This window comes from uncultured Porticoccus sp. (assembly GCF_963975625.1).
Taxonomy (GTDB): domain Bacteria; phylum Pseudomonadota; class Gammaproteobacteria; order Pseudomonadales; family Porticoccaceae; genus Porticoccus.
Window position 1 is genome coordinate 1 of sequence record NZ_CAXBHS010000002.1, and the last position, 115343, is coordinate 115343.

Below are 115343 nucleotides of genomic sequence, written 5' to 3' on the forward strand. Positions count from 1 at the left end.
AAGAAATAATCGTTTTCCCATCCGTGACCATTGCTTATCAATTAGGCTGCAGCCTGCGGCCTATCTTCAACCAACAATGCATAACTAGTCACGAAATCATCAGGGGAACCTGGATATTTCGGGTGGAAGTGACGTAACCAGTATACTCCCAGCGCTTTGATGTCATGGGCCTCAGGTAGTGCCTGCTCCGAGCGACGATAAATCATCCAGGCAATGGCAGTGGCGTACTTGAGGTTTGTAATCAATTCTGCATGGGGATCCTTCAGGAAACTATGCTGGCCCGCCAATCCACGGATTTCACTGGCCAGGTGCGGGTGACGGATCAAATATTTATCCCAAACTGCCTGATGCCTTGCTGGCGTAATGCGATAGAGACCAACGCGTTTTCCCTGGTGCCATCCACCGAGACCGGATTCCTGTGCGGCGGTACCAACCAGAAGATTTTCTTTGGCGGCGCTCCATTCGTTAAGATAACGGAGTGTTTCTCTGATGACCAAGTAACGTAGGTCTTCTGTCGTAAAAATCATGGTAGCTCCCATTAGAACTATTCGCCTGATTGATATATTAAAAATAATTAGTATTTCTAGCATGTTAAGAGTGAAAACTCAATTTAAAATAACAATATGTGTTTAACTCTTATCGTTTAAAAATCATGGTGTACAATAATTGATCAGTTGTTGGTGGGCTGGTCAACTCCATGTATACCCTGGTTACGTTCTGACTCCTGTTGGGGATCATAGATATCAGTATTATTACTCTGAGTTACCGCTTGGATTATGAATGTTTAATTTGAAAATATCGCAGTACTTTCGTAATTGGTCCATGCTAGTAAGTGAAAGGGGGGAATTGACATGACATTCAGAACCGAGAGTGATTCTCTGGGAGAGATTCAAATCCCTGAATACGCACTTTGGGGCGCGCAAACGCAACGGGCAATAGTACACTTTCCCAACCTGGGCTACTCAATGCCTCATGGTGTTATTCAGGCACTTGCCCTGATAAAAAAGGCTGCTGCCCTGGCCAATCTGGAACTTGGTGAACTGCAGTCCGAGCAGTCTTCTCTGATTATTGCGGCCTGTGACGAAGTGTTGAGTCACAGGCATGATGAGCAGTTCCCGTTGTCCATCTGGCAAAGTGGCAGTGGCACTCAGAGCAATATGAATATGAATGAGGTGGTTGCCAACCGTGCCAATGAGCTGGCTGGTCACATGCGTGGCGAGAAAACGCCGGTTCATCCAAATGACCATGTGAACCGCTCCCAGTCCTCGAATGATGTCTTTCCAACTGCCATGCATCTGGCTGTCCTCTCCGTCTTGGAAGAAAAGTTGTTGCCACATTTGACAAACTTCCGGCATGCACTGGCCAAAAAACAACACGAATTCTCAGCGCAGTGGAAAGTAGGGCGAACCCATCTGATGGATGCAGCACCGATGACATTGGGCCAGGAGTTCAGTGGTTATGTTGCACAGCTGGATTTCAGTCTGAAGCAGCTACAGCAGGCAAAACAGGATTTGCTGCCACTGGCTATTGGCGGTACAGCTGTGGGTACCGGGTTGAATACGCCTGGTGGTTGGCAGGAGGCTGTGATAATGCAGTTGAGGGATTTGACGGGTATGCCTGTCGTGACGGCACCTAATAAGTTTGCTGCCCTGTCGACGCATAATGCGATGTTGCGTGTCAGCAGCGCGTTGCGCCAGATTGCTGCTGATTTTATGGTGATCGGTAACAATTTGCGGATGCTGGCCAGCGGCCCCAGAGCTGGGCTTTCTGAAATACAACTGCCGGCAAATGAACCTGGCAGCTCGATTATGCCCGGCAAGGTAAATCCAACCCAGATAGAATCGCTGACCATGATTGCGGCTCAGGTTATCGGTAATGATGCGGCCGTTGCCATGGCCTGCTCCCAGGGGCACTTGCAGTTAAATGTATTCAAGCCATTGATTGTCCATAACGTGTTGAGCTCAGTTGAGCTGTTGGGCAGTGGTGCGGATTACTTTAGCCGCTATTGCCTAGCAGGGATGGACTGTAACGCCGCTCAGTTGGCAAACAATGTAGAGCGATCTCTGATGATCGTGACAGCATTGGCCCCTGAATTGGGGTACGACAAGGCAGCCGAGATCGCCAAACATGCCCAGCAACAGGACCAGACTATCCGTGAAGTCCTGATAGAGCAGGACATTCTCAGCGGTGAGGCTTTCGATGCATTAATCAGAGAGCATGTATTGGTCGATCGCTAGGGCCTGTTAATACGCATTGAATCATTGCTACTGAAGGGCAGTTTTGTCCTCAACAAAGGCAGAGGAAGTGAGAATAGTGGTTCTATTTGAGCGACTGAGAGCCTGCCCCATGAACGCAGTGAGTGCTTTGGGTATAACGCAGATGAGGGCAAAATTGGCCCCAGCCCTACGGGTTGTTACCCAAAAATGTCCACTTGGCGTTGCGCCTCGCTCATTTAGAGCCACCAAATCACGCTCACCGCGCCTGAATTCGGCATTGTTGGATAAACAACCGCGGCTATTCAATGCATATTAACAGGCCCCAACTTGGTCATCAGGTACTTTCTGGTAGGTTTGTTAAGCTGCGTTCAATCGAACCAGTGTGCAAGACGTTGTCGCGCGCGATCTTTCACTTGTTGATCAATATAACCGGCAAGGGTGGCAACCGCGCTAGCGATAACCGCAAGGTCATCCACATAGCCTCCGGGGATGAAATCCGGAATGGTGTCTGTAGGTAGAATAAAGTAGGCCAAGGCACTGTATACCGTGGCCTTGGCCCAGGCCGGGGTATCCGGCCGTCTGGCGGCGTAATGGAGCCACAAACACTTCTCAATTAATTCACGGCCAGCTGTCTTTGCTGCATGCCTGACTTTGATCCAGAAGTCAGTACCGGAATAGCGGAGCTTTTTTTCCACCTTGATAGGTGCTGTGCCTGTTTCTGTCACCATAAATAAAGGTTAGTCGGATCCTGATCGAAGTCAAAAACAGTTTGGAGAACAAAAAGCGATATCCAGTCAATGATTTTTGAAAAGCCTTACATTTGCTCCATTACCTCAATCCCGAGCAGGTTCAGGCCCTTGGCCATCACTCTGGCGGTGAGTTGGGAAATGGCCAGTCGGCTGGATCGAGTATCTTCTACCACATCTTGCCTGAGGATCGGACAGTGCTCATAGAATGTCATGAAACTGCTGGCTAGTTCGTAAAGATAATTACAAAGAATATGGGGATAGCCATCAAGGGCCAGTTGTTCAAGAGTCGTCCCAAACTGTAGAAGTTTCAGAGCCAGATCTTTTTCCTGTTGTGTCGTGAGAATAATGTTTCCTGTCGAACAATCGAAGTTGATCTCAGCCCGGCGGAAAATACTGCGGATCCGGGTATAGGCATATTGTAGATAGGGCGCGGTGTTGCCCTCGAAGCTGAGCATGCTGTCCCAGTCAAAAATGTAGTCGTTGGTGCGTGTTTTACTCAAATCTGCGTACTTGATGGCACCAATGCCCACTTTTCGTCCAATGGCGGCAACCTCATCAATGCCGAGTTCGGGGTTCTTTTCTCTCACTAGTGTACAGGCGCGCTCAATACCTTCCTGGAGTAGTTCCGTGAGTTTGACGGTCCCGCCAGTACGGGTTTTGAACGGTTTGCCGTCCTTACCCATCATGGTGCCGAAGGGGAGGTGTTCGAGTGCTATCTCTGTATTCACAAACCCGGCCTTTTTTGCCAGTGTGAATACTTGTTTCATATGGAGTGATTGCCTGGCGTCGATAAAGTATAGAACGCGATCCGCCTGTAATGTCATGCTGCGGTGGCGCAGTGCAGCAAGATCAGTTGTTGCGTAGAGGAAACCTCCGTCAGATTTCTGCACAATGACGGGGCTGGGCTTTCCTTCTTTATCTGCCAGTTCTTCGAGAAAGACGACCTTGGCGCCCTGGTCTTCAACGAGCAGTCGCTGTTGCTCTAGCGATTCAATAATCCCTGCCAGATCTTCGTTGTAGGCGCTTTCTGCCTTGATATCACTGTGCTTCAGTGTGACGTTGAGGTTTAGGTAGACGGCCTCACTGTGTGTGATTGAAATGTCGATAAAACGCTGCCAAAGCTGGCGGCAATGGTGGTCACCTGATTGTAGTTTGACCACGTATTGACGCGCCTTCTGCGCAAATTTTTCATCTTGGTCAAAATGTTGTTTGGCCTGTTGATAAAAAACCTCGAGATCCCCCAGAGCCAGTTCAGGTCGCTCCCCTTCACCCAAATGCCCCTCAAGCTCGGCAATTAGCATGCCAAATTGGGTGCCCCAATCCCCCATGTGGTTCTGACGGACCACGTCGTGGCCCACGAACTCAAGGGTGCGAACCACTGCGTCACCGATAATCGTACTGCGCAGATGCCCTACATGCATCTCCTTGGCCAAATTAGGCCCGGAATAATCAACGACAACTCTCTGTTGATTCGGCACAGGTACACCGAGTTTTTCATCCCCGATAAGTTTTTGTAACTGAGTTGCAATAAATTGGTTTGACAGGTGAATATTGATGAATCCCGGGCCAGCAATTTCGACATGATCAGCAATATCAGTCAAATCGAGATGCTTGATAATCTCGGCGGCCAAATCCCGCGGACGGCTCTTTAGCCGCTTGGCAGCTGCCATGGCACCATTAGCTTGAAAATTGCCAAACTCTGGTCTGGTACTGAGGGTGATATTGGCCGGGCAGTCATCAGGCATGTCTGCTGCTGACATGGCAGCCCGTACACGTAGTTCGATCAGGTTTTTAATACTCATAAGCGGGCAGGATGTGTCTTGTTAAGAGAAAACGGGATTGTAGTACCCCAAATCCAAAAAGCCAGTAGTGGCGGTTGATGGACAAAGGGGCTGCCAGTATAGTCGAAGATCATGTCTATGCCTGACAGTAATCCGGCATTACGTTGGTATTATCTCGAACAGTGGGTGATTTGAGATCGCTTTTTTGGTAATAGCCTTCTTCGCGTGAATATTTTCGAAACAGGCAAGTAGTTAGAACGTTCATTATTAAACGGTTTAGATTCTTTCGAGGTAGCATTGCAAGTTCAAAATATCATTGAAAACAAACTGACAGCGGCATTTACACCGGATTTTCTACAAGTGCTAAACGAGAGCCACATGCATGCGGTTCCCGTGGATTCAGAAACGCATTTTAAGCTGGTTATCGTCTCTGGTTCGTTTGAAGGGATGGGAGCTGTTAAGCGTCACCAGCGAGTTTACCAGCTGCTATCTGATGAGCTGGCTGGTGGCGTCCATGCCCTGGCACTGCATATCTTCACGCCAGATGAATGGCGAGAGCAAAAGTGTGCACCTTCGTCTCCGGACTGTATGGGGAAAAACGGCTAGTTCCTGAAGGTTTCGCTACCGTTGAGCGGAGTTTTGGACCACTGACAATCATTCACGGACAACAATAGGGGTATTACATGAAAAAGATGCAAGGTTTACTGGTGATGCTGATGATTCTATCCCCGACAATTTATGCTGGTGGAACGACTGATGCTGGTGCTGCCAGTGCCTATATTATTTCTCCCAAAGATGGTGAAACCGTAAGCAGTCCGGTGACTGTGCGATTCGGTTTGAGTGGTATTGGTGTTGCGCCGGCAGGTGTTGAGCGGGAACATACAGGGCATCATCATTTACTGATTAATGTTCAGCAATTGCCTGATATGGACAAACCGATTCCGGCTGACGATCAACACCGTCACTTTGGTGGTGGCCAGACTGAGGTGAGTCTTGAACTGCCTCCTGGCGAACACAAGCTGCAATTGCTCCTCGGAGACCATTTTCATATTCCGCACAACCCTCCAGTACTTTCTGAGCCAATAATCATTAAGGTGTATTGATCTAGCGCAAGTCGATGATTCTGTTTACTTAACCCAGATCAAATGGTGGTAGTGAAGCGCTTGGTTTAATGGCCTTGTCTTTTAGTGCTACCTTTCTGGAGAAAGTAAATGTTCAAGCAAAAAGCATTGTCGCTGGCAATTCATATGACCCTGGCCGGGAGTCTTTTGGCCGGGACCACAGGTGTTATGGCCTACGAGGCGGGAGATGTTATTGTCCGTGCAGGTGCCGCAACGGTTGAACCTAACGATGACAGCAGCCGTCTTACACTTAATGGTGCCGGGTTGCCGAACAGCAAGGCCTACGTCGATTCCGACACTCAGCTCGGTCTTACCTTGACCTATATGTTGACGGATCACCTGGGTTTAGGCCTGTTGGCAGCCACCCCCTTTAAACACGATATTAAAGCCAAAAATTTGTTGGTTCCCGGAAAGATTGATGCGGGTTCGACCAAACATTTACCACCTACCCTGACGCTGCAATATTTTCCGATGAAAGCTGAGTCCCGCTTCCAGCCCTATGCCGGGGTCGGTATTAACTACACAAAATTTTTCGAAGAGGATGTTGCCAGTGAACTTGAGGGTATTGTCGGTGCAGGCGGCAAGTTAAAACTTGATGACTCCTGGGGTGTGGCGTTTGAACTGGGTATGGATTATGCGTTGTCCGACCGTTGGGTAGTCAATGCCGCAGTGTGGTATATCGATATCGATACCGATGCGAAATTCAATTTCCCGGGTGCTGAGGTGAAGACCAAGGTGGATATTGATCCACTGGTCTATATGGTGGGTATAGGCTACAAGTTTTAACTAAGAACTTGGTTAGCTAGTTGTACAAAAGCCGGTTTCATAAACCGGCTTTTTTGTTTCTGTATCAATTAAAAGCCAGAACAGGGGGTTAATTGAAAAAACTTAGTTGGCGAACTCGCGTAGTTTGTCCAGGTTGAGCAGTTCTACTTCCTTTTTATCGACCTTCAGCAATGCCTGTTTTTGAAAGCGACTTAATACCCGGCTGACCGTCTCAACAGTAAGTCCCAGATAATTACCGATGTCTGCACGTGACATCGGTAATCTGAACCGTGTGGCAGAGAGTTTAAGTCGGAAATTGCGGTTTGAAATACTCATCAACAGTGTTGCCACCCGCTCCTCGGCCGTATTTTTGCTGAGTAGGCTAAGAAGTTGTTGATCCCCAGTGATTTCGAGGCTCATCAACTGGAAAAAGTGGCGTTGCAGTGTGGGGATGGCAATGCTCAGTTCCTGAAGACGGTTGAAAGGGATTTCACAGACGGAGGAGGTTTCCATCGCGACGGCAGAATTGGTGTATCGATTCTGGCCTATACCATCCATACCGAATATCTCCCCCGGGAGGTGAAATCCAGTCACCTGTTCCTGGCCACTATTGCTGATTGTATAACTTTTGATCGAGCCACTGCGAACCGCAAAGACAGAATCGAATTCTTCCCCAGCATGGTAGATATGGTAGTCCTTTTGAAGAGGTTTTCCTCGCTGAATGATTTCGTCCAGACGTTCTACTTCCTTGGTTTGCAGTGCAAGCGGGAGGCAGAGCGCATTCATGCGGCAGTCACCGCAGTGGAATGTATTATTGTGGGGGCAGACCGAATCCATCAGACATCTCTCTGAGCCTATTATGTCTCATTATAGCGACGATCATGATAACGGTCATTAATGACCGTTACATCGACACGCCTGGAGACTATCGCAGAAATATCGGAGATGGTCGAGACCCTGAGTGGACAGCACCAAATAATCAGACTCTCTGGTGAGCCAGCCCATAGACAGAGCATTTTGGAAAAGTTTGGCGAGCTCCGGGCATAACTTGATGGTCAGGTCACAACTGGTCAGACGTACCCGATGAAAACAGAGTAACTGGTTGACCAGTTGCCAGGGTGGCAGGTTTTGCGGTTGATGATCTGGAAAGAGCCCTGTGCAATGTACAGGAAGATGCTTTTCATCAAGTGCCTGTCGATAGTCGTGAATTGAGTCGGTATTCTGATAGAAGCCATCACCAAATTTACCCAGTGCTCCAAGGCCAATACCAACCCAGTCTATCAGGCTGTCTCTGGCCATGCCCCAGGGGGTATATTGGAGAGCCTTGATCTGGCGAAGTTGCAGAAGTTTGTGCCCTTGAATGATAAAAAAACGATCCGCCAAAAGTTGATAGTGTTGACTGCTCATTCTCTGCGAGAGTTGGCTGAGGGTTGCTGCACCCTCCATTGTTTGTAGCCCCTGTAACTCAATAATTGCCGGTTGATAGCGGATTAACTCTGTGAGCCAGTGGTCCAATGTATCCGGGTCGGCCTGATTGACCTGCAGGCAGCAGTGCCACTCTCCAAAGTGAAAGTCACTGGCTGTTGTCAGGATCGATGTAAACTGCTGTTTGTGGGGTGGTATTGCGGCATTAATGGTTAGTCGGAAGCAGTCAAAATGCAGTCCTTTCATTAAGGCCAGTTTTTCGGCAGTTATATCTGTAAGCGTGCATTCAAAACCGTATTCACACGCTTTCTTGTTTCGGGGGTTAAAATAACTGTTGGATAAAAAAACCAGTTCTGTGAGTTCACCCCTGTTCATGCCTTGTAATGGCCTGTTTCTGAGCCAGAATTTCACCAAAGGCTGGTATCTGAAGACAGGCTGAATCAGCTCAATCTCCCTGCTGACCAGCTCGGGATAAGCGCTATTGGCATTGCTCGGAATATAAAGGTTCAGCGCAATCGGTGAGATTGACGTGCGCCGCTTCCTCAGTTGTTCCTTGGGACAACTGACCAGGGATTTGAAAAACTCTGCCTCAATATCAGAGTGAGGGCAGAACAGGTTGTTGGCTAACGTCGCAACTTGCATTTGCCGGCTGACTCACAGGTGACAATAGGATTAGTTGCTGAGGTTAAGCGGAATTACTGAATCTCCCCATGATATGGGTCAAATTTATGATGTTAGGATGCATGAGCTCCATCATGAAATGGATGAAAAAAGGCGTGATTGCCGTCAACAGGTTCGGTTGACGACCTTTATTACCTAGTCAAAATGCCGGGCTCAATGCTCTCAGAAGGGAAGGTCCACGTTATTCCAGAGACGCTTTAGTCGCGTATCACGACCACATCCATTTCGGTAATAACGATAACGCGCAGGATTTTTCAGATAGTAATCCTGGTGATACTCCTCAGCGGGGTAAAATTTACTGGCCGGTAGAATTCGGGTGGCAATCGGGTTGTTCAGAATGTTGCTGTCGATTAATGCGCTTTTACTGTTCCGGGCGGCGGTTCTTTGTTCGTCATTCAGGGGGAAGATAGCACTGAGATATTGACTTCCCCGGTCACAAAACTGGCCTTTACCATTTTCCGGATCAATATTTGTCCAGAAAGTTTTCAGCAGTGCCTCATAGCTGACCTTTTTTGGGTCGTAGGTGACCTCTACCACCTCGAAATGACCGGTTTTGCCACGGGTGACCTCCTCGTAGGTGGGGTTCTCGGTTTTCCCTCCCGTATAACCCGAGATGGTGCTGATCACGCCCTCCAGTTTGTCGAAGGGTGGCTCCATGCACCAGAAGCAGCCACCGGCAAAGAGGGCCTTTTCCGTATCGGCGTAGGTTGTGAGGGGAACCCCAGTCAATAACACCAGAAAAATAATTTTTTTTATCATTTGATTTGCCCGTTGATCTATCCGGTTAAGCTCCTTTGACCCGTGAGGGTAGACAGGGTTCAGAAGAAACTGGCCGGTGTTTATTTTAGCTAAAAGGGACCGAGTGACTTACCCATAATATGGATTGAGGCTATGATCGAGATCCGTTCCAGGTACTATTATGCCGTTTCAATCGACCCTCCAATGCTTTTCGCTGCAAAGCTTCCCCGATCATTATCGTCAGGGCTGTGAGCTATGGGAGAGGGCGCTTGAATCCCAGAAACTGCCGTTCACGCGGCTTGATTTCACACTCTCTCCACAGGATAACCTACTGTGTCAAACCGGGTGGATTGGTAATCTGGATGCCGAAGCTGTGTTGGTTGTCATCGGTGGTACACACGGTATCGAAGGTTTTACCGGGACTGCAGTACAGGTTGACTGGATGCAAATGGTTGCCAATGGCCTCATAGCGCTTCCGGATCATACGGCGATGTTGATGATAAATGCGCTTAACCCGTGGGGGTATGCCAATAATCGTCGTTGTGACGATCAGGGCATTGATGTGAATCGGAATTTTATTGATTTCAGTCAGCCGCTCCCGATAAATCCGGGGTATGAGGAGTTGCAGCCTCTGCTTGGTATCCGTGATAGAGACGCCAGAGCCAAAGCCATAGATGGCTATTGTCTGCGGGTGGGCCAGCGGCCCTATGAAATTGCATTCAGTGGTGGCCAGTTTAATGATCCTGCCGGGCCATTTTACGGTGGACAACGCCCCGGATTCAGTCGGGGAGTGATTGAGTCCCTGATACGGCATTATTCTCTTGCCAACCGGTATTTGGCCGTTGTCGATGTGCATACCGGTTTGGGGCCCTATGGGTACGGTGAGGTTATCTGTGACCATCCGCTGGGCACTGATGGCTTAATGACAGCCATTGAATGGTTCGGTCCGGGTTGCGGTCTGCCCTCGACAGGCAAGTCCAGCTCCGTGCCAAAACTGGGTCTGCTCGATTACGCATGGCATCAGGTTATGGGGCCGAAGAGCTGCTTTGTGACGCTGGAATTCGGCACAATGGGCACTGCGGCACTTTTTGATACGCTCCTTGACGAAGCCAGTGCCTGGTCCAGTTCTGAATGTGCCTCGAGCCACTCAAAGGCAGTGGTGGCTGAGCAGATGAAAGCACATTTCTACCCTAAGGACAATCACTGGCGTGAGGCCGTGATATTTCGGGCGAGGCAGGTGCTTCATCAAGCGCTTGTGGGGGTTTCATGAATCAGCTACCACTATCAATACGCCCTGTTTCACAGGAGGATCTCAGTGCCTTGCTGCGGCTGGAAAATAAATGCTTCACTACTGACCAGCTAAGCCGCCGTAGTTTCCGGCACTGGATACAGGCAGAAAACTGTGCATTTATCGTTGCGGAATACGGCGACGTTATTGTCGGTTACAGCCTGATTATTTTCTTTAAAGGTACAACGCTGGCACGACTCTATTCAATTGCTACTGATCCTGATTATCGTGGGCGTGGTATTGCCAGGACATTGATGGAAGCCGGTGAACAGATCAGCAAGGATGCCGGGAGAGTATTTCTGCGCCTGGAAGTGAGTGTGGATAATACAGCCGGAATCGCCCTCTACGAGTCCATGGGGTACCAACCCTTTGGTATTTATCGTCATTATTACGAAAACAGCGATGATGCACTGCGTATGCAAAAGTGTATTCGCGCCGCCGGTTGCCGAAAACCGGGCCATTCCCTGGATACAGCAAACAACGACTTTTACCTGTGGGCCGGCGGCATTGATGATGGCCATGCGAGGGCTGTCAAAAAATTATCAACCGACCCAGCATGAAGAACTGCAAATCTGGCGCGAAGCTACCACGATTTTCATGACATCTGGCCATGGCGGTTGCCATCCGATCGGTCTGGCTTTGGCCGCCACACACCGGAATTATCCAGTGGAGGTCTGGATTAATAAGGAAACTACCTTGTTTGTTGATGGGGTGAGAGGAGAAAATAAAAAACGGGTATTGGAGCTTGTCCACCAGGATTTTGTTCTGCAGGCAAAAAAGGAAAAAATAAAAGTCCGGTATAGAGACTTCCATCACTCTCATCTGATCAGTGAATTCAAGAAAGGCAACATACCGATTATTCTGATCAGTACCTATCGCCTCGACGGTAGAAAGGCCCCTCATTGGGTGACTATGAGTGGGTATGATGAGGATTGTCTATATGTGCATGATTCCGATCCGGATCCCGATGAACAGAGTGCCAGTGGCCTAGACAGTCAACACCTGCCTATTGCCCATGAAGATTTCCTGAAAATGTCCCGGTTTGGCAGAAACCCGATTCGCACAGCGGTCATTGTCAGGAAGCGCACGAGTAAACGGCTTTGGTAGAAATCAGTAGCCACATCCTTGATAACCATTTATTTTAAAGTGGATGTGAGCAATGCGGGAATAAGTTCGGCTGCTACGGGTTTACTGAAAAAGTAGCCCTGATATTCATCGCAGCCGTGATCCTTCAGAAATTGCCACTGTTCTGTTGTCTCCACTCCCTCTGCCACGGTTTTAAAGCCCAAGCCTTTTGCGATGCCGATAATGGCTACCACAATGGCCTGATCCTCTGCGTTGTTGCCCAGTCCGTCGACAAACGATTTATCAATTTTGAGTTTTTTTACCGGATAGCTTTTCAGGTAGCTGAGTGATGAATAACCCGTGCCGAAGTCATCAATAGAAAGCGTGATGCCCAGGGCCTGTAACTGATGCAGGGTGATCAAGGTCCTGCTTGAGTGCTCCATTGCGATGCGCTCCGTTAATTCGAGCTCTAACATTGCGTGAGGCAATTGATATTTCTCAAGTATGTTATCTACCGTTTGAGAGAAGTTATCCTTGTAGATTTGTACTGCTGAAAGGTTGACCGCAACTGACGTGAGCGTTAGCCCTTCAGATAACCAGGTTGCCTGTTGCCTGACGGCGGTTTCCAATACCCAGTTACCGATATCAACAATCAGACCACTTTCCTCTGCTATGGGGATAAAGCGACCGGGATAGATCATGCCCATCTCAGGGTGCTCCCATCTGACCAAAGCTTCGACACCAAAGATTTTGCCGGATTGCATATCAACCTGTGGTTGATAGTGGACAGCCAGCTGTTGTTTGCCAATGGCTTCCCGTAACTCATTTTCAATCAATAGTGTTTCGTCGGCGTCACTACGCATGACTTCGTTGAATATCTGATAGTTATTGCAGCCTTTTTGTTTAGCCTGGGCAAGTGCGGCATCAGCGGATTGGATTAGTCGTTCAATATTACTGCCGTGATCAGGAAAAAAGGCAATACCTATACTGGCGGTAAGGGTAAGACGACGTTCTTTGATATCCACTGGGTAGGTAATGATATCCAGTAACTCTTGAGCAATTCTCTTGACCTGACTGGTATCGACACCCGGCAATAGCAAACAGAACTCATCGCCTCCTGCTCTACTGAGAGTCGCACTCAGATTCAACTCTGCGGTAAGTCGCTGGGAAAATTGCTTCAGAACCTCATCGCCAACACTGTGGCCGAGGGAATCATTGATGATACTGAAACGATCGAGATCAATAAAAAGCAGCGATACCTGCGTGCCGGACGCTTTTGCCGCTGCCAGAGCCACACGAGCTTTCTCATTCAGCAGTGTGCGGTTTGGCAGGCCAGTCAATGCGTCGTAATTACTTAGATAGCGTATTTTCTCCTCTTTTATACGGTGTTCGGTAACATCTGTTGATATGCCACACAGGGCATAGATCTGGCCGTTGATATCCCGCAAGGGGAGCTTGATTGACCAGAATATTCGGGTCACACCACTGGTTTTAACGGTATCGGTCTCTTCGCATTGTATGATTTCCCCGTGCTCAAAGACCCTTCTATCATTTGCCTGTATACGCTTTACTGTGTGTGGGTCAAAAAATCTATCATCTCCAAATCCGATGACCCCTGATTTTTCAACGTTCCATAACTCAAGTATCTGTTGATTCACGAAGGTATAGTGCCCCTTGGTATCCTTGAGATAGATGCAGGCGCCAATATTTTCCATTATGGTTTTCATGGTAGCCTCGTTTTTAGCGAGGGCTGTCTCCATGGCCGTTCTTTGACTTTCCCGGTCAAAATTATCCAATGCAAAACTGATATCACTGCTCATTTCCATGAGTAAGTTGATGGCATCTTCATCAAAGGCTGCAGGTTTGCCGTGATAGACGTTAAGCACAGCAAAGGGCTTGCCCTGTCGTTGTATGGGAAAAGCGGCTGCTGATTTCCAGCCAAACTGTCTGGCCCGTTCATGCCAGGGCCTGGTACCTGAATCAGTTAGATAGTGATTAATGACAACAGGGTGATTTTCGCGCATGGCCGTGCCAGTGGGGCCATGCCCCTCCGGCACATCCTTGCAAATCGAGGCGCGAAGGGTATCAGTGTAATCGACCTCACTACCGTAGCTGGTAAGGGGGATGATATCCGCGGTATTTTCATCCAACAGGCCGATCCAGGCCATTTTCATCCCACCAAACTCGACTGCCATCTGGCATACAAGAGGAAATAGCTCATCCTCAGAATCCATTCTGACAATGGCCTGATTGATCTGGCTCAGTGCGTGATAGAGATGGCCAAGACGTAAAGCTCGACGTTGATTCTGATTTCGGCTTTGGCTGAGTGTCAGAACCAACAGTGCCAATACGAGGCTGAGTGTGACACCGGTCGTGGTGATCACCCATGGATGAGTGGAAAATATGGCCCTTTCTCGAAATGCCGGTGTACTGCTCAGTAACAATGTCCATTTTCTGTGGCCGATATTAATTTCCTGCTGATACTGCCATTCGCCCAATACTGTTCGCTGCTGATGGGGAATGGCATCACTATGAAAGAGCAGGGTCTGGCTATTGCGGGCCGAGAAGTCGTGGATTTCAATGTCGATATCCGGATTCATCTGATGTTCAAGGCCCGTTAGCAGATCTTGTACCCGAAATGGCACATCTACCCAACCCAGTAGGGCTGCTCGACGTTCCTCAGGAGTTGCCAGTTTATGATCATGCTTGTACACCGGCAGGTACATAACGAAGCCTGGAACATCCTGCTTTGACTGATCCTGAGCCAGTTTCAACGGACTGGTGATAACGATAGTACCCGTGTCTCTGGCCATTTCGGCTGCTTCACGAGCTAATGGATTGCTTAGAATATCAAACCCGAGGGCGGCAAGGTTGTCACCCTCCAATGGTTCAATATAGATAATGGGGGCCAATTCGTCTCGATTTCCGGCAGGAGGCGTTATTTGGTAATTTATTGGAAGCTCTCTGCGTACGGTTGCGAGGTGTGTCACCAGGTTCTTCCGTGTCACTAGGACAGCAAAGCCTATGCCCTGAACCCCCCTCAAATCCTTGGTAATATCCAGCGAATCAATGTAGCGCAAAAATTCAGGGTAGGTGATTTGTTCAGAACTTTGGAAAAATCCCTGTACACCGCGCATCACCACCTGATAGCTGTTGAGTTGTTGCGAAATAGTGGCTGCCAGCCGCTCAGACTCTGCCTGGAAATTCAGATTGACAGCTTGGTGTTGTTGTTTTTCAAAGTGGTGCCAGTAAGCCAAAGTGGCAGTGCCGCCAATCAGAAGAGTGAGTCCCGACAGTAGCCATGGCAAGCATTGGTTGTAAAATTTGCGCGGTGGGTTGATGTTCATGGCTGGAGACTGTATTCCTTTTACATGACCCAGAAAGTCGATCAGTCTCCATATAACCATCGTTTGGAAAACATGACAATCATGATGGCGCAGGGCGGACTTAATAAGCCAAATTACGCCAGTCGGCTTTTAGAGCCTGGGCTTACAATCTATCGATAAAATATTGGCAGACTTGCTCGTGACCACGATTAACGACACTTTTGACAGTGGTATCTGCTGCAGTTGTTACCTGAAAAATACAGGTTGCCTGTACAGACCGTTTGTAATTAGAGTAGGAAGCAATTTCAACTGTCTCTGTTCGGGTCCAACGATAGATTTTCCCGCCTCCCGGCAGCTCCGTCACAGAGTCCGGTGTTGGCAGTTTCTCTGCCAAATCATCGATAAAAAGGCCATGCCACTCTCCCGGTTGTGTTGAGCTGACGCTGGCGTCAGTGGATGAAGTTGTGCAGCTGGCGACAAATATACAGGCAGTGAAAATTACCAGGTACAAGTAGATGGTAGAGTTCATTTTTCTGGCAGCCAGTATAATTTCTGTGTATCACAGATTATTAAAAGTGGTCGAATCTTGTTAGACAATAGCAGAAGTTGACCCGGAAACAGAGATCCATGATCTCTGACTCGGGGATTGCAGGGGAGGTGGAGGAATACGAACAGTGGGCGGAGAGAAGGGCGATGAACTGGATTGACCGGTCACGAGAAGTTTTCAGCTCAAAAGAAGCGATTCTCTATCTTACACAACCTGCCAGTATGTCTCAGCCCAAATTGCGCTGGCTTTCATCGTCTTGAAGCTGCCTTGGTGGTAGCCAACAAAGAGCGAACCGTCTTCACGGACTTTATAGACGAGCGCTTCAACACCTTCTGTTTCTTCAGATAGTTTGAGAATAATCCAGTCGCCGCGATTGATATCGGGTCTTTCCATCACCATAACCTTTTGTTTATTAATGTTTCAAAAAAAAGCCCCTGCAGACAAGGGCATTATAAAATTGGCGGAGGGACAGGGATTCGAACCCTGGGTAGGCTATTAACCTACGCCGGTTTTCAAGACCGGTGCTTTCAACCGCTCAGCCATCCCTCCTGTGATTGTTCTTGTGGCTTGGTGCCCGGGAAGCAACAAAGTCAACTTGACCCAGGCCACAAAATAGCGGCAGATTATACAGCGGATTCAACCGCAGACAAGGCCAAACTGCACTCGTCGACAGCTATTCCATCACTTTTAAACAGTTTCAGTTTTCGATGCCCCCACTGCTTTTTCAATGGCTGTCGTTTCTGAGGATCCGGCTTCCTTAACCCTGTTTTTTGTTCGAGGATCATTGATCGCCCGGGGAATATTAACCGGCTCAACAGTGACGGGGGAAGGCTGCGATGTGTCCAGTGGCTGCGGAAGTGGCTTGGTGCGTGTGTCAGTAGCAATATCTATTTTTTCTACGGGGCGAGGGGCAATTCTCGGGTCATTGCTGGCCCGAGTCGGTTGCTTCTGAGCATCGTCAATGAGCTCAGGTGCAGATTCCTCCGTGGGTTCAAGTGCAGATTCCTCCGTGGTGTCAGAAACAGCCTCATCTACGGTGTCAGGAATAACAGCATTGTGCGAGGGGGTGAGGGGTTCTTCACTGGTGGCGGCTCCCATGTGGGCAGCAGAGGAGGATGGCTCTGCTTTTGCTAGGGGCTCGTTGACATCGGGAGTCTCGGTATTTTTTCTGGCCTGTTCTGCCTCCCCGTCTTTCTCTTCCTCTGTGTTTGTCTCAGCAGGCTGACCAGGTTTGTCTATTGCTTCAATGTCCAACGTCTCATCTGCCTGTTCGTCGACCTCAGTGGTGACTTCTGACGTGGGCATTTCAGCATTTTTGTGATTCGCAGCGTTGTCAGAATCCACTGATAGATTTAATGGCCCCTGGTTGTTAGTTTCTGCCTGATCCGACACCAATGCTGTGTCATTAGCCATCGTTGGCTCGGCCAAATCTTTATCTGACTGCCTGGATGGTTTGTCAGTATCGCTGGACAATGGGCTTTTTTCCGTGTCAGTCACGGTTTTTGTCTGGTCGGTCAATGGTTCCGTTTGCAGTGTTTCAGCGACAGGAGCCTCAACAGCTGCAAGTAGTTCCGCTGGAACTTCCTGGCGTTGACGGCGTTGGCGAGGAGAGCGCCGTTTATCGCCCTCCCGGCGGGGTGGTCGGGTGCTGTTTGAGGTCTCTTCTTCCCGATCAGTCTTTACGGTATCCGCCTCAGGTTGTTTTTCCTGCTGAGGTTTGCGGTTCTGCCGTGGCTGCCGGGGTTTCCTTTCTCCACCCTCTGGCGTATTGCTGTTGTCGCGCTGATCGGCCTTTTGGCCGCCAGGTTTGTTGCGATTGCGGTTGTTGCGGCGAGCATCAGAGCGACGGTTGCGTCCCTGAGAGCGGCCATCGTGTTTATCGCGTTCTTTTGAACCCGGTTTTTTGTCGTGTTCAACCGGCTTTTCAGCTTTACCGAAGAGCAGGTTGAGCAGGCGGCGCAAGAGTCCGGGTTTGCCAGTTTTTTCGACAATTTTTGTGATTTTTTCTAGAGGTACTGGCGCCGGTTGAGAGGGCGTTGGCGTTTTGACCGCCGGCTGTAAAGCCGGGGGGACAGGTTGGACATGGTCATTCTCCGGAGCGGCAAAATCCTCGGATAATGTATCGGTAAGGCGGTAACTATACTCGCTGGCAAGACCGTCCTGTTCCCGAATACGCTGCACTTCGAAATGTGGTGTTTCAAGCTTCTCGTTGGGAAGGATAATGATTTTCGAGCCGTGGCGTTTCTCAATCTCAAAAATCTCTTTACGCTTTTCATTGAGCAGAAAGGTCGCCACTGAGACTGGGGTTATTGCCCGGATTTCAGCACTGAACTCTTTTTGGGCCTCTTCTTCAACAAGGCGAAGAATGGACAGGGCAAGTGAGCGGGTACCCCGGATTGTTCCCTGACCAAGGCAGCGTGGGCAGACCTTCGAGGTAGTCTCTTCCAATGATGGCCGCAACCGTTGACGGGACATTTCAAGCAAGCCAAAACGGGAAATTTTACCCACTTGAACCCTTGCACGGTCCAGTTCAAGGGCGTCGCGCATACGATTTTCTACGTCGCGCTGGTTTTTGGTAGACCCCATGTCGATAAAGTCAATAACCACCAGGCCGCCAATGTCGCGAAGTCGCAGTTGACGCGTAATCTCATCGGCGGCTTCAAGGTTGGTGCGGAGCGCGGTTTCCTCAATATCACTGCCGCGCGTTGCTCTGGAGGAGTTGATATCAATGGATACCAGTGCCTCGGTGATATCAATCACAATAGAGCCGCCGGAGGGTAGCTTTACTTCTCGCTCAAAGGCAGTTTCTATCTGGTTTTCAATTTGGTAACGATTGAATAGGGGCAGTGGATCTTCGTAGTATTTCACCCGGCTCTGAAAGTTGGGCATAACCTGCTTGATAAATGCCGAAGCCAGCTCATAGGCTTCCCGATTATCCACGATAACTTCGCCGATATCCTGTCGCAAATAGTCGCGAACGGCACGAATAATGACGTTGCTTTCCTGAAACAGAAAGTGAGGAGCCTTGCAGTTGCTGGCCTCGACCTGAATGGTGTCCCAAAGTTGCAGCAGATAGTCAAGATCCCATTGCAATTCCTCTGCTGAACGCCCGATTCCAGCTGTGCGGACAATAACGCCTACCCCGCTTGGAATTTGCAAGTCTCGCATCGCGGATTTCAGTTCTGAGCGTTCTTCCCCTTCTATGCGTCGCGAAATCCCACCAGCTCTGGGGTTGTTCGGCATAAGGACCATATATCGACCTGCGAGGCTGATAAACGTGGTTAATGCCGCCCCTTTATTGCCGCGCTCTTCCTTTTCAACCTGGATGACGACTTCAGTGCCTTCCTTGATAACATCCTGAATCTTGATGCGACCATCGGCGTCTGATGATTTTCTGGAAAAGTATTCACGTGAGATTTCTTTCAGGGGAAGAAAGCCGTGGCGTTCTGCGCCATAATCCACGAAGGCAGCCTCAAGGCTGGGTTCAACCCGGGTTATTCTGCCTTTGTAGATATTTGCTTTACGTTGTTCTCTGGTACGGTTTTCCAGGTCGAGGTCATAGAGACGTTGTCCGTCGACCAGTGCTACCCGAAGCTCTTCTGGCTGGGAAGCGTTGATAAGCATGCGTTTCATTGAAGAATCCTACTGTCTTGCGCCTTACAAGAGCAGCAGAAGCACCACTGTAAAATGAGCAATATAACTGGATAAATAGCAAAGCAGTGTATACCACCTACACGGAGGAAGGCGATAGAAATAAGGTCATAACCCTTTGTTTTTAAACACTTTAGTTTTATCAATCACTGATTCTGTCCGGTATTCCCATCGAGTGTTCAACTTGATTGCTATGGTGCCACTTATTCGTTCGAAGAGGCAAAAGCCGAGCGGTAAAGTTTGCTAATGTAACCGGCAACTGGCAGGCGAAAATAGCACATGTCTGGCTGGCAATGCCTGGTGAACGATATATCGTTCAAAAAATCCTGTGGTAACCTCTGCGCATTCAGCGCGGTTTTCTGTGGCAGCTGTCCTCGCTGGTTTACGGGACAACTGGCGTAATAAATCAAAAGGGCTTTCGCCGCGTTGAGTGGGGCTGCTCTGTCCATATTGACTGGGTGAGAGCAGTCGTCTTTGCCGAACTAATTTCGGGCCCGATTCAACGTGGGGTTAATATATCAGCAATTGTCTTTCTCTTCAATTTGCAGTCCTGTGTAAATTGGGTTAATTGCATGATTATCAGTGATTTTTTCTTCTTCATGGGTGCTCCTGTCGGGGCTAACTGCTAGAATTCATCTCCTTTTTCCAGGCTCACCCTATGACTGAGATACAAAATGGCTCTTTAGGGGTCCACTTCGTTAAAATTGACGAGAACCATGACGGTCAGCGAATAGATAATTTTTTGCTGGGTCGGTTGAAAGGTGTGCCGAAATCGCGAGTCTACAGAATCCTTCGCAAAGGTGAAGTGCGCGTGAATAGTTCCCGGGTCAAGGCAGAATACCGCCTGCAGGTCGGTGATGTGGTGCGAATTCCACCTGTTCGGGTAGCGGGGCGTGATGTGCCAGCGGGTCCCAGTCCAAAGTTGCAGCAGTTACTTGAGCAGAATATTGTCTATGAAGATGCCGCGTTCCTGGTGGTCAATAAGCCAGCTGGCCTGGCGGTTCATGGTGGCAGTGGTGTCAGTCTCGGCCTGATAGAGTCGTTGCGTGCCGCTCGGCCGTCTGCACCGTTTCTGGAACTGGTTCATCGTCTGGATCGGGAGACATCCGGTTGCCTGATGATCGCCAAGAAGCGATCCATGCTGCGTCACCTTCAGGAGGAAATGCGTGCCGGTCGTGTAGTCAAGGTTTATCAGGCGCTGTGCTGCGGCAATTGGCCGAAAGGGATGAAGCGGATTAACGCGCCACTACGTAAAAATGAGCTGAAGTCGGGCGAACGGATTGTCAAGGTGGACCCGGAGGGCAAGGCGTCAGTCACACATTTTCAGGTTTTGCATCGCTACCGAGGCGCGACTTTGCTCGAAGTGGCTCTGGAAACAGGGCGTACCCATCAAATTCGTGTCCATTGCCAGTTCGCAGGTTGCCCGCTGGCGGGGGACGAAAAGTATGCTGATGTTGAGTGTAATCGCCAAATGCGAGAGAAGGGCCTGAGGCGTATGTTTCTGCATGCGGGGCGGCTGGAAGTCAGTTTGCCCGATGGTCAGCTTGTTGAAATTCGATCGCCATTGCCCGGTGAGCTGGCGGCCTTGTTAGCTAACCTGGAGTAACTGTCGGTGCCCAAACTTTTGATCTTTGACTGGGACGGCACACTCTGTGATTCGCTTTCCCGTATTGTTTATTGTCTTCGTTGTGCGGCGGAGTCGGCCGGTTTGCCTCCTCCCTCCGATCCGGATGCCCGCAATATAGTGGGGCTGGGAATGGTAGATGCATTGACCACCCTGTTTCCCGGCATGGCGCGTGAGCAGATTGACCTCATGCGCGACAGCTATTCCCGGCATTTTGTCGAAGCAGATCGTGAACCATCACCTTTTTTTAGTGGGGTTTCTGAAACCCTGTGGCGTCTTAAGCACCAGGGCTATCTGCTTGCTGTTGCGACCGGTAAAAGTCGTCGTGGTCTGGACAGGGTCTTGCAGGCCCGCCAGCTGGACCAGTTTTTTGACGGCACCCGTTGCGCCGATGAAACGGCAGGAAAGCCTCACCCTTTGATGCTGATTGAATTGATGAAAGAGTTTGCGTGTTCTCCCGAGGAGTCAATTATGATTGGCGACACAGAATATGACTTGGCGATGGCTGCCAATGCCGGAATGTCGAGTATCGGGGTAAGCTACGGCGCTCATGATTCGAGGCGATTGAGTCAGTATCGGCCGCTGGCGTGTCTGGATAAATTTTCAGATGTTGAAGTGATTATAAAAAATATAAAAAACAGTAAGTTATAATTATTTTATAAATATTAAGTTAAGATGTTCATTAGCATTCGATTCAGGCTGATCAGAGGTAATCCAATCAGGGCGGTGGGGTCACTGCTGTAGACAGCATCAAACAGCGTGATGCCCAGTCCTTCACTGCGGAAGCTGCCGGCACAGTTATACGGGGTATCATTTACAAGGTATTCAGTAATTTCAGTGTCACTTAACCGGCGAAAGACAACCTCCGTTATCACCATGTCTACCTGACTTTGTTGGGTAGCGCTATCCAGCAATGCCAAGCCAGTCAGGAAATGAACCTTTTTGCCGGACTCTGAGCGAAGCTGCTTAAAGGCGCTGTCAAAATTGCCCGGTTTTGTCAGCAGTTTTCCTTCGTTAACTGCGACCTGATCTGAACCAATGATCAGGTGGTTATCAAAACGATGGGAGATTGCCATGGCCTTTTCCAGCGACAGGCGTTTGACCAGCGCTTCAGGGGATTCTGCTGGTTGAGGCTGTTCGTCAATGTCGGGCGAAATGATTTCAAATGGTATACGCAAGCGCTGCAACAGCTCTCGCCGATAGGGTGAGGAAGAGGCCAGTACGAGGTTTTTCATGATAAAACTCCAAATGATCTTTTATTGTCCTAGAGGGGGAAAATCAGGACTAAAAACCAGTGATATTGGACCCAGTTTTTCTTTGACAGATCAAGGTCATATCACTATTATGGCGCGCCTATGTCAATGCCCCCCATGAGAAGCTTCTTGCCGCGGATATTAGAGCCCCGCCGTCTTGCACATCAGGGTGTGGCGATTTCCGGCGAGCTGGATCAGGCTTTCTGTGACAGGTTGACAGAGGCAGTCATTGATATTATCGAACCCATTGACGTCGAACTGAGGTTTGATACAGCTGAACAGGGTCGCAGGGTACTGACGGGCTCCGTTTCAACCTCTGTATTGATTCCTTGCCAGCGATGCCTGGAGGCGATGCCGGTAGTGCTGTCTGCAGAGTTCAGATTGGGTATAGTCTGGTCAGAAGAAGAGGCCGTGTCGTTACCTAAAGACCTGGATCCATGGCTTGTCGACAGTGAAGCCGCAGATGTGGCTGAAGTGCTTGAGGACGAATTGCTTTTAACATTGCCGTTTGTATCCTACCACTCCAAGGATCAATGCAATGATGTGGCCGGTTACTCTACGGAAGAGCCTACCGCTGAAGAACCCGCTAAAAACCCTTTTGGTATTTTGGAACAACTGAAGAACAGTGGCTCCAATAATTAACAAGTAGTATTTTCAGGAGAAAGAAAATGGCCGTTCAAAAAAGTCGTAAAACCCGATCCAAACGCGGTATGCGTCGTGCTCACGATGCTCTGACGGGCCCCACCCTGTCTACCGATCCCGTTAGTGGTGAAAAGCACCTTCGGCATCAGGTTACTGCTGACGGCTTCTACCGCGGCAAGAAAGTGGTTTCTTCTGCTGAAGACTGATCCGCTGGATTAGATTTGTTATTTTTGGCTGGCTCATACTGTCTTGCCATTGACGCCATGGGCGGGGACTTCGGTCCTCGCGTAACCGTCCCTGCGACCCTTGATATTCTTCGCCAGCAGCCCAATTTACGGGTTGTTCTCTTTGGCGATGAACAACAGATCCAGCAACAACTCCGCCTTGCTGGTGATCATTTTCCTGAACGTCTTAAAGTCCGTCATTGCCCTCAGTTTGTCTCTATGGATGACAAGCCGTCATTTGCCCTCCGCAATAAAAGGGATTCGTCCATGTGGCTTGCTATTGAGCATGTTGCAAATAAACAGGCGGCGGCCTGCGTTAGTGCGGGCAATACTGGTGCGCTCATGGCCATGTCATTGTTTCAGTTGGGGGCCTTGCCCGGTATCAATCGCCCAGCGATCGGAGCCAGAATTCCAACTGCTCGTGGATTTACCTATTTGCTGGATATGGGCGCTAATTTAGAGTGCACCGCAGAGCAGCTGTACCAGTTTGGGCTGATCGCCTCTTTGGTGGTTGCGGAGGTAGATGGCAATACCAACCCGGCAGTGGGGTTGCTGAATATCGGTGTTGAATCACTTAAAGGGAAACAGGAAATCCTCGATGCCGCAGCTTTATTCAAAACTAATCCCGATATTCATTACATCGGATTTGTTGAGGCCGACGCACTCTTTAACGGAGAAGCCGACATCGTGGTTTGTGATGGTTTCAGTGGCAATATTGCTTTGAAAGCTGGCGAGGGTGTGGCAAAACTGCTTCAAAAGCAGATCAAAGATGCCATGAGTGAAACTGTATTGGCCCGGTTGGGTGCCTTGTTTCTGAAACCCGCCCTCGGACGGTTACTTAAACGTGTTGACCCGGCACGATATAATGGCGCCAGTTTTCTTGGGTTGCAGGGTGTTGTTATTAAAAGCCACGGTAGTGCTGATCAATGGGGTTTTGCCAGAGCAGTAGAGGTGGCGTTACATGAAGCAGAGCGGGATCTGCCAACATTGGTTGAAAAGCGACTGTCCGAGAATAATCAATAAGCTGTGGTAATACAGAGGTAATCAATGAAAAATAATCTGGCATTTGTCTTTCCGGGCCAGGGGTCCCAGAAAATTGGCATGCTCTCTGAGTTGTCAGAGAAGTACGCAATGGTACAGGATACTTTTGCTGAAGCTTCGGATGTGCTCCATTATGATCTCTGGGATATGGTGCAAAAGGGTAGCCAGGAAGATATTACGCTGACAGAGCGCACCCAACCCTTGCTCTTGACCGCCAGTGTCGCAGTCTGGCGAATATGGCAGCAAGAAGGAGGCGCCCGTCCGGCTCTGATGGCGGGCCACAGCCTGGGCGAATGGTCTGCCCTGGTTTCCTCTGGTGTTGTGGCCTTTGAAGATGCCGTGCGCCTGGTGCGTAATCGTGGTGCCTACATGCAGGAGGCTGTACCCAGAGGCGAAGGGGCTATGGCTGCCATACTGGGTCTGGACGACGACTTGATCACTGAAATCTGTGCGAAGGCCTGTGAGGGACAAGAGGTGTCTGCAGTCAACTTCAACTCCCCCGGCCAAGTGGTTATAGCGGGGAATTCGGCGGCCGTTGAGCGCGCGATTGAAAATTGCAAGCTGGCTGGCGCCAAACGTGCCATGCCGCTGCCCGTGAGTGCTCCATTCCATACTGGTTTGATGAGGCCCGCTGCGGATCGTCTGGCCACCGAAATCCTGGCCACCCAGTTTTCCGCACCGGAAGTACTAATAGTTCACAATGTCAATGCAAAAACCGAGTCTGATCCGGATCGTATCAAGCACTTGATGATTGAGCAGATTTTTAAGCCGGTACAGTGGGTGGAATGCGTCAATACTCTGGTTTCTTCAGGCATTGATACCGTGGTGGAGTGTGGTGCCGGCAAGGTATTGGGGGGCTTGTGTAAGCGTATCGCCCCCTCATTGACGACATATGCCACAGAAGACAGTGATAATTTGACCAAATCACTGGCAGGGTTGTAACTGCCTGCCAGTAGTAAAGGAGTAGTGATGAGTGTTATAGATAAAGTGGCTCTGGTTACCGGTGCTACCCGGGGGATTGGTGCGGCAATTGCCGATGGCTTGGGTGCGCAAGGTGCCATTGTTGTAGGTACGGCGACTTCCGCATCTGGAGCAGAGCAGATTTCTGCCAGATTTCGCGAAAAAAACATCAGGGGAGTTGGCATGGTGCTTGATGTCGCCAGTCAAGAGTCGGTCGACGGAGTGCTGACAGCTATAATCGAATCCTATGGTGCGCCGTTGATTTTGGTTAACAATGCGGGTATCACCAAAGACAACCTTCTGATGCGGATGAAGGATGAGGAGTGGTTTGATGTGATTGACACGAATCTCAACTCACTCTATCGCTTATCCAAGGCCTGTCTCCGTGGCATGAGCAAGGCCCGTTGGGGCAGGATTGTCAATATCAGTTCTGTGGTCGGTTCCATGGGTAATGCTGGACAAACCAACTACTGTGCTACCAAAGCGGGTGTTGGCGGTTTTACTCGCTCCCTGGCTAAGGAGCTTGGGCCCCGCAACATTACAGTAAATGCCGTCTCCCCGGGTTTTATTGATACTGACATGACAAAGGAATTGCCCGAAGCCAGCAAGCAGGCAATATTGTCGCAGGTACCGCTGAATCGTCTGGGTTCAGCTGAAGAGATTGCAGCAGTCGTGAATTTCTTGGTTAGTGATGGCGGCAACTACATTACCGGCGAGAATATACACGTAAACGGTGGCATGTACATGTCTTAACCTTTTGAAATATAAAATAAAAATAGGATTTTCCTGAAAGCGGTTACACACTGGGGGTTTTACAGGTAAAATGCGCGCCAGATGTGCCGTTAATTACAGATTTCTTGTTGTTGGGTAAATCTACACGCCAAGCAACAGACTAGCCTATAAGATTTAAAGGAGAGAATAAATATCATGAGCAGCATCGAAGAACGTGTCGCGAAAATGGTCGCAGAGCAGTTGGGTGTTAAAGAAGCAGATGTAAAACCTGAGTCTTCCTTTGTTGAAGATCTGGGCGCTGACTCCCTGGATACCGTTGAGCTGATCATGGCTCTCGAGGAAGAGTTTGATACTGAAATTCCCGATGAAGAAGCTGAAAAAATTGCTACAGTTCAGAATGCGATTGATTACATCAACGCAAATCTCGGTTAATAAAATTTACTAATCTTGATTGCTAAAAAACCGCTCTCACTGAGCGGTTTTTTTGTACCTGTCTTTTGCACGTTTATCTGTTTTAATTTGCACCCATGAATAACCACTCTCCCATCACCCAGATAAATGGTGAAGACACCAACTGCGTCAATGCGTTTGATCGTGGTCTTTACTACGGACACGGTCTGTTTGAAACAACAAGGCTGTCCGGTGGCACTATTCCTCTTTGGCCATTACATTGTAAGCGGTTGGCTGCAGGTGCCAGCCGCCTGGGGATACCCTGTGACGAGAGAATGCTGCTGGAATATCGGGATGCTCTGTTAGCGCGTTGTCCCGATGAGGGTATTGTTAAAGTTGTCCTGACGGCAGGGGTTGGTGGGGCAGGTTATCGGCCACCGGCGTCGGTTTCTCCCAACTATCTGTTTCAGTGGTTTCCGTTTCCCAAGTACAGCTGTGACTGGTCTTCCACCGGAACCCCCCTTTTTTTATGCAATCAAAAATTGGCGATTTCACCTTCGCTGGCCGGAATGAAACACCTCAACCGACTCGAACAGGTGTTGGCCAGAGCCGAGTGGGGAGATGAGTACCCTGAGGGGCTGTTGCTCGATCAGCAGGGGCTTGTGGTTGAGGGGGTGAGCAGTAATCTTTTTTGTTTTCGTGATGACCAATGGTTTACGCCGATCCTTGCGGACTGCGGTGTTGCCGGGGTGATGCGTGAATACCTGATGTCGGTACTTCTACCGGGATTGCCTGTTCCAGTGACAGAATCACGAATAACACTGGAAAAGCTGGTTTCTTCCGAAGAGGTATTCCTATGCAACTCGGTCGTTGGTATATGGCCCGTGGTTTCACTGGCTGAGCGGTATCATTGGCCGTTGGGTGAGCATGTCAAATCCATTCAACAGCGTCTCAAGGAAGTTTTACCGTGTTACGGCTGATGCATCGTTACTTTCTGCTTGCGATGTGCGCGTTGATGCTCGTTGCCATCGCTGTTTTCCTGGTTATCAACTGGCACCTGGATACTCCGATGCAGGTGGGTGAGGACGAATTTGTTTTCACTGTTCCTTCGGGTTCCTCGCTGACCTTGTTATCTCGCAGTCTGGCAGAAAAGGGCCTCTTGAAGTGGCCTGACGTACTGGTTGTCTGGAGTAGAATGACTGGGCAAAGCACAATCAAGGCTGGAGAATACAAGCTGCAGCCGGGTGATACCCCCAGAGAACTGCTCGACATGTTGACGGAAGGCCGGGTTGTCCAGCATCAGATTACCTTTCCCGAGGGTTTGCGTTTTGCTGAATGGCTGCATTTGCTGAATCAGCAACCGGGATTGGTTAAATTGTTGACGGGGTTGAGCGGTGATGAGGTCATCGAAACCCTGTCGCTGGAGATTGAACACCCCGAGGGTTGGTTTTTCCCCGATACATACAGCTATAGTTATGGCGACAGTGATCGTGATATTTTGTCACAGGCCCATCAGCGCATGCAGGCTGTATTGGCTGAGGAATGGCAACAACGGACGTCGGACCTACCCTTTAACTCGCCCTATGAGGCCTTAATTCTGGCATCGATTGTGGAAAAAGAGACGGGAGTAACCAGTGAGCGGGGTGAGATAGCTGGTGTTTTTGTGCGACGACTTAAGCGTGGTATGAAGTTGCAGACAGATCCCACCATCATTTATGGATTGGGGGATGACTATCAGGGGTATATCAAGCGCCGGCATTTGCAAAAAGCGACGCCCTATAACACGTATATTATCGATGGACTGCCACCCACGCCAATTGCGATGCCGGGACGCGGCGCGATTCATGCTGTGTTAAATCCGCAAGAGGGGGACAGCCTGTTTTTTGTGGCAAAGGGCGATGGCAGTCACTACTTTTCCGCCAGTTATGAAGAACACTTGGAAGCCGTCCGACAATTTCAGTTGCAGCGGCGCTCCGATTACCGCTCAACGCCCCGCTAGTGAGCATAATGAATATCAACGAGATGAAGCCTGAAAGTGCCAAGTTTATCACTGTGGAAGGTGGGGAAGGTGTTGGTAAAAGCACCAATATGGCCTTTATCGGTGAATGGCTTGAGCGTCACAATATCCCCTATATTGCCACTCGGGAGCCGGGAGGGACCCCTCTGGCTGAAGAGATTCGAGCGTTACTGGTGAAACCTAGAGCGGAGCCGGTGGCAGAGAATACCGAATTGTTGCTGATGTTTGCTGCCCGCGCTCAACATATAGCAGAAGTGATTATGCCGGCCTTGCGCCGCGGCCAGTGGGTTCTCTGTGATCGTTTTACCGATGCCACCTATGCCTATCAGGGAGGCGGGCGCGGGATAGACAGAGCAAAAATTGCGCAGCTGGAAAGCCTGGTACAGGGAGGGTTGCGTCCAGATATGACATTGTTGTTGGACATTGCAGTCAAACAGGGCCTGGCTCGGGCAAGGGAGCGTGGTGAGCCAGATCGTTTCGAACAGGAAGAACTGTTTTTTTTCAACGCGGTTCGCGATTGTTATCTGCAACGTGCCAGTGAAGAGCGGCATCGATATCGGATTGTTGACGCGTCGCTGCCGCTTGCCGATGTGCAGCGCTCTCTGGCCATACATCTCAAGCAGTTTTTGGAAAGTAGCGCGTGATGTTGCCGGTAACGGAGCCTTATCCCTGGCAACAAAATCAGTGGACGCAGCTCAACAGGCTGATTAGCCAGGAAAAGTTGCCGCATGCTCTGGTTCTTTGTGGGCCTCGACATCTCGGTAAAGAACAATTTGGCTACGCCCTGGCGCAAAAGCTTCTTTGTGACAATCAACAAGGGCAGGTGGCATGTGGTGTCTGTAAACAATGTTCGTTGTTTACTTCGCAAAATCATCCGGATGTTTTGCGGATAGTACCGGAGGAAGAGGGTAAGGCCATCCGGATTGACCGCATTCGTCAGTTGAGTGAGTTCACTGAAAAGACGGCACAGCAGAGTGGATGGAAGATTGTGATCATTTCCCCTGCAGATACGATGAATATTAACGCGGCTAATGCCCTGTTGAAAACACTTGAGGAGCCGTCCAGGAAAACGCTGTTGATACTGGTCTGTCATCAGCTCTCAAGGTTATCGGCGACCGTGCGGAGCCGCTGCCAGAAAGTTGTTTTTCCCGTTCCGGCCCCGGCTGAAGTTCATGTCTGGTTGTCATCGAAGATAGCGGATTGCGATAGCAATGAGGCTGAGCTACTGCGGTATGCCGAAGGCCGACCCTTGCTGGCGCTGGAATTTCTTCAGACAGATCTGCTGGAGATAAGACGCTCCTTCGATAAAATGCTCGATGAGCTGGCTTCTGGACAGTTGAGTGCTATTGTCTCAGCCCAGAAATGCCAGTCTCTCGACACATTGATGGCGATCGACTGGTTATACAGTCGGCTGGCCCTGGAATTGAAGACGAAAGAAATGCACCCTGGTGCCTACCGCTATCTGGATCGACTTATACAGATAAAAGGACGGCTTCAGACGGGGGGCAATCCCAATAAATCATTATTGTGGGAGGAGCTGATGCTGGATTGGCAGCATCTATTATCACTGGCTCCGTCCAGACGGGCAGGGTAAGCTCAGGGCGTATGCTTGTTTAAAGAGGCAGTCAGGTTGGCTGTCCCCAACGTTTGTATAGTAGACTTCTGTTAAATTTTTCGGGTTGATTATGGATATGGAAGCGTTTAGTGGTAGCGTTCGAAATGGTATTTTGAACCTTTCGATCAAAGACGAGCAGGCGCTATATGCTGCTTACATGCCGTTTGTTATCAATGGCGGTTTATTTATTGCTACACGAAAAAATTACAATCTTGGTGATGAGGTGTTCATCTTGTTGGATCTTATGGAAGAACCGGATCGTTTACCCCTGACCGGAAAGGTCATCTGGATTACCCCCAAAGGCATGGGCGGTAACCGTCGCGAGGGTGTCGGTATCCAGTTGAATGAAAAACACGGTGACATTCAGGGTAAATTTGAAACCTATCTGGCAGGTTTGATGGAAGCGGGCAAGCCCACCAATACCATGTAATTTCACAATCAACAGGCGTTAGACAGTGCTGGTGGATTCACACTGTCATCTGGATCATCTCAATCTGGACGACAATCACAGTTCTCTTTCCTCAATACTTGACGATGCCCGTCAGCGGGGCGTCGGTGCCTTTCTTGGCGTCGGTGTCGACCTGAACAGTTCGGCAAGACTGATTGAGCTGGCGGATTCCAATCGGGATGTTCTGGTTTCTGTGGGCGTTCATCCGCTCCAGGAAACGTTGCCTGCATTGCCTGAAGTCGATGACTTGATCCGAATTGCCAGCCATCCAGCCGTCGTGGCAGTGGGAGAAACTGGCCTGGATAACTATCACAGCCCGGACTCAGCGGCGTGGCAGGAAGAAAGTTTCATTCGCCATTTGAAGGTGGCAGATCAACTGAACAAACCCGTGGTTGTGCACACACGACAGGCTCAGCAACAAACGCTGGCTATTTTGCGAGCACATGTGAATCAGGATGTCGGCGGGGTTTTACACTGCTTTACCGAGACCTGGGCGATGGCTGAAGCCGCCATAGCGATGAATTTTTATATTTCCTTTTCCGGAATTATTACCTTTCGCAATGCCGCTGCCTTAAGAGAGGTGGTCAAGAAAGTGCCGCTCGATAGGTTGTTGGTGGAAACGGATGCGCCCTGGCTGGCGCCGGTACCTTATCGAGGCAAGCAAAACCTGCCCGGCCATGTGATAGAAGTGGCGCAGATGGTCGCCGATATAAAAGGTATTTCTTATCAGCAGGTTGCCGAAACGACGACCGCTAACTTCTCCGCACTTTTTCTCAGTGGACAATTGTTCAGGCATTCGTGATCGTCCAGCTTCCCTATGGCAAAAACTGCCTGCTTGGCTTTCTGCGATAATCACTTTAATGCACAGCTGACTACTTTCCTCCCAAGCATCGATGCTCCGGGAGGAAAGTAGGTCAGGGTGGGGCTGTTCTCGGAATTGCTCGTCACTCTTCTTTGTCTTCGACCTTTTGTTCTTCCTGTGAAGCAACTATCAACTGACTGGATTGGGCGATCTCTTCGTAGTCACTTTTTGCAAAAGTAAACAAGGTATCTCTATCGTTGCGCTGCACGAAGTGTTGTCCATTATTTTCGTGGAACGTATAGCGCCATTTGTTATCACCAGATGTGACATCCAGCTTTACGGCATGACCCTCGGCGAGATCAGGCTTGTCCTTCACCAAACCCGTCACACGGAGGTTTTTCAGGTTGCTGAGCAAATTCTCAATTTCCTGTTGATTTTTGGTCACGGGATTGGCTTGATTTTTCAGAACGGATGGGCTTTTGTGGGATAACTGCCAGCTTTCGCCACTTTTCACCAAGACAAAGTCAGCTCCCTCAATACGGTCAACGTTGTTAGCCGCCAACAGAGACCTGTCCAACCAGTCAGTGGTTTTTGGGGGTATATCGGCCAGTTCCAGTTCTACCACATAAACCTGGTTACTCCCGGCCTTTCTTATGTGTAGTTGTTTGAGTCCCGGCGATGAGCCGATCAGAATTTCACTGAGCAGGTTTTCTCCGCTGTGGATGGCTATTCGACGTTGGGCATTTTCTTGATCCACTTCGAAACGGGAGTGGCTGGTCTGGTTTGTGGCAACCGGCCATGTCACTTTAAGTTGTTCAAACTTCTCCAGTAAAGCATTCACTTTGTCGCTCTGGGCGAGCAGCCCATCTCCCAGTAATTGCCACTCGCCACTATTCTTGCTCTGGCCCAGGCCCAGTGAGACAGTGCCGGTTTCAGAGCTAATCGTGACCTTATCGACATTCTCCCAGTGGATATCCAGCAGAGCCTGGGGCAGGTTGCTGTTTGATTGATTCTGGGCATACCACCACAGACCTGCGATTACGATCAGCTGGATGGCCAAAAGGCCGCTCAACGCGGTTTTTGTATTCATCGTCTGAAGCTCCTTTATTTGGCTAACACATCGAGATAATGCTGTTGACGGGAACGCTGCTGTTTCCGCTGAATCAGTGCAATGATCGCCAATGCCAAAATAGCCAGCGCATAGTTCAGATACTCCCAGAAAATCTGGGTATCATGATCCATCGGTGGCAGTGTTCTGTTGAACTGACCTCTTGCTCGAATACTGAGCATGCTGGCGTCTTCCAGCGCCCAGTCCACCGTATTTGCCATCAACTGCATCGGATTCAGGTATTCGCTGCCCGCTGCGGAGTTCGCCATAGTCATGGTTTGATCGCGCAGGAAATCATTTGAGCTATACAGGATGATTCTCGCTGAGGATGGTGAGTGTTCGGTCACACTGGAAAATCCTGCAAGGGATGTCCTGGTTTCTGTGTCGCTTGACGCATCATCCTCTGCCATTAGTGGTGAGTCTTTCCCCGCAAAGTAAGAGGTGAAACGACCTTCACTGATAACACCGAGTAAATAGGATTTCTCCTCTTTCGGTAGTGGAAACGCTGCGAAACCGTTTTCGTCAATTTCGGGCATGATGTCCATGCTGTCGGATATCCAGGAACTCTCCGAGCTGCGAATCAATTCCGTAATCTCCCGATCGGTCTGCTTTTCAGCGTCGATGGTGATCGGTGAGGCCCAGGCTACTGTGACCTGTGGGACGTTGGCCGAAATTGGATTTCCCTCGTTTAATCCTTCCCCCCGAGCGTCGATAAAATAGGGGTAGTCAATGACTCGGATTTCCTGAACCCTATGGCCGCGCACATTACGGATCATGGGCATCGGGAAGGAAGCATTTTGAGTATCCAGAACCAGCTTGTCTTCAATGTTGAAACCGTGATGGCTCAGCCAGTCCTGAAAGGCACCCTGAAGCTTTGCCACGCCAAGCCCCTGTTGTGTCAGGGTAGTAGTAAACGGCGAGGCTGAAGCGACGACGGTGCCGCCTTTCATCAGAAACTGATCGATGGCAAAGAGTTCTTTGTCTTTCAAATTGTTTGGTGCTGCGATCACCAGAATATCTGCATCTGCCGATATGCTGCCGTCACTCAGGTCTTCCTGGGTAACATTGAGTTCGGCGCCCAGGGTTTCCTCCAACTGGACAAAGCGGGGAGTAGATATCCCGTATTGTTCCGTTTTCTCATCCACCTTTGGAGTTACCAGCGCTACATTTTTAGTGATGCCGGAGGCGAAGCGCTTGATGCTGGCTTTCAGGTTGCGCTCGAAACTTGCCCTGGTTGGCTCCTCAAAAGGAATTTGCCTTATCTGGTCGCCCTGTTCCAGAGTCAGATAAAAATAAAAACGCTCATCGCTGAATAGGCTTCTGGACATCGGCTTGAAGCCATATTTGCTAGCCAGCGCCTGTACCACCTGAGCATCGTCTGCATTGGGGGCCATATGGTTGACGACTAGTTGATCGCCAGCCTGCTGCTGTAGCGTATCAATGACGTCAGCGATGGCTTTTTTATACTCGACAAGCTCCCCCGGCAGTTGTTGGTCTTCTGAAATATACGTGTTCAGCACGAGTGTGCCGTCCACCATATCGAACAGATTGCCACCGCTGCGATAACTGTTGAGTACTTTCTTTAAACTGCGGGTGAGATCATATTCAGGATTGCGAAGTTGCACCTCAAGGCTGTTGTCTCCCTGTGATTTCACTTCAATCAAATCCTGAAAACCCAGTACTTCAAATTCGTCGCCGTATTGCACCAGGATATTAAAATAGGAGTTCACGATGGCAGACTGATAACGGTCGGCTACCTGCAGTGGTGTCGCCCGAATGCTGTATTTGGTGTTTGCTTCTTCCTCCAGTTCCGGGTTGGTAACCGGGTCGAGGAACTCCACGCGAACTTTGCCTTTGCCCGCAATTTCGTATTCCCGAATCAGGTCTTTCATGCGGGGTACCAGAGGTGCCAGCAACGGGTGAGTTTTACTGCTGAAATACCCGCGAATTAACAGTGGTTCCTCTACCTGATCCAGGTACTGCCGGGTGGCATCAGAGATGGAATAAATATCACCCTCGGTAGTATCAATGCGCAGCAGGTTCACTTGCCCAAGCCAGAGATTGGCCAGCACCGCATTGGCCAACAGTAATCCGGTGATCACACGCCAGTTCTGATGCCGAGGTGTGCGTTTGAGGTTTGCCCAGCGCTCTTTTTCGAGAAAAAAAGTGTTTAATGTCAGAAATACAATGATGATACTGAAGTAGTAGTAGAGGTCCCGGATATCGATGACCCCTCGGGTAATTGAGTCAAATCGAGAGCCTGTCCCGAGCATTCTCAGCCATTCCCCAGTTGTATTGCCAAATAAATCTGTAATGGTGGCCGTGCCCACCAGATAAAATAAACCACAGACGCCGACAGAACAGATCAGACTGATAATCTGGTTGTCGCTTCGGGCTGATACAAACAAACCAATGGACAGATAGGCTGCGCCCAGTAACAGGGCGGCGATATAGCCTGCCCAGACCGGCCCCCAGTCGAGCTCGCCCAGCTGTGCAACGGTGAAGGGAAGTGGCAGTGTCATCAGCAATGCTATGGCCAATAACAGCAGGCAGCCGAGGAATTTACCCAGAACAAAATGCCACAGGGGGAGTGGTTGCGTCAGCACATGTTCCAGGGTGCCTGTGCGCCGTTCTTCACTCCATAGTCGCATTGTCAGGGTGCTTGTCAGGAAAATCAGTAATACGGGCATCCATTCAAAAAGTGGGCGGACATCCGTAATATTTCTGGAGAAGAACGATTCGCCCCAGAAAAAAATAAACAGACTGATACCCGCGAAAGCGGCGAGGAACAGGTATGCAGTTGGTGAAGCAAAGAAAATGGCTATTTCTTTGGCGGCAATGCGGCGAATCAGGGGCAGATGTCTTTTTTCAGGCTGCATCTTTTGTCTCCTCTGCTGGTGTCTGCACCGGGGCGGTATTGACCTCCCTGAAAAGGGTTTCAAGATCGCGTTTTTCCTGGCTGATGCCATAGATATCGATGTCCGCTTGCACCAGCAGCCGGGTTATTTCAGGGATCAGTTTTTGTGGATTGGCGTCACCCTCAACACGCAGGCGGTAGTGGAAAGGCGATTGGTTGGCTTGAGCCGTATGGTCGGGCAGTGGCTCAATAGCAAGCTCGTCTTGCAATGAAGACAATGCTGAATTCACGGCTGTTATGCCGGCGGATGCTACCAGGAGCAATGTGTTGCTCCTGCGCAATTCCTCTAGCCCTGCATCGACGGCCAGTCGGCCATGTCGAATAATCAATGCCCGATCACAAATGGCGTCCACTTCCTGCATTATGTGCGTAGAGAGAATGACGGTCGCTTTGCTGGCAAGTGTTTTAATGAGTATTCTCATCTGCTCGGTTTGCGTTGGATCAAGCCCGTTGGTCGGCTCGTCCAGAATCAGTATTCTTGGCTTGCCGAGAATTGCCTGCGCGACGCCAACGCGCTGCTTATAACCCCTTGAGAGCGTGGCTATGGGAGAAAGCAGCTTGTCGACCAGTGCGGTTTCCCGAATAACGCGTCTTATTTCCTGAACTTTATCTTCCTCTGCAAGGCCTTTCATATCACCGACATAATCCAGGTAATCGGCTACGGTCATTTCGGGATAGATGGGGAGGTTTTCCGGAAGGTAACCGATCTCAAGCTGTGCTTTTTTGGGATCAACCTGCAAATCAATATTATCAATCGTGATGCTACCGTTATTGGGTTCCAGATAACCACTGAGCATTTTCATGATGGTGGTTTTTCCGGCACCGTTGTGGCCGAGCAGGCCGACGATTTCACCGTGATCGATTTTGAAATTCACCTCATCCACAGCTTTAAAATCGCCATAGAAGCGGGTTAACCGGGTAACTTCCAGCATGTGTCCTCCTACGCTGACGTAATTTTATTGTTTTATAACGGGGGCAATGGGGCGGTTTTCCTCGGGGGGAGGGGGGCGAGCCAATATTGACGGGCGAGGTAGGGTTTTATCGCAGAATATAAACATCACTTCCGGATTTCCTATTCTTTCGGTTGGGCTCTTTGGGCTCCAGTCGGGCTGTTCAGGCTTTCAGCTGCTCATGATTGGGGCTTGGGTGAAAAATTCAAGCACTCGAAATTTACAGATGGGATAAAGCAGAAAAAGTTCCCGGAAACGATGATGAAATTGGTCAATCCGGCGTCACATTTTTCAATAATTCGAGACAGCCAATCTGATTCAGCTGTGTGAGTTGCTGGTCATCTTTGACCAGGATGGTGCCGGCAAACCCCAGCGCATTTATCGCCAGGTTGTTAAAGCTGCTTTGGCTTCGTGGAACAACCCAGATGTGTTCTCGGGTCATCAGCAGATTGTGTGCCGGTGCCAGGCTGGCAGCCAGATCGTGCATCTCAAGCTCACTGAGAATCCTATGATAATTGCGGCAGTTGAGCTCGGCGCAGCGTCTGATTTCATCGGACTCGTTGCCAACGGGATATGCTGTTCTTGCAACTCTGTGGGGAAATGGCAGTGTTGACTGCTTGCTGTCTTCTGCAGCCAAGGGCAGGTGTTTGAACAACGGCTCGAAGGGGTAGTTGTTGTCGGCCTCATTTTTGATCTTGGGAAAGGGAATCATCTGCAGGTGTTTGTGGGTAATGCTTGAACCGGCCTCGGGGCCGCCATTAAAAAAAACCAATCCCTGTTTGGCCTGCAGGCAAATCAACGCTGCATGAAAGTCTTCGCTATTGAGTGGTTCACGCTGATGGGCGAATTCCGTTGTTACCATCAGTATGTGATGGTCCATCACGTTAAACTTATTTAACAGGCAGCGGTAATGCTCTGTCAGTTCACCCACATAAAGCGCCGGTTCGTAGGGTAAAAAAGGGTCAAAGTCCTCGGGTTTTTTGGTCTGGGAGGCCGCATCTTTAGTCGCCTTTGATTTGCGGGCAAGGTTGGCCACAACTCTGATTTGCAGGTGGAGGGTGTGTTGGCCAAGTGTAACCTGTTGCTCGATACAGCGGGTGGGAATCGATTTAAGTGCCCCGGATGAGAGGGCCGACTGCGTAACCGTCTTTACTTGTTGCCAGAGTGCTGTCCCGTAAAGATTGCTCAATGGGTTCTCCTAAATTAAACCGTTGCTGAAAAGTGCCGCGTAGAAATTATTTTGCGTATGAGTCAATCTGCCTGCAAGCATCAGTTACAATTTGTTGGCTTATCAATCCGTTCCTCAAACAGGCATGTTAAATAATGACGCCGCAACGCTTTGAGAAAATTCAGCAGGTGCTGAACCATCGCCAACCGGATCTGACGGTGATTACTGATCAGGTTCACAAGGGACAAAACCTTTCTGCCATCCTTCGTACTTGTGATGCCGTTGGCATTCATCGGGTGCACGCTGTTTATGATACCGGCTATTTTCGGCCACACACGGGGACCGCAATGGGTTCCCAGAAGTGGGTTAAAACCGAGGTTCACCGGAAAATTACCGTACCCATTGAGCAGCTCCAGCGGCAGGGCTTTCAGGTCTTTGCCGCCCATTGTGATGAGGGGGGTGCCATGGATTATCGTGACGTCGATTACACCAGGCCAACCGCGTTGGTTTTAGGCGCAGAAAAGCGCGGTGTCAGTGGGCCGGCACTGGATATAGTGGACGGTTGTGTGGTGGTGCCGATGATGGGCATGTCTGAATCGTATAATGTCTCGGTGGCCTGTGCGATCATCCTTGCTGAGGCGCAGCGCCAGAGGGCTATTTCCGGGCTCTACCGAGAGTGTCGTCTGCCGGATGAACAATACCGACAGTTATTGTTTGAATGGTGTCAACCAGTGATTGCCAGATTTTGTCGGGCGCGGGATCTCGCCTATCCTGAATTGGACGATACGGGACACTTGGTGAATCCCCAACAATTTTCAGCTTTGGCAAACCGCTCTTAGTGTGATGTGCGCTCTCTTTCCAGTTTTTCTTGCAGTACTAATAAGTCACAAACTTGCCATTGAATATGATTAAAAAGCGCTAGAATCGACTCACTGTATTTATTTTTCGGAAGCATTTTTCAGAAGGTTCAGACCATGACAGTTTACAGAGCACCCACAGCCGACATGACCTTTTTGCTCAATCACGTTTTGGCGATAAATGAGATCGCGGCATTGCCGGGTTTTGAAGATGCCACCCCGGATATGGTGGACGCTATCCTGACTGAAGCCGCGCGCTTTTTTGGCGAAGTGGTCGCTCCGACCAACCAGCCCGCAGACGCGCAGGGAACCCGGCTCGATGGCACGACGGTCCTCACTGCACCGGTACTGGACGGCATTTATCAGCAGATGCTGGCAGCCGGGTGGATGGGTTTGGCCGCCGATGTAGATTTTGGTGGTCAGGGTATGCCTGGCGTGCTGTCCATCGCCGTTGATGAGATGAGCCAGTCTGCCAATATGGCGTTCGGTTTGTGCCCCATGCTGACCAAAGGTGTGGTCACAGCCCTGAGTATTTATGGCAGCGACGAACAAAAGGCTTTTTACCTGCCGCGACTTATCTCCGGTGAATGGAGTGGCACCATGAACCTGACGGAGTCTCAGGCTGGCTCAGATCTGGCCGCAGTGCGCACCAAAGCCACGCCCAATGGCGACCATTATCTGCTTAGTGGCCAAAAGATTTTCATCACCTGGGGCGATCATGAGTACACGGATAACATTATTCATCTGGTGTTAGCCAGAACTCCGGATGCCCCGGCCGGGGTCAAGGGCATCTCCCTTTTTCTGGTGCCCAAGTATCAGTTCAAGGACGATGGCACGCGCGGTGAGCGCAACGATGTCTATTGCGTTGGGCTTGAACACAAGATGGGTATTCATGCGAGCCCCACCTGCACGCTTGCGTTCGGTGATAACGGTGGCGCAGTGGGCTATCTGATCGGTGAGGAAAACCAGGGCCTGGTCTACATGTTTGCCATGATGAATGAGGCACGCCTCGCCGTTGGCTTGCAGGGTGTCGCTGTCAGTGAGCGTGCCTATCAGCAAGCGGTGGCTTTTGCCAAAGAGCGGATTCAGGGCGCGATACCGGGTAAAAACGGGGTTGCCATCATTCATCACCCGGATGTCCGCCGTATGCTGATGCAAATGCGTGCCCTGACTGAAGGTGCCCGTGCCATGGCCTATTCTGCATTGGCCCACGAAGATCGTGCCCATAAACTGGAGGGTCAGGAGCAGAGCCGCTATCACCAGCGGCGGGTTGATCTTTTGACGCCGCTGGTAAAGGGATGGTGCACAGAAATCAGTCTGGAGGTCGCGTCCCTTGGCATACAGGTGCACGGTGGTATGGGCTACGTGGAAGAGACTGGCGCTGCCCAACATCTGAGAGATGCTCGAATTCTGCCGATTTACGAGGGTACTAATGGTATTCAGGCCATGGATCTGGTGGGGCGTAAAATTGCCAGGGATCAGGGGTTGGGCGCAATGGAGTTGATCAAGGATCTCCACCCTGTGCTGCGAGAGGTCGGCAATGCTGACTTGCCGGTAATCGCCGAGTCTTTATCGGCGTCGCTGGCTGATTTAAAAGAAGCGGTCGAAGTGCTTCTTGCCAGTGCGGCCGATGAAAACTGGGCTGCACCGGGTGCCATGGCGCATAACCTGCTCATGTTAATGGGCACCTGTGTGGCCGGAGCCATGCTGGCAAAAAGCGCCGTCGCGGCCTCTAAATTACAAAAAGCGGACAATGGAAACCCGCTTTTCAATAGCAGCAAACTGACCACAGCCAATTTTTTTGCAGAGCATGTTCTGCCGAGAACGGCCTCTTATCTGGCGGCGGTCAAGGCGGGTTCCGACTCGGTAATGGCGCTGGATATCGACGCATTCTGATCGTCGTCTACAAGTGCTGACTGCGAACTTTTAAGGGTTGGCGTCCAGCAACCGCAAAAAAGCCTTGCCGGCATTGGACAGGCTTTTTTCGCGGTGGTGGATGTAACCGAGTTGGCGCTCAATGGTAATGCCGGGCAGTTCGATGATTCGGATGCCGGGCTCTACCATGCTGATGGGTAGCAGGCTCCAGCCGAGACTGATGCTGACCATCATCTTGATGGTCTCCAGGTAGTTGGTGGTCATGGTGGTTGGCAGAGGTATGCCATGCTGCTCAAACACGTTGCGAAGCATCCGGCCTGTGTAGGTTCCCGGTCCCGGAAGGATTGCCGGGTAACGTCGCAGGGTTTCGAGTGTCACCTGGGGTTCTTTCAGCAGGCTGTGATCATCCGCCACCATGAAAGCCAGCTCATCAGGCCAGATGATACGTGATTCGATCTTGGGGTGGGGCTGTGGCGCCAGGGTGATGACAGCCACTTCAAACCTGCCCTGTAAAATCCCATCATAGGCTTTTTCTGAATCCATAAAATCCACCTCCATGGTCACGGAGGGGTGGTGTTGGGCGAATTGTTTCAGAACCGGTGGCAAACGGTGCAGTCCGATATGATGGCTGATGGCCAGCCGCAATCGGCCGGCAATATCTCCGGAGAGGTCGCTGATGGCCTGTTGTGTGTCTGCAACCTCCCCTAGGATACGGGAGGCTCTGGGAAGGAGTGCTTCCCCCGCCTCGGTCAGGGTGACTGATCGGGCAATCCGGTCAAATAACCGGCATTTCAGTTTTTCCTCAAGCAGCGCAATCCGTTTGCTGACGGCGGGTTGTGTCAGATGAATGCGCTCGGCCGCAGTTGAAAATGATCCCGTCTCGGCCACAGCTATAAACGATTCAAGTAATTGGGTATCCATGATGTCAAGTATACCTATTCCATATAAGAATCAAAATTATAAAAAAGATGAATTTGTGTTATTTGATGGCGATCCTTAAAATACTCGCAATGATCAATTTTACTGGTGCATAAGATGGCTGGAAAAACCCTTTACGATAAACTTTGGGACGCACACCTGGTGCAGCAGCGAGCAGACGGTTCTGCGCTACTGTATATCGACCGTCATATTCTGCATGAGGTGACCTCGCCGCAGGCATTTGAGGGTTTGCGGTTGGCTGATCGCAGACCCTGGCGGCTGGATACAAATATTGCCACGCCTGACCACAATATATCGACAGACCGCGAAGAGCGTGCAGCGGGTGTGGATGCGATCCCGGATGAAACGTCCCGGATTCAGGTGAAGACGCTGGATGAGAACTGTGAGTCTTTTGGTATCCGTGAATTTAAAATGAATGAAATGGGGCAGGGCATTGTGCATGTGATGGGCCCAGAACTCGGCGCTTCGCTGCCCGGTATGACCGTTGTCTGTGGTGATTCCCACACGGCGACCCATGGCGCATTTGCCTGTCTGGCCCATGGTATTGGAACTTCAGAAGTGGAACATGTGCTCGCTACCCAGTGCCTTGTGACCAAGAAAATGAAAAACCTGTTGATCCAGGTGGACGGTGAGCTGGGAACGGGCGTCACTGCGAAGGATGTGATCCTGGCCGTTATCGGTGAGATAGGCACTGCCGGTGGAAACGGTTACGCCATTGAATTTGCCGGACAGGTTTTTCGTGATATGTCGATTGAGGGTCGCATGACCGTCTGCAATATGGCTATTGAGGCGGGTGCCAGGGTGGGCATGGTGTCCGTTGACGATAAAACCATTGCCTATTTCAAGGGCCGCCGTTTTGCCCCGACCGGTGAAATGTGGGACAGGGCTGTCAGTTATTGGCGGACACTGCAGAGTGATTCAGATGCCGTTTTTGATAAAACGGTCGTCATCAGTGGCAGTGATATCGTGCCGCAGGTCAGTTGGGGTACTTCGCCCGAGATGGTTGTCCCGGTTACGGGCAGCATCCCTCGCATTGAAGATGAGATGGATCCAGTCAAACGTCAGGCTATCGAACACGCATTGAAATATATGGGCCTGCAGGGCGGTAGTCCTGTGACCAGCATTCCTGTGGACCGGGTATTTATCGGTTCCTGTACCAATTCCCGTATTGAGGATTTGCGGGCTGCAGCCGCGATTGCCGATGGTCGCAAGGTGGCGTCAACCGTCAAACAGGTGTTGGTTGTACCGGGTTCTCAAATGGTCAAGGCGCAGGCTGAATCTGAAGGGCTTGATCAAATATTTATCGAAGCAGGCATGGAGTGGCGAGAGCCCGGATGTTCCATGTGTCTGGCCATGAATGCCGATAAACTCGGCGCGGGCGAACACTGTGCTTCAACGTCCAATCGGAATTTTGAAGGGCGTCAGGGTAACGGTGGCCGCACTCATCTGCTTAGTCCAGCCATGGCCGCGGCTGCCGCTATTGCAGGGCATATTACAGATGTTCGTTCGTTGAAGCAGGGGAGCATGGCATGAAAGTGTTTACCGTACATAAAGGACTGGTGGCTCCTATGGACAGGGCCAACGTCGATACCGACATGATCATTCCAAAACAGTTTTTGAAGTCGATCAAGCGCACCGGGTTCGGTCCCAATCTGTTTGATGAATTGCGTTACCTCGATGAGGGTCAACCTGGACAGAGTGGTCGCGAAAGACCTCTCAATCCGGATTTTCCGCTCAACTGGTCTCGCTATCAGGGGGCTTCCATCCTGTTGGCTCGAGAAAACTTTGGTTGTGGTTCCAGTCGTGAACATGCGCCGTGGGCTCTGGAGGACTATGGGTTCAGGGTGATTATCGCTCCCAGTTATGCCGATATATTCTTCAATAATTGCTTTAAAAATGGATTACTTCCTATTGTTTTAAATGAAAATATTGTTAGTAATTTGTTTCGTGAGGCTGAACAGAATCCTGGCTATCAGTTGACCGTGGATCTGCCTCGCCAACGGTTGATCAAACCAGATGGCGAAGAACTCTCCTTTGAGATTGACCCGTTTTATAAGCAGTGTTTGCTGGAAGGGCTGGATGAAATTGGTCTGACCCTCAAACAGGCTGATGCCATTCATGCCTATGAGGCACAGCATGAGATAGATTGTCCATGGCTGTTTCATGCCATTAAATAAAGGATTCCTGAGGTGAGTAGAAAAGTACTGATATTAAAGGGAGACCATATTGGCCCCGAAATTGTTAACGAAGCCCTTAAGGTGCTGCATCGCATTGATGAAAGGTTCCATCTCGGCCTGCAATTTGAAGAGGGCCTGTTGGGTGGTGCCGCCTACGATACAGTAGGGGACCCCTGCCCTGAAACGACCCTGGAAAAAGCCCGTCAGAGTGATGCCGTTTTGATGGGCTCAGTCGGGGGACCTGAGTGGGATGGGGTTGACAGGCAGTTACGTCCCGAGAAAGGTTTGCTCAAATTGCGTTCAAGCCTGGGGTTGTTCGGTAATCTGCGGCCTGCGATTCTCTACCCCCAGCTGGCAGGGGCCTCGTCTCTGAAGCCGGAAATTGTGTCTGGCCTGGACATCCTGATTGTTCGTGAGTTAACGGGTGGCATCTATTTCGGTGAGCCCAGAGGTATCCGGGTGCTGGAAAATGGTGAGCGCGAGGGCTTCAACACCTATAAATATTCGGAATCTGAAATTGTTCGTATCGGCAAGCTGGCATTTGAGGCCGCCAGAGTGCGCAACCGCCGGGTCTGTTCCGTGGACAAGGCCAACGTGCTGGAGGCCACTATTCTCTGGCGAGAAGTGATGCAAGCGCTGGCAAGTGACTATCCGGACGTAGAGCTGAGTCACATGTATGTGGATAATGCTGCCATGCAGCTGATCAAGGCGCCCAAGCAGTTTGATGTGATTGTCACTGGCAATATGTTTGGTGACATCCTGTCAGATGCGGCTGCGATGTTAACCGGTTCGATAGGCATGCTGCCCTCCGCTTCGCTCGACAGGAACCGCAAAGGCCTCTATGAACCCTGTCATGGTTCAGCGCCAGATATTACCGGGCTGGGCATTGCCAATCCTCTCGCAACCATACTCTCCGCTGCAATGATGCTGCGTTACTCACTGCAGGCGCCGGAGGCCGCCGTTGCGATTGAACAGGCTGTGAGCGCCGTGTTGGATAATGGACTGCGTACGTCAGACATCTATACTGAAGGCACCCGAAAGGTGAGCACCGCTGAAATGGGTGATGCGGTAGCAGCAGCACTCTGAGGCGTGCTTTAAATTAAAGTAATTTCTCTAATGAATTTATAATAGGTTGAATTAAATGAATAAAGTTGGTTTTGTAGGTTGGCGAGGAATGGTGGGTTCGGTCCTGATGGACCGCATGCAGCAGGAGAATGACTTCGCTCTAATCGAGCCCATATTCTTTACGACTTCCCAGTTGGGGCAGCCCGGCCCTCAGGTCGGCGTCGATGTTCCGCCGTTACAGGATGCCAATGATGTCGAATCACTGGCAAAAATGGACATTATCATTACCTGTCAGGGAGGCGATTACACCAAAGCGGTGTACCCGCAGTTGCGAAACGCTGGTTGGCGGGGCTACTGGATTGATGCCGCCTCTGCGTTGCGGATGGCCGATGATGCGCTGATTGTTCTGGACCCGGTTAATCTGTCTGTGATTAAAGATGGCATCGGTCGTGGGGTCAAAAACTTTATCGGTGGCAATTGTACCGTCAGCCTGATGCTGATGGCGATGGGCGGCTTGTTCAATAAAGGATTGGTAGAGTGGACCTCAGCCATGACGTATCAAGCGGCATCCGGCGCGGGTGCACAGAATATGCGTGAACTGATTGCCCAAATGGGCGCTATCGAACACTCGGTGGCACCAGAACTTGCCGATCCTGCCTCTGCAATTCTTGAGATTGATCAAAAAGTTGCGGCTGCCATGCGTAGTAGCTCACTGCCGACGGATCATTTTGGCGCACCGTTAGCGGGTAGCCTGTTGCCCTGGATTGATGTGCAGTTGGAGAGCGGACAAAGCAAGGAGGAGTGGAAAGGCCAGGCTGAAACCAATAAGGTTCTAGGCCGCTCTGGTAATACGATGATTCCGGTTGACGGCATCTGTGTCCGTATCGGTGCGATGCGTTGTCACAGTCAGGCGTTGACCGTAAAGCTGGCTCAGGATGTGCCCCTGGATGAAATAGAGTCCATCATTGCCGAGTCCAATGATTGGGTTAAGGTTGTGCCCAATGAACGTGAGGCATCGCTGCGAGAATTGACGCCAGCGGCGGTTAACGGTCATATGCATGTGCCGGTAGGGCGATTGCGTAAAATGAATATGGGTAGTCAATACCTATCTGCTTTTACAGTTGGCGACCAGCTTTTATGGGGCGCAGCGGAACCACTGCGTCGGATGTTGCGCATATTACTGGAAGCCTGACGGTTGAAAATCGGCCCGCATCGTGTTCAGGGCAGCATTAACTGCATTGAACAGGGGCCGGTTTTGTGCAATCGGTCATAGTTCAGGTTGATCAGTTCGGTTATTTGTCGATATTTGGTTGTCATGGCAGTTGAACAATTCTTATTAGTCATAAATACTTGCAGACGGAACCTAATAAGGTGTGAACAGTTTTCTGAAAAGTTTCAGACCCGGGCAGGAAACTGTCTCACAAAGTAAAACAGGGAATATCCTATGACGCTGCGTACCTTGATATTGACCACCGGCTTGCTTGGCCTGTTGCTGACTAACACCGTTTTGGCTTTGGGGCTGGGGGAGATCAAGTTGAACTCATCCCTCAATGAACCACTTGATGCCGAAGTTCAATTGACCAGCATTGGTGAACTGACTGATATCGAAATACTGGTTGGATTGGGTTCCCCGGGGGATTTCAAAAACGCAGGTGTCGAAAGACTGTTCCTGTTGACAGATTTGAATTTTTCAGTGGATCTCGCAAACCGTGCTCAACCTGTGCTCAGGATTACTTCAAAGAAACCTATTCGCGAGCCCTATTTGAATTTTCTGGTAGAGGTTCAGTGGCCAACCGGTCGTCTTGTGCGCGAATATACCCTGTTGCTTGATTTACCGGTCTATGCTTCGGAGAAGACTGCTGCAAAAAAGATTGAGGCTGCGAGTTCCGGCCCGCAGCTCCGCAGCAATCCAACGACGCCCAAGCCTGTATCAGATACGCCCTCCAGTCAGTCAGCTGTAGCAGGTGACGGTCAATACAGCGTCAACGCCGGCGACACGGTCTGGGCCATTGCCCAGCGGATTCGTCCCCGGCAGGCCACCATGAATCAGACTATGGCGGCTATCAAGCAACTCAATCCGGATGCTTTCATCAATGACAATATCAACCTGCTGAAAAAAGGGGCTGTTCTTCGGTTGCCGGAGGGTAGTGATATTCGGGCACTGACCCAAACAGAAGTCAGGACTGAACTCAGTCAGCCTGAATCGATACCTGCTAAAGAGGACGAGGCATTGGCCCCTGTGCTGGATGCTACCGAACAGGGTGCGGCGGCCACTGATTCTGCGGTTGCGGGAGAAGGTCGTCTCAAGCTCGCTGCGCTGGGCACCGATGATGCCAGCGAGCAATCCACTGGAAACGTGAATGGTGACGGTCAGGCTGACGGCTCCTCCGGTTCCGGACAGGACGAACTAATAGCTGCACAGGAAGAACTGGACAAGACCCTTCGTGAAAATGATGATCTGAAAACCCGTATCGCCAACCTGGAAGAACAGTTGTCCACCATGAATCGTCTGGTGGAAATTCAGGATGACTCCCTGCGCGGCACTCAGTTGGCAGTTCAGGCAGAAGAGCCTTCCGCCATAGAAGAGCCTTCAGCCCAAAAAGAGCCCTCAGCCCTCAAAGAGCCCGCAGCGTCAGATGTTGAAGCCAATACCGTTGCCGAACCTGCATCAACTCAAGGTGGTCAAGGTGACAGGTCATTGGGTCTGGCGGGCTGGATGGACTATTTGCTTTATCCCTTGATTGCGCTACTTGCGCTTTTACTGGCGGTGGTCATGTTTTTCCGCAATCGGAAAAACGATGATGATGACCAGGGCGAGGTCTCACTCCAAACTCTGGCGACCCCTAAAGAGTCTGAATATCCTGAAGAAAATCTTGCCGAAACCTTTACTGAGACAGAAAAGCAGTATGTCCATGAAGTTGCCGCAGAGCTGGATGAGTCAGATTTAAAAGACCTTGAGGAGCTCGAGCTTGGTGATGGTGAAGGCGTTGACCCTAAGGGCGAAGCAGATATCTATCTTTCGCTGGGAAATTATCGTCAGGCTGAGAATATTCTTCGCAAGGCCATAGAGGCTGATCCGCAGGACAGCTCGCTGCGTCTAAAATTGCTGGAAGTGCATGTCAACGCCAATAACCCGGATGCCTTTGAGGCAGATAAGGCTTCACTGGCCGAGCTCAATGACAGTCAGGCCGATGCTCGGGCGCTTGCTCTTGAAGCAGAGTTGTTGCCAGGAAAATCGGATTCCCCGGACGACTCTGATGTCCAGGCTGATATTTCAAGTGAGATACCGGATACTTCAGTAGGTTCGGCCGACTTTGAGGCTCCGACACTTGATTACGATCTGGGTGACGTGTCCCCCAATGCCTCCCTTGAGGATGACACTTACCCGAAAGATGAAGAGAGTGTAACGCCGTCGGCAGATCGTGATTTAAACGACATTGACCTTTTCGCTTCAGGTGGATTTTCTGCTGAAGAGAGCTCTGCCGATAAGGTTTCCGCTGATGACGGTTTGACCGCAACATCTCCGGACACGCAACCATCCGCCGGGGAAGCCGAGCCGGACTTTGATCTGGATCTTGACCTCGAGGACATGGACCTGGGTGCACTGTCGACCGAAATCGATGAGGGCATGCAGAATATTGATTTTGATGAAGAAGGCCCCGCGAAAGAAGAAGATGAGCAGGCTGAACCCCGGACAGAAAATGATGGCTTTGATGATCTCGCTAGTGTGGAGGACTCACTGGGTGACGATGATGAGTCCGATACCAAACTGGTTCTGGCAGAAGCCTATGTGGATATGGGTGACCCGGACAATGCGCGCGATTTGCTTGAGGAGGTGCTTCAGAGTGGCACCGAAGAGCAGCGCAAAAAAGCTAACGACCTACTCGAGACACTTTCCTGACAACAATGATTCCGGGACTAACCCGAGAGACCCCGTCTCTCGGGCACTCGGCTGAGGACTTTGTTCTTCCTGCCGGGGTAAAGCGCATCGCTGCTGCCGTCGAATACGACGGCAGCACTTTTTGTGGTTGGCAGCGGCAACGACATAGCCCCAGTGTGCAGGCTTCAGTGGAAGCAGCTCTGTCCAGGGTTGCCAATGAGGCCATATCGGTCGTTTGTGCGGGACGCACGGATACCGGTGTACACGGTACCAACCAGATCATTCATTTTGATACTGCTGCGAAGAGGCTTAATCGCAACTGGCTACTGGGTGGTAATGCCAATTTACCCTACGGGATAAGGTTGCACTGGGTGGCCGAACAAACAGCAGACTTTCATGCGCGTTTCAGTGCCACAGCCAGAACCTACCGATACCTGATTACCAATCAGGCTCAGCGTTCCGCGCTTTTCTACCATGGGTTGAGTTGGGAGAAGCGACCGCTGAATGCGCCTGACATGCATCGGGCCATCCAGCACTTGATCGGAGAACATGATTTCAGTTCCTTTCGGGCTGCAGGCTGTCAGTCCAACTCACCAAACCGCAATATCCAGCGAGCCAGGGTTTGGCGACAGGCAGACCTCGTCATTGTTGAAATAACGGCAAATGCGTTTCTCCACCATATGGTCCGCAATATTGTTGGAGCATTGCTCTGTATCGGTCGTGGCGACAGATCAAAAGACTGGTTGAAAGAACTGTTATTGTTGCGGGATCGTACTAAAGCGCCGCCAACTGCTCCACCTAACGGTTTGTATCTGGTGAGAGTGAACTACCCCGACTGTTTTGACGTACCTCTGTTTGTGCCAGGCCCTCAATTTATTGCAGACGCCTGATCGAAGAAGGGCAGTGCTCAATAGCCTCAATCAGTGCTTTTTTTGCTACAATCCTTCCAGAATCAATGGGGCGCATAGTGAAACGAACTCGTGTCAAAGTCTGCGGTATAACCCGACCGGAAGATGCTCGTGTCGCTGCTGCTGCCGGAGTTGACGCGATAGGTCTGGTGTTTTATGCAAAAAGCCCCAGATTTGTGGGCCTATCAGATGCCGCAGTCATCTCAGCTGAAGTGGGTCCTTTTGTCACAACGGTCGGTTTGTTTGTCAATGCTCCGCAGCAACAGGTGGTAGAGACACTTGAGAGAGTGGGGCTGCAACTTCTGCAGTTCCATGGCGATGAGGACAATGAGTATTGCCGGCAGTTTGGCAGACCGTTTATCAAAGCGATAAGAATGGCGCCGGACCTGAATCTGTCAAGGGAGCTGGCGCGGTTCCCCACCGCGAGCGGATTTCTGTTTGATGCCTGGCATAAAGACAAGTATGGCGGTACCGGAGAAACATTTGCCTGGCGGCGTCTGCCATCGGGTTCAGATTTTCCGCTGATTCTGGCGGGCGGTTTGAACCCCGGCAATGTGGCTGATGCCGTTTCGCAGACCCGACCCTACGCAGTAGATGTGAGTGGTGGTGTGGAGGCGGCTCCGGGTATTAAATCCGCTCGACTCATAGAACAGTTTATTGCCCGCGCTTCAGCTGGGTAACACGTCGGAGAACACAGTGAACAAGAAAGCCTCGATTGATTTTAACCAGATGCCGGATGCCCATGGCCATTTCGGCCCCTACGGTGGACGCTTTGTTTCTGAAACCCTGATTTATGCGCTGGATGAGCTAGAGAGTATCTATCGCAGCTTAAAAGATGATCCCGAATTTCAGGCGCAGTTTGATTACGACCTGGCCCACTATGTCGGACGTCCATCACCGCTGTATTTTGCGGAGCGTTGGACCAGGGAAACCGGTGGCGCAAAACTGTTTCTGAAGCGTGAGGATCTGAACCACACCGGTGCACACAAAATCAATAATACGATCGGTCAGGCGTTGCTGGCCAAGCATACTGGCAAGCAACGGGTGATTGCCGAAACCGGTGCTGGTCAACACGGCGTGGCCACGGCCACCGTGGCTGCCCGCCTCGGTCTGGAATGCCATGTGTTCATGGGCGAGGAAGATATTCAGCGCCAATCCCTGAATGTCTACCGTATGAAGTTGCTTGGTGCGACGGTTGTGCCCGTCACTTCGGGTTCCAGAACACTCAAGGATGCCATGAATGAAGCACTGCGCGACTGGGTGACCAATGTCGATGATACGTTCTATATCATTGGCACCTGTGCCGGGCCTCATCCCTACCCGGAACTGGTGAGGAATTTTCAATCCGTGATCGGCCGCGAGGCCCGTCAGCAGTCCTTGGCCCAAACCGGTAAATTGCCAGATGCCCTGGTCGCCTGTGTTGGTGGAGGGTCAAACGCCATCGGTTTGTTTCACCCGTTTCTGGCAGACGAATCGGTCGCGATGTACGGAGTGGAGGCCGGTGGGTTTGGCCTCGGTACAGGGAAACACGCTGCACCGCTTAACGATGGCATTCCCGGTGTTCTCCACGGTAACCGTACTTACCTGATGGAAGACGAAAACGGACAGATTATTGAAACCCACTCCATCTCAGCTGGACTGGATTACCCCGGAGTTGGTCCGGAGCATTCCTGGTTGAAAGATATCGGTCGTGTCAAATACGTGGCCATTGACGACGATGAGGCGATGGATGCATTTCGTCATCTGACCAGAATCGAAGGTATCATGCCGGCCCTGGAGTCCAGTCATGCGATTGCCTATGCCGAAAAATTGGCTCGCCAGATGGATCCAGATCAGACCATCGTAGTGAATCTTTCTGGACGGGGTGACAAAGATATTCTGACGGTTGCAGAAATCGATGGCATCACTCTGTAATCATGCATTAATAAAAAAGAAGTTGGAAAATTGTCTGTGAACAGGATTAAACAACGTTTTGAAGTTCTTAAACAACAGGGCCGCAAGGCCCTGATTCCTTATGTAGTATTAGGTGATCCCGCCGCGGATGTGACGTTGCCGGTGATGCATGCTCTGGTCGAAAATGGTGCCGATATTCTCGAGCTCGGGGTTCCTTTTTCAGATCCGACTGCTGAGGGGCCGGTGATTCAGAAGGCCCATGAGCGTGCCTTGGCCCATGGTAGCAGCCTGCGTGATGCGTTGACGTTGGTGAAACAATTCAGGGAGACCAATGCCACCACTCCGGTCATTTTGATGGGGTACGCCAATCCCATAGAGCGGCTGGGCTATCAGCATTTTATTGAGCTCGCTCTCGATGCCGGGATTGATGGAGTCCTGACAGTCGATCTTCCCCCTGAGGAAGCGGGGGAATTTAATCAACAGCTCGGTGAAGCGGGCATGGAAAATATTTTTCTGTTGGCACCCACCAGCAGTGACAAGCGACAGAAAATGGTTGCAGAAATGGCCGGTGGCTTTATTTATTATGTCTCGCTGAAAGGTGTGACCGGTGCGGGTAATCTCGATGTGGTGTCAGTGAAACAGCATGTGGACCATATCCGCACATTGACTGACCTGCCAGTCTGTGTAGGATTCGGGATTAAAGATGGTGCCTCAGCGCGCGCTGTTGCCGACCTCTCCGATGGCGTGGTGGTTGGTAGTGTGCTGGTGAGTAAAATGGCTGAGCTGGCTGCGCGCGGTGAGACGTCACCACAGACTTTTTCAAAGGCAGTTTCAAGCCTGGTCGCAGAAATGCGGGATGCACTGGATAACTGACGGAATAAACTATGAGCTGGTTGGAAAAAATCCGCCCCAAGGGTCCGGCGACCCAGAAAAAAGATCGCACCCAGAGTGTTCCCGAAGGGCTGTGGAAAAAATGCCCTAAATGCAGTGCACCACTTTATCGTCCAGAGCTCGAAAAGAATCTTGAAGTTTGTCCGAAGTGTGATCACCACCTCCGTATAGGTGCCCGCCGTCGACTGGACTTCTTTCTTGATCGGGAGGGCCGTGAAGAGCTTGCCACGGAAGTCAAGCCCGTTGATCGTCTCAAGTTCAAGGATGTACGGCGATATAAAGACCGATTGAATGATGCCCAGAAACTGACCGGTGAAGATGACGCGCTGGTGGCTATGAAGGGCACATTAAAGGGCATGCCCGTTGTTGCAGTGGCATTTGAGTTCGCCTTTCACGGTGGTTCCATGGGTTATGTGGTTGGTGAACGCTTTACCCGTGCAGCCCAGGTTTCCCTGCAGGAAAATATCCCGTTGATCTGCTTTTCCGCCACTGGCGGTGCGCGTATGCAGGAAGCGCTGATATCACTCATGCAGATGGCCAAAACCAGCGCAATTATAGAAAGGCTTAAAAGTCAGGGAACGCCCTATATCTCGGTAATGACAGACCCTGTATATGGCGGTGTTTCTGCCAGTCTTGCACTGTTGGGCGATATTAATGCCGCCGAGCCTGCGGCAAGAGCCGGTTTTGCCGGGCCCAACATTATTGAACAAACCATCCGTCAGCGATTGCCCAAGGGCTTCCAGCGCGCAGAATTTCTGCTGGAGCACGGAGCAATCGATTTAATCATTCCTCGCCCTGAGCTTCGGGATACGCTGGCGTCACTCATTTCAAAGTTCACCCATTGTCCAGAACCTGATCATATCGATGCCCCAGCGCTCACTGAGTGAATGGCTGACCCTGTTACAAAACAGGCATCCCAAAGAAATTGAGCTTGGTCTGGGGCGGATTCGCCTGGTTGCCAGGGAGTTGGGGTTGGTGGATGTGCCGGGCAGTCGTTCGCCCGCAAAAACCATCGTCACCATTGCCGGTACCAACGGCAAAGGCTCTTGCATCGCTGCACTGCAAGCGTTGTTGGCCGCTGCAGGTTATCGCGTGGCCTGCTATACATCGCCTCATCTGATCAACTACCGCGAGCGCATAGTCATTGATGGCCATTGCGTCAGTGATGAGGCCATTTGTGAAGCATTTGAACAAATAGAGCAGTCCAGAGGGCAGACGAGCCTGACGTACTTCGAATTTGGTACGCTGGCTGCCCTGATACTGATGGCCAGGGAGGAACTGGATGTTGCGCTTCTCGAAGTCGGTTTGGGAGGGCGGCTCGACGCAGTCAATATTCTTGATGCCGATATAGCGATTGTCACAGGTGTGGCGCTGGATCATCAGGAATGGCTCGGCGATGATCTCAACCAAATAGCGGCTGAAAAAGCGGCCATTGCACGTGCAGGTAAACCGCTGATTTGTGGTGACCCGAATCCAGTTGCAGGGTTAATCGGCACCGCTGAGAAAGTTGGTGCAAAGCTGATGGTCAATGGCAGGGATTTTTCGGCCAGGCAGTTCGTGCCGTTGCCTGAGACTTGCCTGCCGCCTGCCAGTATTGCCTGTGCTCTACAAGCCACCAGTCTGATCACGGGTCTGACACCTTCTGAAGTGGATACCAGCGCAATCGGTGCTGTTGCGGTGCCGGGCCGGTTTCAAAAAGTGACTATCAATGGTGTATCCGTGGTGTTGGATGTGGCCCATAATCCCCAGGCAGCGACACTGTTGGCAGATCGGCTCAATAGTTTCTCGGGCCACTTGATTGCGGTTGTCGGTCTGATGGCGGATAAAGATATTCCAAATATTCTTGCACCGTTGGGACCGATGGTTAAAAGCTGGTACTTTTGCAATATACCAAACCAGCCGAGAGCCGCAGATGCAGGTATGCTCTCATCGATGTTGTACAATACCAATGGGTCGGTATCCGTCAGAACGAGGGTCTGTTCTTCCCCGCTGAACGCTCTTGAATCGGCCCTGTGTGAAGCTACTCCCGACGACCAAGTGGTTGTTTTCGGCTCTTTCTTTACTGTTGGACCGATACTGGACTGGTGGCAAAACCTGCCAAAAGGAAAAAAGGATGTTGAGTGAAAATATGAAACAGCGCATTGTCGGTGGCTTTGTATTGCTGGCGCTGGCTCTGATTCTGTTTGCTTTACTGTTTGATTTTTCCGATGCTGCCAAGGTCGATACTCGCTCGCAAATTCCCGACTCCCCGGATATTGCTCCTGTGGTCGTCGATGAACCGAATCGCCCGGACAATATTGAAGCTGCAATAGACGATGAAAATATCTTCCAGCCCGAAGTTTCGCAAGAGGTAGATGCAGGGGTTGAGACTTCCTCACCGCAGCCGCCGGCGTTGACTGAAGAGGGTGTTGCGGAAGCCTGGGTTTTACAGGTGGGCAGTTTTCGCGATGCGGAAAAGGCGCAGTCATTGCTGAAGCAGCTTCTGGCGGAGGGTTATAGCGCCTATGTCCGAGACCAGAAAGGCGAGACCGGAGAGCTGAACCGGGTTTTCGTGGGCCCCAAGGTACTAAAGAGTAAGCTAATGGAAGACAAAGCGGCCATCGACAAAAAATATGGTGTCAATGCATTGATGTTGCACTTTGATCCCTGACCGAAGAACCTCGCTCTGATACACTCTCGGGCATTCTAAAAAATGATGAAAGCATGAACTGGGCAGACTGGGCGATTATTGCAGTTTTAGGATTTTCTGTGCTGATTAGCGCGGTGAGAGGCTTCATCAAAGAAGCCCTATCGTTGGTAATCTGGTTGGCAGCGGCAATCATTGCATCCATTTTCCACGATGAGCTTGCATTATGGTTGGTTGATCTTATTTCAACACCTTCCCTGCGTATGCTGACTGCCTGGATTACTCTGTTTATTGTTGTTTTGATCATTGGCGGTATCTGTAGTTATCTGTTGGGAAAACTGGTGGAAGCGACGGGTCTGACCGGCACCGATCGGCTCCTGGGTGTATTGTTTGGCCTGACCCGGGGCCTGATCATTATTATGGTGGTACTGCTTGTCCTGACGGAAATACTGCCAGTGACAGAAGATGTGTGGTGGCAGGAATCACACCTGATTTCTTTTTTTATGCAGTTTGAAAATTTCGCCAGGGAGGCCGGAGCTGCGGTGTTAGGCTTTCTAAAAAATCTGCTCTAGTGAACAGGCGTCACAGCGCAGCCAGCAAGTCTTTAAAAACGAGGTTGTTTAGTCCATGTGTGGCGTTGTCGGAATTGTCGGTAAAAGCGATGTCAAATTGCAGCTCTATGATGCATTGACGATGCTTCAACATCGGGGTCAGGATGCTGCAGGCATCATGACCTGTGTCGGTGGCCGCCTTAATCAGAGAAAAGGGGTTGGCCTGGTTCGGGATGTGTTTCATACCCGTCACATGGCCGAGCTGGAAGGGAACATGGGTATCGGCCATGTGCGTTATCCGACTGCCGGTAGTTCTGGTGCTGCCCTGGCCCAGCCGTTTTATGTGAACTCTCCCTACGGGATCTGCATGGCACATAATGGCAATCTGACCAATACCGATGAGTTGATGGAACACCTTTTCAAGTCAGATCTCAGACATATCAACACGGATTCAGATTCTGAAGCATTGCTTAACGTTTTTGCCCATGAATTGCACTTGCAGGGTAAATTGCAGCCTTTACCCGCCGATATTTTTGAAGCAGTGAGGCGTGTACATCGCCGCTGCCGTGGGGCTTATGCGGTGGTGGGCATGATTGCCAATTACGGTATGGTCGCTTTTCGGGACCCTCTTGGTATTCGTCCTCTGGTTTTCGGCCAGCGCGAAACAGAACAGGGCATTGAGTATATTGTGGCATCGGAGAGTGTCGCATTGGATGTGCTCGGCTTTCAGCTGGTCCGGGATATTGAACCGGGTGAAGCACTTTATGTGGATGAGCAGGGTGAACTCCATTTGCAGCAGTGTGCTGATAATCCGCAGTTGATGCCCTGTATTTTTGAGCATGTGTACTTTGCCCGCCCCGACTCCATTATTGACAGTATTTCTGTTTACAAGTGTCGCCTGCGCATGGGTGAGCATCTGGCAGAGAAGATTCTCCGGCAATATCCGGATCACGATATTGACGTGGTGATTCCTGTGCCTGATACCAGCCGGGTGGCTGCCCAGGCGATTGCTGAACATTTGCAGGTTAAATTCCGCGAAGGGTTCATGAAGAACCGCTATATCGGGCGGACATTTATTATGCCTGGGCAGAAGGAGCGCAAGAAGTCTGTGCGACAGAAACTGAATCCGGTAAGGCTGGAATTCAAGGGAAAAAATGTTTTGCTGGTGGATGACTCCATTGTTCGGGGCACCACGTCCAGGGAAATTATTCAAATGGCCCGCGAGGCGGGTGCCAGTAAAGTCTATGTGGCATCGGCCGCGCCGCCGGTTCGCTATCCCAATGTTTACGGTATCGACATGCCATCTGCACGGGAGCTGATTGCCCATGACAGAACCGAGCAGGAGGTCGCCACGTTGATCGGTGCTGACTGGCTCATATATCAGGAACTGGAAGACCTTATCGCCAGTGCCAAAGAGGGTAATTCCGGTATTGTGTTCTTTGATTGTGCTGTCTTTGACGGTAAATATGTAACAGGTGATGTCAATCAGGCTTATCTGGACAGGCTCGAATCAGTCCGCAACGATAAAGCCAAGAGCAATTCAAAAAAGGGTAAATCGCTATCCTCGGGAAATGGTGAGGTCATTGGCCTGCATAACTCGGAAATGGAACTCAGGTAATGAAAGCAGTCGACGACATTGGTAATCCTCTTGCTGAAGCCGGACTGGATACACTGGCCGTCCGCGCTGGACAGCATCGCTCCGCAGAAGGTGAGCACAGTGAAGCATTATTTCTGACATCGAGTTACGTCTTTGCCAATGCCGCTGAGGCAGCAGCACGGTTTTCTGGCGACCAATCAGGTAATGTCTATTCCCGCTATACCAACCCGACAGTGCGAACTTTTGAAGAGCGTATTGCGGCTCTGGAGGGGGCAGAGCAAGCCGTTGCGACCTCATCGGGAATGGCGGCTATCCTGAGTACCTGTATGGCTTTTTTAAAAAGCGGCGACCATCTGGTCTGTTCACGAGATGTGTTTGGAACGACCACGGTATTACTCGATAAATACCTGAGCAAGATGGGTGTGGAAACCACCTTTGTGCCAGTCACCGATCTCGCCTTGTGGAAACAGTCGATACGGCCAGAAACGAAATTGCTATTTCTGGAGACGCCCTCCAACCCCCTTTGTGAAGTGGCTGATATTACTGCACTCGCTGAACTGGCCCGTGCAGAGGATGTACTTTTTGTTGTCGACAACTGTCTTTGCACACCGGCTCTGCAAAAACCGCTCGCATTGGGTGCCGATCTGGTGATTCACTCGGCAACCAAATATCTCGATGGACAGGGACGCTGTCTCGGTGGGGTGGTTTGTGGGCGAAGCGAGCTGGTCAATGAAGTGTTGTCTTTTATTCGCAGTGCCGGGCCAACCATGAGCCCCTTCAATGCCTGGGTGTTTCTCAAGGGTCTTGAGACGCTGAGATTGAGAATGGATGCACACTCTGCCAATGCACAGCTATTGGCAGAGTGGTTGCAACAGCAACCGGCTGTCGAGCAGGTGTTTTATGCCGGGTTGCCCGATCATCTTGGTCACCACCTCGCTGCACGGCAACAGCGCGGATTCGGTGGTGTGCTTTCATTTCGGGTGCGAGGTGGTCGAGAGCAGGCCTGGAAGGTTATCGACAGTACCCGAATACTCTCGTTGACAGCCAACCTTGGTGATGCAAAGACGACCATTATCCATCCCGCAACGACGACTCATGGCCGTTTGAACGATCAACAGAAAAAGGCCTCGGGCATCACTGAAAACCTGATCCGTGTTGCCGTTGGCCTCGAGGACATTGAGGATATCAAGAGCGACCTATTGCATGGTTTGACTGCTATCTGATTCCTTCCTCATAATCACACTCAATATGGAAGTGAACAATATGCGTCAGGTGGTAGACAAATTGATCACCTCTATCGGTAGGGTGCTGATAGGCAAGGATGAACAGATCCGGCTGGCGATTACCTGTCTGTTTGCCGGTGGGCACCTGCTCATCGAAGATATGCCGGGTATGGGAAAAACCACCCTGGCACAGGGGCTTGCCGCTGTTCTTGGCCTCTCCTACAACCGTGTTCAATTCACCAGTGACCTGTTGCCTGCCGATATATTGGGCATTTCTGTTTATGACCGAACTCGTGGACAGTTTGAATTTCACCCCGGCCCGGTGTTCAGCCAATTGTTGCTCGCTGATGAAATAAACCGCACGACACCAAAAACCCAGAGTGCATTACTGGAAGCGATGGCCGAGGGTCAGGTGACGGTGGAAGGCGAAACCCGGCCGTTGCCGCATCCATTTTTTGTAATAGCCACCCAGAACCCGCTGACTCAATCGGGAACCTATCCATTGCCGGAGTCACAGCTGGATCGCTTTCTGATGCGCATCGAGCTGGGTTATCCGGACCCACGCTCCGAACGGGCATTGCTGTCAGGGGTCAATCCCCGCAGTCGATTGGCAGAGATCAAAACATTATTGCCAGCAAAGCAGCTGTTGCAGATCCAGCAACATGTAGCGGATGTCAAAGTGGCTGAAAATCTGGTGGATTACCTGCAACGGTTGGTGCAATTTACCCGCGATGATCCCGTTTTTTACTACGGTTTATCTCCACGCGGTGCATTGGCCGTACTGCAATGTGCCCGCGCCTGGGCTCTGATCCATGGCCGGCAATATGTGATTCCTGAAGATATTCAGGCCGTTTTTCCCTCCGTTGCAGGTCATCGTTTGCGCGGTGCTGGAGAGTGCGCCAATCACGATGGCGATGTGCTTGCCAATCTGGTGCTGAGCGCAGTGGATATTTTTTAAACAAGCAGCGGACGATGAAGTCGGAGTACGATGTGGCAGTATTTTCGCCCCGTGCTGCAGGACAAAAAAGGCCGTCATGATCAGTCCATTCAGGCAATTTTTTCAGCATCTCTACGCACGTTGGTTGGGACACCGATTACCACCAGCCCGTCAGATAAAGCTGAATACCCGCAGTCTTTTTATTTTTCCCTCCAAAGCGGGATTTTCATTTCTGTTGCTGGTCGTACTTTGCTGGCTGGTAGCCACCAATTATGAAAATAATCTGGTATTTGGTATTACCTGCCTGCTGACCGCAATTTTTGTGGTGGCCATACTGCACAGCTTTGCGAATTTGTCTGGCCTCAATATCAGTTGTTCTCGAGTAAGCCCTGGCCATGCCGGACACCCGCTAACGATTGAACTGGTGCTTCAGCAATCGGGTAAACGTCTGCGCGAAAATCTTATCCTCGCGTTTGCCGGACACGAACTGGTTGCCATTGATATAGCGGCGACTGAAGAAACTCGGGTAAAGTTGGGCTTTGTCCCCGTCAACAGGGGGCTGATTGATCCCGGTCGGTTGTGTGTCGAAAGTCTCTATCCGTTGGGGCTGTTCAGGGTCTGGACACAGGTAGATCTGAATATCCGTTGCCTGGTCTATCCATCGCCACAGACAGTGCTGAATCGACGAACCACTTCCAGCCCGCTGGATGGAGACGAGGGGTTAATAGTACAGATTCTTGAGGGCGGTGAGGATTTTACCGGGCTGAGTGACTACCGTCCCGGTGACTCGCCGAAGCGCATAGCCTGGAAGCAGTTTGCCAGAGAGCAGGGGTTATATACGAAACATTATGGCTCTGCCCAGGACGAGCGGCTCTGGCTGGATTGGGATGCCTTTCCCGGACTCGATACCGAAGCAAGATTGTCGAGGCTCTGTGGCCTCCTGCTCAGTATTGTGCCATTGGACGTCCCCTATGGACTGAAGCTGCCTGGTTTGACCATTGCGCCAAATACCACGGATTCACATCGACTTCAGGTGCTTCGGGAGTTGGCCCTGTTTGGCCTGTCAGACCGGGGAGGGGAGCGGTGACATCGCCTGTCTGGAAAATTCACCGAAACGGCCTGTTCTGGCTGCTGGTGGCTTTTGCTGCCGTAATTGTTCTCCATGCAGATCATTTGCCCAGTTGGATATTGCTGGCAGCGTCGGTGGCCACAATATGGCGAATCCAGCTTTATCGGAGCGCCTGGCGCCCTCCCTCCCGGCTGATTAAAACGGGTCTGTTGGGACTCTGTCTGGCGGGGCTGGTGGTAGAGTACGGCAGTCCGGTTGGACTTGAGCCTATGGTGGCACTGCTGGTTTCGGCTTACCTTTTAAAGTTGCTTGAAATGCACCACCGTCGCGATGCCTATCTGGTAGTTTTCCTGGCCTTTTTTATCACTGCACTGGATGCATTGTTTGATCAATCTATCGGTAATACCCTCTATATCATCGGTTGTCTGTCACTGGTTCTGGCAGCATTGCTCGGTTTGCATAGCACTGACGCTGACGGCGGAGGACAACTGCGTCCGTTAGGTAAGGCGATGGCCATTATGGCGCAGGCGCTGCCGCTCATGTTGCTGTTATTTATCTTTATGCCAAGACTCGGTGCACTGTGGTCGGTGCCAATGCAACAGCAAAGTGCCAAAACAGGTGTCACTGATACAATGTCTCCCGGTGACTTCAGCCGGTTGGGCCGTTCCGGTGAGTTGGCTTTCCGGGTGAGCTTTGAAGGCGCGATCCCCGCCCAGCAAAATCTCTACTGGCGGGGACTGGTGCTTGCCGAGTTCGACGGACGCACCTGGTCCAGGTCTCCGCTTTCCCGTTTTCAGGACAGCGGCCTTGTCCAATGGTATGGCGATCCCCCCAAAAGTTGGGATCAGCTCATTGAACGCAAGGGTGAGCCCCTGGCATTCAGTGTGGTAATCGAACCCACTCAGCAGCGTTGGCTCTATGCCCTCGATACACCGAAACCTGACAGTGAGGGTGTTGGTCTGACCAGGGATTATCGCCTGATTTCTGCCTACCCCCTGCGGAGTAAAAAACAGTATCGGGTCAACAGTTGGCCTGAGCATCGTCTCGAACCTCAAGGGCTGCCCCCTCAGCACCGGACAGTCTATCTACAGCTTCCTGAAGAATTTAACCCCCGCACCCGGGAGCTGGCCAGTCGCTGGCGCAAGATGGTCAGCGATGATCTTGAACTGGTATCGAGGGTGTTGACGCTATACAACAGTGAGTTCGTCTACACGTTACAACCGCCAATACTGGGCAAACATTCTGTGGACGAGTTTCTGTTCGATAGTCAGCGGGGTTTCTGCGAGCATTTTGCCGGCAGTTTCGTTTTTTTTATGCGAGCTGCCGGCATCCCCGCAAGGGTAGTTGCCGGTTATCAGGGCGGTGAGCGCCACCCCGACGACTACCTGGTCGTACGTCAATATGATGCCCATGCCTGGGCAGAAATCTGGCTGGAGGACAGGGGTTGGATCAGAGTTGATCCGACCGCCGTCGTTGCCCCTCAACGTATCGAGCAGGATTTGCAGTCGGTGTTGGGTAGCGAGACAGATTTTTTAGCGGACTCACCGGTTTCGCTGGTGCGCTTTCGCCATATTGGCTGGCTGAATCAACTGCGTTTGCAGATCGAGTCTCTCAATTACAACTGGGCCCTGTGGGTGCTGGGTTACGACCAGATACAGACCGCTTTTCTGCGCAACCTGCTGGGCGACAACTCGCTCTGGCGAATCGCACTGGCCCTGACTGGGGTAGGTGGCAGTTTGCTGCTATTACTGGGTTTCTGGCTGCTGTTGCCGCGTCGTCGCGAGCGATCCCGTGATCTATTGGACAGGGAGTTTCTCCGGCTATGCCAAAAACTCGAAAAAGCCGGTTTTCCCAGGCAGGTGGGTGAAGGGCCAAGGGATTATGCACAGCGCGTTGCTGAATCCAGACCCGAATTGGCCAGAGAACTGGTCGAAGTGACCCGGATGTATGAAGCCATGCGCTATGCTGGCGAAACACCTGACGCACGAACCCTCGCCAGGACAATTCGTAGTCTGCGCATTAATCGTTCAGGGTAGCGCTGTTATTTGGTCAGCATATTGCGGGCCCCCTTAACGAAGGAAGTCGCCTTGTCTTCCTGTTCGTATTCGGCGGCGGGCTGGTTGATCCCCCGTTGAAAAGCGGGCCGTTCGTCCAGCCGTTCAACCCATTGTTGCAAGTGGGGAAAGGGTTTGATGTCAATCCCGGACCAGTCGTAAATTCGTACCCAGGCCCAATTGGCGATATCGGCGATACTCAGCTCATTAGTGAGAAACTGCCTGCCTTTCAGATGGCCGTCCAAAACGCCAAAAAGACGTTTTACCTCGTTTTGATAACGATCGATTGCCGGTTGATAGGTTTCATTCCAGTAACGGTACCAGACGTTGGCCTGGCCCATCATCGGGCCGATACCACCCATCTGGAACATCAGCCACTGCAACGTGCGGGAGTGTTCCTTTGGATCGCTCGATAGCAACTGTCCGGTTTTCTCCGCCAGGTAGATCAATATGGCGCCCGACTCAAAAACTGTAAAATTGTCATTGGCGCGATCTACAATAGTGGGGATTCTGCCATTGGGGTTGAGTGCAAGGTACCAGGGCTGCTTTTGTTCATTATTGCTCAGGCTGAGCACGTGCATGTCATAGGGCAGATCCAGTTCTTCAAGTGCGATACTGACTTTGTGGCCATTGGGTGTGGCAGCAGTGTAGAGTTCAATCATGGGTAATGTGCTCCTGATCCAAGTCAGCAGAGATTAGGACAGTAGATTCATGGTGGCAAGCGCAACACAGGAGCCGAGATATGTTTGGTTATTCCCATAAAGCACAAATGGTCAGTCCCGAGCAGGCACTGCCTGGCCGCGCTGAGCCACTGATAGTTAACAGCCGGCATCTGGCTACAGGCCATCCGCTCAAGGCACCTTTTCCCGATGGCATGCAACAGATCATCTTCGGTATGGGCTGTTTCTGGGGAGCTGAGCGTCTCTTCTGGACGCAACCCGGTGTGTACAGCACGGCAGTGGGCTATGCCGGTGGTTACACCGAGAACCCTACCTATGAAGAGGTCTGTTCGGGGCTAACCGGCCACACCGAAGTGGTTCTGGTGGTTTTTGATCCGGATGTGATTCGTCTGACAACACTGCTCGAGCTGTTCTGGACATCCCACGATCCCACACAGGGGATGCGTCAGGGCAATGACAGGGGAACCCAGTACCGTTCGGCCATTTATTGCTTCGATGAAGGCCAGTACCAGTTGGCGGACAAATCACGTGAAGCATTTCAGCGCGAATTGGAAAAGCGTGATTTCCCTCCGATCACCACAGAAATCACTTTGTCCTGCCCGTTTTATTATGCGGAGGACTATCATCAGCAATATTTGGCGAAGAACCCGGGGGGTTATTGTGGTCTCAGGGGAACGGGTGTGTCATTCCGGCTCGATCAGCCGGAATGATCGCAGAGAACTCAGCTACTGAACGACTTGATATCACCCGGCTTGCGCAGCATCTTGTCAACTTCTGCCGCGTGCATTTCTTCTTCTGCTATTTTTTGCCGGGCATATTCTTCGAGCATGACGGAATTGTCTTTGACGAGCGCCAGTAGTTCGTAATACAGGGCTTTCGCCAGTGCCTCCTGCTCCATTGATTCCCGAAGAATGTCGCCGATGTCATGTCGATGGGTTTCAAGCAGTGGCCCGATAGCCAGTGACGGGTGACCACCCAGCGCGGTGATCATTTCTCCCGCTGCCTGAGCGTGGACAAGACTGTTGTCGGCTTCCTCCCTCAGCCAGCTCACGATGGGAATGCGGTTGTAGCCATAAACCATCAGCGCATAGTGGTTGTAACGAACCACACCAGCGAGCTCGAATTCCATAATTTTATTGAGTAACTCAATAATCTGATCCTGGTTTTTCATTGGCAATCCTCGTTTTCATAAACTTTGGTAATCACAGTTTTCATAAAGCATAGATGATGGGCCACTGTGCGGCCAGTATTCCTCTTACCCGTCAGAGACTTTCCCGGTTAGAAAAAGGCATCCAGTAGTATCACCACACCGCAGATTGGCATGAGGGTGAGCGTATAGACTCGAAAACGATGCTCATCAACCCTTTTCAGGTGGTGCCGGGCACACCATACACCCACGGCACCACCCAAACCAATCACCAGGCCATAACCTGCAATTTCCAGGGTCATAGCGCCAAAGCCGGTGTAGGCCAGGAGTTTGGTCAGTTGCAGGGCAAGCGAGTTGATGGCTTTTGTGGCAATAAGCTGTTCTTTCTGCAGGCCGTAGTTCAGCAAAAAGGGGTTTTGCACCGGCCCGGTTCCACCCACCAGTGCGGACAGGAAGGCAACGCTGAGTCCCAGCGGAAAGAACCACTGACGTCGCATCACAAAAGAGCGACTGGATTTGCCAAAACGGTACTGAAACACCGTCGAGATCAAAAACAACGCCAACGCTATTTGTATCCAGAAAACCGGAATCTGGCTAAAGGTCCAGGCGCCGAGAATCGCTCCACACAGGCTACCGGGAAGCATCCAGCGACATACCTGCCAATCGACGCTATCCCTGAACAGCCAGGCGCGGGAAGGATTCGCCAGAAAGGCACCCAGGCTGATGGCCGGTGCCACTGTTTGCGGGCCGAGCAGCAGTGCCACCAGAGGGATCATCAACATGGCTGCGCCACCTGCGGCAACGGTGCTGATAAACCATGCTGCGAGTCCTGCAATAAACAGAATTGATGCAATGATCATGAATGGGATGACGTCTCGATAATTGACTCCGGATAACTGCACCAGTCGCTCCAGCTACCCGGATAGAGTTTTGCGGACTCGACCCCGATCATCGCCAGTGACAACAAATCGACACAGGCCGTTACTCCGGAGCCACAATAAACTACTGGCGATGGCGGCAATACCAGTTTCTGCCAGACAAGACGCTGCTGTTCGATCGGTAGCATCCTGTTCTCCACATCGACAAATTGCTGCCAGGGCACATTGATTGCGCCGGGTATATGACCGGCGACTGGATCGATGGGCTCCTCTTCACCGCGATAGCGGGGGATTTCTCTGGCATCGATCAGTACAGATGCGTTATCCCTGCCGGATTGTTTGATATCGGGGTAGGTCGCGGTCATGGCGGCATTTTCAATGGCGAGAAAATCACCCGTTACAGCAGTTTGCGGGATGGTTGTAGCCACAGGCAATCCGACGGCCAGCCATGCCTTGATGCCCCCGTCGAGAATGCACACCTGCGAGTGACCAAAATAACGCAACAGCCACCACAGGCGAGCGGCACCTGCCAGTCGGTTGTCATCATAGGCAATCACTAGTGAATCGCTGTTTACACCGGATGCGCGCATGCGATTCGTGAACGTTTCCGGATCCGGTAGCGGGTGTCGACCACCGTGTAGCCCCCTAGGACCAGATAAATCTTTTTCCATATCCAGATGAACAGCGCCGGGAATGTGGCCCCGTTGATAGACACTCAGTCCCTCACCGGGATCCGTCAGCGAAAACCGGCAATCAAAAATGATCACCTTGTCGCCAGGTTGCTGGTGAAGTTGTTCCACACCGATAAGCCAACGTTTCATCCATTGTCTCCGCATAGGTGATATTTCACATTATCATAGTGCCAAATATCCGATGGATTTACGGGTATTTATTTGCATCATCCACAGTCTGCCCCTAACCTTGCCAGCCCCTATCAGGAACAACGGACTTGCCATGCTGAGATTGATTTTTCCGATCTGTGCGTTGCTGGCCAGTATTGCACTATTGCTGGTGGGCAGTGGCTTGCTCAATACCCTGCTGGCCCTGCGCGGCACAATTGAAGGCTATTCAGATAGTATGCTGGGCGTCATCATGTCCGGCTATTTTTTCGGCTTTTTTGTCGGCACCCACCTGGCATTGCCCTTGATCAATCGCATTGGTCATATTCGTACGTTTGCCTTTTGTGCGGCATTTACTGCCTGCTTTTCCCTCTTGCATGTACTGTTTCTGAATCCCTACATCTGGCTGCTGTTGAGAATCATGACAGGTGCCAGTCTGGTCATTCTCTATACCGTGATTGAGAGCTGGTTGAATGGTCAGACATCCCCGGAGAACAGGGGCCGTGTCTTTGCCATTTATATGATGGTGACACTGACTGCCCTGGCGCTGGCGCAACAATTTCTCCACCTGGCTTCGCCAACCGCTTTTACGCTGTTTGCCGTGACTGCCATTCTGATTTGCGTCAGTGTGACGGCAATCACCTGGACGCGGATGGCACAGCCGGTATTCTCCGACGCCCCGAAAATGAAGCTGAAAAGGTTGTGGGGGTTGGCACCGGTAGCGTTGATGGCCGCGGTGTTTTCTGGACTCTCCATGGGTGCTTTCTGGGGTATGGGTGCGCTCTATGCCGGTCGTGTGGGTCTCGATAATAGTGGTATTGCCACCTTCATCAGCTGCGTGATTATCGGTGGTGCTATTTTTCAATACCCACTGGGTCGTTATTCTGACCGCCATGACCGTCGCCGGGTGCTGGCATTTGCCAGCGCCCTGGCTGCCAGTGCTGCACTGTTGATGTCCTTTTTTTCCAATATGATGGGGCTGTTTCTGGCCGCTTCAGTCCTTTACGGCGGGATGGCATTTTTCATCTATCCAGTGGCAGTAGCACATCTGGTGGATCATCTGGATCACGACGATATTTTGCCCGGTGGCAGCACCCTGTTGTTGATTCACGGGATTGGTGCTGCGTTTGGGCCGGCGTTGGCTGGGCAGCTCATGGATTCCCTCGGTCCCCATGCGCTGCCGGTATTTTTTGCGATGATACAGATGTTGTTGGCGCTATATACAGTCATCAAACTTCGCGAGGTGCAAGTGGAGGTACTGGAAAATGCCGGACAGTTTGTTGCCATGGTTCGCACCACGCCCTCGGCATTGGAGATGATGCCCGACGAGCCTGTTGAGGCTGAACCCAATACAGAGACTGATCACTCGAGGTGATATTCACGGTTGTTGTGCGATGGCATAAGCAGCCCGTCAGGCGGGTGGTTGAGTACCCTGGAAAAATGGATCAGGTGAGCTAATGGTTGTTCTATGGATGATGGGCGCGCTGCTGTCACTGTCTCTGATGGCGGTGGGGGCACGGGAGCTATCCGGTAGTGTCGATACATTCCAGACCCTGTTTATTCGCAGTGTGATTGGTCTGGCGATCATTTCTGTGATTATTTACCGGGTTGGTGGCAAGAAGCACTTCATCACACAGCGGCCAAAACTCCACATTGTAAGAAACCTGTTTCACTTTGGTGGCCAGTATGGCTGGTTTCTGGGTATTGGTCTGTTGCCGCTGGCCCAGGTATTTGCGTTGGAGTTCACAGTGCCCTTTTGGGTGGCCATTATTGCGGCTGTGTTTCTGGGCGAGCAGCTGACGGCGAGGCGCATGCTGGCAGTGGCATTGGGGGTCACCGGTGTGGTGGTTATTCTCAAGCCGGGCATTGAGATGCTTGAGCTGGCCTCACTGGTCGTGTTGGCTTCGGCGCTCAGCTTTTCATGTGCGTATGTGGCCACCAAATCGTTGTCTCGAAGCGAACATCCATTGACGGTCTTGTTCTATATGTGTCTGGTGCAAATGCCGGTCAGCCTGATCCTGGCTTTGCCCAATTGGAGCCTGCCGCGTGATCCCGAGCAATGGTGGTGGCTTTTTATTGTCGGTGTGACGGCGCTGACGGCCCACTTCTGCATCACCACAGCCATGAAAACATCGGATGCGGGTATCGTCGTGACACTGGACTTTTTGCGTTTACCGTTAATCGGATTAGTGGGTATTCTGTTTTATCGCGAGGCTTTTGATATGGTGCTGTTGTTGGGGGCGGGTTTGATGCTTGCGGGCAATCTGATCAATATTTACCGGCCCAGAAAGCAACGGGCGCTGTTGGTTGATACCGTGGCTGCCGATAAAGAATAATGATACTTAAATAGTAATTGTTAACCAGTGAGAGAGCGCATGACTAAAATGATGGGTGGTACCCGCCTCAGTGCATTGATTCTGGGCGTTGCAATGATCGCCGGGTTGGTCTCACTGGGTTACCTGCTGGGCAATGCACTTATTCAAATCAAGGAATACGAACGAAGCGTCAATGTTAAGGGGCTATCCGAGCGGGAATACCCTGCAGATGTGGTTATCTGGCCGATAGTGTTTGCTGAGGCGAGCAATGATCTGGAGCAGCTTTATATCTCAATCGAGGACAGTACCGACAAAATCCGCCAGTTCCTGCTGGATAGTGGGTTGGAGACCAGCGAGGTCAGTGTCTCTCTGCCGGCAATTACCGATAAGTCAGCCCGGGAATATGACAGTGGTGCCCGCGCTGAATTCCGGTTCACTGCCAACCAGACGGTGACTATTTATTCCTCCCGGGTGGATCAGGTCAGGTCTCTGATGGCCTCTCTTTCTGAGTTGGGAAAGCAGGGTATCGTATTTACCGGGGGGAACTATCAGAGCCGCCCCGAGTTTCTTTTTACCCGGTTAAACGAGGTGAAACCGGCGATGATCGAGGAGGCGACCCGTGAGGCACGCCAGGTGGCGGAAAAATTTGCAGAAGATTCACAGAGCAAGCTGGGCAAAATCAAGCGTGCGTCACAGGGACAGTTCAGTATCTCGCCAAGAGATACCAATAATCCTCACATCATGAAAGTCAGGGTGGTATCGACAATAGAGTACTATCTATCGGACTGATTTTTGCTATTTAAGTCTGTGCTGTTGTCGGTGTTGGTATTGCGGAGAGCAGTTTGCGGCTGTAGACGTGCTGCGGGTTGACGAACAGCGACTCGGTTTCTGCCATTTCCACCAGCTCGCCACGGTGCATCACGGCGATACGGTCTGCGATATAGCGCACTACGGACAGATCGTGGGAAATAAACAGCATGGTCAGGTTGTGCTTCTCCACCAGCGCCAGAATCAAGGCCAGTATTTGCGCCTGAATCGTCACGTCCAGCGCCGAAACCGGTTCATCGGCGATAATCAATTCCGGTTTGGTGGCAATGGCCCGGCCAATCGCGATGCGCTGCCGTTGGCCCCCTGAAAACTCGTGGGGATATTTGCGAATCGCCGTTCTGGCCAGTCCCACATCGTCCATCAGTGCCAATACCTGTGCTGTGACGGTTTTTCGGGTTGCCAGGCCGTGGTAGAGCAGCGGTTCTGCGAGGCAGTCAAAGACGGTCATGCGAGGGTTGAGGGATGCGTAGGGGTCCTGAAAAATCATCTGCATCCGGCGGCGCAGTGGAGTCATTCGTTTCTGCCGGAGGCCTACCAGATCCGTGCCATCAAATATCACACTGCCACGGGTCACCGGCACCAACTGCAATATGGATCTGCCCAGTGTTGATTTGCCGGATCCGGACTCACCCACCAGCCCGAGAATCTCACCGCGCTGAATAGTCAGTGATACCTCATTTACAGCTTTTTTGTCCGCTTTCTGTCGGCTGAGCCAGCCTCCGCTGTTATCCGCGAAGCAGGTGGTCAAGCGGTCAATCTGCAGCAATGGTTGATCGCTGGGCTGAGGCGGATGGGATTTGCTGCCCGACGGAATCGATGCCAGTAATGTCCTGGTATAGTCTGAACGGGGTTTCTGGAAAATATCATTGACCGGCCCTGTCTCAACGATTCTGCCTTCCTTCATCACGGCCACCCGGTCTGCCAGGCCGGCCACAACGGCGAGGTCGTGGCTGATAAAAATGACGGCGATATTGCGCCGTTTTTGCAGTGCCTTGATTAGGGAGAGGATCTGAGCCTGTATGGTCACATCGAGTGCGGTGGTCGGCTCATCACAGATCAGCAGTTTTGGTTCGGCAATCATCGCCATGGCGATCATTACCCGTTGGCGCATCCCACCCGAGAACTCGTGCGGGTAGCTGTGAATGCGTGTTTCCGGGTCAGCAATACCGACTTCGTCGAGCATCTTTACAGCGCGTTTCAGGGCCTGCTGACGGTTCAGGTTTCGATGGTATAAAAGTGGTTCAATCAACTGTTCGCCCACGGTCAGGTAGGGGTTTAGCGATGTCATGGGATCCTGGAAAATGATTCCGATTTCGTTGCCTCTGATCCGGCGCAGAATGTCCGGTTGCATGCTCAACAAGTCCCGGCCTTCAAAGAGCGCAGTCCCCGACTCAATTTTTCCCGGCGGTTGGGGTATCAAGTTCAACAGGCTGTAACAGGCCACTGATTTGCCTGATCCGGATTCACCGACGATGGCCAGTATTTCCCCTTGATCCACGGAAAAACTGATGCCGTCCACCGCTCTCATTTGCCCAGCACGGGTATGAAAGTGAACAGCCAGATTTTCAATACTTAGAAGCGTCATATATTTAATAATCAATAAGTTAATAATTTATTGTGATAAATCACTTAAATAATAAGCTGGCCCGACTAATCTTTTGATGCCCTGGGGTCCAGTGCATCCCGCAGGCCATCACCCAGGAAGTTGAGTGCGAACAGCGTGATGGATAATGCCAGCCCCGGGAAGATCAGCAGCCAGGGGTATTCCTCCATGCTCTCGACGCCGTGAGAAATCAGTAATCCCCAGGAGCTCTGGGGTGGTTGGATGCCCAGCCCGAGAAAACTCAGGAAGGCTTCCAGCAGCATGACATTGGGAATGGTCAGGGTGGTGTAGACAATGACCGGGCCCAGTGTATTCGGGATCAGGTGCCGGCGAATGATGATCCAGCGGGACAGGCCCATCGAGAAAGCCGCCTCAATAAATTCCTGATGGCGGAGATTCTGTACCTGTCCCCGGACTATGCGCGCCATGGTGAGCCATTCCACCGCACCAATCGCCAGGAACAGCAACAGAATATTGCGGCCGAATACCACCATGAGCAGCACGATGAAGATCATAAAGGGCAGGGCATAGAGAATATCCACCAGTCGCATCATTACGGCATCGACCCGCCCGCCGGCATAGCCTGCCACGGTGCCCCAGAGCACGCCGATCACCAGAGCCACGCCAGTGGCAACAAAACCCACCAGCAGCGAGACACGGCTCCCGTACATAATGCGGGTGAGCATATCCCGACCAAAAATGTCTGTGCCGAGCCAGTGTGCTGCCGAAGGCGGTGAGGCACCCAGTTGCAGGTCTTGCTGCTCATAGCCGTAGGGTGCAATCCAGGGTGTCAGCAATGCGATGACACAGAAAAACACCATGACACCCAGGCCAAACAGGGCCATGTGATTTTTGCACAAGCGTATCCAGCCATCACGCCAGAGCGATGAGCCTTGTTCCTGAGTCAAGGTGGCTGAATGGGGATTTTCCATCAGCGGGACCTGCTCAGTTGGTGACGCATTTTTGGATTGATCCATACAGCAATAATGTCGGCGAGCAAATTAAACAGGACGATCAGCGTCGCGAAAAAGACCGTTGTGCCGAGAATCATGGTGTAGTCACGGTTGAAGGCCGCCTGCACATAAAACCGACCGAGGCCGGGGATCTGGAAGATGGTTTCCACCACAAAGGAACCGCTCAGCAGTCCCGCGAACGCCGGTCCGAGAAAGGCCACCACGGGTATCAGTCCGCCGCGCAGGGCGTGTTTCAGTACCACTACCCGTTCCGGCAGGCCTTTGGCCCGGGCGGTGCGAATATAGTCCTGGGACATCACTTCCAGCATGCCGCCGCGACTCAGTCTTGCGATGTAGGCGGCGTAACCGGTACCCAGGGTGATCGCCGGCAACACCTTGTCGCCGGCAAGCTCACCCCAGCCGGATACCGGCAGCCACTCCAGCCAGATACCGAACACCAGCACCAGCAATGGCCCCATCAGAAAAGAGGGCATACAGATACCCAACATGGCCGCCGACATGGGCAGGTAATCCTGGGGAGTATTGGGACGCAGCGCGGCTATCACGCCGGCACAGACACCGATCAGGATAGCCACCAGCATGGCATAAAATGCCAGTTCAGCAGTGATGGGCAGCCCCCCGGCAATCAATTCGTTGACACTTCGCCCCGGGTAGCGGAAGGAGGGGCCAAATTCACCTTGGGCCAGGTCCCCCAGGTAGCTCAGGTATTGTTGCCAGATTGGCTGGTCGAGCCGGTACTGGGCTTCAAGCGCCCTGACCACTTCCGGCGGCACAGCCTTTTCCGCACTGAACGGACCGCCCGGCGCACATCTCACCAACAGGAAGGTGACTGTAATAACCACCAGTAATACCGGAATGGCTTGTAATAACCGACTCAGAATAAAGCGCAGCATCAGTCTGGCAACTCTGCAGCCGACTTCTTATCGAGAGAAAGGTTATCGAGAGACAGGTTTTTGTACAGGGTATAGTCGAGGATATTCGGCTCAAGCCCTTTAACAGCAGGGTTTACCAGACTTTTACTGGTGTAGATGTGAATCGGGATAATCGGCATATCCTCTAGCAACAGCGCTTCGGCCTCCCGCATCAGACGATAGCGCTGTTCGCGGGTCTCCGCTCTGGGGGCTTCCTCCAGGATCAGCTGGTCGAAGCGGGCGCTGGACCAGCCGGTGCGGTTATTGCCGCCATCGGTTATCCACATATCGAGAAAGGTGTTGGGGTCCACGTAATCGCCAATCCAGCCGGCGCGGGCAATGCCATAGTTTCCACCGTTAACCGAGTTCAGAAACACCTTCCAGTCCTGGTTGTGGAGATTCACCTTGATGCCCAGCTCCTTGTACCACATTTGCTGTATGGCCACGGCAATTTTATGGTGCCCCTCTGAGGTATTGAACAGCAACTCGGTGACCGGAAAATCTTCTCCTCCGGGATAACCCGCCTCCGCCATCAGTGCCCGCGCCCGGTCGGGGTCATAGGTGAAGCCATCCGGGGCGGTGTAGCCCAGCGTATCCGGTGGCGTAAAAGTGTAGGCCGGCAGTTCATCGCCCTTCGTGACCTGCTGGACAATTGCGTCCCGGTCAATACTCATGGCCAGCGCCCGACGGACCCGTTTGTCGCTGAGGTGTGGCATTTCAGTATTGATGCGATAGAAATAATTGCCGAGATACGGATAGGTGTGCAGCAGTTCGGGATGCTCCCGCCGGTAGACCGCCAGTTTATCGATCGGCACGGTGGCGGTGCGGTGCAGTTGCCCGGAGCGAAACATCCGTTCCTCGGTAGTGATGTTTTCCGTGGGGTAGAAGTGGATGGCATTGAGCGACACGTTTTCAGCGTCCCAGTAATGGGGGTTCTTTTCCACAATAACCCGTTTGAAGAGTTGCCATTCGGTCAGGGAGAAAGGGCCATTGCCGACAAAATTGCCGGGGCGTGTCCAGAGGCTGCCCCGTTGGTCGGGCGGGCCAAATTTTTCAATGGTGGCGCGATGCAGTGGAAAGTAACTGTAATGGTCGAGCAATTGCAGGAAGTAGGGCGTTGGGTTGGCCAGCTCAACCTCCAGCGTATGGTCGTCGACAACATTGATACCCACGGCGGAAAAATCCGTCAACTCCTGCCTGAAATACGCTTCCGCATTTTTGATGGCAAACAGCATGTAGGCGTATTGATTGCCGAGCGCGGGCTGCAGTGCCCGCCACCAGGACCAGGCGAAATCCTGGGCCGTGACGGGATCGCCGTTGGACCAGCGTGCATCATCGCGCAGGTAAAACCGGTAGCGCATGCCATCGGCGCTGATCTCCCAACGGGTTGCTACGCCGGGAATCGGTTCCAGTGTTGAAGGGTCTTTCAGCACGAGCCCTTCAAGGAGGGCCGTGAGAATATTGTGCTCGGGAACCCCCGTGACAATATGCGGGTCCAGTTCCTGGGGGTCAGTGCCATTGCCCAGGTGGAGAATTCCCAGTCGGTTACCGCTGGCGGTGTTGCTCTCTCCCTGACCACAGGCCATTAGCAATAGGCTGAGCAGGATGCTGACAGAGGCCATTTTCAAAAGGGGCATAGATTGCTCAATAGCGTGATAGGAGACAGGCTATGTTAGGCAAGGACGGCATTGAGTGCCAGCCCCGATCATGGTTGAAATAGCGGTTGCGAAGGACCATAATGCCCACCCTTCGGGAGTTCTGTACAAGACTCCGATTCTTTATGGTGACCTCTGCCGGTCCCCTCGCAATGATCAGCTGTGAACCCCGCCAGGCCCGGAAGGGAGCAACGGTAGCAGTGACATCGTGTGCCGTGGTGCGGCTGGCAGGGGAAGCCACCAGTTTATTTTTAAATACCGTTTAATCAGAAAGCCCGGCGCAGACTCGCGAATAGGACCTGTTTTTTAGGAAAAATAAATCCCCGACCACTACCCGAGCACCTGGAGAAGCGACCATGCTCAGATTGTAGCCGGGGACCAGTCGTGTCATACGTGCTTTGCCCTGTTATCTATGCGGCATCGACGTTCAGGGTCTCGTTGATCAGTTTGTTAAGCTCCGGTATGCAGGAGCCACAGTTGGTACCGCAGTTAAGTTGTTCTCCCAGTGCTTTTGTGGAATTTGCCCCATCAACAATGGCTGCCAGGATCTGTTTTTCGCCGACCTCAAAGCAGGCGCATATCAATTTGCCCCGGTCGGGCTGGTTCATGTCGATCCCTGCCAGCAATTGCCACGGGGAGGACGTTATCTCCCGGCTGAGCAATCCCTGTAACCAGCTTGTTGCCGGCATCAGTGACAGACTGTGATGACTGAAGATGGCCATTTGTACCAATGCGCCTTCGTAGCAGATAAAACGCTCGTCCCTATGTTCGGTATCGGAGTATTGGGCGCAGTTGCCGGTATACCCCTGCTGTCTGATAAAGGCTTGCCAGTCAAAGCCCTCGGTGGCCGCAAACCGGTAACAATAGCCCTTGTTGTCTGTCAGTGGCGTCATTGACCAATCGATGAATTCATTGCATTCCAGGGGCTCCCTGCTGACCACCATTGCCCAAACCGGTGTGGCCACTTTTTTCATCGCAGCGGGGGTAAACTTGAATTCGGGCTGCCCGGACACCGGATCCGTCAATGGGGCAATCACTGAGCAAACGCGAGCCTGACGGGCGAACTGGTCATTCCAGTGAATCGGTACAAACAGCTGATTTTCCCCCATGCCTTCATCCAATATCACGCCAACCCGGACGGCCCCATGGGCGGTGCTTACTTCTGCCAGATCCCCATCGTGAAGTGCATTTGTACGGGCCGTTTCGGGGTGCACCAGGACAAACGGCGCATCGATATGATTGAGCAGGCGTTGGGCGCGGGCGGTGCGGGTCATGGTATGCCACTGGTCGCGGATTCTGCCCGTATTGAGCGCGTACGGGTAAGCCGCACTGAGCAATTGAACCGGCGGGCGGGGCGCAATGGCGATGAACCGAGCCTTTCCGGATGCTGTCACGAACCCGCCCTCACTGAACAGGCGCGCTGTTCCCGCAGGAGATTCTGTCGTAATGGGCCATTGGATGGGTGAGAGATCATTGTATTGTTGTTCAGACAGTTCGCTGAGGCCGCTGATGTTGAAAATGCGCTTGCCGTTGTTTCTGAAGCCACTCAGTGCCGCATGTTCAACAAACACATCCCGGGCGGATTGATAGGGAAACGCCTCCGAGAACCCCAGTCTTTGTGCGACCTGGGTCATGATCCACCAGTCGTCCTTTGCTTCACCCACGGGTTTTATCAGTGCTCGCTGTCTTGAGATGCGGCGCTCGGAGTTTGTGACGGTGCCGTTTTTCTCGCCCCAACCGGTGGCTGGCAGCAAAATATCGGCGGTGGCGGTCGTGTCTGTGGCTGCCACGCAGTCGGAGACAATCACGGTTTCACAGCGTTGCAGAGCCTCTCTGACACGATTGGCATCCGGCATGCTGACCACCGGATTGGTCGCCATAATCCAGATTGCCTTGATCCCGCCGTCGGCGACGGCATCAAACAGGTCCACTGCTTTCATGCCAGGCTGCTGACAGAGTTGGTCGGTAGCCCAAAAGTCGGCCACGGTTCGCAAGTCCCCGGGGTTGTAGTCCATATGGGCAGCCAGCTGGTTGGCCAGACCGCCCACTTCCCGTCCACCCATGGCATTGGGCTGACCGGTAATCGAGAACGGGCCTGCGCCGATCTTGCCGATTCTTCCGGTGGCAAGGTGGCAATTGATAATGGCATTGCCCTTGTCAGTGCCGGAGGAGGATTGGTTGATCCCCTGTGAGTAGAAGGTAATGGTTTTGTCCGTTTCGGAGAACCATTGGTAAAAGGTTTCCAGCACGTCCGTTTCAAGCCCGACCAGGCGGGCCGTTTCTGCAAAAGAGATGGCATTGGCGGCTTCCAGCGCTTCCAGATAGCCTTCGGTGTGCTGCGCTATATACTCAGAACGGCTGGCCCCCGTTTGCTGTAACCACGCCAGTAAACCGACAAATAAATAGCCATCGGCACCGGGGTTGATCGGCAAATGGAGGTCGGCGAGATCACAGCTGGCTGTGCGGCGCGGGTCGATAACCACCACCCGCATGGTGGGATTTCGTTTTTTGGCAGTGGCCATCCGGCGATAGAGTACCGGGTGGGTCCAGGCAGCGTTGGAGCCAACTAGAATCAGCAGATCGCAGTGATCCAGGTCTTCGTAACTGCAGGGCACCGCATCGGCACCAAAAGCCCGCTTGTAACTGGCAACGGCAGATGACATACAGAGCCGGGAATTGGTATCCACATTGCCAGTACCGATAAAGCCCTTGGCCAGCTTGTTGGCCACGTAGTAGTCCTCGGTGAGCAGTTGTCCGGACAGGTAGAAGGCGATGGCGCCGGGACCGTGCTGCTCACGAACCTCGTGCAGTCGCTTTGCCACTGTATCGAGGGCGGTATCCCAGTCGACCCGCTGACCGTTGACAGACGGGTAGAACAGCCGGCCGTGGTCGCCCATGGTTTCGTGGAGAGCTGAACCCTTTACGCAGAGAGCACCGTAGTTGGCGGGGTGGGTTTTGTCGCCGGACACGGCGATGATGCTGTCGTCCCGTAACTTTGCAGAAACGCCACAACCAACCCCGCAGTAGGGGCAGGTGGTTTCCAGGTTGGGGGTTGATGCACTCATGAAAATCTGCCGGTTGCCGAGCATCGCCTAGGAGGTCACCACCACTTGACTGTCCACCAGTTCAACGGCGTAGGTGAGTACTGTCACGTCCTCGTTTTCAAGGCACTGGCCGGTGGTCAGATCATAGTGCTGCTTGTAGAGTGGTGAAGCGACGACCAGTCGACCCTGTATATCGCCGACCACACCTCTGGACAGTACGTTGGCCTTGCCGATGGGATCCCAGTTGCCAATGGCATAGACCTGAGGCGCTTCATCGGGCAGGTAAAAAACGGCCACCTGCTGGCCGTCGATCAGTGCACAGATGCCGGAATTTGGTATCAGGTCTTCGTGTTGGCAGATCACCAGCGGGTGTTCAGAAACTCTGTTTTCTGCGGTATTCATCAATAAAGCCTCATTACGCCGATTTGGCCAACAGTTGGTCGGTTTCTTCTTCGGTGGCCGGCCGTGGCTGGCCGCGCTCCTGTACGAAGACCACCCGTTCATCCGCCGCATCAGAGTTGACGAACTGGCGGAAGCGTTTAAGTTTTTCCGGGTCCTCAATGGTGGTTTTCCACTCGCACTGGTAGGTGCCGACAATACTGTTCATCTGTTCCTCCAGTTCGGCACAGATACCCAGCCGGTCGTCGATGACCACCTCCTTCAGGTAGTCGAGACCGCCTTCCAGGTTGTCCAGCCACACCGAGGTGCGCTGCAGACGATCGGCAGTGCGTACATAGAACATCAGGAAACGGTCGATGTACTTGATCAGGGTTTCGTCATTCAGGTCCGTGGCGAACAGGTCGGCGTGGCGGGGCTTCATACCGCCATTGCCGCACAGATAGAGGTTCCAGCCGTGCTCAGTGGCGATCACGCCAAAGTCCTTGGATTGGGCCTCGGCGCACTCGCGGGTGCAGCCGGAAACCGCCGACTTGATCTTGTGGGGGGAACGCAGGCCCTTATAGCGGTCCTCAATGTAGATCGCCATACTGACGCTGTCCTGTACCCCGTAGCGGCACCAGGTGCTGCCGACGCAGGATTTGACCGTACGCAGCGCCTTGCCGTAGGCGTGACCGGTTTCAAAACCGGCGTCGATCAGCTCTTTCCAGATGTCCGGCAACTGATCGACTCTGGCGCCAAACAGGTCGATCCGCTGGCCGCCGGTAATCTTGGTGTAGAGGTTGTATTTCTTGCCCACCTCGCCGAGCACAATCAGTTTGTCCGGGGTGATCTCGCCACCCGGCACCCGCGGCACCACGGAATAGGTACCGTTCTTTTGCATATTGGCCAGGAACGTGTCGTTGGTGTCCTGCAGGCCCACATGCTTCTCTTCGAGAATGTAGTCATTCCAGAGGGAAGCGAGGATGGAGGCCACCGTCGGTTTGCAGATCTCGCAGCCACGACCGCTGCCGTGGTGCTTGATCAGGTCCTCGAAGGATTTGATGGACTCCACTTTGATAATGTGGAACAGCTCCTGGCGGGTGAATTCAAAGTGCTCACAGATGGACTTGTTCACCTCCATGCCGCGGGCAGCCATTTCATCGTCCACAATATTTTTCAGCAGCGCTGCACAGCCGCCACAGCCAGTGCTGGCCGCGGTGCAGGACTTCACATCCGCCAGCGAACAGCAACCGCCGTCGATGGCGCTGATAATGTCGCCTTTGCTGACATTGTGGCAGGAGCAGATCGTCGCCGTGGCGGGCAGGGCCGCCGCGCCCAGCATTGGTGCGCCACCCTCGCTGGCGGGCAGAATCATGGTTTCAGGGTTGGCGGGCAGTTCGATGCCATTGAGGTAATACTGCAGCAGGGTGTCGTAGTCGGAGCAGTCACCCACCAGCACTGCGCCCAGAGCGGCCTTGCCGTCTGCGCTGACAATCAGGCGTTTGTAGACTTCCTCGCGCTCGTCACTGAAGGTATAGGCGATGGCACCCGGAGTTTTGCCGTGGGAATCGCCGATGGACCCCACATCGACACCCAGCAGTTTCAGCTTGGTGCTCATGTCGGCGCCCTGAAAAGCGCTGTGTTCGCCGGTCAACTGACTGACAGCCACCTCCGCCATGCGGTAGCCGGGGGCCACCAGACCGAAAATCATGCCGCCATACAGGGCACATTCACCGATCGCAAAAATGTCCGAATCACTGGTGCGACAGTGGTAGTCGATGGTAATACCACCGCGCGGTCCCACCTCCAGTCCGCAATCTCTGGCCAGCTGGTCCGAGGGACGAATTCCAGCGGAGAACACGATCACATCGGTGGTCAGGGTTTCGCCGTCGGCAAAGTTCATCACCAGGCGGGTGTCCTTGCCATCCGTTTCCTCAATGGTTTGGGTGGCTTTGCTGGTGTGTACCTGAACATCCAGCGCTTCGATTTTGCGGCGCAGCATGGCACTGCCGCCATTGTCGAGCTGCACGCCCATCAGACCGGGGGCAAATTCCACTACGTGGGTTTTCAGGCCGAGATTCTGAAGGGCATTGGCCGCCTCCAGGCCCAGCAGGCCACCGCCGACCACCACCCCGACTTTGGCCTTCTTGCTTCTGGCCTGAATCATGCCGAGATCGTCGATGGTGCGATACACCAGACAGTCGGGCAGGTCGGCCCCGGGAATTGGTGGCACGAAGGGGTAGGAGCCGGTGGCCAGTACCAGTTTGTCGTAACGGAAGCTGCGGCCACCCTCGGTGGTGACTGTTTTGGCTTCCCGGTCAATGGTTGCCACGGCATCGCCGAAGTAGGCATCCACGCCGATGGATTTGTAATGCTCGCGGGTAGTCAGTGCCAGCTCTTCCGGTTTCCGGCCTGCGAAGTATTCCGACAGGTGAACCCGGTCGTAAGCGGGGCGGGGTTCAGCCCCGAGCACGGTGATTTTGGCGGTAACGCCGGATCCGGCCAGTTGTTCCACGTAGTGGTGGCCCACCATTCCATTTCCTATAACGACAATTTTCAACATGTCCTGTTACCTGCTATTGCTTATTTCATTTCGCGTACGATGTCCTGACCGGCCAGGTCACTGAACATCAATTGATTTGCATTGGTGCCCAGTGGCTGCCCGCCGCTGATCAGGGTCTCGTAATGGCTGCACAGACTTTTGTCACCAAACAGCAGGGCAGCCTGCAAGCGGTCATTCTCAATCACCAGACGTCGATAAATACCGGCAGACGGGTCGCTGATCACAATATTGCGTTCACTGCTTCCCGTGTTTAGACGTCCCGCCGAAAACACATCAATCCCCGATACCTTGAGCTGGGTAGAGTGTTCTCTGGGGCGATAACAGGCGGCGTTGCCCAGCAGGGTTTCGGCGAGGACTTTTGCCTGTTCCCAGATCGGCGCAACAATACCCACGGTGGTGTTGTTGTGTTCCGAACACTCACCGAGGGCATAGATATGTTTGATAGACGTATGCATCTGGTCGTCGACGACGATGCCACGGTTGATTTTCAGATCGCTGTCCCTGAATGCCTGCACATTGGGTGAGATACCGGTAGCAAAGATCACCAGCTCGCCCGGTAACCAGTCTCCGTTATCCAGCATCAGGCCGTCTGCCCGTTCGCTGCCGGTAACGGCTTTGGTTCTTACCCCCGTGAGGACAGAGATACCGCGATCTTCAAGGCTTTTTTTCAGCATGGCAGCGGCGGTTGCATCGAGTTGCCGGTTCATCAGGTTGTCGCTGTTGTGCACCACGGTGACATCCAGGCCGAGATGATTCAGGCCATAGGCAGCTTCGAGTCCCAGCAGCCCACCGCCAACTACTACGGCATGCTGACCCTGCCGGGCGAATTCCTGCATGAGAGCGACATCATCAAGGGTGCGAAAGGACATGACACCGGGCAGGTTGTTTCCCTGAATTGATGGCACAACGGGTCTCGAGCCGGTGGCAATCACAATACGGGAAAATTGTGTCTGCCACCCTGAAGCGGTGGTTATGGTCAGATTGCCGGTATCCAGCTGAATCAGCGGGTCGCCGCAACGCAAACGAATATTGTTGACGCGATACCAGTCATCGCTGAGCAATGGCAGACAATTCAGGGTCTTGTCGCCGGTGAGTAACGAGGATAACTGGACGCGGTTATAGGCCTTGACCGGTTCTTCACCAATCATGGTGATTGACCCGGAAAAACCGCTATTTACCAGCGCCTCGGCGAGGCGTGCGCCTGCCATACCGGTTCCGACAATCGCAATAGAATCTGACATTGCTCAGGCTGCTCTGGTTTTGTCGGTACCAGTCGTTGTCTTACCGGTATCGACAGCGGCATCGTCATGTGACGAGGCCGGTTTACATGCCACTTCCTGTAACTTTCTGGCAGCGTCGGTGGGCTTTTTTTCAATTTGCGGGTTTTTCTGCTTGTCGTAGAGAAATTCCAGAACCTGCTGACGGTAGTGAATGAAATCGGCGTCTTCAGCCAGGGCCAGCCTGTCCCGCGGGCGGGGTAAATTGACGTCGAGTATTTCACCAATGGTGGCGGCGGGGCCGTTGGTCATCATGACGATTCGATCCGACAACAAAACGGCCTCATCCACATCGTGGGTAATCATGATCACCGTGTTGCCCAGACTGGTCTGGATTTCCATCAGTGAATCCTGCAGGTGAGCGCGGGTCAGGGCATCCAGTGCGCCAAACGGCTCATCCATCAGCAATACTTTGGGTTGCATGGCCAGACAGCGGGCGATACCGACGCGCTGTTTCATACCGCCGGATATTTCTCCGGGCAGTTTGTGCAGGGCGTGGTCCATGTGAACCAGCGAGAGGTTGTGTTCAATCCACTCGTGCATTTCCGCCTTGTTTTTGGTCTTGCGAAAGACCCTTTTTACCGCCAGTTCGACATTCTGGTACACGGTCAGCCACGGCAACAGGGCATGGTTCTGGAAGACCACTGCCCGGTCGGGTCCCGGTTTGTCGACTTCGCGTCCCTCGAGAATGACGCCGCCCTCGCTGGCCTCATAGAGACCGGCGATGATGTTCAATACCGTGGACTTGCCGCAGCCGGAGTGGCCAATCAGCGAGACAAACTGGCCCTTGTCGATTGATAGGTCGACATCCTGCAGGGCGCGAAACGGTTCACCATCGGTGGCAAACTCGATGCCGATATGGCTGATTTCCAGATAGGGGTTTTTCATAAGTTGCTCCTTGACTGCTGTCCGCCGCTGTTAGCGGAGAATTGCCTGTTTGTCCCAGCTGATACGTTTCTGAAGGAGCAGCATGAGGCGATCCAGCAGAAAACCGATCAGTCCAATGGTCACCACAGCCACCATAATGCGACCCAGCGAATCCGATGAGCCGTTCTGAAACTCATCCCAGATAAATTTGCCCAAACCGGGGTTCTGGGCCAGCATTTCGGCGGCAATCAATACCATCCAGCCAGTGGCCAGTGATAACCGCATGCCGGTGAAAATCATGGGTATGGCGGAGGGGATAACAATTTTTCGGACATGTACCAGCGAAGGCAGTTGCAGAACCCGGCTGACGTTGACCAGATCGCGATCGATACTGGTGACACCCACTGTAGTGTTGATTACGGTGGGCCAAAGGCAACAGAGGGCCACTGTAAATGCGGAGGTCAGAAAGGCCTTTTCAAACATGGGGTCATCGGTGACATAAAGGGCCGATACCACCATCGTCACAAGCGGTAGCCATGCCAGGGGTGAGACCGGCTTGAATGTCTGGATGATCGGGTTGACCGACTGGTACACCTTTTCACTCAAGCCGCAGACGATGCCCAGAGGCACCGCAATCACTGTGGCGATCAGAAATCCGAAAGACACGGTATAGAGGCTGGTTATCACCTGATCCAGGAAGGTGGCTTTACCGGTATAACTGCGAATTTTCACTTCCGCATCGGGATTCTGGGCCAGCCGTTTGGCATTTCTGTCTTCCTGCCGCTGATAGAATGCGGCTGCTTTCTCCCGCTCCCGTTGGTGCTCGGCCAGCAAACCCTTGGATTGCTCCCAGACCTGAACCGGTCCCGGAAACTGTCCCAGTGAGGTATTGATGTTGTTGGCGACACCCTGCCAGAGCATTAAAAAAATCAGGATGCCCGCAAGGGGCAGGGCGAGGGTTTTACCTACAGTGCGGGCAATACTGCTCAGTTGTGAGATAGAGAAACGGGCGATTCCCTGTTCATTCCTGAAAATAGCAGCAAGGTCAGTCATGTAATAGATCCTTCGGTGGCTAACGGGCAGCCTGGACTGCCCATGTTTTACTTAAGGTTTAGTGTTGCCCATCAGAGCGTTTCGTCTTTCAGGCCAATGGAAAACTTCTCCAGGTAAGCATTGGGTTGCGTGCCATCGAACGTGATGTTGTCGATAAACTCTGGTTGAGGCGGTTTGAAGCCGGATTCGCTGTCCAGGTCCGGGAAATCCTCTGCAGACATGAGTCCTTCGGCAATCAATGCTTTGGCAGCGGTGGCATAGATGTCTGGGAGATAGACTTTCCTGGCGGTCTCGAAATACCACTCATCACTTTTGGGCTCGGCAATCTGTCCCCAGCGGCGCATCTGGGTTAAATACCAGACGGCATCGGAGTAATAGGGGTAGGTGGCAAAATGACGGAAGAACACATTGAAGTCGGGCACGTCGCGTTTATCACCCTTCTCGTATTCAAAGGTTCCCGTCATGCTATTGGCAATGACGTCATAATCCGCACCGACGTATTCCGAACGGGAGAGGATTTCAACGGCTTCCGGGCGGTTGGCATTGTTGTTTTCATCCAGCCACTTGGCGGCACGCAGCATGGCCTTGACTAAACGGGCAGTGGTGTTCGGGTACTTCTCGGTAAATTCCTTGGTCATGCCAAAGACTTTTTCCGGGTTGTTTTTCCAGATCTCATAATCCGTGATGACTGGAACCCCGATACCCATGAATACCGCTTGCTGGTTCCACGGCTCACCGACGCAGTAGCCGTGAATGGTGCCAGCCTCAAGGGTGGCGGGCATCTGAGGTGGAGGCGTGACAGACAGTAGGGCTTCGGCATTGATATTGCCGCTGGTATCGCCCTTGTGTGGTGCGTAGAAGCCGGGATGAATCCCGCCGGCCGCCAGCCAGTAGCGCAACTCGTAGTTGTGCGTGGAGACCGGGAAAACCATGCCCATTTTAAATGGCGTGCCCTGCGCCCGCATTTGATCGACCACCGGCTTCAGATAGTCGGCTTTGATCGGGTGGACCGGTTTGCCCTCAGCCATTGGTACGTGGGCTTTCATTTTCTCCCAGACAGCATTGGAAACGGTAATACCATTTCCGTTGAGGTCCATACTGAACGGCGTAACGATGTGGGCCTTGGTGCCAAAGCCGATGGTGGCCGCCAGGGGCTGGCCAGCAAGCATGTGGGCGCCATCGAGTTTGCCGTCGATAACCCCATCCAATAGCACTTTCCAGTTAGCCTGCGCTTCAATGGTGACGTAAAGCCCCTCATCCTCGAAATAACCGTTTTCGTAGGCGATAGCGATAGGTGCCATGTCCGTGAGTTTGATAAAGCCAAACTTGAGCTCGTCCTTTTCAGGTGGTCCCAGTTCCGCATGTGCCCAGCTGCCCATGACCAAAAAGGACAGGGTCAACAGGATCCATTGTGGAAATTTCAATCTTTTCTGTACCGGGGAGTCTTGAAGATTGCTGTTCATTTAACGGGTACCTCAACTGTGAATGTCACTTGCATAAAAAAAGCCCACCTGCCGGTTTTATGTGCAGGGGGGCTTCATTGCCCTTAATACCATTGGACAGGTATTAGTCGGTGCGTTATTGGTGTCTTATCTATAGATATACAAAATGTATGCCAAATAAGAAAGTCGGCAAAAACAAGGTGTTGAGATGAGAGGTGAGGGAGTAACCGGGCTGGCCGGCACAATTATGGGGCGCTTTTCAGTCAGGCTGCACCAAGAGGTGACCTTGGGCCTGGTTGTTGCGGGGAGGGCTAGTCGTCGCGATTTTCTTGCAGCATTTGGGGCGATACCATCAGGTCGCTACCCAATTCAATCTGATCGTTAAACCAATAGGGCTCAGCATGGGTCCCTTCACTCTTGTGGTCCTGATCCGGTGTGGGGTAACCCAGCAACCGGGCAGCTTCGCGGTATAAATCTGTCCGGAAACACTGTTGCGTGATAGACACTATTTTGTCGCGATCGAAAACCTTGCCCAGCAGCGGTTCACAGTGATGCAGAAGAAATTCCGCCTGGGATCGCCATGGAAAGCCGGCACTGTAACTGGCAAAAACGTGGAAATTCGGGTGGTGTTCAGCTGCACATCCGCGGTCGTAGACCAGGTTGCCGGTCAGTGATGGCCGCAAATAGTTGGTGGGTAAATCCAGGTAGTCCGGGCGAGTCAACATTTGCACAGTCGCTTCACGGTTGCCCATGTCGGCCAGCCACTGACAGGCCTCCATCAATGCCAACCGCAACCGGAGGTGAGTGGCGGGATTGCGGGTATGCCATTCCTCCATGACACCCAATACTTTTTCCGGTGCATTGTTCCAGACGTGGAACCCTGTGGTAGCCAGTACGCCGACACCATATTCCACCGCGATACTGTTCCAGGGTTCCCCGGCACAGAAACCGTCAATTACGCCCTGAGCCAGGCTATCCACCATCTGTTCCGGTGGCAGCACGATCACCCTGACATCGCGATCCGGATCAATACCCCCTGCCTCGAGACACATCCGAAGCAATTGTGTGTGCGTGGAGAAAGAGTGAACAGTAGCGAGGGTAATTGTCTGGTTGCTGGGCTGTTTATCCAATACTTTTTTGAGCGCCCTGGCACTTGCCAGGGGTTGGTTAGGCTGCAGGGGAATGTCTGACTGATTGACCATTTGTTCCCAGAGGGGGCGGGACAGGGTAATCCCGTTACCGTTGAGCGATAGCACCAATCCGGTGACAATCGGTGCGCGTATCCCCGCAGCCCCCAGTGTTGTCACCAGCGGCATGGGTGCCAGCATCTGACAGGCATCAAAATTCCCGGCAATCAGTTTATCGCGGATATTGGCCCATGAGACTTCTCTGCAAAGTGTTACATCCAGGCCGTATTTGGCAAAAAGCCCCAGTTCCTGGGCGATGATCAACGGCGCGCTGTCACTCAGCCGCATATAGCCGATATTAAGGTTCTGCCGTTCGCCGGCCGGTAATTTATGGGTCGTCGTCTGCATGATTATCTCGCGTTGTTACTGGGCTTTCCCAGAATATTAATCACTGACCGAGCCGCCTCGGGCAAACTCTGGTTGGTGTCCATCGAGAGTGTCCGCAAGGTTTTGTGTGCCTTGTCTTCGCTGATGCCACGTTGAGCCATCAGCAGTTGTTTTGCCTCTTCTATCACAGACTGACTGGCAAGCTTGGTGCGTGCGTCATCCAGGGCCTTGCGCAGGGACTGGTAGGACTTGAACTGGGCAATGGCCAGATCAATAACCGGTTTGACCCGGTCCGGGTTCAGCTCATCCATCAGGTAGGCAGTCACTCCGGCGTCCACGGCCTGTTCGATAAAAGCGGGATCTTCTTCATGGGAAAACATGACTACCGGTCTCGGATTGTGGTGGTTGACCACCGAGAGACTCTCCAGCACATCACGACCGGGCGACTGAATGTCGATTAATACCAGGTCTGGTTGATGCTGTTCAATCTGGAACAGTAGACCGGTTGCCGATGGCAACCGCGAAATGACTTCAAAACCGGAATCCCGGAGTTTTTCTTCGACGCTGGCAGATCGTTCGACATGGTCATCGACCAGCATGATGCGAATGGGGTCCCTGGCTGAAGGTGGTGTCATGGTGCTCTATTTGAAGTAATTCGTTGGGAGGATAAATTTAAAAAGGCAAAAAAATCAGTGGCAGGAGAATCATAGCCCGCCACTGAGAGAGATGCCACGGTGATGTTCCGGGATCAGAACTTCACATTGACTGAAAACCAGATTTTGTCGGTGTCCTGAGAAAACTCATCGGCATCATATTTGGCGTACTTCAGCTCAACGCCGACATATTTGTTGATCGGGTAGCTTGCCACGGCATTATATTCCTCGCCATAGTCGGCGCTGCCCTCATCCGCGGAATAATCGTGGTAGAAAAACGCCAGATTGGTTTTGCCAACGCTGCCGGTCATCTTGAAGTAAATATCCTCGATACCATCGGCAGGTGTGACCAGAAACTGATCCGCCCAGCCCTGAAACTTGTGCAGGGTGGCGAGGGGCGTGCCGAAGGCTTTCATCCCGTCATCACTGCCCAGTAATTCATAGCCGATGCCCAGGCCAATGCCTTTGATCTTTGTACCGACTTCAGCCATGTAATAGTCGGCGTCGTAATCAATTGGCCCATCGGCATAGTCGGTCTGGCTGGCGGCACTGGCTGCCAGGGTGACGGGACCAACGGCACCACTGTACTCAATACCATAGGTCTGCGATGAATTGGCCGCTGCATTGTCAAAATCCAGCAGATAGGCAAAGGCGGCCAGCTTATAACCTTCCATTGGCGAAAATGACAGGTAGAGCGCATGAGAGTCAGAGTCGTAGCGACGCGGTTGTGCGCCACCGGTATCGGGCCCAAAAATTCGGTTTACGTCCCAGATATAGCTGTAATCCAATGTGACTGGCCCGATGGGCAATTGCACCCGTACAGAGTCATAGGTCTGTTCGTTCTGGCGCCAGCCGACACCGCCGACAAACCGCTGGCCGGAATGGAGAATGCGCTGGCGACCGGCTGTACCGGTAAAGCCATCTTGTTGATACTTGAGATAGACCTGATTGATATCGGTGCCATCCGGATCGGCAACAATGGGATATTCACCGACTTTCCCGTTGGAGGGTGTCGCGTAGTTCTCGCCGCCAATATGGCTTACGTCATCGACTTCCAGCAGGCCGGAAAAGCCATGATAGCTGGCCGAAGTCCAGGTTATGCGGGACTTTAGTGTGGATGCATTGGCATTTTTCTCGGCATTTTCATCATCTACATGCTCAAATCGATACCGGAAAGTAAAACTGGTATCACTCTCGGTGAATATTTCTGAAAAACTGGTGGCTTCTTCAGCGCTCGCCATCAGTAAAGGGTGTAGGCCAAACAGCAATGCAAAAACAGAAAGTCGAATAGATCTCGGTTTCATGTGAAATTCCTCGAGTTTGTTTTCCCCAAAACAAAAATAAAAAAGCCCGTACGCAGGATGGTGCGCACGGGCTTCATTACCCAGTAGGATGTTGTGTCAAACAGTTATAAGCATAACCCGTGCCATATATCGAATAGTGGCTTTTTTAGTGGTTATGGTTGGCCTGTAGGGCATCCGACGGGGAATTTTTGTTTAAATTTGGTGCGATAAAGATGCGGGTGCGGAGTAATTTGGGGCAAAAAAAGGACTCTGTTCATTGGCACTTGTCTGATAGCAACAGCGGATGATTTGGCGGGATGAAACATGTCTCCATGCTTGCCATGGATAAGGTGTGGCCGAGTTAATAATGATGGACTATAAAACAACCCCGGTTATCAGATAGCCGGGGTTGTCGGGTACCGGAAATGCTATTTATCGGCTTTATTGCAATGCAGGCGACGTTTTTCCTTCCATTTCGCTTTCATTCGCGCCTTGGCTTCCATGGCTTCGGCTTTGCTCACCAGGCCGTCGCCATCCGCGTCCATCGCGTTGAAGTGGGCCATGCGTTCTTCCATTTTTTTCCGGAGGCCCGCTTCATACTCGGCCTTTGATATATTGCCGTCCTGGTCAGTATCCATATTTTGAAACATGGAACCGGTATAACTTTTTCTATCACCGGAGTTGTCGGGCTTTGTGGTTGGCTCGGCGAAGCTGGATGTGGCAAGAGCAATGCCCGCCAGTAACAGGAGTAGTCGCATGGTATTTCCTCATTGGTTATTTAAAGACGTGCTGCTTTAAACGCCAGAATGGGGATTCGGTTGACTGCACGACGTGAAAGCTTTGAAGAAAGCGCTTCACCGGTACAACAGGATGCTCACCGGGAGGTATTCTTTGCACCCTGCCGGTCGAGAATATGCTCGACCTCGTCCATCAACCGGGTCATTCGTTGAATCATGGGGTGATACGCGGCTGGATCAGCCAGATCCACCCCCGAGTTTCTGAGTAGCCGGTAAGGGTAGTCAGACCCACCCGCCTGAAGAATGTCCAGGTACTGTTGCCGTGCTTCTTCGCCACCGGTTGCAATGCGACCTACCAGGTTGTAGGCGGCAACCATGGACGTTGCATACTGATAGACAGAGAAGTTGCGGTAGAAATGTGAAACGGAGGCCCATTCCACGGTATAGGGTTCATCAACTTGCATGATCCCCATGTTGTGGCCGGCATGACGTTTCTGGATAGTCCCATACAGCGTATTCAATTTATCGCCTGACAGATTGCCGCCGCTCTCAACCTGCTCATGGATAGCCAGTTCGAATTCAGCGAACTGGGCCTGTCGAAAAAAAGCACTTCGCAGAAGATTCAGTTCGCGAAACAGGTAAAACAGTTTTTCATCGTCACTTGATGCGTTGTCGCGCAGATAATCAAAAAGCAGTAGTTCATTAACCGTCGCGGGGATTTCCGAAATAAAACTGGAATAGGCCGACTTGCTGAAGGGTTGGTGACTGTTGGCCATCAGGGAGTGCATGGCGTGCCCCCACTCGTGAGCAAAGGTGCTGACAGAATCAAAGGTGCCCTCAAAATTCAACATCAGGAAAGGGTGGACGTCATAGGCGGCTCCCATCACGTAGGCACCCTTGCGCTTGTCTGGCGCCGGATAGGCGTGCAGCCAGCGTTGTTTGAGGGCCTCGTTGAGTTGTTCGACATAGTCGCTGCCGAGAGGCGTGAGTGCGGCCTGTGTCAGGGTGGCGGCCTGCTCCAGTGTAAATTCTCGGGGCAGGGTGACCGCGGGTGTGTAGAGGTCGTAGTAACGGGATTCCCCGAGGCCGAGCATTCGTTGCCGCAGTCCGAGCAGGCGGTGCAGGGATGTGAGGTGCTCATTGGCGGCAGACAACAGTGTCCGGTAAACCGCTTCAGGAATGTTGTCCTGGGACAGGGCGCGATCCAGGGATGAATCGAAACCGCGCACCCGGGCTATCATCGCCTCTTTTTTTACCTGTCCCTCCAGAGTGAGGGCAAGGGTCTGACGAAAATGCTGGTAGGTTCCCCAGAAAAGCTCAAATACCTGTTTTCTGTCGTTGCGGTTTGCCGATGCCCGGTGGACTTCATAGGCCATCGGGTCGAGAGTGACTTTTGTGTCATCCGATAGGGTGATTTCCGGCCAGGGAATGTCGTTGTTGACCAGCACGCTGTAGGTACTTGAGGTAGATTGCAGTGCCTCTGAGGCCGCTCTGAGAACGTGCTCACCCTCTTCACTGAGAATATGTTCAGATTGACGCAGGATATTGCGGATAAAAAAATCGTGCTCTTGAAGTCGTGTGCTTTCATCGAGGTAGCGGTTAAGAGTTGCTTCTCTGATCTGACTGAGTTCCTGCTTTACAAAACGTGTGGCTGCTGTGAACTCGACAAGCAATTCCTGGGCAACTGACGCCCGTTCCCGATACTGGATGCTGCTCTGGTTGGTGTCTTTATTCAGAAAGGCATAAACGTAAAGCCTGAGCACGGCTTTGTAGGTGTCGCTAACCCGGTTCAGGCAGTCTGCCAACACGTTCGCGCTGTCATCGAGAACACCTTCGCATTCACCAATGGCACTGATTTGTGCGGTGGCATTATCCCGTGCGTCATCCCAGCTGGCGACATCCGGATACAGGTCGGAGAGATCCCAGACGGAAGCAGGCTCTTCCGGCTTGGGTGCCGGTAAAGGATCAGTGATTGGTTCAGCCGGTGTCTGCATTGTCATCGCGAGCAGACAAAGACCGAGGTATCGTTTCATGATTGTGAATCCGGAAAAATTTTATCGACTTTGCATTCTAGGGAACCGTTCGCCAGCCGTGTGGTAATGCTATCGCCGATTTGTACGGTTGCTACGCCCCGCAATATGTTGTGCTGCTGGTCTGTAACAATAGCATACCCGCGTTCCAGCGTTTTCAGCGGGCTCACGGCATTGAGCAGTTGTGACGCGTTGTACCACCGGATTTTCTTTTGCTCGAGCAGGGTGCCGAAGGCGCGTTCCAGCCGGCGAGTCAGCAAATTCAGGCTGTCGCTCAAATAGTCGATTCGATTACCGGGACCTGCTTGTTCCAGACGCGCACGCAAATGCTGTAAGTGCGTATCCAGCTGTTGATGTTGTCCCCAGGTGGTTCGGACCAGTCGCGCTTGCAGGCCCTGCAGTTGTTGCTCCTGCTGATTGAGGCGCTCTCCGGGATCCCGCAATTGACGAGTCAGGCTGTCCAGGCGTTGCGAAGTAGATTGCAGTCGCCGCGAAATGGTTTCGCAAAGTAACTTTTCATAACCGCGCAACTGGTTGAGCAGTTTGTTGCCGTCGGGACTCAATACTTCGGCTGCAGCGGATGGGGTTGGTGCGCGGTAGTCAGCAACGAAGTCACTAATCGTGAAATCAATCTCATGGCCCACCGCACTCACAATCGGAATTCGGCTGCGGTAAATTGCTCTGGCGACAACCTCTTCGTTAAAAGGCCAGAGATCCTCGATGGAACCGCCGCCACGGCCGACAATCAGTACATCACAATAATTATCGTCATTGGCCAGCTCAATGGCCGCTGCGATCTGTGCGGCAGCGGCTTTTCCCTGAACCAGCGCAGGGTAAACTCTCACTGCGATGGCCGGAAAGCGGCGTTTCAGCACCGAGAGAATGTCCTTCAGGGCCGCGCCGGTAGGGGATGTGATGATACCCAGCCGCTGCGGCTGAGTCGGCAGTGGCTGTTTGTGTCGGTCGTTAAAGAGCCCTTCGGCATGCAGGCGCTGTTTCAGTGCATCAAATTGACGCTGCAATGCCCCGAAACCGGCTTCTTCGAGGTGTTCAACAATCAACTGATAGTCACCGCGGCCTTCATACAGGCTGACCCTGCAACGGGCCAGCACATGGTTGCCGTGGTCTGGCCGGAAACGGACATGAGCATTTCGATTGGCAAACATCGCACAGCGGACCTGGGCCTGTTCGTCCTTGAGCGTGAAATACCAGTGTCCGGAGCCGGGGCGGGAGAAGTTGGATATTTCACCCTCAACCCAGACCAGAGGAAAGTGGGTTTCAAGCAACTGTCTGGCGCGACGGTTCAGTTGGGTAACAGTTAAAGTGATTGGTATGTCAGGCATAGCGCATTGTCCATCACCGGCGAATCGAGTCAATTTAAATAATAGTCCCCGGCTATAACCGATGGTCGCCAGAGCTATTGAAAAAAGTATTTTTTAGCCGACCATGCCTTTATAATAGCGCGCTTACTTTTATCCTTGAGCTATGGCACGGTAACGATCCACTGTCTGAGGCACAAGCGCTGAAATCCATTCCCCTGACGAGGTAAGCCATCCTGATGTTGCGAATCGCAGAAGAAGCTCTCACCTTCGATGACGTATTGCTGGTACCCGGTTACTCCGACATTACCGCAAAAGATGTTTCTCTTAAAAGCCGCCTGACGCGGAACATTGGACTGAATATCCCGCTCGTCTCTGCCGCGATGGATACCGTTACCGAGGCGCGACTCGCCATCGCGCTCGCCCAGGAAGGTGGTATCGGTATTATTCACAAAAGCATGTCCATTGAAAAACAGGCCCTGGAAGTGCGCGCCGTCAAGAAGTTCGAAAGCGGTGTGGTCAAAGATCCGATAACCATAGATGCTTCTGCCCCCGTCAGTGCCTTGCTGTCCCTGACCCGTGAACACAATATCTCCGGTGTGCCCGTGTTGGATAACGGGGAGCTGGTGGGTATTGTCACCCGCCGCGATGTTCGTTTTGAACCCAGTCTGGATTTGCCGGTATCGGCGATCATGACGCCCAAGGATAGACTGGTAACCGTGCGGGAAGGGGCCAATGCAGACGAGATCAAAGCGCTGCTGCACAGGCACCGTATTGAAAAAGTACTGGTCGTAAACGCCGATTTCGAGCTACGTGGACTGATTACCGTCAAGGACATCGATAAAGCTGAAAAATACCCCAATGCCTGTAAGGATGATCAGGGCAGATTGCGGGTAGGGGCCTCCGTGGGCACCAGTGCTGATACCGATGAACGTATTATCGCCCTGGTTCGGGAGGGGGTGGATGTGCTGGTAGTGGATACTGCCCACGGTCACTCTCGCAATGTGATCAACCGGGTACGTCAGATCAAGGCCCAGCACCCTGAGGTCGATGTGATCGGCGGCAATATTGCCACGGCCGAGGCCGCTTTGGCGCTGGCCAAAGCCGGTGCGGACGGTATCAAGGTGGGTATTGGCCCCGGGTCGATTTGCACCACGCGCATTGTAACCGGTATCGGTGTGCCACAAATTTCTGCCGTTGCGAATGTGGTTGAAGCGTTGGCAAGTTATCAGATACCCGTTATAGCCGACGGGGGTATCCGTTTTTCAGGCGATATCGCCAAAGCGCTGGTCGCCGGTGCCCATGCGGTCATGATGGGCTCGATGTTTGCCGGCACGGAAGAAGCGCCCGGTGAGATAGAGCTGTATCAGGGGCGAACCTATAAATCCTATCGCGGCATGGGATCCATGGGGGCAATGTCCCAGACCAGCGGTTCCAGCGACCGTTATTTTCAGGATGCGAGCCAGGGTACTGAAAAACTGGTGCCTGAGGGTATTGAAGGCCGCGTTCCCTACAAAGGTCCGTTATCGGCGATCATTCATCAGTTGATGGGTGGCGTGCGTTCAGCCATGGGTTACACCGGCAGTGTGGATATTGAAACCCTGCGCAGCAAACCCAGTTTCGTCAGGGTGACTTCTGCGGGGATGAGTGAAAGTCACGTGCACGATGTCTCCATCACCAAGGAAGCGCCAAATTACCGGCGTGAATAGATGGGATCCCCGGTTGACTAAAATGACCCGACAGGGCTGCCTCGAGCAGCCCTTTTAGATTGGTAACTGACTATGACAGATATTCATTCTCACAAAATCCTGATACTGGATTTCGGCTCCCAATATACGCAGTTGATTGCCCGCCGTGTACGCGAAGTCGGGGTCTACTCGGAAATCCGCGCCTGGGATATGGATGAAGCCGAGATCATTGCCTTCGACCCCAAAGGTATCATTCTGGCGGGAGGGCCGGAGTCGGTTACTGCCGGGGAATCGCCGCGGGCTCCCCAGCTGGTTTTTGAGCTGGGCATCCCGGTTCTGGGTATCTGTTATGGCATGCAGACCATGGCCGCCCAGCTCGGTGGCGCCGTGAAAGGCTCTTCGATTCAGGAATTTGGCTATGCCCAGATCAAGACCCATGGCAACAGCCGCCTGTTCCAGGGTGTGGCTGACCATGTGGATCATGACGGAGGTACACTGCTTGATGTCTGGATGAGCCATGGCGATAAAGTGGTTAACTTGCCGGCGGGTTTCGAGCTTATGGCATCGACGGGTTCCTGCGCCATTGCGGGCATGTATTGTCCCCAAAAAGACTTTTATGGTGTCCAGTTTCACCCGGAAGTGACCCACACCCTGCAGGGCATGCGGATGTTTGAGCACTTCGTGCTTGATATATGTGGCTGCGAGGCACTCTGGACACCCGCCCAGATTATTGAAGACAGCATTGCCAGGGTGCGTTCCCAGGTCGGCAGTGACAAGGTGTTGCTGGGGCTTTCAGGAGGCGTCGATTCATCTGTAGTCGCAGCGCTGCTGCACAAGGCCATCGGCGACCAGCTTACCTGTGTTTTTGTCGATAACGGGCTGCTGCGCAAGCACGAAGGCGACCAGGTCATGGACATGTTTGCCAAAAACATGGGAGTGAAAGTCATCCGTGTGGACGCTGAAGAGCAGTTCCTGAGCAAACTGGCGGGGGAAGCTGACCCGGAGAAAAAGCGCAAAATCATTGGCAACACGTTCATCGATGTCTTCGATGTGGAGGCCACCACCCTCAAAGACGTCAACTGGCTGGCCCAGGGCACTATCTACCCCGATGTCATTGAATCGGCGGCAGCCAAGACCGGCAAAGCCCATGTGATCAAATCCCACCACAATGTCGGCGGCCTGCCCGAGACCATGAAAATGGCGCTGGTAGAACCCCTGCGGGAACTGTTCAAGGACGAAGTCCGCAAAATCGGTCTGGAACTGGGGCTGCCCTACGACATGGTGTATCGGCACCCATTCCCGGGACCGGGGTTGGGTGTGAGAATTCTCGGGGAAGTAAAAAAAGAATATGCCGACATTCTTCGCGAAGCCGATGCCATTTTTATCGAAGAACTCCACAAAGCCGACTGGTACCACAAAACCAGCCAGGCGTTCGCCGTGTTTTTGCCGGTCAAGTCCGTGGGTGTGGTGGGCGATCAACGTCGCTATGAATGGGTGATTGCCCTGCGTGCGGTGGAAACCATCGACTTCATGACAGCCCGATGGGCACATTTACCCTATCAGCTTCTGGAACAGGTATCCAATAGAATTATCAATGAAATCAGTGGAGTATCCAGGGTTGTTTATGATGTTTCTAGCAAGCCTCCGGCGACTATTGAATGGGAGTAGACCCGCAGTGCAAAGCGATGACCGCCAGCTTTGGTCAGGTCGCCGCCGACTAAGTGGAGACTCAGGATGACCTTACAAGGATGCGAACATGTTGCCATTGGCGGCTGGCCGTTTGAAAGGCCACTTCGCGTTATTTGGTGCGCCTACCGGGTTTGATTCAGCTATAGTTGAAATTTAATAGAGGAGTCCGACGTGTCAAAATTTTTTCCCCAACATCTTGCAGCATTTACAATTGCCGTTTTGTTGATGACAACATTTTCGTTCAGTGCGTTTGCAGAAAACCCGCAATGTTATAAAAAGATCGAAGGGATTTCACTTGATCAAAGCGTTGGCGACATTACAAATAAGTTGCAGCAATTGGGACTGCACGACATTACCTGCAAACAAAGATCAAAGATGCCTTGTGCCGCCAGAAAAGAACAAATGATGACTTATGCCACGAACGATCAAGGTTCTCTGCATAAGGTCGGTGATAAACTGGCGAGACTGACATTTGATAATACGGGAAAGCCAAGAAGCTTCGCGTATGAATATTATACTGACGGCCCTTCGACGCTCCGGGCACATGATGAAAACAGAAGCTGGGAAGGTTGGACATATAAGGACACGATCGAATCCCGCATCAATGAATACTGCAAAGGCTCCACCCCAGAGGGCCTCAGAGTTGGTTGTAAATACGGCAGCGCACTTACCATTCATGTCATATACGGCGAACCACGCGATAAAGATTGCTCGTATAAGTTCAACGTCATGTTCAGTGCTGTGAGAGGAAAGCCGGAAGCCCCGACAAATCATAAAATTATCGAGACGATAACGCTCAATAAATAAAGATTATTTTGATGCATTATCTCAAATGTTTTCATGCACGTTCTTACTGTTAAGCCCGTTTACAGTTGCCTATGCGGATGTTCTGTGTGAGCAGGGTGCAGAGAACTGGCTTGGTGCCAGAACCAACCTAGCTGGGCTTTTCTTTTCTTGACCTCGCAATAAGCTGACATGCACAGGTAAGTAATATTTACCTTCCCGTTACCAGCACTCTCATATTGATTTTAAAAAAGTGTTTCTGAGTCAATTGACTGTACTATTACAGTCTGCTAGGCTGCATTTAAGCACTGTAAAAATACAGTCTTAATGCTGCTTAGGAGGAAATCATGAGCGCTCAGGCCGAACAACTACTGCAACGGGGTTCCAGTGTCACCCGTTCACTGCTGCCGGCGATTTTCAATATCTTCAGCCAATGGCGCCTCACTGGTGCCCAGCAGATGACACTGCTGGGGCTCAGCAACGAGAAGACCCTCTATAACTGGAAGAGCCAACCCGAGAAGGCAAAGCTGACGCGAGACCTGTTGGAGCGGACCAGTTACATTCTGGGGATCTACAAGTCCCTGCAAATCCTGTTGCCCGATCAGTCGCTGGCCGACAAATGGTTGGACACACCTAACGACAATCCGCTGTTCAATGGCACCGCACCGCTGGACCGGTTGCTGGCTGGCCATGTGGTCGACCTGGCGGTGGTGAGGAATTTCCTTGATGCGGAGCGGGGTGGCTGGTGATTGCTATTAATACGCTACCCAGTAGCGAGGTCAATGAACCGGTCTATCGAGTCATACTGGCGCGCTATCCGCAGATCCACCTGTTCGAGCGTGTCTCCAATCCACAGGATTGGGAGGTGCTCTATGCCGTGGAGTCCCTGACCAACCCCCGACTGCGCGATGAAGTCGGCGATATTCGCCTGGTGCCATCAGAAGACAGGGTCTATGGCGACGGTGCCTCCTGGATCATGGCGGCCTTCACCCACACACCGGTCGATGGCCGCGGTGGGCGCTTCAACCGGGATTTTGGCATCTATTATTGCGCCGCCGATGAGGCAGTTGCCATTGCCGAATCGGCCTTCCATCGGGCGCGCTTTCTGCGTGAATCCCGAATCGACAAGACCACCCAGGAGATGCGCGTGATTCGCGCACAGTTGGGGCCGACCACCCTTCACGATGTACGTCATCTGGTCGGAGACGGGATCTACGATTCCGACCAGTATGGCGAAGCTCAGCAACTCGGTTACGCGTTACGCGATGCCAAAAGCTTTGGTGTTCACTACCAAAGCGTGAGAACGAAAGGGGAGTGCTACGGCGTGATGCGTGCCCGAGTGTTGTCCGATGCGATCCACTGGCGCTATCTGCGCTACCACTATGACCAGGGGACGATCGTTGACGTTGAATCCCTCGATGGCAATAGTGGCGGCCGTGGCAGGAGGTGATGGCAATGTATAAAGAGCTGCTGTGGATCTTCACCCAACTCCCGGACGATTACATCGTCCTCGATACCGAAACCACCGGGTTCCCGGATGAAAACGGCCCGCCGGATATCGTGACACTTGGCCTCACCGTGGTAAGAAATCGAGAGATAGCGGAATCCATCGAGTTTAAAACACGGCCACAAAAAAACATTTCAGAAGAAGCACAGTCGATACACGGCATTACTAACGAACAGGCCGCTGAATTCGAATCCTTCGGTGCCCAGTGGGACCAGATCGCGGAATACCTAATAGAACAACTGATAGTCATCCACAACGCCAGTTTCGACTGGCCGATCCTGCTGGATCACGTTGCCCGATACGGTTTGCCAATGCCGCCAATTCAAGGTGTATTTTGCAGCCAAAAAGCAGCCATTCCCTGGGCGCAGGCGATGAATCTACCGTGCAGTCAGAGAGGCCCATCGTTAGATACGCTGACGAAAGTTCTGAGCGCTGAAAATCTCAGAGAAAAGAGCAGTGGAATACATGGAGCAGAGATAGATAGCCAGCAGACGGCTCGAGTGGTGGAAACAATGCGACGATCCGGAACCACTTCAATCTGAAGTGTCAACCTGTTCCACCGGACCGGTATTTTTCTCTGGTGCCCAAATCTGTGCTAGAACTGGCGAGAAGTTGTTGCGCTCAAATTGAAATAATCAAACAAGTACTGGCTGGTATTCACAGCTAGCGGTAAGTAATATTTTGCATGGTATTTTCCAGGATATTGTCTGGATTAAATGAGTGACAATCATTCAATTACAATGAAAATTGGGTGAAATGGCTAGGCTTGCCCCTAATCAAAATATTGTTGTTCTGATGATTATATGGGGGTAAAGTTTTGCCAAAGGTCATAGCGGAATGAAAAGAACTGCCTTCCAAGACCCAAGCCATCATTTCATGCTTGTACCTTAGCTTTATCCCCGATTCATTGAAAACTATTCGTCGTATCTTTGAGGATAAATCCGATGAGCAGGTTACCCCTTTTTAAGATTCTAGCGTTAAGTATGGTAGTGAGCAGTTGTGGTGGCAGTGAGGACTCAGCAGCAAGTAGTACAGAACACGCCAGCCCTAACGACACTGCTATAGAAAAATCAGCGTCTCAAACCACCCAGCCTTCTGCTACGCAACCGGCTAAAAGGACCATTGGCAGCCGTATCGGACCCGATATCGCCGGCCTGTATTTGGGCATGACACCTGAAGAAGTCAATGCTGTAATGAAAGACTACGATGCAAGCATACGTGTCCAGGACACCAGCCGTTATTTTGAATACAACGCGCTGGGCAAACGCTACAAAACTGACAGCTTTCTGGTCGCCACACATGGTCAGATGCCGGGGGGCAGCGTCGGCCTGTCAGTCGGTTACTCTTACCCTCCCAGCGAACCACGTGTAGTTTCCATCACTCGGGGCCACCGCCAAACCACAGAACCCTTAACTCAGGCCGATTATGCGAAGGCACTGATTGATAAATACGGCCAACCAGTCGCAGATATTAATAATGGCAGAACCGACTCGAGAGCCGAACGCACGCTGAAATGGAAGTTGGCAGAAACCGGAGATACGAGCTGTGTGCTCGGTGCTTCAATAGGCAATAGTGTGCTGGATCGTTTTGTCAAAGAGGGTAGGAAGATGGCCACCGTGGACGTGACACCAGATTACGCCGCCCAATGCGCTGGGCTGTTCGAATATACCTTGCGTGGCGAACCCGTTACCAATGCAAGCGGCACCATTTTTGATGTTTGGGCGCAGGCCAAATCTGAATTTGAAGCACAGGCCTGGGTGCAACAACAGGTTGCAGAAAAATCCAAAACCGGCACGGAAGCACCAAAACTTTAGCTGGAATATTCCAACTAGATCGGGACTGCTGGGCTTGCGTTGCTTTTTTCCGGATATCCTGCAAGCCATGGACGCTGCGCCTGGGTTTCTTTAGGAGGTGATTCCACAAAGGCGAGGGGGCACGCTGGTCATTGCCAGCGCCCGCGAGCACAGCCTCTCTGCCAGATCGTTTAGCAGCACCACTTGGTATTCACCGCCGGTTTTGGACTAATCACTTAATCCATATCTGCTTGGCATTAACAAATTCTTTAATCCCTTGCGGCCCCAGCTCACGGCCATAACCGGAACCTTTAATCCCGCCACTGGGTAGCCGTGGATCGGTTTTAACAATGCCATTAATGGCCACCTGGCCGGAGTCGATTTGTAAAGCCAGTGATTTTGCCAGCGAGGCGTTTTCTGTCCAGATCCCGGCACCCAGGCCATATTCAGTGTCATTGGCCATTTCAAGCGCATGATCGACATCATCTGCTTTGATGATCACCATCACGGGTCCAAAAGTTTCCTCCTGAAAGGCGCACATGGTGGGTGTCACACCAGTCAGTAATGTCACCGGATAGAAAAACCCGGCCTCTTCCGGCAAGTGACCACCCAACCGACATTTGGCACCGGCGGCGATCGTCTCTTCGACCTGACGGTGCAGATTCAACTGTAAGTCCTCACGGGCAATTGGACCGATATCCGTGTCGGCCTGCAAAGGATCACCAAGCCGTAACTTGCCAAGTCGCTGTTCGACCAGCTCGATAAAACGATCATGGACATCCGCCTCAACGATTACCCGTTTGGCGGCAATGCAGGACTGGCCGGCATTAATGATCCGCGACAGGCAGATAATATCCGCCGCTTGTTCGAGATTGGCATCGTTTAATACCAGTACTGGATCCGAACCGCCGAGTTCCAATACACAGGGCTTAACTTCACTGCCGGCTATGGCCGCAACTTTTTTGCCTGCGCTGTTGGAGCCGGTAAACGACACTGCCGCTATGCGTGGATCGCGAATCGCCAGTTCTACCTCCGGTGTTTCCAGTGGCAGGTTGACCATAATATTATCCGGCGCACCGGCCTTTAAAAACGCGTTGGCAATCGCCTGGGCAGACTGCGGTACATGCGGGTCATGTTTCATCACGCAGGTATTGCCCGCCATCAGTGCCGGCGCCAAATAGCGAAAGGCCAGCCATAACGGCGCATTCCACGGCAAAATACCCAGCAGGGTACCGAGCGGCTGATAGGTCACATAACTCAGGCTGGCATCGGATGGCAGGGTCTCGTCGGCCAGATAGGCCTCGGCATGGTCAGCGTAATACTCGGCGCAGGTCGCGGCTTTTTCGACCTCCGGCACACCTTCTTTGATGGGTTTTCCCATTTCCAGTGCCATTAATTTGGCAATGTCATGTTTTTCGGCGCGCAACTGTTTGGCGACGGCTTGCAGCACTTTGGCACGCTCGGCAAAGTTTGTGGCGCGCCAACCCGTAAAGGCGGCGCTTGCATCGCCAATGCGGGCGTACATTTGATTTTTATCAAGCGAGGGAAAACCTTCGAGCTGTTGTCCGTTATAGGGATTGGTTGCTACTAGCATAATGTCCTCAGGATGGGTGTTTGGCGGTGGTTTTTTTAACGTCTGTGCTGCCCTCGTTATGACGCGCGCTATCCAGACTCAGCAATTTTTTACTGCTGTTTGTCGGTTTGACGCTAAAATCCCGATCCATTGTGAAGAAAGACTCACAGCCATCCTCGGTAATATAGATGGTGTCAGAAATACCGCAGGTTTTATCGCCGTCGACACCCCACATCCAGGGAATGATATGGAAAGTCATACCGGGTTTTAATACTGCGGATTCACCTTGCTTAAGACTGACGATATAACCCTCATCCCAACTGGGTGGGAAGGCGATACCAATCGAATAACCGGAGCGGGTTACCAGCCGGGCACCCACATCATTTTTAGTAATGATATTGCGGATCATATTGTCGGCATCCGACACCGTCATTCCCGGCTGAAATTTATTGTGTACGACATCCAGTGCCATTTTCATGATCTCCTGGGCCTTGTACATTGAGGCACTGAGTTTTCCCAGCACAACGGTGCGCATCATCGCTGTGTGATAACGCCGGTAACAGCCAGCGACTTCGAGAAACACATGTTCGCCGGGTTGCACCACGCGACCTTCCCATGTGGCATGACCAATCATGGTGCGCGGTCCGGATGTCACATAAGGCATCACGGCCGGTGGTTCTCCGCCCGCTTTAAACATGGCAGAACTTATCGCCGCGCCAATTTCATTTTCAGTGACACCAGCTTCCGTCGCATCGATACCCGCCTGCATTCCCGCTTCGGTAGCTCTTGTGGCATTTTGCATTACAGCAATCTCTACCGGCGACTTGCAGACCCGTCCCTCTTCAACAATGCCAAAACAATCCAGCAATTTACCATCGGTCAGTGTGTTGTGAATGCAATCCTGATGATACGCCGGGAAGAAGTAGCTGTTGCGCTCATAGCCGATACGTTTTTTATCAAGACCAAATTCACGCAAGGCATCAACCAGCATTTGAATCGCATCACCGGTATCCGGATACGGACGGGTGATTTCCACCCAGGTGCGGGCCGTGATGTTCGACTCTTCCAGTTTCCGGGTGATCATAAACGGCTCATCTTCGAGTGGCACGACCAGGGCCTGAAAGAAGGAATAACCCGTCGTCTGATAATCCGTCAGATACATAATGTTTTCTGGATCGGAAATTACCACCGCGTCCATGTGGCGCTCGGCTATCCGCTCACGCAATTCGCGCAATCGTCGCTCATATTCCTCAAAAGGAAAGGTCATATCATCGCGTTTTCTCATGCCGGCTCCTGCATCATGACGTTATCGGTGGCTTTAATGAGGATTTTCAGACCTTCTTCCAAATCAGCTTTGGGCGTGGTCAATGGCGGGATCAATTTCACTACCCGGCCGCCAGTGCCGCAACTGGCAATCATCAGACCGGATTCAAAACATTGACTGACAATTTGCTTGGCGCGATCACCATTACCGACGTCGAGGCCCAGGATCATGCCTTTGCCAGTCAGGTTCACCAGCGGATGCCGATCCACCAATGGCTGCAGGCTATCTGCCATCATGGCGCCATGGGCTTTAACGGTTTGCATCAGTTCATCGTCGTCAAAATACGTCAGTGCCTGATCGCCGGCGATAAAGGAAATATCCTGACCACGAAAGGTGCCGGTATGTTCGCCCGGCAACCAATGTTGGTCATGTTCGGGTTTGACCAGATTCATGGCCATTGGCGTGCCCAAGCCGCCGATACCTTTGGCAAGGCAGATAATATCGGGGTCCAGATCCAGATCATCGAAACTAAAAAACGAACCGGTGCGACCGACGCCGACCTGAATATCATCGATAATCAGCAGGGCGCCGACGTCTTTGGCTAGTTTGGCCAAGGCCTGTAACCAGCCTTTATCGGCGACCTTGACGCCACCTTCGGCCTGAATGGTTTCCAGTAAAAAACCTGCTGGCGGTGCAATACCACTGGAGCTATCGGCGTAAATGGCGCGCAGTTGTTCGATGCTCTGCATGCCACAACCCAGTTCACAGCCGGGACAGACGGTTTCGCAACCAAATGGGAAATGTTGAACATGGGTCAGTGGCACACCGGCCGCGTTACGGAAATGCTGGTTAGCGGTGGCACTCAGCGCTCCCAGGGTCATGCCATGAAAACCGTGGCTGAAAGCAACAATATCCTGCCGGCCGGTTGCCCGACGGGCCATTTTCATGGCGGCTTCAACGGCATTGGTGCCGGTCGGACCCATAAATTGCATTTTGTGCGGCATTTTACGTGGCTCAAGAATGGTCTTGGTGAAATGTTCCATAAATTGCCGCTTGGCAGTGGTGTGCATATCGAGGCTGTGGGTGACACCGTTCGATTGAATATAGGCAATCACCGCTTCGGTCATTCGCGGATTATTGTGGCCAAAATTCAGCACCCCGGCACCGGCAAAAAAGTCGATATATTCCCGGCCATTTTCATCAGTTTGCCGGGCATTCAACGCCTTATCAAAGACTACCGGATACACCCGGCAATAAGCCCGAATTGCCGATTCTCTTTGTTCAAATATGCTCATCTAATTCTCCTTACGTATTTACGCCTTGCCGACGTTGGACAGATCCTCCGGAACAGGTGCGCCACAAAGGCGTGCAAACAGGGCCGTGACCAAAGGAATCAACCGGTCGTTAAAATCATAGTATGGACTGTGGCACGGTGCCTGGTGTTCAGGACCATCATCGCTGCCAATCAGCGCAAAAGCGCCGGGGATTTCCTGCAGGTAATAACTGAAATCTTCGGAAGCCATAATTGGCAGGCGAATATCGGTGTGCAGGGCATCACCCCCGAATAATGTCTGCCACTGTTCACGCATCTGTAAAGCCGGCAGGGCATGATTGGTGGTCGCTTCGTAGCGCGGATAAATATTGACCTCGCAATGCACGCCATAGCTGATCGCAGTCTGTTGACTGATTTCAGTGATAAGGCGGTTGAGTGTTTCGCGCGTGGCTTTATCGGGAACGCGGATGCTGCCAGCAATTTTGGCCTGTTGCGGTATAACGGTCGGCGCGCTGGGTGCCTCAATAGATGTAACACTTAATACTGCAGCCTGTTGCGGTGGCAGACGCCGGCTGATGATCTGCTGCAAGTTTAAAGTGATGGCACTGGCAGCCAGCACCGGATCCCGGCATAACTCAGGCTGACTGGCATGACCACCCAAGCCGTTAACAATCAGTTCAAATGTGCCATTACCAGACATGACAATGCCATCTGGGCAGACCAATTTACCAAATGGGATCGCCGGCCAGTTGTGCCATCCATAAATCACATCAATACCGTCTAACGCGCCATCATGGATCATTTCCCGTGCACCATGACCGCCTTCCTCGGCAGGCTGAAAAATCAAGGTCACCGGACCTGGTAATAAAGATTCCTGCATTTTCAGCCAGTGGGCGGTGGCCATAAGCGTTGCCGTGTGGCCATCGTGCCCACAGGCGTGCATGCAGCCGGGCTGTTGGGAAGTCCAGTTCTTTTGGCTGTTTTCAGTGAGAGGCAGCGCATCAATATCACCGCGCAGCGCAATATGCGGGCCTTTGCCTGTCGGGTTGAGCCAGGCCACGGTGCCGGTGCCGGCACAAGCACGCCAGGCAATATTCAAACTGCTGAGCGCCTCACGAATGCGATCAGCGGTACGGTATTCCTGCCAGCCCAACTCAGGATGCGCGTGTAAATCTCGTCGCAACATTTTTGCGTTGGTGATGGTTTCCTGCCAGCTATCTGACATGCCCCCCCCTAATGTAACTCGCAAATCACGATTTGGTGATAAAGCCACTTCACACTGTAAAAAAAATCGGCGCAATGCAAGAAAAATCATCAGCTTTTCAGCCATGTTGATTGATTGATTTGAAAAAGCCGTTTTTTGCAATAATGATTGCTCGCGATAGTGGATTGAATTTAATGAAGAAGATGGAAGCTGTGGCTTTAGTGAGGGCAGCTGAATAGCTCTCAGAACGTTGACAGTCCGCTCGCTTCCATCAGGCGATAACGCCAGTAGTGCAGGGCGGATTCATCAGCGTACGCTTCATACGGCAGACTGTGAAGTCGCTCTCCGGTGTTGTTCCACTGCTGATCGAAAAAGGCCAGAGCGCGTTGTGCAGCGGGATGCTCGGAATCGGTCTGCAGGGCGACCTGGGTTTCGAGGTTATAGTTGTCAAGATTACGCCGGGTGAAATTGGCGGAACCCAGCATTAGCCAGACCGGCTGGTCGTCACTACCCCGGTGCAGCATGTATTTAAAGTGGCATTGCTCGCCACTTGTGTTGCACCAGCGCAATGGAACGCCGGCCGCATGCAGTTCGCTGGCAACCTGGCGATTGGGCACCCCATTCTTCTTGCGCCCGAAGGCATCCTCATTGGGATCGAGCAGAATGCGCAACTGTACGCCGCGCTGGTGAGCCCGAATCAGGGCCTCGATCAATTCGCGATGGGCCAGGTAGAACATGGCCACGTCCAAGCGGTCACCGCTTGCGGCCCGCCCGATCTGTTTTAGCGCCGCCTCGCGAATAGCCGCCTCCGTCAGGACCTGTATCGTCGCTCCGGAGGTGGTGGGTTTCAGGGGAGGTGTCCATTGGTTTGGCCAGTTCGGAACCTGACCGGACAGCATGGCTGTGGCATGCATGCTCGCCAGCAGGTCAGCCGCAGCTGCCCCCGAAAAAGTCAGTGCTACGTTGCTGTGTCGACTGCTGGCATCATGGGCGTTACCCGACGACACCCAGCCTCGAAGCTGCCCGGCCTGATCGACGACCAGTGCCTTGCGATGGTTGGCTTTGAAATTGGGCAGGGTTAGCCAGGTCCTCAGGCTAACCGGGTTTTCGCCGACCGGGTTGGGCAGCCAGCCACCGGGAGAGTTGCCGAACCACTGGCAGCACATTCGCCAGACCGCTGACCACAGTGGATTGGAGTCGCGCAATACAGTCAGATCGGTTTCGATAACGTCGATTCCCGCAGCCTTCAGCGCATCAAGACGGTCGGATTCGACGCCGCCGTAGAGCCGGTTGAAGGGGTCGATAATCAGTATAATCTGCATATCGGGGCGGGCCTGCCGTCGGGCTAGCAATCGCTCGAACACCTGGCCGGATAGTGCGCGATATCCGTCGTCAGTGCGGCCGGCGAAATCGTTGATTAAAAACATCTCCAGCACAATCAACTGCTCGGCGTTATCGATCAAGGCTAACAATGTATCGAAGATCTCGCTTCGCTGATGCTGCTGACCATCGGCGTCGAGCCAGGTGCTGTCGACCAGAAAATCGACATCATTTGCCGCGCGTTGCGGATAGCCTGTATCCAGGCCGTATGGCAACGGCTTGTAAACATGCCAGACGAACGTGCCTGAGTAGACGATCAGCAAAATGCCAATCAGCCAGGCCACCGGGTGTAATTGAAGCAATTGCATAAAAGCTATCGATTTGGCTGGTAGTGCCTTGTTCAGTATGTCTTTAGGCATTTGTGGCTCAGGTATGGCGGCTGTCGGAATGGGGCCCCCATGGTCGGGGTGGCGGTTTGATATTACGTTAGCCTTGAGGGTTCGGGCAATGATGAGCGTTGCCAAGCGCCCGAATCGTCGATGGTCAGGGCAAACTGGATAGCATCCAGTCCACGCCGTTGTCCCGCCGCTTCTTCAGTACCACGACGATGGTGTGTTCGGGTTCAGTAAGTCTTCTTGGCAGCCAGCTTCCATGATTTCGAATTCAGGTATTGTGGAATCAGAGTATCCATAGGGTTAGTAGTGCCAGCGCAACGGCGAGCAATAAACCGGGCCAGAGAGGGCGGCAAAGAGAGGCATGTCCTGCAAACAGGGCCAAGCCACCTTTGACCAGTGTGTTGGTGATCGCGGCCAGCGTGATACCGGTTACGGCGGTATCGGTGCCGATGCTGTCTTGTGCCATGCGCGCCAGAGTCAGGGTGATCGCATCCACATCGGTCAGGCCGGCCACAATCGATACCAGCCAAAGACCCTGTTCTCCCATGTGTTCTTCAATACCGTGTGCGATGAGCAGAATTCCGGCCAGCAGGATGCCGAATTTTAGCGCAGGAATGATCTGGAAAGGTTGTGTAGCCAGCTTCTCGGTATTTATTGCCGTACTGGATTCACGTTTGCGCCACAGCAAGAAAGCACCGAGCACACAACCCAGTGTCATGGCCAGCATGGGGGGGAGCAGCGTTGGCAGGAGTTCAGGGTTGATTACAGCGACTTCCAGCAAAATTCGCGGGTACATGATCGCCGAGGCCAGCAGAATGCCGCAGGACAACAGGCGCGGCATCGGAACACGGGCGTTCATGCGTGCCAGACTCAGGGTCAATGCAGTACTGGATGCCAGGCCGCCGAGTACACTGGTGATCAATACTCCCTTCTTGGGACCGGTCAGACGCATGGCAAAGTAGGCCGCCAGGCTGATGCCGGCGATCAGCACCACCATCAACCAGATCTCGTAGGGGTTAAGCGCATCCCAGGGGCCGTAGCTCTGGTTGGGCAATACTGGCAATAACACGACTGAAATCAGAGCCAGCTGTAGAATACCGCGCATTTCACTGTCACTCAGGTGCCCCATTGCCTGATGCAGGGTTTGTTTGAAGTGCAGTACGATGGTGGTGATTACAGCTACGGCGACCGCAAGACTAAGGTCGCCGAGCATGGTGAGCAGTCCTGTGAGATAGGTAACGACGCCAGCTACTATGGTCGTTATGCCGTAGTCGTGATCATTATTGGAATCGAGCCAGTGGGCCAGCCCGAGCAGTAAAGTGACCGCAAGACCCATGGCGATGGCAATACCGGGGCCGAGCGGTGTCGTCAGCACGCCTGCCAGTGCACCACTCAGTGCCAGCAGGCCGAAGGTACGGATTCCGGCAATGCGACCGCCTGCCGGGGTGTCGCGTTGGTGCCAGCCACGCTGAAGTCCGATTAGCATTCCCAAGGCCAACGCTACCAGTAACGGTAAGAGTTGCGTGTCCATTAAGTATCCTGCAGGGCTGCCTCAGCCCGATTGACTGACTTACAGGGTAGCAGATCTCTATGAGAACCAGGGGCTGACAGTCAGGTGCTAACAGATAAAAACGCGTATTGGGGTAGGTGCCCAAGGCCTAAAGGTAAACTGCCAGTTAATCGAATGAGCCGGGGCGGTGGTATTTTCAGTGGCCCGTAGTGGCCCGGAAAGTGGGTCGATAACGTGTTCCAATACCGCGTGCCGATGGTGTCATTCCGCACGCGAACTGCGGCTACGTGATTCTGTGTGGTTAGGCGACCTTTGAACTGTGTACTTGGCCACACAGCAGGTAGCTGCGCAATACGAGAATGCCCCATTATCCCCTCATTAACCTCTTAGCAAACCCTTTGTTAATACTTGACTAAATTACTGGGATTTGAGACAGTACAGGCCTAGGATTCAAAACGTTCCAGGAGGTTTCATTGCGGGTAACAAGTAAGGCACATTACGCTCTCCGGGCTTTACTGGATTTGGCTAACCATGAGCCGAGCCGTTGTGCGGTGAGCCTGGCTGCGATCGCCGAGCGGCAGGATATTTCCCTTTCGTATCTGGAGCAACTATTTGCTGGCCTGCGCAGTAAAGGGCTGGTGGTCGGCTTTCGGGGGCCCCGGGGCGGATATCGTCTCGGTGGGCGGCCGGAAGACATCAGCGTGGCTCAGGTCACGGCCGCCGTCAGCGAAAATATGGACACCACCCGCTGCCAGGGGGAGGGCAACTGCCAGCATGGAGCAATCTGCCTGACGCACCATCTGTGGGAGGCACTGAACGAGCATATACGAGACTATCTTCAGGGCATTACTCTGGCAGATGTCATGGCTCGTGAAGCTGAATCCGGCGGCAGTGGTTCCCGGTGCCCGTCGGCTTCCGGCCAGGAAGAAAGGATCGAGGCCGTGGAGCAATTGCAGGGTTCGGTATCAGTATTTAAAGAACAGACAGAGAGTAACTAATATCATGTCGGAACAGATCGATGATCTTATCAAAAGCCACTATGCGGCCGGCTTCGTCACCGATATAGAATCGGATACCCTGCCACCAGGATTGAACGAGGACGTTATCCGCTTCATTTCGGCCAAGAAAAACGAGCCGGAATGGATGCTGGAGTGGCGACTGAAGGCCTATCATGCCTGGCTGGAAATGGTTGAACCCCACTGGGCGCATGTGAGCTATCCGGACATTGACTTCAATGCCATGTCCTACTTCTCTGCGCCGAAGCGCGATGAAGACCGACCCCAGAGCCTGGACGAGGTGGATCCAAAGTTGCGCGAGACCTACGACAAGCTGGGCATTCCCCTGCATGAGCAGGAAATGCTTGCCGGCGTGGCCGTGGATGCTGTGTTCGACTCGGTGTCCGTGGGTACCACTTTCCGCAAGAAGTTGTATGAGGCGGGGGTCATCTTCTGTTCTATCAGCGAGGCGCTACAGGACTATCCGGAACTGGTGCGCGAGCACCTGGGTACAGTAGTGCCGCAGAAAGACAATTATTATGCGGCGCTGAACAGCGCGGTCTTCAGTGATGGCTCCTTCGTCTACATTCCCAAGGGTGTGAAGTGCCCCATGGAGCTGTCTACCTATTTCCGCATTAACGAGGCCAAGACGGGCCAGTTCGAGCGCACCCTGATCGTGGCTGACGAAGGCAGCGAAGTCAGCTATCTGGAAGGCTGTACGGCACCCATGCGGGACGAAAATCAGTTACATGCGGCGGTGGTGGAGCTGGTGGCCCTGGACAACGCGAAGATAAAGTATTCTACGGTACAGAACTGGTATCCCGGTGATGAGGAAGGTAAGGGTGGCATATACAATTTTGTCACCAAGCGAGGTCTGGCCCATACCAATGCCCATATTTCCTGGACACAGGTGGAAACCGGTTCCGCCATCACCATGAAATACCCCAGCTGTATACTCAAAGGCGACAACAGTATCGGTGAATTCTATTCGGTGGCGCTTAGCAGCAATTTCCAGCAGGCGGATACCGGCACGAAGATGATCCATCTGGGCAAGAACACACGCTCGACGATCATATCCAAGGGTATTGCCGCTGGACACGGATCCAATACTTATCGTGGTCTGGTGCGAATGAATCCGGGTGCCACCGGTGCACGTAACTATACGCGGTGCGACTCACTGCTGATCGGAGACCAGTGCGGCGCGCACACGTTTCCCTATATTGAAAGTAAAAATCCGACCGCCATCATTGAGCACGAGGCCTCCACCTCCACGGTCAGCGACGAACAGTTGTTTCTGTGTCTTCAGCGCGGCATTAGCGAGGAAAAGGCGGTATCCATGATTGTCAACGGTTTCTGCAAGGAAGTGTTTCGGGAATTGCCTATGGAATTTGCGGTGGAGGCCGGCAAGCTACTGGAAGTTAGCCTCGAAGGCGCCGTCGGTTAATGGTCGGCCTCATAGAATTTTATACAGGAGAGTCAGAATAACGATGTTATCTATCAAGAATTTGCATGCCACCGTCGAGGGCGAGGATATCCTGCGTGGTATCAATCTGGACATCGGCCCAGGCGAAGTGCATGCCATCATGGGGCCCAATGGCTCGGGCAAGAGTACCCTCGGCCATGTGCTGACGGGCCGCGAAGGCTATGAGGTCACCGCTGGTGAAGTCACCTTCATGGGCCAGGATCTGCTGGCCCTGGCACCGGAAGAGCGTGCTCTGGCCGGTTTGCTTCTGGCTTTTCAGTACCCGGTGGAAATTCCCGGTGTCAGCAACATGGAATTCCTCAAAACCGCTGTGGATGGGATGCGCAAGTATCGCAAGCTGGAAGCGATGGATTCCGTGAGCTTCATGAAACTGGCACGCGAGGTTTGCAAGCGCGTGGATCTGGATCAGAATTTTCTCAAGCGCGGTGTTAACGAAGGTTTTTCCGGTGGCGAGAAAAAGCGCAATGAGCTGATGCAGATGATGCTGCTTGAGCCGCATTTGGCCATCCTGGATGAAACCGACTCGGGTCTGGATATCGACGCGCTACAGGTGGTGGCTGCCGGTATCAACAGCATGCGCGACGGCAAGCGTTCCTTTGTACTGATCACCCACTATCAGCGCCTACTCAACTTCATCGAGCCAGACCATGTTCACGTGCTGGGGGGCGGTCGTATCGTCCGCTCCGGTGACAAGTCGCTGGCACTGGAACTGGAAGATAAAGGCTACGGTTGGCTGGAAAGTGAGGCCGTGTAATGAGCGATTTTATTGCCGAAGCCCTGCAAAAGCTCCCCACCGAGACTCCGGGTTGGCTCAGTGAACAGCGTCGCAGGGGCAGGTCTAGCTGGAAGTCCAGCACCATGCCCACCCGCAAGACCGAGGACTGGAAATATACTCGGCTGAGAGCCCTGGAAGAGGGTGCTTACCTGGGTTGGGCAGAACGCCAGGATCCTACATCGCCAGCGCTGACGGCCCTGCGTGATCAGGTCCATATCTCCGGATTGGACGCCCGTATGCTGGTGTTTGTGAACGGTTTCTACAGCCCCGAGCTGTCCAGCCCCACAGCCATGGACGGTATGGATATCGTGCATTTCAGTGAAGCCGATGAGACACAGGTGGAGACCATACGCACCCACCTGGGCACAGCTGCCAATCGCGACAAATACATGTTCACAGCCCTCAACGATAGCTGGCTCGATGATGGCGTATTCGTGCACGTAAAACAGGACAGCAAGGTCATAACACCACTGCACATCGTCTGGTTGACGGTGCCCCAGCGCGAGGCTTTCAGTCTGTCCCAGCGGCTACTGGTCGTTATGGAGCCTGGCAGCGAGGCCACGGTGGTGGAACACTTCGCCAGCGACGGGGCCCAACAAAACAGTTTCACCAATGGGGTCACTGAACTGGTGCTGGGTGCCAATGCCCGCCTGTGCCACTACCGGTTGCATCTGGAGGAGGAGCATGCCCTGCATATCGGTGGCGTGCATGCCAGGCTCGATCGCGATGCCAGACTCAATAGTTTTCACCTGGGGCTGGGCTCGATACTCAAGCGTCTGGATGTGGTGGTGCGCCATGAAGGTAATGGTGCCCACTGCGATCTCAACGGCATCTACCTGCCGCGGCACAGCCAGAATATCGACTACCATACCTGCATCGAGCATGCCCGGCCGCACTGTACAACCAAAGAGGTTTTTCGGGGAGTTATCAGCGATAACGCACGGGCGGTGTTCAACGGACGCATCCATATTCATCCGGACGCCCAGAAGACAGTGGCGGAACTGAGTAATAAAAATCTGCTAACCAGTAACAAGGCGGAAATAGATACCAAGCCGGAACTGGAGATTTATGCGGATGATGTCAAGTGTACCCACGGGGCCACGGTCGCACAGCTCGATGACTATGCGCTCTATTATTTGTGCAGTCGCGGCATTGCCAGAGAGCATGCACAAGTGATGCTCAGTACCGGTTTTATCAACGAACTCATCAACAACCTGCAGCACCCCACCCTGGGCGAGTATCTCAAGCCCGTACTGAGTGACATGTTTGTGCAGCAGGTGACACAGAGAGAGAGGACAGAATAGGCGCATGGAAACACCGGCAAAAAACATCAGACAGCAAGAGCGGGTTTTCGATGTGGAGGCCGTACGCCGTGATTTCCCGATCCTGCAACAGCAGGTCAACGGACATCCATTGGTGTATCTGGACAATGCCGCCACATCACAGAAGCCCAATGCCGTGATCGACGCCATCAGCGACTATTATCGCGGCTACAATGCCAACGTGCATCGTGGTATCCACGCTCTGTCGGAAAAGGCCACGACCGCGATAGAAAATGCGCGTCAATCGCTGGCAAATTTCATCAACAGCCCGGCTCCGGAGCAGGTCCTCTGGACACGTGGCACCACAGAGGCCATCAATCTTGTGGCTTACAGCTGGGGCCGGAGTAACCTGAAGCGGGGTGACCGGGTGTTGGTTCCAATACTGGAACATCACTCCAGTATCGTGCCCTGGCAGATGGCCACTGAATCCACCGGTGCCGAGGTGGTGCCGATTCCGGTAACACCGGGTGGCGAAATTGATATGGTAGCGCTGGATGAGCTGCTTGATGAACGCGTGAAGATGGTGGCTGTGAGTCACATCTCCAATGCCCTGGGGACAGTGAACCCGGTGGCCGACATTGTAGTGAAAGCCCATCGGGTGGGGGCAAAAGTCCTGATCGATGGAGCTCAGGCGGTGGCGCATACCCCTGTTGATGTGCAGGCGCTAAATTGCGACTTCTATGCTTTTTCGGGGCACAAGATGTTCGGTCCCACTGGTATCGGTGTGCTCTGGGGGCGCCGGGAACTGCTGGAAGCCATGCCGCCCTGGCAGGGTGGCGGTGAAATGATAGAACAGGTCAGTTTCGCCGGCACCAGCTATCAGGGATTGCCATATCGCTTCGAGGCCGGGACACCGGACATAGCCGGTGCCATCGGACTGGCCGCAGCAGTAGACTACCTGCAGCACCTGGATCGAGTCGCCGTGGCTGCACATGAGGCCGATGTGCTCGAATACACCCTGGCACAGGGGGCGGCCTTTGATGGCCTTACCCGTTTCGGTGAGGCCGACCATGTGGCCGGTGTGTTCAGCTTCCTGCTGGATGGCATACCGCCATCCGATGTGGGTATGCTACTGGATCAACAGGGCATTGCCGTTCGCACTGGTCATCATTGCGCTCAGCCGATCATGGCGCAATACGGGATACCCGGCACGGTCAGGGCCTCGTTTGCCCTGTACAATACCCGCGCAGAAGTCGACCGTTTGTTCGAGGGGCTTGCCAAAGCCCGACGGATGTTGGGCTAACAAAATTTCATACGGTAAGCGGCACCGTATCCATTCAGGATAAGATTGCCGCAGGAAGGTGAAGCATTATGAGTGTAGAGAAATTTGATCTTGCACAGACAATTACCATTACGCCGGCTGCCGCGTCACATTTTCGCGAACAACTGCAGCGTAACGGTGGTGCCGGTGTGCGCATTGGGCTGAAAAAAAGCGGCTGCACCGGCTTCAAGTATGTTATCGAGGAGGTGCCTGCTCCGGAAGAAAACGATGTAACCCTGACGCTGGATAATGGCGTGGCCATCTATTTTAGTCGTGAAGGTGCCATCGCCCTGCGCGGTATGGAAATTGACTATACCCGCGAGGGCGTCAATCAGACACTGAAGATCGAAAACCCCAATGTCACCGATATGTGTGGCTGTGGCGAGAGCTTCGATATCAAGACACAAGAAACATGAGTCAGGAACGCAGTATTGTCAATGTTGCACGTGACTGCCCGGGGCGACTGGTTCCTGTGGGTGATTCCGTGACCATCCCGGCCGGATCCTTCGTCACCATCGTGCAGTCCCTCGGCGGCAACTATACCGTTGTGCATCAGGGCAATATGGTGCGGGTGGATGGTGTGGATGCGGATGCGCTGGGTCAAAAAAAGCTGGAGCTCAACTTCGCTGATCCCGGCAATGACCGCATCGATGAAAATCAGGTCTGGCAGGCATTGGAGACTGTCTACGATCCCGAAATCCCCGTTAATCTACGCAGCCTTGGGCTGATCTACGATCTGGATATTGATCAGGACAGCGGCAGGGTGGATATCCAGATGACCTTGACAGCCCCGGGTTGTGGCATGGGCCCGGTACTGGTGGGCGATGTGGAGCAGCGGGTGAAGCTGGTGCCGAACGTAAAGAGTGCTCATGTGGAGCTGGTCTTCGATCCACCCTGGAGCCGGGAGATGATGTCCGAAGAGGCGCAGCTCGAAACCGGCATGTTTTTCTAGTTAGCGGAAACCCCATCCATCATGACGACAATCGAGAACATTCCCAGTAATCCTTTCGGAAGCTCTATCCGCGCCGATGACATCAAGGAGACACTGGCCTTCTTCGATACCTGGGAAGATCGCTACCAGTACATCATCGACCTGGGTAAGGAGCTGCCACCCATGGATGATGAATTGAAAACCGATGAGCGCCTTGTGCGCGGTTGCCAGAGCCAGGTCTGGCTTAACACTCTGCAGAAAGACGACCGCCTCTTCTTCGAGGTTGACAGTGATGCCTTCATTGTCAAAGGCCTGCTGGGTATTATCCTTGCCGCCTACAATGGCAAAACTAACCAGGACATCCTCGATTTCGACATCGAGGGCTACTTCGAAACTCTTGACCTGATACGTCACCTCAGCGCCACCCGCGGCAATGGCCTGCGTGCGCTGGTGCAGAGTATCCAGTCCGCAGCTCGCCACTCAAATCACTCTGAACCCAATGCAGTGAAGTAGCTTCCCCAAGTTCTAGCCGGGTTAATTGGGCTTGTTCCTCCAATTTACTGTCGCTGTTGCGTATACTGACCCGACCAGTGTTTCAGGGGCAGTCCGGAGATGCAGATCACTACAATCACACCGGTTCATTATCCGCTGTCGGTCAGGTCAGGCGTGAACGAATTCTCCGCTGCCTACGGCGAACTTGTGCAGCGTATAACCGCACTGGGAGACGGACAGGTATTGCATGCTCCAGATTGGCATTGCTCCGCAGAAGAGGGCGACCAGACGGATCAGCCCGGTTCCACT

The 115343-nt window shown here is 52.4% G+C and carries 103 protein-coding genes, 1 tRNA gene and 1 other RNA gene (1 of these 105 running past the window's edge); 62 read left to right on the top strand and 43 right to left on the bottom strand.

Features of this window, described 5'->3' with window-relative positions:
* Positions 1-41: 41 nt before the first annotated feature.
* A complete protein-coding gene (locus tag AACZ64_RS02655; RefSeq protein ID WP_152556811.1) occupies positions 42-527 on the bottom strand; it encodes a hypothetical protein in 486 nt (161 codons plus the stop codon).
* Between the two features lie 324 nt (positions 528-851).
* On the opposite strand from AACZ64_RS02655, the gene AACZ64_RS02660 reads away from it, so the two are divergent.
* Positions 852-2237, top strand: coding sequence for a class II fumarate hydratase (locus AACZ64_RS02660; protein ID WP_293615648.1), 1386 nt, complete (start codon positions 852-854; stop codon positions 2235-2237).
* Between the two features lie 347 nt (positions 2238-2584).
* Here the strand turns inward: AACZ64_RS02660 and AACZ64_RS02665 are convergent, their stop codons facing one another.
* Together AACZ64_RS02665 and argS are read right to left on the bottom strand one after the other, a co-directional pair.
* On the bottom strand, positions 2585-2944 hold the full coding sequence (locus tag AACZ64_RS02665) for a YkvA family protein (protein WP_036860132.1): 360 nt from the start codon (positions 2942-2944) through the stop codon (positions 2585-2587).
* 86 nt (positions 2945-3030) lie between these two features.
* A complete protein-coding gene (gene argS / locus AACZ64_RS02670) occupies positions 3031-4767 on the bottom strand; it encodes an arginine--tRNA ligase (protein WP_293615650.1) in 1737 nt (578 codons plus the stop codon).
* Positions 4768-5043: 276 nt separating this feature from the next.
* Here argS and AACZ64_RS02675 point away from each other — a divergent pair, with 276 nt between their 5' ends.
* The 3 genes from AACZ64_RS02675 (at position 5044) to AACZ64_RS02685 (ending at position 6653) form a co-directional block, all read left to right on the top strand.
* The gene (locus AACZ64_RS02675) at positions 5044-5352 is read left to right on the top strand and encodes a BolA/IbaG family iron-sulfur metabolism protein (RefSeq protein ID WP_293615651.1); all 309 of its coding nucleotides are present in this window, start codon (positions 5044-5046) and stop codon (positions 5350-5352) included.
* 77 nt (positions 5353-5429) lie between these two features.
* Positions 5430-5849: a DUF4399 domain-containing protein gene (locus AACZ64_RS02680; protein ID WP_293615652.1), complete on the top strand. Its 420-nt coding sequence runs from the start codon at positions 5430-5432 to the stop codon at positions 5847-5849.
* Between the two features lie 108 nt (positions 5850-5957).
* Complete coding sequence (locus tag AACZ64_RS02685) at positions 5958-6653, top strand: OmpW family outer membrane protein (protein WP_293615653.1); 696 nt, start codon at positions 5958-5960, stop codon at positions 6651-6653.
* Positions 6654-6755: 102 nt separating this feature from the next.
* On the opposite strand, the gene fnr is transcribed toward AACZ64_RS02685, so the two are convergent.
* From fnr to msrA (AACZ64_RS02700), 3 genes are all read right to left on the bottom strand, one after another.
* Positions 6756-7469, bottom strand: a complete 714-nt coding sequence (gene fnr, locus AACZ64_RS02690) for a fumarate/nitrate reduction transcriptional regulator Fnr (protein ID WP_293615654.1) — start codon at positions 7467-7469, stop codon at positions 6756-6758.
* Between the two features lie 57 nt (positions 7470-7526).
* Positions 7527-8699, bottom strand: a complete 1173-nt coding sequence (locus tag AACZ64_RS02695) for a hypothetical protein (protein ID WP_293615655.1) — start codon at positions 8697-8699, stop codon at positions 7527-7529.
* A gap of 201 nt (positions 8700-8900) precedes the next feature.
* Positions 8901-9497: a peptide-methionine (S)-S-oxide reductase MsrA gene (gene msrA / locus AACZ64_RS02700; protein ID WP_293615656.1), complete on the bottom strand. Its 597-nt coding sequence runs from the start codon at positions 9495-9497 to the stop codon at positions 8901-8903.
* A gap of 160 nt (positions 9498-9657) precedes the next feature.
* Here msrA (AACZ64_RS02700) and AACZ64_RS02705 point away from each other — a divergent pair, with 160 nt between their 5' ends.
* The 3 genes from AACZ64_RS02705 to AACZ64_RS02715 are packed head-to-tail and all read left to right on the top strand — an operon-like array spanning position 9658 to position 11871.
* Positions 9658-10746: a DUF2817 domain-containing protein gene (locus tag AACZ64_RS02705; protein WP_293615657.1), complete on the top strand. Its 1089-nt coding sequence runs from the start codon at positions 9658-9660 to the stop codon at positions 10744-10746.
* Positions 10743-11324, top strand: coding sequence for a GNAT family N-acetyltransferase (locus AACZ64_RS02710; protein WP_293615658.1), 582 nt, complete (start codon positions 10743-10745; stop codon positions 11322-11324). Before AACZ64_RS02705 ends, AACZ64_RS02710 begins: the two co-directional genes overlap by 4 nt.
* Complete coding sequence (locus tag AACZ64_RS02715) at positions 11275-11871, top strand: peptidase C39 family protein (RefSeq protein WP_293615659.1); 597 nt, start codon at positions 11275-11277, stop codon at positions 11869-11871. Before AACZ64_RS02710 ends, AACZ64_RS02715 begins: the two co-directional genes overlap by 50 nt.
* Positions 11872-11900: 29 nt before the next feature.
* Here AACZ64_RS02715 and AACZ64_RS02720 read toward each other — a convergent pair whose 3' ends face one another.
* From AACZ64_RS02720 to rne, 4 genes are all read right to left on the bottom strand, one after another.
* Complete coding sequence (locus tag AACZ64_RS02720) at positions 11901-15176, bottom strand: EAL domain-containing protein (RefSeq protein WP_339639667.1); 3276 nt, start codon at positions 15174-15176, stop codon at positions 11901-11903.
* A 730-nt stretch (positions 15177-15906) separates the two neighbouring features.
* Positions 15907-16095: a hypothetical protein gene (locus AACZ64_RS02725; protein WP_293615661.1), complete on the bottom strand. Its 189-nt coding sequence runs from the start codon at positions 16093-16095 to the stop codon at positions 15907-15909.
* A gap of 65 nt (positions 16096-16160) precedes the next feature.
* Positions 16161-16251 (bottom strand) — tRNA-Ser (locus tag AACZ64_RS02730).
* Positions 16252-16389: 138 nt separating this feature from the next.
* Entirely contained in the window at positions 16390-19335 is a 2946-nt protein-coding gene (gene rne, locus AACZ64_RS02735; protein ID WP_293615662.1) for a ribonuclease E, read from the bottom strand.
* Between the two features lie 676 nt (positions 19336-20011).
* Here rne and rluC point away from each other — a divergent pair.
* A complete protein-coding gene (gene rluC / locus AACZ64_RS02740) occupies positions 20012-20959 on the top strand; it encodes a 23S rRNA pseudouridine(955/2504/2580) synthase RluC (RefSeq protein ID WP_293615663.1) in 948 nt (315 codons plus the stop codon).
* Between the two features lie 6 nt (positions 20960-20965).
* Entirely contained in the window at positions 20966-21628 is a 663-nt protein-coding gene (locus AACZ64_RS02745; protein WP_293615664.1) for an HAD-IIIA family hydrolase, read from the top strand.
* A gap of 14 nt (positions 21629-21642) precedes the next feature.
* On the opposite strand, the gene AACZ64_RS02750 is transcribed toward AACZ64_RS02745, so the two are convergent.
* A complete protein-coding gene (locus tag AACZ64_RS02750; RefSeq protein ID WP_293615665.1) occupies positions 21643-22212 on the bottom strand; it encodes a Maf family nucleotide pyrophosphatase in 570 nt (189 codons plus the stop codon).
* A 147-nt stretch (positions 22213-22359) separates the two neighbouring features.
* On the opposite strand from AACZ64_RS02750, the gene AACZ64_RS02755 reads away from it, so the two are divergent.
* The 12 genes from AACZ64_RS02755 (at position 22360) to AACZ64_RS02810 (ending at position 31101) form a co-directional block, all read left to right on the top strand.
* Positions 22360-22872 (top strand): YceD family protein, encoded by a 513-nt coding sequence (locus AACZ64_RS02755; protein ID WP_293615666.1) that lies wholly within the window; start codon positions 22360-22362, stop codon positions 22870-22872.
* A 26-nt stretch (positions 22873-22898) separates the two neighbouring features.
* Positions 22899-23078 carry a 50S ribosomal protein L32 gene (gene rpmF, locus AACZ64_RS02760; protein WP_036860147.1) on the top strand — a complete coding sequence of 60 codons (180 nt, stop codon included), beginning with the start codon at positions 22899-22901 and terminating at the stop codon, positions 23076-23078.
* 24 nt (positions 23079-23102) lie between these two features.
* Positions 23103-24119 carry a phosphate acyltransferase PlsX gene (gene plsX / locus AACZ64_RS02765; protein ID WP_293615667.1) on the top strand — a complete coding sequence of 339 codons (1017 nt, stop codon included), beginning with the start codon at positions 23103-23105 and terminating at the stop codon, positions 24117-24119.
* Positions 24120-24143: 24 nt separating this feature from the next.
* Positions 24144-25079: an ACP S-malonyltransferase gene (gene fabD / locus AACZ64_RS02770; protein ID WP_293615668.1), complete on the top strand. Its 936-nt coding sequence runs from the start codon at positions 24144-24146 to the stop codon at positions 25077-25079.
* A gap of 27 nt (positions 25080-25106) precedes the next feature.
* Positions 25107-25850 (top strand): 3-oxoacyl-ACP reductase FabG, encoded by a 744-nt coding sequence (fabG, locus tag AACZ64_RS02775; RefSeq protein WP_293615669.1) that lies wholly within the window; start codon positions 25107-25109, stop codon positions 25848-25850.
* Between the two features lie 174 nt (positions 25851-26024).
* A complete protein-coding gene (gene acpP, locus AACZ64_RS02780; RefSeq protein ID WP_036860150.1) occupies positions 26025-26261 on the top strand; it encodes an acyl carrier protein in 237 nt (78 codons plus the stop codon).
* Positions 26262-26356: 95 nt separating this feature from the next.
* A complete protein-coding gene (pabC, locus tag AACZ64_RS02785) occupies positions 26357-27199 on the top strand; it encodes an aminodeoxychorismate lyase (RefSeq protein WP_339639668.1) in 843 nt (280 codons plus the stop codon).
* Positions 27187-28218 (top strand): endolytic transglycosylase MltG, encoded by a 1032-nt coding sequence (gene mltG / locus AACZ64_RS02790; protein WP_339639669.1) that lies wholly within the window; start codon positions 27187-27189, stop codon positions 28216-28218. The genes pabC and mltG overlap by 13 nt, the downstream gene beginning before the upstream one ends.
* 8 nt (positions 28219-28226) lie before the next feature.
* Entirely contained in the window at positions 28227-28880 is a 654-nt protein-coding gene (gene tmk / locus AACZ64_RS02795; RefSeq protein ID WP_339639670.1) for a dTMP kinase, read from the top strand.
* Entirely contained in the window at positions 28880-29830 is a 951-nt protein-coding gene (locus AACZ64_RS02800; RefSeq protein WP_339639711.1) for a DNA polymerase III subunit delta', read from the top strand. Before tmk ends, AACZ64_RS02800 begins: the two co-directional genes overlap by 1 nt.
* 97 nt (positions 29831-29927) lie before the next feature.
* Positions 29928-30281 carry a PilZ domain-containing protein gene (locus tag AACZ64_RS02805; protein ID WP_152556866.1) on the top strand — a complete coding sequence of 118 codons (354 nt, stop codon included), beginning with the start codon at positions 29928-29930 and terminating at the stop codon, positions 30279-30281.
* 25 nt (positions 30282-30306) lie between these two features.
* Entirely contained in the window at positions 30307-31101 is a 795-nt protein-coding gene (locus tag AACZ64_RS02810) for a TatD family hydrolase (RefSeq protein ID WP_293615672.1), read from the top strand.
* A 142-nt stretch (positions 31102-31243) separates the two neighbouring features.
* Here the strand turns inward: AACZ64_RS02810 and AACZ64_RS02815 are convergent, their stop codons facing one another.
* The 4 genes from AACZ64_RS02815 to AACZ64_RS02830 form a co-directional block, all read right to left on the bottom strand.
* Positions 31244-32191, bottom strand: a complete 948-nt coding sequence (locus AACZ64_RS02815) for a DUF4340 domain-containing protein (protein WP_293615673.1) — start codon at positions 32189-32191, stop codon at positions 31244-31246.
* A 14-nt stretch (positions 32192-32205) separates the two neighbouring features.
* Positions 32206-35088, bottom strand: a complete 2883-nt coding sequence (locus tag AACZ64_RS02820; protein WP_293615674.1) for a Gldg family protein — start codon at positions 35086-35088, stop codon at positions 32206-32208.
* Positions 35078-36058 (bottom strand): ABC transporter ATP-binding protein, encoded by a 981-nt coding sequence (locus tag AACZ64_RS02825; protein ID WP_293615675.1) that lies wholly within the window; start codon positions 36056-36058, stop codon positions 35078-35080. Before AACZ64_RS02825 ends, AACZ64_RS02820 begins: the two co-directional genes overlap by 11 nt.
* 289 nt (positions 36059-36347) lie before the next feature.
* Positions 36348-37265 carry a hypothetical protein gene (locus AACZ64_RS02830; protein ID WP_293615676.1) on the bottom strand — a complete coding sequence of 306 codons (918 nt, stop codon included), beginning with the start codon at positions 37263-37265 and terminating at the stop codon, positions 36348-36350.
* A 134-nt stretch (positions 37266-37399) separates the two neighbouring features.
* Between AACZ64_RS02830 and trmH the strand changes: the two genes are divergently transcribed.
* Positions 37400-38083 carry a tRNA (guanosine(18)-2'-O)-methyltransferase TrmH gene (gene trmH / locus AACZ64_RS02835; RefSeq protein ID WP_293615677.1) on the top strand — a complete coding sequence of 228 codons (684 nt, stop codon included), beginning with the start codon at positions 37400-37402 and terminating at the stop codon, positions 38081-38083.
* A 135-nt stretch (positions 38084-38218) separates the two neighbouring features.
* The gene (locus AACZ64_RS02840; protein ID WP_293615678.1) at positions 38219-39997 is read left to right on the top strand and encodes an acyl-CoA dehydrogenase; all 1779 of its coding nucleotides are present in this window, start codon (positions 38219-38221) and stop codon (positions 39995-39997) included.
* Between the two features lie 30 nt (positions 39998-40027).
* On the opposite strand, the gene AACZ64_RS02845 is transcribed toward AACZ64_RS02840, so the two are convergent.
* Positions 40028-40897, bottom strand: coding sequence for a LysR family transcriptional regulator (locus AACZ64_RS02845; RefSeq protein ID WP_293615679.1), 870 nt, complete (start codon positions 40895-40897; stop codon positions 40028-40030).
* 114 nt (positions 40898-41011) lie between these two features.
* Here AACZ64_RS02845 and leuC point away from each other — a divergent pair, with 114 nt between their 5' ends.
* The 18 genes from leuC (at position 41012) to AACZ64_RS02935 (ending at position 61768) form a co-directional block, all read left to right on the top strand.
* The gene (gene leuC, locus AACZ64_RS02850; protein WP_293615680.1) at positions 41012-42448 is read left to right on the top strand and encodes a 3-isopropylmalate dehydratase large subunit; all 1437 of its coding nucleotides are present in this window, start codon (positions 41012-41014) and stop codon (positions 42446-42448) included.
* Positions 42445-43092, top strand: a complete 648-nt coding sequence (leuD, locus tag AACZ64_RS02855; protein WP_293615681.1) for a 3-isopropylmalate dehydratase small subunit — start codon at positions 42445-42447, stop codon at positions 43090-43092. Before leuC ends, leuD begins: the two co-directional genes overlap by 4 nt.
* A 12-nt stretch (positions 43093-43104) precedes the next feature.
* On the top strand, positions 43105-44178 hold the full coding sequence (leuB, locus tag AACZ64_RS02860; protein WP_293615682.1) for a 3-isopropylmalate dehydrogenase: 1074 nt from the start codon (positions 43105-43107) through the stop codon (positions 44176-44178).
* 55 nt (positions 44179-44233) lie between these two features.
* A complete protein-coding gene (gene asd / locus AACZ64_RS02865) occupies positions 44234-45349 on the top strand; it encodes an aspartate-semialdehyde dehydrogenase (protein ID WP_293615683.1) in 1116 nt (371 codons plus the stop codon).
* Between the two features lie 252 nt (positions 45350-45601).
* The gene (locus tag AACZ64_RS02870) at positions 45602-48058 is read left to right on the top strand and encodes a FimV/HubP family polar landmark protein (RefSeq protein ID WP_293615684.1); all 2457 of its coding nucleotides are present in this window, start codon (positions 45602-45604) and stop codon (positions 48056-48058) included.
* A 5-nt stretch (positions 48059-48063) separates the two neighbouring features.
* A complete protein-coding gene (gene truA, locus AACZ64_RS02875) occupies positions 48064-48927 on the top strand; it encodes a tRNA pseudouridine(38-40) synthase TruA (RefSeq protein ID WP_293615685.1) in 864 nt (287 codons plus the stop codon).
* A gap of 77 nt (positions 48928-49004) precedes the next feature.
* Positions 49005-49625 carry a phosphoribosylanthranilate isomerase gene (locus AACZ64_RS02880; protein ID WP_293615686.1) on the top strand — a complete coding sequence of 207 codons (621 nt, stop codon included), beginning with the start codon at positions 49005-49007 and terminating at the stop codon, positions 49623-49625.
* A gap of 49 nt (positions 49626-49674) precedes the next feature.
* Entirely contained in the window at positions 49675-50859 is a 1185-nt protein-coding gene (gene trpB / locus AACZ64_RS02885; protein ID WP_051921653.1) for a tryptophan synthase subunit beta, read from the top strand.
* A gap of 36 nt (positions 50860-50895) precedes the next feature.
* On the top strand, positions 50896-51711 hold the full coding sequence (gene trpA / locus AACZ64_RS02890; RefSeq protein ID WP_293615687.1) for a tryptophan synthase subunit alpha: 816 nt from the start codon (positions 50896-50898) through the stop codon (positions 51709-51711).
* Positions 51712-51722: 11 nt separating this feature from the next.
* Positions 51723-52616 carry an acetyl-CoA carboxylase, carboxyltransferase subunit beta gene (gene accD, locus AACZ64_RS02895; protein ID WP_036860168.1) on the top strand — a complete coding sequence of 298 codons (894 nt, stop codon included), beginning with the start codon at positions 51723-51725 and terminating at the stop codon, positions 52614-52616.
* Positions 52594-53853 (top strand): cyanophycin synthetase, encoded by a 1260-nt coding sequence (locus AACZ64_RS02900; protein ID WP_293615688.1) that lies wholly within the window; start codon positions 52594-52596, stop codon positions 53851-53853. The genes accD and AACZ64_RS02900 overlap by 23 nt, the downstream gene beginning before the upstream one ends.
* On the top strand, positions 53843-54379 hold the full coding sequence (locus tag AACZ64_RS02905; protein ID WP_293615689.1) for an SPOR domain-containing protein: 537 nt from the start codon (positions 53843-53845) through the stop codon (positions 54377-54379). The genes AACZ64_RS02900 and AACZ64_RS02905 overlap by 11 nt, the downstream gene beginning before the upstream one ends.
* Positions 54380-54432: 53 nt before the next feature.
* Positions 54433-54927 (top strand): CvpA family protein, encoded by a 495-nt coding sequence (locus tag AACZ64_RS02910; protein ID WP_293615690.1) that lies wholly within the window; start codon positions 54433-54435, stop codon positions 54925-54927.
* A gap of 55 nt (positions 54928-54982) precedes the next feature.
* Positions 54983-56524: an amidophosphoribosyltransferase gene (purF, locus tag AACZ64_RS02915; RefSeq protein WP_293615691.1), complete on the top strand. Its 1542-nt coding sequence runs from the start codon at positions 54983-54985 to the stop codon at positions 56522-56524.
* A complete protein-coding gene (locus AACZ64_RS02920) occupies positions 56524-57726 on the top strand; it encodes an O-succinylhomoserine sulfhydrylase (RefSeq protein ID WP_293615692.1) in 1203 nt (400 codons plus the stop codon). Before purF ends, AACZ64_RS02920 begins: the two co-directional genes overlap by 1 nt.
* A 40-nt stretch (positions 57727-57766) precedes the next feature.
* Positions 57767-58684, top strand: a complete 918-nt coding sequence (locus tag AACZ64_RS02925; protein WP_293615704.1) for a MoxR family ATPase — start codon at positions 57767-57769, stop codon at positions 58682-58684.
* A 76-nt stretch (positions 58685-58760) separates the two neighbouring features.
* The gene (locus AACZ64_RS02930) at positions 58761-59750 is read left to right on the top strand and encodes a DUF58 domain-containing protein (protein WP_293615693.1); all 990 of its coding nucleotides are present in this window, start codon (positions 58761-58763) and stop codon (positions 59748-59750) included.
* Positions 59747-61768: a DUF3488 and transglutaminase-like domain-containing protein gene (locus tag AACZ64_RS02935; RefSeq protein ID WP_293615694.1), complete on the top strand. Its 2022-nt coding sequence runs from the start codon at positions 59747-59749 to the stop codon at positions 61766-61768. The genes AACZ64_RS02930 and AACZ64_RS02935 overlap by 4 nt, the downstream gene beginning before the upstream one ends.
* Positions 61769-61773: 5 nt before the next feature.
* On the opposite strand, the gene AACZ64_RS02940 is transcribed toward AACZ64_RS02935, so the two are convergent.
* On the bottom strand, positions 61774-62448 hold the full coding sequence (locus tag AACZ64_RS02940) for a glutathione S-transferase N-terminal domain-containing protein (RefSeq protein ID WP_293615695.1): 675 nt from the start codon (positions 62446-62448) through the stop codon (positions 61774-61776).
* A gap of 80 nt (positions 62449-62528) precedes the next feature.
* Between AACZ64_RS02940 and msrA (AACZ64_RS02945) the strand changes: the two genes are divergently transcribed.
* A complete protein-coding gene (gene msrA / locus AACZ64_RS02945; protein WP_293615696.1) occupies positions 62529-63176 on the top strand; it encodes a peptide-methionine (S)-S-oxide reductase MsrA in 648 nt (215 codons plus the stop codon).
* 11 nt (positions 63177-63187) lie between these two features.
* Here msrA (AACZ64_RS02945) and AACZ64_RS02950 read toward each other — a convergent pair whose 3' ends face one another.
* From AACZ64_RS02950 to AACZ64_RS02960, 3 genes are all read right to left on the bottom strand, one after another.
* Positions 63188-63637, bottom strand: a complete 450-nt coding sequence (locus tag AACZ64_RS02950) for a ferritin-like domain-containing protein (protein WP_293615697.1) — start codon at positions 63635-63637, stop codon at positions 63188-63190.
* A 107-nt stretch (positions 63638-63744) separates the two neighbouring features.
* The gene (locus tag AACZ64_RS02955) at positions 63745-64473 is read right to left on the bottom strand and encodes a sulfite exporter TauE/SafE family protein (RefSeq protein ID WP_339639672.1); all 729 of its coding nucleotides are present in this window, start codon (positions 64471-64473) and stop codon (positions 63745-63747) included.
* The gene (locus AACZ64_RS02960) at positions 64470-65312 is read right to left on the bottom strand and encodes a sulfurtransferase (RefSeq protein ID WP_339639673.1); all 843 of its coding nucleotides are present in this window, start codon (positions 65310-65312) and stop codon (positions 64470-64472) included. Before AACZ64_RS02960 ends, AACZ64_RS02955 begins: the two co-directional genes overlap by 4 nt.
* 133 nt (positions 65313-65445) lie before the next feature.
* Between AACZ64_RS02960 and AACZ64_RS02965 the strand changes: the two genes are divergently transcribed.
* The 3 genes from AACZ64_RS02965 (at position 65446) to AACZ64_RS02975 (ending at position 68434) form a co-directional block, all read left to right on the top strand.
* Complete coding sequence (locus AACZ64_RS02965; RefSeq protein WP_293614975.1) at positions 65446-66705, top strand: MFS transporter; 1260 nt, start codon at positions 65446-65448, stop codon at positions 66703-66705.
* 82 nt (positions 66706-66787) lie between these two features.
* Complete coding sequence (locus AACZ64_RS02970) at positions 66788-67666, top strand: DMT family transporter (protein ID WP_293614976.1); 879 nt, start codon at positions 66788-66790, stop codon at positions 67664-67666.
* A 39-nt stretch (positions 67667-67705) separates the two neighbouring features.
* Positions 67706-68434, top strand: coding sequence for an SIMPL domain-containing protein (locus AACZ64_RS02975; RefSeq protein ID WP_293614977.1), 729 nt, complete (start codon positions 67706-67708; stop codon positions 68432-68434).
* Positions 68435-68444: 10 nt separating this feature from the next.
* Here the strand turns inward: AACZ64_RS02975 and AACZ64_RS02980 are convergent, their stop codons facing one another.
* The 4 genes from AACZ64_RS02980 to AACZ64_RS02995 all read right to left on the bottom strand — a co-directional run bounded on the left by AACZ64_RS02980 (position 68445) and on the right by AACZ64_RS02995 (position 73598).
* On the bottom strand, positions 68445-70058 hold the full coding sequence (locus AACZ64_RS02980; RefSeq protein ID WP_293614978.1) for an ABC transporter ATP-binding protein: 1614 nt from the start codon (positions 70056-70058) through the stop codon (positions 68445-68447).
* A gap of 65 nt (positions 70059-70123) precedes the next feature.
* Entirely contained in the window at positions 70124-71008 is an 885-nt protein-coding gene (locus AACZ64_RS02985; RefSeq protein ID WP_293614979.1) for an ABC transporter permease, read from the bottom strand.
* A complete protein-coding gene (locus tag AACZ64_RS02990; RefSeq protein WP_293614980.1) occupies positions 71008-71943 on the bottom strand; it encodes an ABC transporter permease subunit in 936 nt (311 codons plus the stop codon). Before AACZ64_RS02990 ends, AACZ64_RS02985 begins: the two co-directional genes overlap by 1 nt.
* Positions 71943-73598, bottom strand: a complete 1656-nt coding sequence (locus tag AACZ64_RS02995) for a peptide ABC transporter substrate-binding protein (RefSeq protein WP_293614981.1) — start codon at positions 73596-73598, stop codon at positions 71943-71945. The genes AACZ64_RS02990 and AACZ64_RS02995 overlap by 1 nt, the downstream gene beginning before the upstream one ends.
* A 154-nt stretch (positions 73599-73752) precedes the next feature.
* Here AACZ64_RS02995 and ffs point away from each other — a divergent pair.
* Positions 73753-73849: signal recognition particle sRNA small type (gene ffs / locus AACZ64_RS03000), an RNA gene on the top strand.
* A gap of 177 nt (positions 73850-74026) precedes the next feature.
* Here ffs and AACZ64_RS03005 read toward each other — a convergent pair.
* The 13 genes from AACZ64_RS03005 to xseA all read right to left on the bottom strand — a co-directional run bounded on the left by AACZ64_RS03005 (position 74027) and on the right by xseA (position 91800).
* A complete protein-coding gene (locus AACZ64_RS03005; RefSeq protein WP_293614982.1) occupies positions 74027-76681 on the bottom strand; it encodes a nitrate reductase in 2655 nt (884 codons plus the stop codon).
* Positions 76682-76708: 27 nt separating this feature from the next.
* Complete coding sequence (gene nirD, locus AACZ64_RS03010) at positions 76709-77062, bottom strand: nitrite reductase small subunit NirD (RefSeq protein WP_293614983.1); 354 nt, start codon at positions 77060-77062, stop codon at positions 76709-76711.
* Positions 77063-77075: 13 nt separating this feature from the next.
* Positions 77076-79601, bottom strand: coding sequence for a nitrite reductase large subunit NirB (gene nirB / locus AACZ64_RS03015; protein ID WP_339639674.1), 2526 nt, complete (start codon positions 79599-79601; stop codon positions 77076-77078).
* Between the two features lie 20 nt (positions 79602-79621).
* The gene (locus AACZ64_RS03020; protein ID WP_293614985.1) at positions 79622-80842 is read right to left on the bottom strand and encodes an FAD-dependent oxidoreductase; all 1221 of its coding nucleotides are present in this window, start codon (positions 80840-80842) and stop codon (positions 79622-79624) included.
* A 3-nt stretch (positions 80843-80845) separates the two neighbouring features.
* Entirely contained in the window at positions 80846-81766 is a 921-nt protein-coding gene (locus tag AACZ64_RS03025) for an ABC transporter ATP-binding protein (RefSeq protein WP_339639676.1), read from the bottom strand.
* A 30-nt stretch (positions 81767-81796) separates the two neighbouring features.
* Entirely contained in the window at positions 81797-82798 is a 1002-nt protein-coding gene (locus AACZ64_RS03030; RefSeq protein ID WP_293614988.1) for an ABC transporter permease, read from the bottom strand.
* Between the two features lie 71 nt (positions 82799-82869).
* The gene (locus AACZ64_RS03035; RefSeq protein WP_339639712.1) at positions 82870-84177 is read right to left on the bottom strand and encodes a CmpA/NrtA family ABC transporter substrate-binding protein; all 1308 of its coding nucleotides are present in this window, start codon (positions 84175-84177) and stop codon (positions 82870-82872) included.
* A 374-nt stretch (positions 84178-84551) separates the two neighbouring features.
* Positions 84552-85775: a CmpA/NrtA family ABC transporter substrate-binding protein gene (locus tag AACZ64_RS03040; protein ID WP_293614990.1), complete on the bottom strand. Its 1224-nt coding sequence runs from the start codon at positions 85773-85775 to the stop codon at positions 84552-84554.
* A 2-nt stretch (positions 85776-85777) separates the two neighbouring features.
* Complete coding sequence (locus AACZ64_RS03045) at positions 85778-86389, bottom strand: ANTAR domain-containing protein (RefSeq protein ID WP_293614991.1); 612 nt, start codon at positions 86387-86389, stop codon at positions 85778-85780.
* A gap of 113 nt (positions 86390-86502) precedes the next feature.
* Positions 86503-87711 (bottom strand): alginate export family protein, encoded by a 1209-nt coding sequence (locus AACZ64_RS03050; protein WP_293614992.1) that lies wholly within the window; start codon positions 87709-87711, stop codon positions 86503-86505.
* Positions 87712-88118: 407 nt separating this feature from the next.
* Positions 88119-88448 carry a hypothetical protein gene (locus AACZ64_RS03055; protein ID WP_293614993.1) on the bottom strand — a complete coding sequence of 110 codons (330 nt, stop codon included), beginning with the start codon at positions 88446-88448 and terminating at the stop codon, positions 88119-88121.
* 116 nt (positions 88449-88564) lie between these two features.
* The gene (locus AACZ64_RS03060; protein ID WP_293614994.1) at positions 88565-90460 is read right to left on the bottom strand and encodes a M3 family oligoendopeptidase; all 1896 of its coding nucleotides are present in this window, start codon (positions 90458-90460) and stop codon (positions 88565-88567) included.
* Positions 90457-91800, bottom strand: a complete 1344-nt coding sequence (gene xseA, locus AACZ64_RS03065; protein ID WP_293614995.1) for an exodeoxyribonuclease VII large subunit — start codon at positions 91798-91800, stop codon at positions 90457-90459. Before xseA ends, AACZ64_RS03060 begins: the two co-directional genes overlap by 4 nt.
* A gap of 215 nt (positions 91801-92015) precedes the next feature.
* Between xseA and guaB the strand changes: the two genes are divergently transcribed.
* The 7 genes from guaB to AACZ64_RS03100 all read left to right on the top strand — a co-directional run bounded on the left by guaB (position 92016) and on the right by AACZ64_RS03100 (position 99257).
* Complete coding sequence (gene guaB / locus AACZ64_RS03070; protein ID WP_293614997.1) at positions 92016-93485, top strand: IMP dehydrogenase; 1470 nt, start codon at positions 92016-92018, stop codon at positions 93483-93485.
* A 72-nt stretch (positions 93486-93557) separates the two neighbouring features.
* Positions 93558-95132: a glutamine-hydrolyzing GMP synthase gene (gene guaA / locus AACZ64_RS03075; RefSeq protein WP_293614998.1), complete on the top strand. Its 1575-nt coding sequence runs from the start codon at positions 93558-93560 to the stop codon at positions 95130-95132.
* Between the two features lie 192 nt (positions 95133-95324).
* Complete coding sequence (locus AACZ64_RS03080; protein ID WP_339639677.1) at positions 95325-95960, top strand: hypothetical protein; 636 nt, start codon at positions 95325-95327, stop codon at positions 95958-95960.
* A 323-nt stretch (positions 95961-96283) separates the two neighbouring features.
* The gene (locus tag AACZ64_RS03085) at positions 96284-96685 is read left to right on the top strand and encodes an MbcA/ParS/Xre antitoxin family protein (protein ID WP_036860209.1); all 402 of its coding nucleotides are present in this window, start codon (positions 96284-96286) and stop codon (positions 96683-96685) included.
* The gene (locus tag AACZ64_RS03090) at positions 96682-97386 is read left to right on the top strand and encodes an RES family NAD+ phosphorylase (RefSeq protein ID WP_339639678.1); all 705 of its coding nucleotides are present in this window, start codon (positions 96682-96684) and stop codon (positions 97384-97386) included. Before AACZ64_RS03085 ends, AACZ64_RS03090 begins: the two co-directional genes overlap by 4 nt.
* Before the next feature lie 5 nt (positions 97387-97391).
* Positions 97392-97985, top strand: a complete 594-nt coding sequence (locus AACZ64_RS03095; protein WP_293615003.1) for a 3'-5' exonuclease — start codon at positions 97392-97394, stop codon at positions 97983-97985.
* 402 nt (positions 97986-98387) lie between these two features.
* Positions 98388-99257 carry a hypothetical protein gene (locus tag AACZ64_RS03100; protein WP_293615004.1) on the top strand — a complete coding sequence of 290 codons (870 nt, stop codon included), beginning with the start codon at positions 98388-98390 and terminating at the stop codon, positions 99255-99257.
* A 211-nt stretch (positions 99258-99468) separates the two neighbouring features.
* Here the strand turns inward: AACZ64_RS03100 and AACZ64_RS03105 are convergent, their stop codons facing one another.
* The 6 genes from AACZ64_RS03105 to AACZ64_RS03130 all read right to left on the bottom strand — a co-directional run bounded on the left by AACZ64_RS03105 (position 99469) and on the right by AACZ64_RS03130 (position 107796).
* Positions 99469-100830: an NAD-dependent succinate-semialdehyde dehydrogenase gene (locus AACZ64_RS03105; RefSeq protein ID WP_293615005.1), complete on the bottom strand. Its 1362-nt coding sequence runs from the start codon at positions 100828-100830 to the stop codon at positions 99469-99471.
* Positions 100831-100837: 7 nt separating this feature from the next.
* Complete coding sequence (gene doeA / locus AACZ64_RS03110) at positions 100838-102094, bottom strand: ectoine hydrolase (protein WP_293615006.1); 1257 nt, start codon at positions 102092-102094, stop codon at positions 100838-100840.
* Positions 102091-103368, bottom strand: coding sequence for an aspartate aminotransferase family protein (locus tag AACZ64_RS03115; protein ID WP_293615007.1), 1278 nt, complete (start codon positions 103366-103368; stop codon positions 102091-102093). The genes doeA and AACZ64_RS03115 overlap by 4 nt, the downstream gene beginning before the upstream one ends.
* A gap of 18 nt (positions 103369-103386) precedes the next feature.
* The gene (doeB2, locus tag AACZ64_RS03120) at positions 103387-104571 is read right to left on the bottom strand and encodes a N(2)-acetyl-L-2,4-diaminobutanoate deacetylase DoeB2 (RefSeq protein ID WP_293615008.1); all 1185 of its coding nucleotides are present in this window, start codon (positions 104569-104571) and stop codon (positions 103387-103389) included.
* A gap of 221 nt (positions 104572-104792) precedes the next feature.
* Complete coding sequence (locus AACZ64_RS03125; RefSeq protein WP_293615009.1) at positions 104793-106289, bottom strand: phospholipase D-like domain-containing protein; 1497 nt, start codon at positions 106287-106289, stop codon at positions 104793-104795.
* A gap of 259 nt (positions 106290-106548) precedes the next feature.
* Positions 106549-107796, bottom strand: coding sequence for an MgtC/SapB family protein (locus tag AACZ64_RS03130; RefSeq protein WP_293615010.1), 1248 nt, complete (start codon positions 107794-107796; stop codon positions 106549-106551).
* A gap of 452 nt (positions 107797-108248) precedes the next feature.
* On the opposite strand from AACZ64_RS03130, the gene AACZ64_RS03135 reads away from it, so the two are divergent.
* The 9 genes from AACZ64_RS03135 to AACZ64_RS03175 all read left to right on the top strand — a co-directional run.
* A complete protein-coding gene (locus tag AACZ64_RS03135; RefSeq protein ID WP_293615011.1) occupies positions 108249-108773 on the top strand; it encodes an Rrf2 family transcriptional regulator in 525 nt (174 codons plus the stop codon).
* A 4-nt stretch (positions 108774-108777) separates the two neighbouring features.
* On the top strand, positions 108778-110214 hold the full coding sequence (sufB, locus tag AACZ64_RS03140; protein ID WP_293615012.1) for a Fe-S cluster assembly protein SufB: 1437 nt from the start codon (positions 108778-108780) through the stop codon (positions 110212-110214).
* 43 nt (positions 110215-110257) lie between these two features.
* Positions 110258-111007, top strand: a complete 750-nt coding sequence (gene sufC / locus AACZ64_RS03145; RefSeq protein WP_293615013.1) for a Fe-S cluster assembly ATPase SufC — start codon at positions 110258-110260, stop codon at positions 111005-111007.
* Entirely contained in the window at positions 111007-112332 is a 1326-nt protein-coding gene (sufD, locus tag AACZ64_RS03150) for a Fe-S cluster assembly protein SufD (RefSeq protein ID WP_293615014.1), read from the top strand. The genes sufC and sufD overlap by 1 nt, the downstream gene beginning before the upstream one ends.
* Before the next feature lie 4 nt (positions 112333-112336).
* Positions 112337-113593, top strand: a complete 1257-nt coding sequence (locus tag AACZ64_RS03155) for a cysteine desulfurase (RefSeq protein ID WP_293615016.1) — start codon at positions 112337-112339, stop codon at positions 113591-113593.
* Positions 113594-113661: 68 nt separating this feature from the next.
* Positions 113662-114027 carry an iron-sulfur cluster assembly accessory protein gene (locus AACZ64_RS03160; protein ID WP_036860233.1) on the top strand — a complete coding sequence of 122 codons (366 nt, stop codon included), beginning with the start codon at positions 113662-113664 and terminating at the stop codon, positions 114025-114027.
* On the top strand, positions 114024-114563 hold the full coding sequence (gene sufT / locus AACZ64_RS03165) for a putative Fe-S cluster assembly protein SufT (protein WP_272981573.1): 540 nt from the start codon (positions 114024-114026) through the stop codon (positions 114561-114563). Before AACZ64_RS03160 ends, sufT begins: the two co-directional genes overlap by 4 nt.
* 21 nt (positions 114564-114584) lie before the next feature.
* Positions 114585-115055 carry a SufE family protein gene (locus AACZ64_RS03170; protein WP_293615017.1) on the top strand — a complete coding sequence of 157 codons (471 nt, stop codon included), beginning with the start codon at positions 114585-114587 and terminating at the stop codon, positions 115053-115055.
* A gap of 99 nt (positions 115056-115154) precedes the next feature.
* Positions 115155-115343 carry the 5' end (the start) of a hypothetical protein gene (locus tag AACZ64_RS03175; RefSeq protein ID WP_293615018.1) on the top strand. The gene runs 1062 nt beyond the window's last position, so the window shows 189 of its 1251 coding nt (coding positions 1-189); it begins with the start codon at positions 115155-115157; the stop codon falls past the right edge of the window.

Coding starts and splice junctions, on each gene's coding strand:
- AACZ64_RS02655 (WP_152556811.1), bottom strand. CDS start 527: ATGATTTTTACGACAGAAGACCTACGTTACTTGGTCATCAGAGAAACA.
- AACZ64_RS02660 (WP_293615648.1), top strand. CDS start 852: ATGACATTCAGAACCGAGAGTGATTCTCTGGGAGAGATTCAAATCCCT.
- AACZ64_RS02665 (WP_036860132.1), bottom strand. CDS start 2,944: ATGGTGACAGAAACAGGCACAGCACCTATCAAGGTGGAAAAAAAGCTC.
- argS (WP_293615650.1), bottom strand. CDS start 4,767: ATGAGTATTAAAAACCTGATCGAACTACGTGTACGGGCTGCCATGTCA.
- AACZ64_RS02680 (WP_293615652.1), top strand. CDS start 5,430: ATGAAAAAGATGCAAGGTTTACTGGTGATGCTGATGATTCTATCCCCG.
- AACZ64_RS02685 (WP_293615653.1), top strand. CDS start 5,958: ATGTTCAAGCAAAAAGCATTGTCGCTGGCAATTCATATGACCCTGGCC.
- fnr (WP_293615654.1), bottom strand. CDS start 7,469: ATGGATTCGGTCTGCCCCCACAATAATACATTCCACTGCGGTGACTGC.
- AACZ64_RS02695 (WP_293615655.1), bottom strand. CDS start 8,699: ATGCAAGTTGCGACGTTAGCCAACAACCTGTTCTGCCCTCACTCTGAT.
- msrA (WP_293615656.1), bottom strand. CDS start 9,497: ATGATAAAAAAAATTATTTTTCTGGTGTTATTGACTGGGGTTCCCCTC.
- AACZ64_RS02705 (WP_293615657.1), top strand. CDS start 9,658: ATGCCGTTTCAATCGACCCTCCAATGCTTTTCGCTGCAAAGCTTCCCC.
- AACZ64_RS02710 (WP_293615658.1), top strand. CDS start 10,743: ATGAATCAGCTACCACTATCAATACGCCCTGTTTCACAGGAGGATCTC.
- AACZ64_RS02715 (WP_293615659.1), top strand. CDS start 11,275: ATGATGGCCATGCGAGGGCTGTCAAAAAATTATCAACCGACCCAGCAT.
- AACZ64_RS02720 (WP_339639667.1), bottom strand. CDS start 15,176: ATGAACATCAACCCACCGCGCAAATTTTACAACCAATGCTTGCCATGG.
- AACZ64_RS02725 (WP_293615661.1), bottom strand. CDS start 16,095: ATGGAAAGACCCGATATCAATCGCGGCGACTGGATTATTCTCAAACTA.
- rne (WP_293615662.1), bottom strand. CDS start 19,335: ATGAAACGCATGCTTATCAACGCTTCCCAGCCAGAAGAGCTTCGGGTA.
- rluC (WP_293615663.1), top strand. CDS start 20,012: ATGACTGAGATACAAAATGGCTCTTTAGGGGTCCACTTCGTTAAAATT.
- AACZ64_RS02750 (WP_293615665.1), bottom strand. CDS start 22,212: ATGAAAAACCTCGTACTGGCCTCTTCCTCACCCTATCGGCGAGAGCTG.
- rpmF (WP_036860147.1), top strand. CDS start 22,899: ATGGCCGTTCAAAAAAGTCGTAAAACCCGATCCAAACGCGGTATGCGT.
- fabD (WP_293615668.1), top strand. CDS start 24,144: ATGAAAAATAATCTGGCATTTGTCTTTCCGGGCCAGGGGTCCCAGAAA.
- fabG (WP_293615669.1), top strand. CDS start 25,107: ATGAGTGTTATAGATAAAGTGGCTCTGGTTACCGGTGCTACCCGGGGG.
- acpP (WP_036860150.1), top strand. CDS start 26,025: ATGAGCAGCATCGAAGAACGTGTCGCGAAAATGGTCGCAGAGCAGTTG.
- pabC (WP_339639668.1), top strand. CDS start 26,357: ATGAATAACCACTCTCCCATCACCCAGATAAATGGTGAAGACACCAAC.
- tmk (WP_339639670.1), top strand. CDS start 28,227: ATGAATATCAACGAGATGAAGCCTGAAAGTGCCAAGTTTATCACTGTG.
- AACZ64_RS02800 (WP_339639711.1), top strand. CDS start 28,880: ATGTTGCCGGTAACGGAGCCTTATCCCTGGCAACAAAATCAGTGGACG.
- AACZ64_RS02805 (WP_152556866.1), top strand. CDS start 29,928: ATGGAAGCGTTTAGTGGTAGCGTTCGAAATGGTATTTTGAACCTTTCG.
- AACZ64_RS02815 (WP_293615673.1), bottom strand. CDS start 32,191: ATGAATACAAAAACCGCGTTGAGCGGCCTTTTGGCCATCCAGCTGATC.
- AACZ64_RS02820 (WP_293615674.1), bottom strand. CDS start 35,088: ATGCAGCCTGAAAAAAGACATCTGCCCCTGATTCGCCGCATTGCCGCC.
- AACZ64_RS02825 (WP_293615675.1), bottom strand. CDS start 36,058: ATGCTGGAAGTTACCCGGTTAACCCGCTTCTATGGCGATTTTAAAGCT.
- trmH (WP_293615677.1), top strand. CDS start 37,400: ATGACGCCGCAACGCTTTGAGAAAATTCAGCAGGTGCTGAACCATCGC.
- AACZ64_RS02840 (WP_293615678.1), top strand. CDS start 38,219: ATGACAGTTTACAGAGCACCCACAGCCGACATGACCTTTTTGCTCAAT.
- AACZ64_RS02845 (WP_293615679.1), bottom strand. CDS start 40,897: ATGGATACCCAATTACTTGAATCGTTTATAGCTGTGGCCGAGACGGGA.
- leuC (WP_293615680.1), top strand. CDS start 41,012: ATGGCTGGAAAAACCCTTTACGATAAACTTTGGGACGCACACCTGGTG.
- leuD (WP_293615681.1), top strand. CDS start 42,445: ATGAAAGTGTTTACCGTACATAAAGGACTGGTGGCTCCTATGGACAGG.
- asd (WP_293615683.1), top strand. CDS start 44,234: ATGAATAAAGTTGGTTTTGTAGGTTGGCGAGGAATGGTGGGTTCGGTC.
- AACZ64_RS02870 (WP_293615684.1), top strand. CDS start 45,602: ATGACGCTGCGTACCTTGATATTGACCACCGGCTTGCTTGGCCTGTTG.
- truA (WP_293615685.1), top strand. CDS start 48,064: ATGATTCCGGGACTAACCCGAGAGACCCCGTCTCTCGGGCACTCGGCT.
- trpB (WP_051921653.1), top strand. CDS start 49,675: ATGCCGGATGCCCATGGCCATTTCGGCCCCTACGGTGGACGCTTTGTT.
- accD (WP_036860168.1), top strand. CDS start 51,723: ATGAGCTGGTTGGAAAAAATCCGCCCCAAGGGTCCGGCGACCCAGAAA.
- AACZ64_RS02900 (WP_293615688.1), top strand. CDS start 52,594: ATGCCCCAGCGCTCACTGAGTGAATGGCTGACCCTGTTACAAAACAGG.
- AACZ64_RS02905 (WP_293615689.1), top strand. CDS start 53,843: ATGTTGAGTGAAAATATGAAACAGCGCATTGTCGGTGGCTTTGTATTG.
- AACZ64_RS02910 (WP_293615690.1), top strand. CDS start 54,433: ATGAACTGGGCAGACTGGGCGATTATTGCAGTTTTAGGATTTTCTGTG.
- purF (WP_293615691.1), top strand. CDS start 54,983: ATGTGTGGCGTTGTCGGAATTGTCGGTAAAAGCGATGTCAAATTGCAG.
- AACZ64_RS02920 (WP_293615692.1), top strand. CDS start 56,524: ATGAAAGCAGTCGACGACATTGGTAATCCTCTTGCTGAAGCCGGACTG.
- AACZ64_RS02925 (WP_293615704.1), top strand. CDS start 57,767: ATGCGTCAGGTGGTAGACAAATTGATCACCTCTATCGGTAGGGTGCTG.
- AACZ64_RS02930 (WP_293615693.1), top strand. CDS start 58,761: ATGATCAGTCCATTCAGGCAATTTTTTCAGCATCTCTACGCACGTTGG.
- AACZ64_RS02940 (WP_293615695.1), bottom strand. CDS start 62,448: ATGATTGAACTCTACACTGCTGCCACACCCAATGGCCACAAAGTCAGT.
- msrA (WP_293615696.1), top strand. CDS start 62,529: ATGTTTGGTTATTCCCATAAAGCACAAATGGTCAGTCCCGAGCAGGCA.
- AACZ64_RS02950 (WP_293615697.1), bottom strand. CDS start 63,637: ATGAAAAACCAGGATCAGATTATTGAGTTACTCAATAAAATTATGGAA.
- AACZ64_RS02955 (WP_339639672.1), bottom strand. CDS start 64,473: ATGATCATTGCATCAATTCTGTTTATTGCAGGACTCGCAGCATGGTTT.
- AACZ64_RS02960 (WP_339639673.1), bottom strand. CDS start 65,312: ATGAAACGTTGGCTTATCGGTGTGGAACAACTTCACCAGCAACCTGGC.
- AACZ64_RS02965 (WP_293614975.1), top strand. CDS start 65,446: ATGCTGAGATTGATTTTTCCGATCTGTGCGTTGCTGGCCAGTATTGCA.
- AACZ64_RS02970 (WP_293614976.1), top strand. CDS start 66,788: ATGGTTGTTCTATGGATGATGGGCGCGCTGCTGTCACTGTCTCTGATG.
- AACZ64_RS02975 (WP_293614977.1), top strand. CDS start 67,706: ATGACTAAAATGATGGGTGGTACCCGCCTCAGTGCATTGATTCTGGGC.
- AACZ64_RS02980 (WP_293614978.1), bottom strand. CDS start 70,058: ATGACGCTTCTAAGTATTGAAAATCTGGCTGTTCACTTTCATACCCGT.
- AACZ64_RS02985 (WP_293614979.1), bottom strand. CDS start 71,008: ATGGAAAATCCCCATTCAGCCACCTTGACTCAGGAACAAGGCTCATCG.
- AACZ64_RS02990 (WP_293614980.1), bottom strand. CDS start 71,943: ATGCTGCGCTTTATTCTGAGTCGGTTATTACAAGCCATTCCGGTATTA.
- AACZ64_RS02995 (WP_293614981.1), bottom strand. CDS start 73,598: ATGCCCCTTTTGAAAATGGCCTCTGTCAGCATCCTGCTCAGCCTATTG.
- AACZ64_RS03005 (WP_293614982.1), bottom strand. CDS start 76,681: ATGAGTGCATCAACCCCCAACCTGGAAACCACCTGCCCCTACTGCGGG.
- nirD (WP_293614983.1), bottom strand. CDS start 77,062: ATGAATACCGCAGAAAACAGAGTTTCTGAACACCCGCTGGTGATCTGC.
- nirB (WP_339639674.1), bottom strand. CDS start 79,601: ATGTTGAAAATTGTCGTTATAGGAAATGGAATGGTGGGCCACCACTAC.
- AACZ64_RS03020 (WP_293614985.1), bottom strand. CDS start 80,842: ATGTCAGATTCTATTGCGATTGTCGGAACCGGTATGGCAGGCGCACGC.
- AACZ64_RS03025 (WP_339639676.1), bottom strand. CDS start 81,766: ATGAAAAACCCCTATCTGGAAATCAGCCATATCGGCATCGAGTTTGCC.
- AACZ64_RS03030 (WP_293614988.1), bottom strand. CDS start 82,798: ATGACTGACCTTGCTGCTATTTTCAGGAATGAACAGGGAATCGCCCGT.
- AACZ64_RS03035 (WP_339639712.1), bottom strand. CDS start 84,177: ATGGGCAGCTGGGCACATGCGGAACTGGGACCACCTGAAAAGGACGAG.
- AACZ64_RS03040 (WP_293614990.1), bottom strand. CDS start 85,775: ATGCAGACGACGACCCATAAATTACCGGCCGGCGAACGGCAGAACCTT.
- AACZ64_RS03045 (WP_293614991.1), bottom strand. CDS start 86,389: ATGACACCACCTTCAGCCAGGGACCCCATTCGCATCATGCTGGTCGAT.
- AACZ64_RS03050 (WP_293614992.1), bottom strand. CDS start 87,711: ATGAAACCGAGATCTATTCGACTTTCTGTTTTTGCATTGCTGTTTGGC.
- AACZ64_RS03055 (WP_293614993.1), bottom strand. CDS start 88,448: ATGCGACTACTCCTGTTACTGGCGGGCATTGCTCTTGCCACATCCAGC.
- AACZ64_RS03060 (WP_293614994.1), bottom strand. CDS start 90,460: ATGAAACGATACCTCGGTCTTTGTCTGCTCGCGATGACAATGCAGACA.
- xseA (WP_293614995.1), bottom strand. CDS start 91,800: ATGCCTGACATACCAATCACTTTAACTGTTACCCAACTGAACCGTCGC.
- guaB (WP_293614997.1), top strand. CDS start 92,016: ATGTTGCGAATCGCAGAAGAAGCTCTCACCTTCGATGACGTATTGCTG.
- guaA (WP_293614998.1), top strand. CDS start 93,558: ATGACAGATATTCATTCTCACAAAATCCTGATACTGGATTTCGGCTCC.
- AACZ64_RS03085 (WP_036860209.1), top strand. CDS start 96,284: ATGAGCGCTCAGGCCGAACAACTACTGCAACGGGGTTCCAGTGTCACC.
- AACZ64_RS03095 (WP_293615003.1), top strand. CDS start 97,392: ATGTATAAAGAGCTGCTGTGGATCTTCACCCAACTCCCGGACGATTAC.
- AACZ64_RS03100 (WP_293615004.1), top strand. CDS start 98,388: ATGAGCAGGTTACCCCTTTTTAAGATTCTAGCGTTAAGTATGGTAGTG.
- AACZ64_RS03105 (WP_293615005.1), bottom strand. CDS start 100,830: ATGCTAGTAGCAACCAATCCCTATAACGGACAACAGCTCGAAGGTTTT.
- doeA (WP_293615006.1), bottom strand. CDS start 102,094: ATGAGAAAACGCGATGATATGACCTTTCCTTTTGAGGAATATGAGCGA.
- AACZ64_RS03115 (WP_293615007.1), bottom strand. CDS start 103,368: ATGAGCATATTTGAACAAAGAGAATCGGCAATTCGGGCTTATTGCCGG.
- doeB2 (WP_293615008.1), bottom strand. CDS start 104,571: ATGTCAGATAGCTGGCAGGAAACCATCACCAACGCAAAAATGTTGCGA.
- AACZ64_RS03125 (WP_293615009.1), bottom strand. CDS start 106,289: ATGCCTAAAGACATACTGAACAAGGCACTACCAGCCAAATCGATAGCT.
- AACZ64_RS03130 (WP_293615010.1), bottom strand. CDS start 107,796: ATGGACACGCAACTCTTACCGTTACTGGTAGCGTTGGCCTTGGGAATG.
- sufB (WP_293615012.1), top strand. CDS start 108,778: ATGTCGGAACAGATCGATGATCTTATCAAAAGCCACTATGCGGCCGGC.
- sufC (WP_293615013.1), top strand. CDS start 110,258: ATGTTATCTATCAAGAATTTGCATGCCACCGTCGAGGGCGAGGATATC.
- sufD (WP_293615014.1), top strand. CDS start 111,007: ATGAGCGATTTTATTGCCGAAGCCCTGCAAAAGCTCCCCACCGAGACT.
- AACZ64_RS03155 (WP_293615016.1), top strand. CDS start 112,337: ATGGAAACACCGGCAAAAAACATCAGACAGCAAGAGCGGGTTTTCGAT.
- AACZ64_RS03160 (WP_036860233.1), top strand. CDS start 113,662: ATGAGTGTAGAGAAATTTGATCTTGCACAGACAATTACCATTACGCCG.
- sufT (WP_272981573.1), top strand. CDS start 114,024: ATGAGTCAGGAACGCAGTATTGTCAATGTTGCACGTGACTGCCCGGGG.
- AACZ64_RS03170 (WP_293615017.1), top strand. CDS start 114,585: ATGACGACAATCGAGAACATTCCCAGTAATCCTTTCGGAAGCTCTATC.